General features: G+C 62.4%; 115 protein-coding genes, 2 tRNA genes and 1 pseudogene (2 of these 118 cut by a window edge). 68 read left to right on the top strand and 50 right to left on the bottom strand.

Annotation, left to right across the window (positions count from 1 at the left end; translation table 11 throughout):
* Nucleotides 1-228 carry the 3' portion of a protein adenylyltransferase SelO gene (locus ASD02_RS28665; RefSeq protein ID WP_025426294.1) on the top strand. The gene continues 1,278 nt to the left of window position 1, outside the view, so 228 of the gene's 1,506 nt are visible here — the last part of the coding sequence; its start codon lies off the left edge, out of view; the stop codon is at nucleotides 226-228.
* Nucleotides 229-272: 44 nt separating this feature from the next.
* Here ASD02_RS28665 and ASD02_RS28670 read toward each other — a convergent pair whose 3' ends face one another.
* The gene (locus tag ASD02_RS28670) at nucleotides 273-881 is read right to left on the bottom strand and encodes a TetR/AcrR family transcriptional regulator (protein ID WP_225906244.1); all 609 of its coding nucleotides are present in this window, start codon (nucleotides 879-881) and stop codon (nucleotides 273-275) included.
* Nucleotides 882-1,063: 182 nt separating this feature from the next.
* Here ASD02_RS28670 and ASD02_RS40090 point away from each other — a divergent pair, with 182 nt between their 5' ends.
* The 3 genes from ASD02_RS40090 (at nucleotide 1,064) to ASD02_RS28685 (ending at nucleotide 4,883) form a co-directional block, all read left to right on the top strand.
* Entirely contained in the window at nucleotides 1,064-1,618 is a 555-nt protein-coding gene (locus ASD02_RS40090; protein ID WP_057221500.1) for a hypothetical protein, read from the top strand.
* A 364-nt stretch (nucleotides 1,619-1,982) separates the two neighbouring features.
* Nucleotides 1,983-4,316, top strand: a complete 2,334-nt coding sequence (locus ASD02_RS28680) for a glucose/quinate/shikimate family membrane-bound PQQ-dependent dehydrogenase (protein WP_025426290.1) — start codon at nucleotides 1,983-1,985, stop codon at nucleotides 4,314-4,316.
* A gap of 105 nt (nucleotides 4,317-4,421) precedes the next feature.
* Nucleotides 4,422-4,883 (top strand): hypothetical protein, encoded by a 462-nt coding sequence (locus ASD02_RS28685; protein WP_025426289.1) that lies wholly within the window; start codon nucleotides 4,422-4,424, stop codon nucleotides 4,881-4,883.
* 159 nt (nucleotides 4,884-5,042) lie between these two features.
* Here the strand turns inward: ASD02_RS28685 and bla are convergent, their stop codons facing one another.
* A complete protein-coding gene (bla, locus tag ASD02_RS28690) occupies nucleotides 5,043-5,927 on the bottom strand; it encodes a class A beta-lactamase (RefSeq protein WP_025426288.1) in 885 nt (294 codons plus the stop codon).
* 395 nt (nucleotides 5,928-6,322) lie between these two features.
* Between bla and ASD02_RS28695 the strand changes: the two genes are divergently transcribed.
* The 4 genes from ASD02_RS28695 (at nucleotide 6,323) to ASD02_RS28710 (ending at nucleotide 9,068) form a co-directional block, all read left to right on the top strand.
* Nucleotides 6,323-7,189 carry an alpha/beta hydrolase gene (locus ASD02_RS28695; RefSeq protein ID WP_025426287.1) on the top strand — a complete coding sequence of 289 codons (867 nt, stop codon included), beginning with the start codon at nucleotides 6,323-6,325 and terminating at the stop codon, nucleotides 7,187-7,189.
* A gap of 112 nt (nucleotides 7,190-7,301) precedes the next feature.
* The gene (locus ASD02_RS28700; RefSeq protein WP_025426286.1) at nucleotides 7,302-7,715 is read left to right on the top strand and encodes a helix-turn-helix domain-containing protein; all 414 of its coding nucleotides are present in this window, start codon (nucleotides 7,302-7,304) and stop codon (nucleotides 7,713-7,715) included.
* Nucleotides 7,716-7,972: 257 nt separating this feature from the next.
* Complete coding sequence (locus ASD02_RS28705) at nucleotides 7,973-8,476, top strand: GNAT family N-acetyltransferase (protein ID WP_025426285.1); 504 nt, start codon at nucleotides 7,973-7,975, stop codon at nucleotides 8,474-8,476.
* Nucleotides 8,477-8,486: 10 nt separating this feature from the next.
* The gene (locus ASD02_RS28710; protein ID WP_025426284.1) at nucleotides 8,487-9,068 is read left to right on the top strand and encodes a DJ-1/PfpI family protein; all 582 of its coding nucleotides are present in this window, start codon (nucleotides 8,487-8,489) and stop codon (nucleotides 9,066-9,068) included.
* 185 nt (nucleotides 9,069-9,253) lie between these two features.
* On the opposite strand, the gene ASD02_RS28715 is transcribed toward ASD02_RS28710, so the two are convergent.
* From ASD02_RS28715 to ASD02_RS28730, 4 genes are all read right to left on the bottom strand, one after another.
* Complete coding sequence (locus tag ASD02_RS28715) at nucleotides 9,254-9,928, bottom strand: nitroreductase family protein (RefSeq protein WP_025426283.1); 675 nt, start codon at nucleotides 9,926-9,928, stop codon at nucleotides 9,254-9,256.
* A 176-nt stretch (nucleotides 9,929-10,104) separates the two neighbouring features.
* Nucleotides 10,105-11,019: a cytochrome c gene (locus ASD02_RS28720; protein WP_025426282.1), complete on the bottom strand. Its 915-nt coding sequence runs from the start codon at nucleotides 11,017-11,019 to the stop codon at nucleotides 10,105-10,107.
* Nucleotides 11,020-11,272: 253 nt separating this feature from the next.
* Nucleotides 11,273-11,719, bottom strand: coding sequence for a cytochrome c (locus tag ASD02_RS28725; RefSeq protein WP_025426281.1), 447 nt, complete (start codon nucleotides 11,717-11,719; stop codon nucleotides 11,273-11,275).
* A gap of 208 nt (nucleotides 11,720-11,927) precedes the next feature.
* Nucleotides 11,928-12,566, bottom strand: a complete 639-nt coding sequence (locus ASD02_RS28730) for a LysE family translocator (RefSeq protein ID WP_025426280.1) — start codon at nucleotides 12,564-12,566, stop codon at nucleotides 11,928-11,930.
* A 132-nt stretch (nucleotides 12,567-12,698) separates the two neighbouring features.
* Between ASD02_RS28730 and ASD02_RS28735 the strand changes: the two genes are divergently transcribed.
* Nucleotides 12,699-13,394, top strand: a complete 696-nt coding sequence (locus tag ASD02_RS28735; RefSeq protein ID WP_025426279.1) for a YafY family protein — start codon at nucleotides 12,699-12,701, stop codon at nucleotides 13,392-13,394.
* Here the strand turns inward: ASD02_RS28735 and ASD02_RS28740 are convergent.
* Together ASD02_RS28740 and ASD02_RS28745 are read right to left on the bottom strand one after the other, a co-directional pair.
* Nucleotides 13,360-14,244: a metallophosphoesterase gene (locus ASD02_RS28740; protein ID WP_025426278.1), complete on the bottom strand. Its 885-nt coding sequence runs from the start codon at nucleotides 14,242-14,244 to the stop codon at nucleotides 13,360-13,362. The two genes, ASD02_RS28735 and ASD02_RS28740, sit on opposite strands and share 35 nt — an antisense overlap.
* Nucleotides 14,245-14,473: 229 nt before the next feature.
* Nucleotides 14,474-15,076, bottom strand: a complete 603-nt coding sequence (locus tag ASD02_RS28745) for a superoxide dismutase (protein ID WP_025426277.1) — start codon at nucleotides 15,074-15,076, stop codon at nucleotides 14,474-14,476.
* 208 nt (nucleotides 15,077-15,284) lie between these two features.
* Here ASD02_RS28745 and ASD02_RS28750 point away from each other — a divergent pair, with 208 nt between their 5' ends.
* From ASD02_RS28750 to ASD02_RS28760, 3 genes and pseudogenes are all read left to right on the top strand, one after another.
* Entirely contained in the window at nucleotides 15,285-15,632 is a 348-nt protein-coding gene (locus ASD02_RS28750; RefSeq protein WP_200951717.1) for a hypothetical protein, read from the top strand.
* 175 nt (nucleotides 15,633-15,807) lie between these two features.
* Nucleotides 15,808-16,137: a hypothetical protein gene (locus ASD02_RS28755; protein WP_025426275.1), complete on the top strand. Its 330-nt coding sequence runs from the start codon at nucleotides 15,808-15,810 to the stop codon at nucleotides 16,135-16,137.
* A 24-nt stretch (nucleotides 16,138-16,161) separates the two neighbouring features.
* Nucleotides 16,162-16,602, top strand: a pseudogene (locus ASD02_RS28760) (phosphotransferase); the annotation flags it as partial.
* A gap of 21 nt (nucleotides 16,603-16,623) precedes the next feature.
* Here ASD02_RS28760 and ASD02_RS28765 read toward each other — a convergent pair.
* A complete protein-coding gene (locus tag ASD02_RS28765; protein ID WP_025426273.1) occupies nucleotides 16,624-17,505 on the bottom strand; it encodes a branched-chain amino acid aminotransferase in 882 nt (293 codons plus the stop codon).
* A gap of 154 nt (nucleotides 17,506-17,659) precedes the next feature.
* Between ASD02_RS28765 and ASD02_RS28770 the strand changes: the two genes are divergently transcribed.
* The 5 genes from ASD02_RS28770 to tam all read left to right on the top strand — a co-directional run bounded on the left by ASD02_RS28770 (nucleotide 17,660) and on the right by tam (nucleotide 21,535).
* The gene (locus ASD02_RS28770; RefSeq protein WP_025426272.1) at nucleotides 17,660-18,220 is read left to right on the top strand and encodes a GNAT family N-acetyltransferase; all 561 of its coding nucleotides are present in this window, start codon (nucleotides 17,660-17,662) and stop codon (nucleotides 18,218-18,220) included.
* A complete protein-coding gene (locus ASD02_RS28775) occupies nucleotides 18,192-19,232 on the top strand; it encodes a zinc-dependent alcohol dehydrogenase family protein (protein ID WP_025426271.1) in 1,041 nt (346 codons plus the stop codon). The genes ASD02_RS28770 and ASD02_RS28775 overlap by 29 nt, the downstream gene beginning before the upstream one ends.
* Before the next feature lie 112 nt (nucleotides 19,233-19,344).
* Nucleotides 19,345-19,905, top strand: a complete 561-nt coding sequence (locus tag ASD02_RS28780) for a phosphatase (protein WP_025426270.1) — start codon at nucleotides 19,345-19,347, stop codon at nucleotides 19,903-19,905.
* 181 nt (nucleotides 19,906-20,086) lie between these two features.
* The gene (locus ASD02_RS28785; RefSeq protein WP_025426269.1) at nucleotides 20,087-20,749 is read left to right on the top strand and encodes a haloacid dehalogenase type II; all 663 of its coding nucleotides are present in this window, start codon (nucleotides 20,087-20,089) and stop codon (nucleotides 20,747-20,749) included.
* A gap of 12 nt (nucleotides 20,750-20,761) precedes the next feature.
* Entirely contained in the window at nucleotides 20,762-21,535 is a 774-nt protein-coding gene (tam, locus tag ASD02_RS28790; RefSeq protein ID WP_025426268.1) for a trans-aconitate 2-methyltransferase, read from the top strand.
* Between the two features lie 25 nt (nucleotides 21,536-21,560).
* Here the strand turns inward: tam and ASD02_RS28795 are convergent, their stop codons facing one another.
* The gene (locus tag ASD02_RS28795; RefSeq protein ID WP_025426267.1) at nucleotides 21,561-22,454 is read right to left on the bottom strand and encodes a LysR family transcriptional regulator; all 894 of its coding nucleotides are present in this window, start codon (nucleotides 22,452-22,454) and stop codon (nucleotides 21,561-21,563) included.
* A 139-nt stretch (nucleotides 22,455-22,593) separates the two neighbouring features.
* Between ASD02_RS28795 and ASD02_RS28800 the strand changes: the two genes are divergently transcribed.
* The 3 genes from ASD02_RS28800 (at nucleotide 22,594) to ASD02_RS28810 (ending at nucleotide 25,979) form a co-directional block, all read left to right on the top strand.
* Nucleotides 22,594-23,775: an MFS transporter gene (locus ASD02_RS28800; RefSeq protein WP_057221501.1), complete on the top strand. Its 1,182-nt coding sequence runs from the start codon at nucleotides 22,594-22,596 to the stop codon at nucleotides 23,773-23,775.
* 87 nt (nucleotides 23,776-23,862) lie between these two features.
* A complete protein-coding gene (locus ASD02_RS28805; protein WP_025426265.1) occupies nucleotides 23,863-24,699 on the top strand; it encodes an aldo/keto reductase in 837 nt (278 codons plus the stop codon).
* A gap of 119 nt (nucleotides 24,700-24,818) precedes the next feature.
* Complete coding sequence (locus ASD02_RS28810) at nucleotides 24,819-25,979, top strand: MFS transporter (RefSeq protein WP_057221502.1); 1,161 nt, start codon at nucleotides 24,819-24,821, stop codon at nucleotides 25,977-25,979.
* 9 nt (nucleotides 25,980-25,988) lie between these two features.
* Here ASD02_RS28810 and ASD02_RS28815 read toward each other — a convergent pair whose 3' ends face one another.
* On the bottom strand, nucleotides 25,989-26,897 hold the full coding sequence (locus ASD02_RS28815) for a LysR family transcriptional regulator (protein ID WP_057211532.1): 909 nt from the start codon (nucleotides 26,895-26,897) through the stop codon (nucleotides 25,989-25,991).
* Nucleotides 26,898-27,027: 130 nt separating this feature from the next.
* On the opposite strand from ASD02_RS28815, the gene wrbA reads away from it, so the two are divergent.
* From wrbA to ASD02_RS38665, 4 genes are all read left to right on the top strand, one after another.
* Nucleotides 27,028-27,660, top strand: coding sequence for an NAD(P)H:quinone oxidoreductase (gene wrbA, locus ASD02_RS28820; RefSeq protein WP_025426263.1), 633 nt, complete (start codon nucleotides 27,028-27,030; stop codon nucleotides 27,658-27,660).
* Complete coding sequence (locus ASD02_RS28825; protein ID WP_057221503.1) at nucleotides 27,660-28,853, top strand: MFS transporter; 1,194 nt, start codon at nucleotides 27,660-27,662, stop codon at nucleotides 28,851-28,853. Before wrbA ends, ASD02_RS28825 begins: the two co-directional genes overlap by 1 nt.
* Complete coding sequence (locus ASD02_RS28830) at nucleotides 28,853-29,032, top strand: hypothetical protein (protein ID WP_025426261.1); 180 nt, start codon at nucleotides 28,853-28,855, stop codon at nucleotides 29,030-29,032. The genes ASD02_RS28825 and ASD02_RS28830 overlap by 1 nt, the downstream gene beginning before the upstream one ends.
* A gap of 110 nt (nucleotides 29,033-29,142) precedes the next feature.
* On the top strand, nucleotides 29,143-29,568 hold the full coding sequence (locus tag ASD02_RS38665) for an MBL fold metallo-hydrolase (protein WP_128090419.1): 426 nt from the start codon (nucleotides 29,143-29,145) through the stop codon (nucleotides 29,566-29,568).
* Here the strand turns inward: ASD02_RS38665 and ASD02_RS28835 are convergent.
* Nucleotides 29,552-29,944 carry a DUF2780 domain-containing protein gene (locus tag ASD02_RS28835; RefSeq protein ID WP_053250731.1) on the bottom strand — a complete coding sequence of 131 codons (393 nt, stop codon included), beginning with the start codon at nucleotides 29,942-29,944 and terminating at the stop codon, nucleotides 29,552-29,554. The two genes, ASD02_RS38665 and ASD02_RS28835, sit on opposite strands and share 17 nt — an antisense overlap.
* Nucleotides 29,945-30,299: 355 nt before the next feature.
* Here ASD02_RS28835 and ASD02_RS28840 point away from each other — a divergent pair, with 355 nt between their 5' ends.
* The gene (locus ASD02_RS28840) at nucleotides 30,300-31,862 is read left to right on the top strand and encodes a helicase HerA-like C-terminal domain-containing protein (protein ID WP_025426259.1); all 1,563 of its coding nucleotides are present in this window, start codon (nucleotides 30,300-30,302) and stop codon (nucleotides 31,860-31,862) included.
* A 201-nt stretch (nucleotides 31,863-32,063) separates the two neighbouring features.
* Nucleotides 32,064-32,276 (top strand): alkylphosphonate utilization protein, encoded by a 213-nt coding sequence (locus ASD02_RS28845; protein WP_025426258.1) that lies wholly within the window; start codon nucleotides 32,064-32,066, stop codon nucleotides 32,274-32,276.
* Nucleotides 32,277-32,499: 223 nt separating this feature from the next.
* On the opposite strand, the gene ASD02_RS28850 is transcribed toward ASD02_RS28845, so the two are convergent.
* The gene (locus ASD02_RS28850; protein ID WP_025426257.1) at nucleotides 32,500-32,922 is read right to left on the bottom strand and encodes an organic hydroperoxide resistance protein; all 423 of its coding nucleotides are present in this window, start codon (nucleotides 32,920-32,922) and stop codon (nucleotides 32,500-32,502) included.
* 117 nt (nucleotides 32,923-33,039) lie between these two features.
* Here ASD02_RS28850 and ASD02_RS28855 point away from each other — a divergent pair, with 117 nt between their 5' ends.
* The gene (locus tag ASD02_RS28855) at nucleotides 33,040-33,516 is read left to right on the top strand and encodes a MarR family winged helix-turn-helix transcriptional regulator (protein ID WP_025426256.1); all 477 of its coding nucleotides are present in this window, start codon (nucleotides 33,040-33,042) and stop codon (nucleotides 33,514-33,516) included.
* Nucleotides 33,517-33,657: 141 nt separating this feature from the next.
* On the opposite strand, the gene ASD02_RS28860 is transcribed toward ASD02_RS28855, so the two are convergent.
* The 4 genes from ASD02_RS28860 to ASD02_RS28875 all read right to left on the bottom strand — a co-directional run bounded on the left by ASD02_RS28860 (nucleotide 33,658) and on the right by ASD02_RS28875 (nucleotide 39,018).
* Complete coding sequence (locus ASD02_RS28860) at nucleotides 33,658-34,446, bottom strand: L,D-transpeptidase family protein (RefSeq protein ID WP_025426255.1); 789 nt, start codon at nucleotides 34,444-34,446, stop codon at nucleotides 33,658-33,660.
* Between the two features lie 180 nt (nucleotides 34,447-34,626).
* Complete coding sequence (locus tag ASD02_RS28865) at nucleotides 34,627-36,960, bottom strand: EAL domain-containing protein (RefSeq protein WP_057221504.1); 2,334 nt, start codon at nucleotides 36,958-36,960, stop codon at nucleotides 34,627-34,629.
* A 169-nt stretch (nucleotides 36,961-37,129) separates the two neighbouring features.
* Nucleotides 37,130-38,506 carry a PepSY domain-containing protein gene (locus tag ASD02_RS28870; RefSeq protein ID WP_025426253.1) on the bottom strand — a complete coding sequence of 459 codons (1,377 nt, stop codon included), beginning with the start codon at nucleotides 38,504-38,506 and terminating at the stop codon, nucleotides 37,130-37,132.
* A gap of 158 nt (nucleotides 38,507-38,664) precedes the next feature.
* Nucleotides 38,665-39,018 carry a hypothetical protein gene (locus ASD02_RS28875; protein ID WP_128090418.1) on the bottom strand — a complete coding sequence of 118 codons (354 nt, stop codon included), beginning with the start codon at nucleotides 39,016-39,018 and terminating at the stop codon, nucleotides 38,665-38,667.
* A 221-nt stretch (nucleotides 39,019-39,239) separates the two neighbouring features.
* On the opposite strand from ASD02_RS28875, the gene ASD02_RS28880 reads away from it, so the two are divergent.
* Nucleotides 39,240-39,899: a glutathione S-transferase family protein gene (locus ASD02_RS28880; RefSeq protein ID WP_025426251.1), complete on the top strand. Its 660-nt coding sequence runs from the start codon at nucleotides 39,240-39,242 to the stop codon at nucleotides 39,897-39,899.
* A gap of 36 nt (nucleotides 39,900-39,935) precedes the next feature.
* Here ASD02_RS28880 and ASD02_RS28885 read toward each other — a convergent pair whose 3' ends face one another.
* Complete coding sequence (locus ASD02_RS28885; protein WP_025426250.1) at nucleotides 39,936-40,877, bottom strand: LysR substrate-binding domain-containing protein; 942 nt, start codon at nucleotides 40,875-40,877, stop codon at nucleotides 39,936-39,938.
* Between the two features lie 90 nt (nucleotides 40,878-40,967).
* On the opposite strand from ASD02_RS28885, the gene ASD02_RS37570 reads away from it, so the two are divergent.
* Nucleotides 40,968-41,171: a hypothetical protein gene (locus ASD02_RS37570; RefSeq protein WP_057212448.1), complete on the top strand. Its 204-nt coding sequence runs from the start codon at nucleotides 40,968-40,970 to the stop codon at nucleotides 41,169-41,171.
* Nucleotides 41,168-41,554, top strand: a complete 387-nt coding sequence (locus tag ASD02_RS28890; protein ID WP_051509197.1) for an MmcQ/YjbR family DNA-binding protein — start codon at nucleotides 41,168-41,170, stop codon at nucleotides 41,552-41,554. Before ASD02_RS37570 ends, ASD02_RS28890 begins: the two co-directional genes overlap by 4 nt.
* 112 nt (nucleotides 41,555-41,666) lie before the next feature.
* Here ASD02_RS28890 and ASD02_RS28895 read toward each other — a convergent pair whose 3' ends face one another.
* A complete protein-coding gene (locus tag ASD02_RS28895; RefSeq protein ID WP_025426248.1) occupies nucleotides 41,667-42,245 on the bottom strand; it encodes a dihydrofolate reductase family protein in 579 nt (192 codons plus the stop codon).
* A gap of 249 nt (nucleotides 42,246-42,494) precedes the next feature.
* On the opposite strand from ASD02_RS28895, the gene ASD02_RS28900 reads away from it, so the two are divergent.
* Nucleotides 42,495-43,412: a bestrophin family protein gene (locus ASD02_RS28900; RefSeq protein ID WP_025426247.1), complete on the top strand. Its 918-nt coding sequence runs from the start codon at nucleotides 42,495-42,497 to the stop codon at nucleotides 43,410-43,412.
* 185 nt (nucleotides 43,413-43,597) lie between these two features.
* Nucleotides 43,598-43,954 (top strand): hypothetical protein, encoded by a 357-nt coding sequence (locus ASD02_RS28905; RefSeq protein WP_156411893.1) that lies wholly within the window; start codon nucleotides 43,598-43,600, stop codon nucleotides 43,952-43,954.
* Nucleotides 43,955-43,963: 9 nt separating this feature from the next.
* On the opposite strand, the gene ASD02_RS28910 is transcribed toward ASD02_RS28905, so the two are convergent.
* Nucleotides 43,964-44,584 (bottom strand): glutathione S-transferase family protein, encoded by a 621-nt coding sequence (locus tag ASD02_RS28910; protein ID WP_057221521.1) that lies wholly within the window; start codon nucleotides 44,582-44,584, stop codon nucleotides 43,964-43,966.
* Between the two features lie 138 nt (nucleotides 44,585-44,722).
* Here ASD02_RS28910 and ASD02_RS28915 point away from each other — a divergent pair, with 138 nt between their 5' ends.
* A complete protein-coding gene (locus tag ASD02_RS28915) occupies nucleotides 44,723-45,454 on the top strand; it encodes a DUF4198 domain-containing protein (RefSeq protein ID WP_025426244.1) in 732 nt (243 codons plus the stop codon).
* A gap of 109 nt (nucleotides 45,455-45,563) precedes the next feature.
* On the opposite strand, the gene ASD02_RS28920 is transcribed toward ASD02_RS28915, so the two are convergent.
* On the bottom strand, nucleotides 45,564-45,935 hold the full coding sequence (locus ASD02_RS28920; RefSeq protein ID WP_025426243.1) for a hypothetical protein: 372 nt from the start codon (nucleotides 45,933-45,935) through the stop codon (nucleotides 45,564-45,566).
* A 92-nt stretch (nucleotides 45,936-46,027) separates the two neighbouring features.
* Between ASD02_RS28920 and ASD02_RS28925 the strand changes: the two genes are divergently transcribed.
* Nucleotides 46,028-46,780 carry a DeoR/GlpR family DNA-binding transcription regulator gene (locus tag ASD02_RS28925; RefSeq protein WP_025426242.1) on the top strand — a complete coding sequence of 251 codons (753 nt, stop codon included), beginning with the start codon at nucleotides 46,028-46,030 and terminating at the stop codon, nucleotides 46,778-46,780.
* A gap of 80 nt (nucleotides 46,781-46,860) precedes the next feature.
* On the opposite strand, the gene ASD02_RS28930 is transcribed toward ASD02_RS28925, so the two are convergent.
* Nucleotides 46,861-47,868: an asparaginase gene (locus ASD02_RS28930; RefSeq protein ID WP_025426241.1), complete on the bottom strand. Its 1,008-nt coding sequence runs from the start codon at nucleotides 47,866-47,868 to the stop codon at nucleotides 46,861-46,863.
* 72 nt (nucleotides 47,869-47,940) lie between these two features.
* Between ASD02_RS28930 and ASD02_RS28935 the strand changes: the two genes are divergently transcribed.
* Nucleotides 47,941-48,678 (top strand): DUF3750 domain-containing protein, encoded by a 738-nt coding sequence (locus ASD02_RS28935; protein ID WP_025426240.1) that lies wholly within the window; start codon nucleotides 47,941-47,943, stop codon nucleotides 48,676-48,678.
* 369 nt (nucleotides 48,679-49,047) lie between these two features.
* On the opposite strand, the gene ASD02_RS28940 is transcribed toward ASD02_RS28935, so the two are convergent.
* Genes ASD02_RS28940 through ASD02_RS28950 form a run of 3 tightly spaced genes read right to left on the bottom strand, consistent with a single transcriptional unit; the run spans nucleotide 49,048 to nucleotide 51,883 of the window.
* Nucleotides 49,048-50,058: an NAD(P)H-quinone oxidoreductase gene (locus ASD02_RS28940; RefSeq protein WP_057221506.1), complete on the bottom strand. Its 1,011-nt coding sequence runs from the start codon at nucleotides 50,056-50,058 to the stop codon at nucleotides 49,048-49,050.
* A gap of 32 nt (nucleotides 50,059-50,090) precedes the next feature.
* Nucleotides 50,091-50,948, bottom strand: a complete 858-nt coding sequence (locus ASD02_RS28945; RefSeq protein ID WP_057221507.1) for an alpha/beta hydrolase — start codon at nucleotides 50,946-50,948, stop codon at nucleotides 50,091-50,093.
* The gene (locus tag ASD02_RS28950; protein ID WP_025426237.1) at nucleotides 50,948-51,883 is read right to left on the bottom strand and encodes a choline ABC transporter substrate-binding protein; all 936 of its coding nucleotides are present in this window, start codon (nucleotides 51,881-51,883) and stop codon (nucleotides 50,948-50,950) included. The genes ASD02_RS28945 and ASD02_RS28950 overlap by 1 nt, the downstream gene beginning before the upstream one ends.
* 104 nt (nucleotides 51,884-51,987) lie before the next feature.
* Here ASD02_RS28950 and betI (ASD02_RS28955) point away from each other — a divergent pair, with 104 nt between their 5' ends.
* Nucleotides 51,988-52,578, top strand: coding sequence for a transcriptional regulator BetI (gene betI, locus ASD02_RS28955; protein ID WP_025426236.1), 591 nt, complete (start codon nucleotides 51,988-51,990; stop codon nucleotides 52,576-52,578).
* Between the two features lie 52 nt (nucleotides 52,579-52,630).
* On the opposite strand, the gene ASD02_RS28960 is transcribed toward betI (ASD02_RS28955), so the two are convergent.
* Nucleotides 52,631-54,427, bottom strand: coding sequence for a GGDEF domain-containing protein (locus ASD02_RS28960; protein ID WP_025426235.1), 1,797 nt, complete (start codon nucleotides 54,425-54,427; stop codon nucleotides 52,631-52,633).
* 467 nt (nucleotides 54,428-54,894) lie between these two features.
* Nucleotides 54,895-55,443 (bottom strand): HdeD family acid-resistance protein, encoded by a 549-nt coding sequence (locus ASD02_RS28965; protein ID WP_025426234.1) that lies wholly within the window; start codon nucleotides 55,441-55,443, stop codon nucleotides 54,895-54,897.
* A gap of 145 nt (nucleotides 55,444-55,588) precedes the next feature.
* On the opposite strand from ASD02_RS28965, the gene betI (ASD02_RS28970) reads away from it, so the two are divergent.
* From betI (ASD02_RS28970) to ASD02_RS28995, 6 genes are all read left to right on the top strand, one after another.
* Nucleotides 55,589-56,191 carry a transcriptional regulator BetI gene (gene betI, locus ASD02_RS28970; protein WP_025426233.1) on the top strand — a complete coding sequence of 201 codons (603 nt, stop codon included), beginning with the start codon at nucleotides 55,589-55,591 and terminating at the stop codon, nucleotides 56,189-56,191.
* Nucleotides 56,188-57,723 carry a choline-sulfatase gene (gene betC / locus ASD02_RS28975; RefSeq protein WP_025426232.1) on the top strand — a complete coding sequence of 512 codons (1,536 nt, stop codon included), beginning with the start codon at nucleotides 56,188-56,190 and terminating at the stop codon, nucleotides 57,721-57,723. Before betI (ASD02_RS28970) ends, betC begins: the two co-directional genes overlap by 4 nt.
* Before the next feature lies 1 nt (nucleotide 57,724).
* Complete coding sequence (betB, locus tag ASD02_RS28980) at nucleotides 57,725-59,188, top strand: betaine-aldehyde dehydrogenase (protein ID WP_025426231.1); 1,464 nt, start codon at nucleotides 57,725-57,727, stop codon at nucleotides 59,186-59,188.
* A gap of 222 nt (nucleotides 59,189-59,410) precedes the next feature.
* Complete coding sequence (gene betA, locus ASD02_RS28985) at nucleotides 59,411-61,060, top strand: choline dehydrogenase (RefSeq protein ID WP_025426230.1); 1,650 nt, start codon at nucleotides 59,411-59,413, stop codon at nucleotides 61,058-61,060.
* A 236-nt stretch (nucleotides 61,061-61,296) separates the two neighbouring features.
* Entirely contained in the window at nucleotides 61,297-62,193 is an 897-nt protein-coding gene (locus ASD02_RS28990) for a sigma-70 family RNA polymerase sigma factor (RefSeq protein WP_025426229.1), read from the top strand.
* 149 nt (nucleotides 62,194-62,342) lie between these two features.
* Nucleotides 62,343-62,978: a flavodoxin family protein gene (locus ASD02_RS28995; protein WP_025426228.1), complete on the top strand. Its 636-nt coding sequence runs from the start codon at nucleotides 62,343-62,345 to the stop codon at nucleotides 62,976-62,978.
* Nucleotides 62,979-62,986: 8 nt separating this feature from the next.
* Here the strand turns inward: ASD02_RS28995 and ASD02_RS29000 are convergent, their stop codons facing one another.
* Both ASD02_RS29000 and ASD02_RS29005 read right to left on the bottom strand, forming a co-directional pair.
* Nucleotides 62,987-63,466 (bottom strand): hypothetical protein, encoded by a 480-nt coding sequence (locus ASD02_RS29000; protein WP_025426227.1) that lies wholly within the window; start codon nucleotides 63,464-63,466, stop codon nucleotides 62,987-62,989.
* A complete protein-coding gene (locus tag ASD02_RS29005; RefSeq protein ID WP_025426226.1) occupies nucleotides 63,463-63,852 on the bottom strand; it encodes a DUF6152 family protein in 390 nt (129 codons plus the stop codon). Before ASD02_RS29005 ends, ASD02_RS29000 begins: the two co-directional genes overlap by 4 nt.
* 462 nt (nucleotides 63,853-64,314) lie before the next feature.
* Here ASD02_RS29005 and ASD02_RS29010 point away from each other — a divergent pair, with 462 nt between their 5' ends.
* From ASD02_RS29010 to ASD02_RS29025, 4 genes are all read left to right on the top strand, one after another.
* Nucleotides 64,315-65,070 (top strand): phosphoadenylyl-sulfate reductase, encoded by a 756-nt coding sequence (locus ASD02_RS29010; protein ID WP_025426225.1) that lies wholly within the window; start codon nucleotides 64,315-64,317, stop codon nucleotides 65,068-65,070.
* 46 nt (nucleotides 65,071-65,116) lie between these two features.
* Nucleotides 65,117-66,070, top strand: a complete 954-nt coding sequence (cysD, locus tag ASD02_RS29015) for a sulfate adenylyltransferase subunit CysD (protein WP_057211498.1) — start codon at nucleotides 65,117-65,119, stop codon at nucleotides 66,068-66,070.
* The gene (cysN, locus tag ASD02_RS29020) at nucleotides 66,070-67,575 is read left to right on the top strand and encodes a sulfate adenylyltransferase subunit CysN (RefSeq protein WP_025426223.1); all 1,506 of its coding nucleotides are present in this window, start codon (nucleotides 66,070-66,072) and stop codon (nucleotides 67,573-67,575) included. Before cysD ends, cysN begins: the two co-directional genes overlap by 1 nt.
* 151 nt (nucleotides 67,576-67,726) lie before the next feature.
* Nucleotides 67,727-67,921, top strand: coding sequence for a hypothetical protein (locus ASD02_RS29025; RefSeq protein WP_107026871.1), 195 nt, complete (start codon nucleotides 67,727-67,729; stop codon nucleotides 67,919-67,921).
* Between the two features lie 30 nt (nucleotides 67,922-67,951).
* Here the strand turns inward: ASD02_RS29025 and ASD02_RS39300 are convergent, their stop codons facing one another.
* Together ASD02_RS39300 and ASD02_RS29030 are read right to left on the bottom strand one after the other, a co-directional pair.
* A complete protein-coding gene (locus tag ASD02_RS39300) occupies nucleotides 67,952-68,095 on the bottom strand; it encodes a hypothetical protein (protein ID WP_164474926.1) in 144 nt (47 codons plus the stop codon).
* A gap of 558 nt (nucleotides 68,096-68,653) precedes the next feature.
* Nucleotides 68,654-69,613, bottom strand: coding sequence for a bile acid:sodium symporter family protein (locus ASD02_RS29030; RefSeq protein ID WP_025426221.1), 960 nt, complete (start codon nucleotides 69,611-69,613; stop codon nucleotides 68,654-68,656).
* Between the two features lie 209 nt (nucleotides 69,614-69,822).
* Between ASD02_RS29030 and ASD02_RS29035 the strand changes: the two genes are divergently transcribed.
* Nucleotides 69,823-70,002 (top strand): hypothetical protein, encoded by a 180-nt coding sequence (locus ASD02_RS29035; RefSeq protein WP_025426220.1) that lies wholly within the window; start codon nucleotides 69,823-69,825, stop codon nucleotides 70,000-70,002.
* Nucleotides 70,003-70,160: 158 nt separating this feature from the next.
* On the opposite strand, the gene ASD02_RS29040 is transcribed toward ASD02_RS29035, so the two are convergent.
* Together ASD02_RS29040 and ASD02_RS29045 are read right to left on the bottom strand one after the other, a co-directional pair.
* Nucleotides 70,161-70,580, bottom strand: a complete 420-nt coding sequence (locus ASD02_RS29040) for a hypothetical protein (RefSeq protein WP_057211502.1) — start codon at nucleotides 70,578-70,580, stop codon at nucleotides 70,161-70,163.
* Nucleotides 70,581-70,919: 339 nt separating this feature from the next.
* Nucleotides 70,920-70,996: transfer RNA gene (locus ASD02_RS29045), tRNA-Pro, on the bottom strand.
* A gap of 272 nt (nucleotides 70,997-71,268) precedes the next feature.
* Here ASD02_RS29045 and ASD02_RS29050 point away from each other — a divergent pair.
* Both ASD02_RS29050 and ASD02_RS29055 read left to right on the top strand, forming a co-directional pair.
* Complete coding sequence (locus tag ASD02_RS29050; RefSeq protein WP_025426218.1) at nucleotides 71,269-71,745, top strand: hypothetical protein; 477 nt, start codon at nucleotides 71,269-71,271, stop codon at nucleotides 71,743-71,745.
* 390 nt (nucleotides 71,746-72,135) lie between these two features.
* Nucleotides 72,136-72,570, top strand: coding sequence for a hypothetical protein (locus ASD02_RS29055; protein ID WP_025426217.1), 435 nt, complete (start codon nucleotides 72,136-72,138; stop codon nucleotides 72,568-72,570).
* 107 nt (nucleotides 72,571-72,677) lie between these two features.
* Here ASD02_RS29055 and ASD02_RS29060 read toward each other — a convergent pair whose 3' ends face one another.
* The 3 genes from ASD02_RS29060 to ASD02_RS29070 all read right to left on the bottom strand — a co-directional run bounded on the left by ASD02_RS29060 (nucleotide 72,678) and on the right by ASD02_RS29070 (nucleotide 74,197).
* Nucleotides 72,678-73,580, bottom strand: coding sequence for a GGDEF domain-containing protein (locus ASD02_RS29060; RefSeq protein ID WP_057221508.1), 903 nt, complete (start codon nucleotides 73,578-73,580; stop codon nucleotides 72,678-72,680).
* Nucleotides 73,577-73,888 (bottom strand): hypothetical protein, encoded by a 312-nt coding sequence (locus ASD02_RS37580; RefSeq protein ID WP_057221509.1) that lies wholly within the window; start codon nucleotides 73,886-73,888, stop codon nucleotides 73,577-73,579. The genes ASD02_RS29060 and ASD02_RS37580 overlap by 4 nt, the downstream gene beginning before the upstream one ends.
* Before the next feature lie 234 nt (nucleotides 73,889-74,122).
* Nucleotides 74,123-74,197, bottom strand: a tRNA-Gln gene (locus tag ASD02_RS29070).
* A gap of 214 nt (nucleotides 74,198-74,411) precedes the next feature.
* Here ASD02_RS29070 and ASD02_RS29075 point away from each other — a divergent pair.
* The 4 genes from ASD02_RS29075 to ASD02_RS29090 are packed head-to-tail and all read left to right on the top strand — an operon-like array spanning nucleotide 74,412 to nucleotide 76,757.
* Nucleotides 74,412-74,708 (top strand): cupin domain-containing protein, encoded by a 297-nt coding sequence (locus tag ASD02_RS29075; protein WP_025426215.1) that lies wholly within the window; start codon nucleotides 74,412-74,414, stop codon nucleotides 74,706-74,708.
* Nucleotides 74,709-74,725: 17 nt separating this feature from the next.
* Entirely contained in the window at nucleotides 74,726-75,649 is a 924-nt protein-coding gene (locus tag ASD02_RS29080) for an MBL fold metallo-hydrolase (protein WP_057221510.1), read from the top strand.
* Nucleotides 75,650-75,651: 2 nt separating this feature from the next.
* Nucleotides 75,652-76,104 carry a thiol-disulfide oxidoreductase DCC family protein gene (locus ASD02_RS29085; protein WP_025426213.1) on the top strand — a complete coding sequence of 151 codons (453 nt, stop codon included), beginning with the start codon at nucleotides 75,652-75,654 and terminating at the stop codon, nucleotides 76,102-76,104.
* 20 nt (nucleotides 76,105-76,124) lie between these two features.
* Nucleotides 76,125-76,757, top strand: a complete 633-nt coding sequence (locus ASD02_RS29090; protein WP_057211504.1) for a DUF4166 domain-containing protein — start codon at nucleotides 76,125-76,127, stop codon at nucleotides 76,755-76,757.
* A 23-nt stretch (nucleotides 76,758-76,780) separates the two neighbouring features.
* Here ASD02_RS29090 and ASD02_RS29095 read toward each other — a convergent pair whose 3' ends face one another.
* A complete protein-coding gene (locus ASD02_RS29095; protein WP_025426211.1) occupies nucleotides 76,781-77,689 on the bottom strand; it encodes a DUF1499 domain-containing protein in 909 nt (302 codons plus the stop codon).
* Nucleotides 77,690-77,949: 260 nt separating this feature from the next.
* On the opposite strand from ASD02_RS29095, the gene ASD02_RS29100 reads away from it, so the two are divergent.
* Together ASD02_RS29100 and ASD02_RS29105 are read left to right on the top strand one after the other, a co-directional pair.
* Nucleotides 77,950-78,339 (top strand): hypothetical protein, encoded by a 390-nt coding sequence (locus ASD02_RS29100; RefSeq protein WP_025426210.1) that lies wholly within the window; start codon nucleotides 77,950-77,952, stop codon nucleotides 78,337-78,339.
* 350 nt (nucleotides 78,340-78,689) lie between these two features.
* Nucleotides 78,690-78,971 carry a hypothetical protein gene (locus ASD02_RS29105; protein ID WP_025426209.1) on the top strand — a complete coding sequence of 94 codons (282 nt, stop codon included), beginning with the start codon at nucleotides 78,690-78,692 and terminating at the stop codon, nucleotides 78,969-78,971.
* A gap of 176 nt (nucleotides 78,972-79,147) precedes the next feature.
* Here the strand turns inward: ASD02_RS29105 and ppdK are convergent, their stop codons facing one another.
* A complete protein-coding gene (ppdK, locus tag ASD02_RS29110; protein WP_025426208.1) occupies nucleotides 79,148-81,814 on the bottom strand; it encodes a pyruvate, phosphate dikinase in 2,667 nt (888 codons plus the stop codon).
* A 137-nt stretch (nucleotides 81,815-81,951) separates the two neighbouring features.
* A complete protein-coding gene (locus ASD02_RS29115) occupies nucleotides 81,952-82,662 on the bottom strand; it encodes a hypothetical protein (RefSeq protein ID WP_025426207.1) in 711 nt (236 codons plus the stop codon).
* Between the two features lie 163 nt (nucleotides 82,663-82,825).
* On the opposite strand from ASD02_RS29115, the gene ASD02_RS29120 reads away from it, so the two are divergent.
* Entirely contained in the window at nucleotides 82,826-83,875 is a 1,050-nt protein-coding gene (locus tag ASD02_RS29120; RefSeq protein WP_025426206.1) for an AraC family transcriptional regulator, read from the top strand.
* Between the two features lie 251 nt (nucleotides 83,876-84,126).
* Nucleotides 84,127-85,938: a caspase family protein gene (locus ASD02_RS29125; RefSeq protein WP_057221511.1), complete on the top strand. Its 1,812-nt coding sequence runs from the start codon at nucleotides 84,127-84,129 to the stop codon at nucleotides 85,936-85,938.
* Nucleotides 85,939-85,940: 2 nt separating this feature from the next.
* Here ASD02_RS29125 and smc read toward each other — a convergent pair whose 3' ends face one another.
* The 3 genes from smc to ASD02_RS29140 form a co-directional block, all read right to left on the bottom strand.
* Nucleotides 85,941-89,402, bottom strand: a complete 3,462-nt coding sequence (smc, locus tag ASD02_RS29130; protein WP_057221512.1) for a chromosome segregation protein SMC — start codon at nucleotides 89,400-89,402, stop codon at nucleotides 85,941-85,943.
* A gap of 102 nt (nucleotides 89,403-89,504) precedes the next feature.
* A complete protein-coding gene (locus tag ASD02_RS29135) occupies nucleotides 89,505-90,341 on the bottom strand; it encodes a DsbA family protein (protein WP_081788840.1) in 837 nt (278 codons plus the stop codon).
* A gap of 120 nt (nucleotides 90,342-90,461) precedes the next feature.
* The gene (locus tag ASD02_RS29140; protein ID WP_025426202.1) at nucleotides 90,462-90,968 is read right to left on the bottom strand and encodes a DUF721 domain-containing protein; all 507 of its coding nucleotides are present in this window, start codon (nucleotides 90,966-90,968) and stop codon (nucleotides 90,462-90,464) included.
* Between the two features lie 93 nt (nucleotides 90,969-91,061).
* Here ASD02_RS29140 and mutY point away from each other — a divergent pair, with 93 nt between their 5' ends.
* Both mutY and ASD02_RS29150 read left to right on the top strand, forming a co-directional pair.
* Nucleotides 91,062-92,153 carry an A/G-specific adenine glycosylase gene (gene mutY, locus ASD02_RS29145; protein ID WP_025426201.1) on the top strand — a complete coding sequence of 364 codons (1,092 nt, stop codon included), beginning with the start codon at nucleotides 91,062-91,064 and terminating at the stop codon, nucleotides 92,151-92,153.
* 45 nt (nucleotides 92,154-92,198) lie between these two features.
* The gene (locus tag ASD02_RS29150; protein WP_038575950.1) at nucleotides 92,199-92,816 is read left to right on the top strand and encodes an HAD family phosphatase; all 618 of its coding nucleotides are present in this window, start codon (nucleotides 92,199-92,201) and stop codon (nucleotides 92,814-92,816) included.
* A gap of 159 nt (nucleotides 92,817-92,975) precedes the next feature.
* Here ASD02_RS29150 and ASD02_RS29155 read toward each other — a convergent pair whose 3' ends face one another.
* The 3 genes from ASD02_RS29155 to ASD02_RS29165 all read right to left on the bottom strand — a co-directional run bounded on the left by ASD02_RS29155 (nucleotide 92,976) and on the right by ASD02_RS29165 (nucleotide 94,917).
* Nucleotides 92,976-94,106 carry a site-specific DNA-methyltransferase gene (locus tag ASD02_RS29155; RefSeq protein ID WP_025426200.1) on the bottom strand — a complete coding sequence of 377 codons (1,131 nt, stop codon included), beginning with the start codon at nucleotides 94,104-94,106 and terminating at the stop codon, nucleotides 92,976-92,978.
* Nucleotides 94,107-94,244: 138 nt separating this feature from the next.
* Entirely contained in the window at nucleotides 94,245-94,592 is a 348-nt protein-coding gene (locus tag ASD02_RS29160; protein ID WP_025426199.1) for an antibiotic biosynthesis monooxygenase, read from the bottom strand.
* A 4-nt stretch (nucleotides 94,593-94,596) separates the two neighbouring features.
* Nucleotides 94,597-94,917 carry an NIPSNAP family protein gene (locus ASD02_RS29165; RefSeq protein WP_025426198.1) on the bottom strand — a complete coding sequence of 107 codons (321 nt, stop codon included), beginning with the start codon at nucleotides 94,915-94,917 and terminating at the stop codon, nucleotides 94,597-94,599.
* An 80-nt stretch (nucleotides 94,918-94,997) separates the two neighbouring features.
* Here ASD02_RS29165 and ASD02_RS29170 point away from each other — a divergent pair, with 80 nt between their 5' ends.
* Nucleotides 94,998-95,678 carry a winged helix-turn-helix domain-containing protein gene (locus ASD02_RS29170; protein ID WP_025426197.1) on the top strand — a complete coding sequence of 227 codons (681 nt, stop codon included), beginning with the start codon at nucleotides 94,998-95,000 and terminating at the stop codon, nucleotides 95,676-95,678.
* Here the strand turns inward: ASD02_RS29170 and ASD02_RS29175 are convergent.
* From ASD02_RS29175 to ASD02_RS29185, 3 genes are all read right to left on the bottom strand, one after another.
* Entirely contained in the window at nucleotides 95,658-96,053 is a 396-nt protein-coding gene (locus tag ASD02_RS29175) for a DUF1284 domain-containing protein (protein WP_025426196.1), read from the bottom strand. The genes ASD02_RS29170 and ASD02_RS29175 overlap by 21 nt on opposite strands.
* Entirely contained in the window at nucleotides 96,050-96,643 is a 594-nt protein-coding gene (locus ASD02_RS29180; protein WP_025426195.1) for a biotin transporter BioY, read from the bottom strand. Before ASD02_RS29180 ends, ASD02_RS29175 begins: the two co-directional genes overlap by 4 nt.
* Nucleotides 96,644-96,868: 225 nt before the next feature.
* Complete coding sequence (locus ASD02_RS29185; protein ID WP_057211508.1) at nucleotides 96,869-97,537, bottom strand: GntR family transcriptional regulator; 669 nt, start codon at nucleotides 97,535-97,537, stop codon at nucleotides 96,869-96,871.
* A gap of 179 nt (nucleotides 97,538-97,716) precedes the next feature.
* Between ASD02_RS29185 and ASD02_RS29190 the strand changes: the two genes are divergently transcribed.
* Both ASD02_RS29190 and ASD02_RS29195 read left to right on the top strand, forming a co-directional pair.
* The gene (locus tag ASD02_RS29190) at nucleotides 97,717-98,412 is read left to right on the top strand and encodes an HAD family hydrolase (protein WP_025426193.1); all 696 of its coding nucleotides are present in this window, start codon (nucleotides 97,717-97,719) and stop codon (nucleotides 98,410-98,412) included.
* 226 nt (nucleotides 98,413-98,638) lie between these two features.
* Nucleotides 98,639-99,745: an ABC transporter substrate-binding protein gene (locus ASD02_RS29195; RefSeq protein WP_025426192.1), complete on the top strand. Its 1,107-nt coding sequence runs from the start codon at nucleotides 98,639-98,641 to the stop codon at nucleotides 99,743-99,745.
* Between the two features lie 177 nt (nucleotides 99,746-99,922).
* Here the strand turns inward: ASD02_RS29195 and ASD02_RS29200 are convergent, their stop codons facing one another.
* On the bottom strand, nucleotides 99,923-100,471 hold the full coding sequence (locus ASD02_RS29200; RefSeq protein WP_025426191.1) for a hypothetical protein: 549 nt from the start codon (nucleotides 100,469-100,471) through the stop codon (nucleotides 99,923-99,925).
* Nucleotides 100,472-100,750: 279 nt separating this feature from the next.
* On the opposite strand from ASD02_RS29200, the gene thrC reads away from it, so the two are divergent.
* The 4 genes from thrC (at nucleotide 100,751) to ASD02_RS29220 (ending at nucleotide 107,179) form a co-directional block, all read left to right on the top strand.
* Complete coding sequence (gene thrC / locus ASD02_RS29205) at nucleotides 100,751-102,151, top strand: threonine synthase (RefSeq protein ID WP_057211510.1); 1,401 nt, start codon at nucleotides 100,751-100,753, stop codon at nucleotides 102,149-102,151.
* Between the two features lie 16 nt (nucleotides 102,152-102,167).
* Complete coding sequence (locus tag ASD02_RS29210; RefSeq protein ID WP_025426189.1) at nucleotides 102,168-103,469, top strand: pitrilysin family protein; 1,302 nt, start codon at nucleotides 102,168-102,170, stop codon at nucleotides 103,467-103,469.
* Nucleotides 103,470-103,661: 192 nt separating this feature from the next.
* On the top strand, nucleotides 103,662-104,273 hold the full coding sequence (locus ASD02_RS29215; RefSeq protein ID WP_025426188.1) for a GNAT family protein: 612 nt from the start codon (nucleotides 103,662-103,664) through the stop codon (nucleotides 104,271-104,273).
* Entirely contained in the window at nucleotides 104,273-107,179 is a 2,907-nt protein-coding gene (locus ASD02_RS29220) for an EAL domain-containing protein (RefSeq protein ID WP_025426187.1), read from the top strand. Before ASD02_RS29215 ends, ASD02_RS29220 begins: the two co-directional genes overlap by 1 nt.
* A gap of 119 nt (nucleotides 107,180-107,298) precedes the next feature.
* On the opposite strand, the gene ASD02_RS29225 is transcribed toward ASD02_RS29220, so the two are convergent.
* A complete protein-coding gene (locus ASD02_RS29225; RefSeq protein WP_025426186.1) occupies nucleotides 107,299-107,904 on the bottom strand; it encodes a YqgE/AlgH family protein in 606 nt (201 codons plus the stop codon).
* Between the two features lie 169 nt (nucleotides 107,905-108,073).
* Here ASD02_RS29225 and ASD02_RS29230 point away from each other — a divergent pair, with 169 nt between their 5' ends.
* Together ASD02_RS29230 and ASD02_RS29235 are read left to right on the top strand one after the other, a co-directional pair.
* Nucleotides 108,074-108,922 (top strand): protein-disulfide reductase DsbD domain-containing protein, encoded by an 849-nt coding sequence (locus ASD02_RS29230; protein WP_025426185.1) that lies wholly within the window; start codon nucleotides 108,074-108,076, stop codon nucleotides 108,920-108,922.
* 139 nt (nucleotides 108,923-109,061) lie between these two features.
* Nucleotides 109,062-109,383 carry the 5' portion of a peroxiredoxin gene (locus ASD02_RS29235; protein ID WP_025426184.1) on the top strand. Its footprint extends 164 nt past the window's final position, so 322 of the gene's 486 nt are visible here — the first part of the coding sequence; its start codon is at nucleotides 109,062-109,064; the stop codon falls past the right edge of the window.

Genomic DNA, 109,383 nt, shown 5'->3' on the forward strand with positions numbered 1-109,383 from the left:
GCAGGCGAGCGCACCGTGGCAATGAGGGCGGTCAACCCGGCCTATATTCCGCGCAACCACCGTATCGAACAGGCGATTGCAGCAGCGACGGAAGATGCCGACTTCTCGCTGTTCGAAGCGCTCGTCGACGTGACGTCCAAGCCCTACGAAGACCAGCCGCGTTTTACCGCCTATGCCGATCCGCCGCAGCCGGAAGAGGAAGTGCGGCAAACCTTCTGCGGCACGTGAGGTAAATCGACGGCAGCATAGTGCGCGCGCCCGGTAGTCGTGGCCTATGGCTTTCGGCCATAGGCCGACAGGAATATCCGCACGCTTTCCCTTGCGTGGGCGCGAAGAGCACCGGCATCGGGAATCGCCCGATCGCCGAGCAGCATGGCATCGTTGACGGGCTCGCCCATCACCAGCCAGTTGAAGAAGGACGCAGCGGCGCGCAGGTCCTGCGCCTCGACATCGCCGGCCTCGCGGTAATGAGCAAGGGCCTTTCTGAGCCTGTCGATCGAACGACGCGGCCCCTTCGCATGCAGTCTTTTGCCCAATTCCGGAAAGCGTTCCGCCTCGCCAATCACCAGGCGCCGCAGTTGCATCAGCCGCGGCGTCATGACGATCGCCAGCTGCTGCTCGGCGAAATCGAGCAGAAAATCCTCGATCGGGCGCCCATCTATGGGATCGGCGACCTGCTCCTCCAGCTCATCACCGGCCACGCCCGTCATGCCGGTGACAATATCGAGGAAGAGCGCCTCCTTGGTTCCGAAGTGGGCATAAACGGTCTGTTTCGACACGACGGCCATCGCCGCCACCTCGTCCATGTTGGTCGCGAGGAACCCGCGCTGCAGAAACAGCTCAGTGGCGGCAGTCAGGATGGACTGGCGCTTTCTCGTCATTCGCGTCTCGACGGGATTCGTCATTCTCAACCACGACCTCTCAGATGAGCACGCGATAGCACAAGTTCCTGACTACAGCGCCGCGCGTCTTATTAGGCGCGCAAAGGTCGCAGTAGCACGACCGCATTGACAAATCAAACTGGACGGTACAGTTTGATTTCTTATGAAGGCGGAGACGGCGGGTGAGCAAGAGCGAAAACCGGACCTTGAATGCGCAATGCAACTGCGGGCGGGTGCAGATGCACGCCGTCGGCAGGCCGATCGTGGCGACCGCCTGCTATTGCGCGAGCTGCCGGAAGGCAGGCGCACTGCTCGAGGCAATACCCGGCGCCGCACCAGTACTCAACAGCGATGGGTCCACGGACTTCGTGCTCTTCCGCAAGGATCGGATAGACTGCGTGCGTGGGGCCGATCAGCTTCGCGAGCACCGGCTGACGCCGACGTCGAAGACCCGCCGTGTCGTCGCCACCTGCTGCAATGCGCCGATGTTTCTCGAGTTTACCAGCGGCCATTGGCTGACGCTCTACCGGCATCGTCTCGACAAGGACGCCCGCCCACCCCTGTCCGCCCTCACGATCGCGGAAGCCAAGCAGAAGCTGCTGCCATTGCTGCCGGACGATCTTTTTCCAGGCGGCGCGAAGGCCGGTTGGTGGCTGAAGGCCGTCCAGCTCGATCTCGAGGCCAAGGGCGTGCTGCGTCGGGAAAACACCAAACCGCTGCGCCTTCGGCTCGCTTAGTCAGCCGAGCAAATTCTCTCACGACCGCGCGGTGAGCGCGCGACAGTGATCGTCTGCCGCGTGACGACGGCTGCCCCCTCACATCAAAGCAGCAAAGCGTCACTCGATCCCTCGGCGCGCAACTTCATTGCGGGCACCCTAATTTTTTGCGCTGCGAAATTATGGCTATTGAAAGGCAGGACCGGCGCGTTAGGTGCTAGGGGGCGGGCAGTCGCGTGACTTGCCCAAGCCCGATCTGACGGCCGCGGCCTCCTTCGCGACCGCCGACCCCGAAACCGATTTTTTCCCGCGCGGCCGCTCATTCGCGCCGCCTCAATGAAAAAGCCGTGCCACGGCGCCGTTCTTCAATTCGGGAGTTCCCACCATGCTCATTCTGGCGGCCATCGTCTTCGCCCTCATTGGCCTTGCGCTCGGCGGCGGCGGAGCCAAGCTCCTGATGCTTGGCGGCAGTCCCTATTATCTCATCGCCGGCATCGGCTTCCTGCTGACGGCCATCCTTCTCTTCATGCGCAAGGCCGCCGCCATCTGGCTTTATACGCTCGTCATCCTTGGCTCGCTCACCTGGGCCGTCTGGGAAGTCGGTTTCGACTGGTGGCAACTGGGCCCTCGTGGCGGCATCATCGTGCTGCTCGGCCTGTGGCTGATGCTACCGGCGGTCCGGCGTCCGCTCGGATTTGAGAGCCCGACAGGAGAACGGTATGCCGCCAGTGCCTGGCCGCTGGCGCTTGCCGTGCTCGTGTCGATCGGCATTGCCGGCTACTCGATGACCCAGGATCCGCACGACATCCGCGGCGATCTGCCGAGCGACGTGGTCGCCGCCAATCCGCCTCTCGGCGGCAACGTACCATCAGGAGAATGGCATCAATACGGGCGCACGCCATTCGGTCAGCGTTATGCGCCGCTCGATCAGATCACGCCCGAAAATGTCGCCAATCTCAAGGTCGCCTGGCAATATCAGACGGGCGACATCAAACGCCCCGAAGACGTGGGCGAGACCACCTATCAGGTGACGCCGATCAAGGTGAAGGACACGCTCTTTGCCTGCACGCCGCACAACTGGGCGATCGCGCTTGACGCGGCGACCGGCGAAGAGAAGTGGAAATATGACAGCAACTCCGGCATGAACCCTGACCGGCAGCACCAGACCTGCCGCGGCGTCACCTATTGGGCCGACCCGGCGGCAACCGCCGGCAGCGTCTGCGCCGAGCGGGTCTATCTGCCGACATCCGATGCCCGCCTGATCGCGCTCGATGCGGCAACCGGCGCCGTCTGCACCGGCTTTGCCGACAACGGTGTGCTGCACCTCGAAAAGGGCATGAAATACAATCCGGCCGGTTATTACTACTCGACCTCGCCGCCGGTTGCGGTTGCCGGAAAGCTGATCATTGGCGGCGCCGTCAACGACAACTATTCCACCCAGGAGCAATCCGGCGTCATCCGCGCCTTCGACATCAACACCGGCGCGCTCATTTGGAACTGGGACAGCGGCAATCCCGATGTAGCGACGCCGCTTGCCGAGGGCCAGACCTACAGCACCAACTCGCCCAACAGCTGGTCGGTATTCAGCTACGACGAGGGCCTTGGCCTCGTCTATATTCCCATGGGCAACCAGGTGCCGGACCAGCTCGGCATGGGGCGCAGCGAGCACGTGGAGAAATATTCCTCCTCCATCGTCGCGCTCGATATCAACTCCGGTGCTGTGCGTTGGGTGCAACAGACGGTGCACCACGACCTCTGGGACATGGACGTGCCCGCACAACCGGCACTGCTCGACGTCACCAAGGAGGATGGCACGGTCGTGCCGGCACTCGTCGGTCCGACGAAGCAGGGCGACATCTATGTGCTCGATCGACGGAGCGGCGAGCCGATCATCCCGATTGCGGAAGTCGCGGCACCCAAGGGCGCAATCCCGGAAGATTTTACCGCACCGACCCAGCCGGTCTCCGGCCTGACCTTCATGCCCGCCCCGCTGCAAGAGCGGAACATGTGGGGCGTGACGATGTTCGATCAGCTCGCCTGCCGCATATCGTTCCGCTCGTTGAAATACGAGGGTCGCTATACGCCGCCGTCGCTTGAGGGAACGCTCGTCTATCCCGGCAACTTCGGCACGTTCAACTGGGGCTCGGTCGCGGTCGACCCGGAGCGACAGGTGATGTTCGGCATGCCGACCTACCTCGCCTTCACCTCTCGTCTCGTTCCGCGCGATCAGATCCCGCCGAAGGGCCAGGACGAAAAGGGATCCGAGCAAGGCCTCAACCGCAACGACGGCGCGCCCTATGGCGTCTTCATGGGCCCGTTCCTCGGCCCGCTAAAAATCCCCTGCCAGGCGCCGCCATGGGGCTATGTTGCCGGTGCCGACCTCAGGACCGGCAAGATCGCCTACAAACACAAGAACGGCACCGTCGAGGACATGACGCCTTTGCCGCTGCCCTTCAAAGTCGGCGTTCCCGGCATCGGCGGACCGATGATCACCAAGGGCGGCGTCGCCTTCCTTGGGGCGGCAGTCGACGATTATCTGCGCGCCTATGACGTGACGACCGGCGAACAGCTCTGGGAGGCGCGCCTTCCGGCCGGCGGCCAGTCGACGCCGATGAGCTACACGGTCGGCGACAAGCAATATGTGGTGATCGTCGCCGGCGGCCACGGCTCGGTCGGCACAAAGCCCGGAGACTACGTCATCGCCTATACCCTACCCTAAAACGCGAAAAGGCATCCCTAATTCTCGCTAATGGGTTGCATCGGCAAGCCCCGCGCAAGCCACCAGAAGCAGCCTCCCCCGGACAGCAGATTCCGGGGGCTTCCCATGAAGATCGATAGCAGCATCTCCAACTATTATTTCTCGCAGCGCCGTGCCCAATCGGGAACGGTCATGCCGCTCGAAGAAACTGGCGGCGGTGACACGCGCCCGCGGCTCTCGCCGACCATTGCGCCGGCATCCACGTCGGCCTCGCTATCGAACGCCTTCTGGATCAGCGCATCCCGGGAAGAAGAGGCCAAGCCTTCGATCGGAAGCGGCGAACAGACCGCCTCCGGCGATTCAGTCAGCGACGAATTCCTGAAACGCGCCAAGATGAGCCTGGCGGAACAGATCCGTGCACAGATCCTGGAAGCGCATGGCATCACCGAAGACGAGCTGAAGGCGATGGATCCGGAGCAGCGCGAAGCGATCGAGGAGGAAATCCGCAAGGCGGTCGAACGCGCGATGGGCATCGACCAGCAGCGCGACGATACCGCATCCGATATCGCCGACGGAAGCGCCGCATGAATCGCCTGCAAGCTTCAACGCGACGACATTTCTGGGGCTTCATGCCCGGAATGCTGTAGATCGCCTTGACTATAACAATGCTGGACGTCGCAGCGGCCAGGTTATCAGATTGAAGACAGCTGAAGACGCCATGACCAGTGCTCACCTGACGATCGGCGGTTAGACCATCTCCGCCGCCATCCGGCCGACATCGGCAAAGACGGTGTTCAGCTCAGCCAGCGGCGCCGTCGCCTCAGCGATGTAGACCGCGATCAGGAGCGGTCCCCTACCCTCGGGCCAAACGATGGCGATGTCAGACGCGGCGCCGTTGCCGTTGGTTCCCGTCTTGTCGCCGACCTTCCAGGCCTTCGGCAGGCCGGCGCGGATGCGCAGGTCGCCAGTGGTATTGGCGACCATCCACTCGATCAACAGCTTGCGCGACGCTTCCGCCAGCACGGGGCCGAAAGCAAGATTGCCGAGCGTCTCCAGCATTGCGGCAGGCGTGGTCGTGTCGCGTGGGTCACCCACTTTCGCCTCGTTGAGTGCGGGCTCGTTCCGGTCGAGGCGCGTGGTCTCATCGCCGATCGTGCGCAACCAGGCGGTCAGCGCCGGCGGACCGCCGAAATTTTCCAGCAAAAGGTTTGCCGCCGCGTTGTCGCTTGTCGTCAACGTCGCGGCACAGAGTTCGGCGATCGTCATGCCCTCGCCGCCGACATGCTTCTCGGTTACCGGCGAATGGGCGACGATATCCTTCTGCGCAACGACGATACGGCGATCAAGCTTTTCGGCGCCCTGATCCGCACGGGCGAGCGCGAATCCCGCCGCCAGCGTCTTGAAGCTCGAGCACATGGCGAAACGCTCGCTCTCGCGGCGGCCGAACGACACGTTGGTTTCCATATCGAGAACGGAAACGCCAAGCCGTCCGCCCGTGCGCTTTTCGAGTTCGGCAAGGCGTGTATCGACATCGCCGCCGGTGGCGGCTTTTGCGGCCGGGCCGAGGGCGATTGCCGGATAGATCAGCGCGGAGCCGACGAGCAATTGGCGGCGATTGATGAGCAGCGGCACGTGTTCCTCCGTCGTGCGCCACGCATATATGCCGACGCCTCTAACTAACTGTTGCAAAACATGCATTCGGATCGACGCTGGGCCGAATCGAGTGCCGTGCAGATCGCTAGGCGGTGATTGTGGCGTCCTTGTGCCACCTTTTTTCGAATGAGAGGATGACGGCCCGAATGTCTCGATTCGACGGTTGCGGCTCAACAGAGCGGACTGGTATGAAGTCGCAACAAAACAGGGATACTGATCCGTGCGCCTGATCCGTTAGCGACGCTCACCGGCAAGAAAGAACCACCGACGCCAAGGCCGCCTCGCGGCACCGTTTGGCGTGGGCATTTTTTTAAGGCCGATGAGAGCGCCAACCATTGAGCCATCGTTCTCCGGCCGTTTGCAGGATCATATCCATGACAACGACCAGTTCATCCCTGCCTGAAACCGGTAGCCTGCGCGCCGGTCCGTTCGAGCTCGGCTATCGCATCGAGGGCAGCGGCATGCCGCTGCTCGTCATTGGCAGCGCCGCCTACTATCCCAGTACCTTCTCGAAGCAACTGCGCCAGCGGACAAAGCTCCATTTCATCGATCACCGCGGCTTCGCGCCGGCGCATGCGTCCTACACGCGCGATGATATCGGCTTCGACGTGGTCCTCGACGATATCGAGTGGATGCGCCGGCATCTCGGTCTCGATCGCTTCGCCGTCCTCGGGCACTCCGGCCACGGCTACATGGCGCTCGAATACGCCAAACGCCATCCCCAGAATATCAGCCACGTGATCATGGTCGGCACCGGACCGAGCCATTCCGCCGCGCATACGGCGCTTGCCGATCGCCGGTGGGAGGAGCTGGTCGCGCCGGAGCGCAAGGCGATCTTCGAGCGCGAGATGGCCGAACTTGGCACCGATATCGCCGCCCGACCGGAGGAGCGGTTCAAGTCGCTGCTCATCCGTCTTGGCGCCAAGAGCTGGCATCTACCCGCCTTCGACGCGGCACCGCTATGGCGTGATGTCACCGTCAACAATCCCGTCTTCGACCATCTCTGGGGCGAAGTGTTTCGCGACATCGATATTCGGGACGGGCTCGACCGGCTTGCGATGCCGGTGCTCTTGGCACTCGGGCAATGCGATTATCTCGTTGCGCCGGCCGAGACCTGGGACGCCTATCGCCGGGACTTTCCGGATCTGACGGTCCGCATGTTCGAAAAAAGCGGCCACACACCGCAGCTTGAGGAAAGCGATCTCTTCGACGAGACGCTGCTTGCCCTTCTCGCACGCTAACCGGCATCGCCAAGGGAAAGGCCCGATCGGGCCTTTCCTCCCAGCCCCACATTGACCGTCGCCGGAAAGCGATTATCTAATGCTCCAGAAGCTATAGGTTTGGAGCATGGACATGTATTCGATCGGCGATCTCTCCCGCCGCACGGGCGTAAAAATTCCGACAATCCGCTACTACGAGCAGATGGGGTTGATTGCGGCCCCGGAACGCTCCGAAGGCAACCAGCGGCGCTACGAGAAACGCGAACTCGAACGTCTCGCCTTCGTCCGCCATGCACGCGATCTGGGGCTTTCGATCGAATCGATCCGCGATCTGCTGGCCTTGAGCCAGCATCCGGAGCGCCCCTGCGGCGAAGCAGACCGTATCGCCAGGGAACACCTGATCACCGTGCGGGAGAAAATCGCCCAGTTGCAGAAACTGGAACGCGAGCTCGAGCGCATCGTCGCCTGCAACGGCGACCACACGATCGGCGATTGCTACGTCATCCGTGCGCTTGCAGACCATTCCATGTGCGACAGCGACCATTGAGCGCCGGCGCGAGGCTGCAGACTTGGGCCGACTTCGAACGGAGTCGCGACCCGTCTCCAACTCAGTGCAAAAATCCCCGTTGACAAAAGCGCGGAAACGGACAATCTACGCACATGATCAAGAACGCACCCATCTGCCGCGCGTATTTTTGGCTGTTCCCATAGGAGCGGCCTGCTGATCAATTTCAACAAGGCCGCCATCAGGCGGCTTTTGTTTTTCACGGCACCTGATGGCTAGAGAACCATGAGGAGCCGACAATGCTACAGACCGCCATCCCCTCTCTCCATCCTCTGCCATCGACGCGGCCGCCGATGGTGACGATCCGTTGCGCCAAACAGCGCGACCTTCCCGAACTGCGCGAAATGATCGCGGAACTCGCCGCCCATCACGGCGACGCAGCCCCGATCACGCCGGAGCAGCTCGAGCGCGACCTCTTCGGTCGCACGCCCTGGATCACCGCGCTTGTCGCGGAGGCCGGCAACCGACTGATCGGCTACGCCATCCTCGTGCCGATCTACCGGGCTGCGGAAGGCGCGCGCGGCATGGAGCTGCATCATCTCTTCGTGCGCTCCGACAATCGCGGCACCGGCATCGGCCGCCACCTCGTCGCCAAGGCGCGCGAACAGGCGAAGATGGCCGGCTGCGATTACCTGTCGGTCAGCGCCGCCACGGGTAATTTCAAGGCCCATCACTTCTACGAATCCGAGCGCTTCGTACCTCGCCCGGTAACGGGCATGCGCTATATGCAGAAACTTGGCTGAGGATGAGGCGATGCGGCTTGCAATCGTGCTTCATGAAGGGTTTGCGGATTGGGAATGCGCGTTGTTGATGGCGACGGCGCGCGCTCACCTCGGCGTCGATATCGACGTCGCCACCCTGGACGGCGCGGCAGTCACGTCGATGGGCGGGCTCGACGTCTCCGCGCATCTGTCGATCGACGCGCTCGACCCCGCGGGCTTCGATGGCCTGGTGATCTGCGGCGGCGCGATCTGGGGAACCGCCGACGCCCCCGACCTCTCCACCACGATCCGCTCCTTCCATCGGCAGGAACGGCTGGTCGCCGCCATCTGCGGCGGCGTCGATGCGCTGGCGTCGAGCGGAATTCTCGACGCCACGGATCACACCGGAAACAGCGCGGACAGCCTTGCGTCACTCCGCGGCTATCACGGACACGGCTCCTATCGCGATCAGCCGCAGGCTCTCAGCCACAACCGTGTGGTCACGGCTGCCGGCACGGCGCCGGTCACCTTTGCGGTCGAGATCTTTCGCGCGCTCGGTCTCGGCTCGCCCGAACTCGACGGCTATGCAGCGCTTTATGGCCGGGAACATGCGGCAGCAACGACAGCCGCATGAGCAAGTTAAAGCGCATCACGATCTCTACAGCGCCGCGCGTCTTATTAGACGCGCAAAGGTCGCTGTAGCACTTTGAATGGCTGCATGTTTTTATCCTTAAATCGAATAGGATTTAAGGAAATTGTCTTTTGCGCCTGTCGGCATCGCAAAACCGCTGAACACTTTTGCGCGACATGCTTCGGCGATCACAACCAGGTCGATATCTGCTCAAGCGGCTTCTTCACCTTGCCGGCCACCGGCACGGTCGCGTCGGGCGCGGGGTAACCGACCACCAGGATCAGAAACGGCTTTTCGCTGTCCGGCCGTCCGCAGATTTCGTTGAGAAAATTCATCGGCGCCGGCGTATGGGTCAGTGTCGCGAGCCCGGCATGGTGCAGCGCCGCGATCAGAATGCCGGTGGCAATGCCGACGCTTTCGTTGATGTAGTAGTTCTTCTTCGTGTCGCCCGGATTGGGGCCACCACGCTTCTGCGAGAAGATGGCAATCAGGTAGGGCGCCGTCTCCAGAAACGGCTTGTCCTCATCGGTGCCAAGCGGCGCCAGCGCGTCGAGCCACTCCTGCGGGGCCTTCTGCTGATAGAAGACGCGCTCCTCCTCTTCGGCGGCTTCACGCACCTTCGCCTTGATGCCAGGGCTTTCGATGACCGCGAAATGCCAGGGCTGGTGGTTCGCGCCGCTCGGGGCGGTGCCGGCTGCCAGCAGACAGGTCTCGATCACCGCGCTCGGCACCGGCCTTTCGCTGAAGGAGCGCGTGGTGCGGCGGCGGTTGATGTCCTCGTAGAATTCAGCCGCACGCGCTGCCATCTCCTCGGGGCTGCGCTCGATCCATTGGTCGTAGGGCACGGTTTCATGAGCACGCATGGCAAGTCTTCTCCTACAGCGGCGCGCGTCTTATCAGACGCGCCAAGGTCGCTTCAGCACTTTGAATGGCTGCATGTTTTATCCTTAAATCGAATAGGATTTAAGGAAACATGCAGTAGTTCCAGGAGACGTTAGAGCGTGCCGACCACCCGGAATCAAGCGGCCCGGACTACGCTTCAGAGTGCGGGAACGGCCTTGAGATAGGCGGCAATCGCCTCGCGGTCGGCAGCGGTCAACTTCGCCATATTCTTCTGGACTTCGACCATGGAGCCACCAACGGAATCGAATTCCGGCGTGAAACCGGTTTCGAGATAGGAGGCGATGTCGGAGGCGCTCCAGCCGCCGATGCTCTTCGAGCCCGGCGTGATGTCGGGGATGCGTCCCTTACCTTCCGGGTTCGGCGCGCCAGCCAGCCACTGGGCCGGCTCGAAGCCACCAAGCGCGTTTCGTGGCGTATGGCACTCGCCACAATGACCCGGCCCTTCGACCAGATATTGGCCGCGCGTCAGCTTCGGATCGGCGGCATCGATGGTCACGCGTGGGGTGTCGGTGAGGAACAGCAGCTTCCAGCCGCCGAGCGCCAACCGCATATTATAGGGGAACGGCAGCTCGTGGTCCGGCGCAACGTCGCTCGCCTTCGGCAGCGTCTTGATGTAGCCCCAGAGGTCGTTGACATCCTTCGGCGTCATCCTGATGTAGGAGGCGTAGGGGAAGGACGGATAGAGATGTTCGCCGTTTCGACCGACGCCCCGCGTCATGGCGTTGCCGAATTCCGCAAGCGTCCATCCGCCGATACCGGCCGCTTCGTCAGGCGAGATATTCGGCGCGTGGAAGGTGCCAAATGGGCTTTTTAGCGGCGGCCCGCCGGCAAGAACCAGCCGGGCGTCACCCTCGCTGCCGCGCTTTGCATGGCAGCTGACGCAGCCGCCGGCCCAGAAAATCTGCTCGCCATTGGTCAGATCTGGCTCTCCGAGACCCTCCCAATGAGCCGCCGCCCAGGGCGCGGGCTTGGTCAGCCACCAAAAGGCCGCACCGCCGACAAGGCCCAGAATCACGAGACCCGAGACCAGCTTTCTAATCCGTCGGCCCATCAGGCTTCCTTTCAACTGCATCCCCAACCCGCTACAGCGCCGCGCGTCTTATCAGACGCGCCAAGGCCGCTGTAGCACTTTGAATTGCTGCATGTTTTTATCCTTGAATCGGATACGTTTTAAGGAAACATGCAGTAGGTTCGCTCACACTCAAAACTGCGTGACAAGCCACAACCTTACTGCGGCAACAGCGCGATGATGCGCCGAAACAGTCGGCGCATCGTCTGAGAATTTCGGGGAGAACGACCTACCGTCAGTCCTTCTTCAGGCGATAGGTCTCATGACAGCTGCCGCAATCCTTGCCGAGCATGCCGAGTGCCGCACCGACGCCAGCCTGATCGGCCGGAAGCTGGGCGAGCACGGCGTCGGTGTCAGAACCAAGCTTGGCCGCCTTGGCTTTGAAATCGTCCATGTTCTCCCAGATCTTCGGGCTTGCTTCCGTCTCCAAACCGGTTTCGGAACCGGCCGGGAAATGGTCCGGGAAGACCTTGACCGTCTCGGAGATGGTCGTCAGCGACGCCTTGACGATCTCAGCGTCATAAGGCTTTTCGCCCTTGGCGATACCACCGAGCGCACCAGCAGCCTGACCAACCTTCTTCATCAGGGCCTGACGAACCGCCTGCGGTTCGTCAGCCGCGGTCACGGCGGTAACGCCAAGCCCAGCGAGGGCGGCCGCAAGCATTAGAGCGCGTATCTTCATCGTGATCTCCCGGTCATTCGAATCCGCATCTGCGGCCTTCGTGTTGAATGCGCCGGCATGATGTCATTTTAGCCTTTCGACGGAAGTAACATTTTTTTGATGTCCTTGTCACAACAGCATAATTTGACGCGGCCGCGCGATTCTTGATCGTCTCGACCGCGTCGTTCCAATAACATGACTACGGCAGTCATGTTTGTACGTGACGGCTCTACCGTCCGCCGGCCCAGCCCTGCCAGACGGTGAAAGCTGCGACCAGCACCAGAACAACGCCGGCGATACGGCCGATCAGAACCGTCGCACCGGGGCTGCCGACGAGAAAGTCGCGGCCGCGACCGGCGGCGAGCGCCAAGCCGCCATAGACGGCAAGCTGGGTGGTGGCGATCATCAACGCCATGACCGCCGCCTGCGACCATACCGGCCCGAATTGGGGTTTGAGAAACTGCGGATAGACCGCCAGCATGAAGAGATAGGCCTTCGGGTTCATCAGGCTGGTGAGTGCGCCCTGACGAAAGCTCGCCCAGCGCGACAGCCGCGCGGCGCCGTCGATACCGCCGATGGTGATGGAACTGCGGATGAGGGAATAGCCGATCCAGGCGATATAGGCGGCACCGCCGATGAGCAGCACGTTGAACAGTTGCGGCACCAGATGAAGGATGACGCTGACCCCGAGCGCCGCGTAGAGGGTGTGAAGGACACCGCCCGCCATGATACCGGCCGTCGCCGACAGGCCGGAGGCTCGCCCCCCGGTCAGCGAATTCGCCAGCACGAAGATCATATCCATGCCCGGCACGATGATGATGCCGAAGAGAAGGGTGAAGAAAAGCCAGAGATTTTCCGTATAGCTCATGTCAGTTGTCCGAGGTCCGTTCGATCGTTGCCTGAGCGGATTGCTTATTTTTCAATCCGTTGCCCAATGTTATAAGCGTCGCCAACTGACAGGGTCTTGTCAGGAGCGTTTTGGAACAGCGGAGTTTTTTCGATGCGCAAGGCCTCGCGCCTGTTCGAGATTATCCAGATCCTGCGGCTGGCCCGAAAGCCGGTGACCGCCGCTGAAATGGCCGAGACGCTGGAGGTGACGCCGCGCTCGATCTATCGCGATATCGCCGCCCTACAGGCCATGCGCGTGCCGATCGAAGGTGGTCGCGGCATCGGTTATATCCTGCGCCCCGGCTTCGACCTGCCGCCGCTGATGTTCTCGATCGAGGAAACCGAGGCGATCGTACTGGCGCTGGCGCTGCTGGCGCGCACCGGAGACGAGGAGCTGAGGGCGGCAGCCGGCCGCGTCAATCAGAAGATCACAGGTGCTGTGCCAGAACCGCTGCGGCTTGCGCTTCGCTCACAGGCGCTGCATGCCTGGGGAACGGTGGCACCCTCACCTACCGGCGTCGATCTGGCACTGGTGCGTCGCGCGATCCGCGACGAACGCAAGCTCGGCATCGACTATCGCGACGAACTCGGCCGCGCCACCGAGCGGACGATCCGGCCGGTCGCGTTGATCTACTATTCCGAAACCGCCAATATCGTCGCCTGGTGCGAGCTGCGTCAGGCGATCCGCAACTTCCGCGCCGATCGGGTCGAACATTGCGAAGCGACCGACGACTTCTTTCCAGGCGAAGGCGAAGGCCTGCGGGACCTCTGGATCAGCGGCTGGCGGCCACAACCAGGCGGGGCATGATCGTCTCCAACTGCAGGGTTCGATCCGTTTCGCGGCCGTAGCCGCGGATTGCCATTCTGTCCGCATGGATCTCGACGATCGCATAGGCTGTCGTATCCGGCGTCTCGACCATGCCCTTGATATTGACGAAATGAGTGCCGTCGGCGAGGCCGTAATTGCCGTCGTGGTTGTGACCGCAGAAATAGGCGCCGACGTTTTTGAAACGACCGAAGAGATCGACGATGCGCTGGCTGTCCCACATGTTGTGGGCGTTCGGCGGATAGACCGGGTAGTGGCCCATGACGACCACCTGCTCGCCGGCAGCCTCCGCCTTGCGCAGCGTCTCCTCCAGCCAGGCGAACTGCACGTCGCCGAGCGCGGCATTCCAGGGATGGGCGTTATCGGCCCCTTGCGATTTCAGCGTCTCGATCCACGTCTCGGCTGCGGTTCGCCGCGGGTCGCCGGGTGGCGGGGCGAAAAGGCTGACCTCGTTGCCGTCGATCAACACGAACCGCCAGTCGGCCATCGCAAATGTCTGATAGGGCGAGGGCATGCCGACCCGGCCGAAAACCTGCCCGAGCTTCTCCGGATCGACGCCGAAATCATGATTGCCGAGCAGAAAATGCTTGGGATGACGAAGCTTGTCGTAGAGCGGCAGGATCGCATCGAAGCTCTGCCAGCCTCGATCGATGATATCACCGAGCGTCACCACGAAGGCGAGGTCTTCGGCGTTGAAGGTCTCGATCGCTTCGGCGAGCTTCGTCAGGCTGTTGGCATAATAGCGGCCGAGGACGAGGTTCGGTTCCACAGCGGCATATTGCGGGTCGGCGATGACGCCGAAGCGGAGGAGAGGTGATGTGTCTGCGTGCATGGTGCTTCTCCCTACAGCGCTGCGCGTCCTATTAGATGCGCAAAGGTTGCTGTAGCACTTTGAATTGCTGCATGTTTTTATCCTTAAATCGAAGACGATTTAAGGAAACATGCAGTAGCGCCGGGCGATGACACGTTGGTGACGGCCGAGCATCCCGCCTCCACCGGTCACCCCCAAACGAAAAGACCCGGCGCAAGCGCCGGGTCCTGAAGTCGAGGCTTGGGAAGGCTTACTTGGAAGCCGCTTCGTACATTTCGAGTACGTAATCCCAGTTGATCAGGCTGTCGACGAACGCTTCGAGGTACTTCGGGCGCGCGTTGCGATAGTCGATGTAATAGGAATGTTCCCAGACGTCGACGCCGAGGATCGGCGAAGCGCCGTGAACGAGCGGGTTCTCGCCGTTCGGGGTCTTGGAGATTTCGAGCTTGCCGTTCTTGACCGAAAGCCATGCCCAGCCCGAACCAAACTGGCCGGTGCCAGCCGCGATGAAATCGGCACGGAACTTGTCGTAGCCGCCGAGATCCGACTTGATGGCTGCGTCGAGCTTGCCCGGCAGGCTGGTGCCGCCGCCGCCCTTCTTCATCCACTTCCAGAAGTGGATGTGGTTGTAGTGCTGGCCGGCATTGTTGAACAGCGGCTGGTTGGTGCCATAGGACTTCTTGACGACTTCCTCGAGCGAGAGGTCGGAGAGACCGGCTTCCTCGGCAAGCTTGTTGCCGTTGGTCACGTAAGCGAGGTGGTGCTTGTCGTGGTGGTACTCGAGCGTCTCGCGCGACATGTAGGGCGCCAGCGCATCGTAGTCATAGGGAAGGTTCGGCAATTCGAAAGCCATGTGGGCATCTCCTCTTGGCATGGGATTTCGTCAAAGAAATCTGTGAGCGGGAACATAGGCACCGGCCTTGACGGAGGCAACCGATGCGATGCCAATTTTTCCTCAACCCACGGAATATACTTTCAACATCATTTTGAAAGCGCCCGCGGCCCGAGCACATTCGCGCCACGTTTCGCGGGCAGCGTGCACCCATTGCAACCAGTTGAGAATAAGGACTGAACATGCTGCATCGCCCGATCCTGACCCTTGCCCTTGTGGCAGCGGATTTGCCGCGACCGGCGCCCATGCGTCCTCAGGCGATGCCTGGGAAGAATTCCGGGCCGACGTTTCGGAGAAGTGCATTGCGGCCGCCCCTTCGCTCGACAAGCCGGTCGTCGTCGTCGATCCGTTCGGCTCGGAAAGCTTCGGGCTGGCGCTGGTCTCGGGCAAGCCCAAGGGCGCCGAAAATGCCGTCACCCAGATCTGCGTCTACGACAAGCAGAAGAAGACGGTGGAAATCGGCGGTGAACTGGCAGCCGACACCGTCACGGTCGTGGCACCGGCCGCAGACAAGTAGGCTGTCGCCGGCGATCTGTGATCGCAGGCCCGCGCGAGCTTGCGCGCACAAGCGCTCATGCAAGCGGTTTCCGGCTCTCATCGTCGAGCAACCGGCCGGAAACCGCACCGCCCAACGTCAGGGTTGCGAATCACAGCCGCCACAATTACCGGCAATTCTCCAACCGGAGATTGCCATGAAACCGATCCATATTGCTTCGTTCGCGTTTACCCTTTTGACCCTAGCCTCCTGCGCCCCAAGCCAGCGCGAGTATGAGACGGTGCAGACGGCGGTTCAAGGCAGCCCCGCGCTTCAGAGAGCGATTGTGAAGGATTGCATCAGCAAGAGATGGTCGAAATCCGACCTCGAAACTGGCGCGTTGATCATGAGCGTTCCGATCAACAAGGTCCAGGCGTTGACCTGCAAGCGGTTGACGAGCGCTCTGGCATCGGGCCGGCTGAAGTATGCGGACGTCCGCCCCGGCCAACCTACGGTCAACCTCATAAAGATCGTGCAGGGGCGCTAAGCAGCCTTTCACGGACCAACGGTGGAGACGATCCGGGGCAAGGCCTTGCCGGCTCTTCCGGCCGACCTTGCCACGTTGGCGGCGGAAACTGTCGAAGCCTTCGAGCGCCTGGGCCCCGACCCGCACGGCTCCACCTACGGCTTCTTCGATGGCCATGGCTGGAACATGGCCTTCGACCATGGGGAGCGCCGGCTCAACGGCATCTATGATTTTGCCGATTCAGGCATTGGCCCGCTTCACCGTGAGTTCATCTATTCGAACTTCATTTCGCCGGATCTGACGGCGCGGATTGTCGAAACCTATGAAGAACTGACGGGTCGGGCCCTCGACCGCCGGCGCATCGCGGTGCTGACCGGCGTGCACCGGCTGTCGGAACTGGCCGAACTCGTTGACGATCCCGAGCATGCGCCGACGATGCTGCGCAGCGTCGAGACCTGGGCCGCGACCGTGGCGCGGGCAACCTGACCCGCGCCATAGTCGATCTCGTTAGGCGTCCTGGCTCGAATGGGCCCAATCCATGTAGAGATCGCGTGCCTTGGCGGCGACCGGTCCGGCCTGCAGGTCACGGTCGTCAAGGCGGGTGACCGGCAGGACCTTGGAATAGTTGCCGGAGGTGAAGATCTCATCGGCAGCCTCGAAATCGGCCATCGACAACGTCGCCTCGACAACCTCGAAACCGGCTTCGCGCAACAGCGTCATGACGCGGAAGCGGGTGATGCCGGCAAGGAAGGTGCGGTTGGCGGCCGGCGTGAACACGACGCCATCCTTGACCAGGAAGACGTTGGACGAGCCGGTTTCGGCGATGTTGCCGAGCATATCGCGCACCAGCGCATTGTCGAAGCCGCGCGACCGCGCCTCGGTCAGGATGCGGGCATTGTTGGGATAGAGGCAGCCGGCCTTGGCATCGGTCGGCATGGATTCGAGCGTCGGCCGGCGGAACGGCGACAGGGTCAGAGACGAGCCGCCATGGCCGTTACCCATCGGCGCCTCGAACAGGCAAAGCGCAAAGCGGGTCGATTCCGGATCGATGGCGACCATCCCGGCCGCACCATGCTCGGCCCAATACATCGGCTTGACGTAGAGCGCGGTCTGGCCGTCGAATTTCTTGGCGCCTTCCCAGGTCAAGGCCTCGATCTCTTCCGGCTTCACGGTCGGCTTCAGTCCGAGCGCCGTTGCCGAGCGGTTGACGCGCTGGCAATGCAGGTCGAGGTCCGGCGCGATGCCGTCGAAGAAGCGGGCGCCGTCGAACACGGTCGAGCCCAGCCACATGGCATGGGAGGTCGGGCCGATCAGCGGCGGATTGCCGGACAGCCATTCGCCGTCGACATAGGTCCAGGTCACTGAGCGGGGGGATGTATCGACGGCCATCTGCGTCTCCTTCACGTTTTGTCTTCCGTATCTTCCGCCATAGCTCGAAAAAGCAGCATGGGGGTGAATGGGTACATCAAAAAATGTCATGGCGTCCATTCTGGCACCGGAACGGCCTCTCGCGTAGTCTCTCTCGCATGGCAAAGGGGCAGACGTGCACATCATCAGGCATCTTGATCAGGACGACGTGGAAATCTTCCGCCGCATACGGCTGGAGGCGCTGCAGCGCGAGCCGCAAGCCTTCGCTTCCACCGCGGCGGATTGGGCGCGGCTGTCGACGGCGGAATGGCAGGCAAGGCTCGCCGCAAACACCGTCTTCGTCGCGCTCGACGGGGGTGAGCCTGTCGGCATGATGGGACTCATGCGCCAGCGCTCCAGCCGGATGGCGCACCGTGCCACCATCATCATGGTCTATGTGCGCCGCGAGGCGCGCGGTTCCGGCGTGGCGCGCGAGCTTCTTGCACACCTGACCGACCATGCCCGCTCGACCGGCATCCGGATGTTGGAGCTCGTCGCCCGCGCCGACAACGAGACGGCCATCCGCTTCTACAGGCGCGAAGAGTTCCACGAAATCGGGCGCGTTCCAGGTGGCCTGCTCGACGGCGAGGAAGAGGTCGACGAAATTCTGATGGCGCGGCACATAGACGGTCGCGCCGCACCGGCCAGACATCGCAAGGAGTGCCCCGATGAAAGCCATGTACTACGACGCCTTTGAGAAGACGCCCGAGATTCGCACGTTTGCCGATCCGACGCCGACCGAAAACGGCGTGGTCGTCAAGGTCGAGGCGACGGGTCTGTGCCGCTCCGACTGGCATGGCTGGATGGGGCACGACGCCGACATTCGCCTGCCGCACGTGCCGGGCCACGAGCTCGCCGGCATCGTGACCGCCACCGGCCGCGGCGTGATGCGCTACAAGGTCGGCGACCGGGTGACGGTACCCTTCGTTTCCGGTTGCGGCCGCTGCGGCGAATGCCGTTCGGGCAACCAGCAGGTCTGCGAGGCGCAGTTCCAGCCGGGGTTCACCCATTGGGGCTCATTTGCCGAATATGTCGCACTCGATTTCGCCGACCAGAACCTGGTGCATCTGCCTGAGAACATGGACTTCAAGACTGCCGCCAGCCTCGGCTGCCGCTTTGCCACCTCGTTTCGCGCCGTCGCCGACCAGGCACGGGTCAAGGGCGGCGAATGGGTGGCGGTTCACGGCTGCGGCGGTGTCGGCCTTTCGGCGATCATGATTGCTGCTGCACTTGGCGCACATCCGATCGCGATCGACATTTCCGAAGAAAAACTCGCCTTCGCCAAGAAGCTCGGCGCCGTTGCCACGGTCAACGGCCGCGACACGGACGACGTCGCAGGTGCCGTGAAGGAGATCACCAGCGGCGGCGCCCATGTCTCGATCGACGCGCTCGGCCATCCCGTCACCTGCTTCAACTCGATCAAGAACCTGCGCCGGCGCGGCCGCCACGTGCAGGTGGGCCTGATGCTCGGCGACCATGCCACGCCGGAAATCCCAATGGCGCAGGTGATCGGCCACGAGCTCGAGATCTATGGCAGCCATGGCATGCAGGCTTGGCGATACGACGCCATGCTGTCGATGATCGCTGGCGGCAAGCTCAATCCGCAACAGTTGATCGGCCGCGAGATCTCGCTCGAGGAAGCGATCCCTGCCCTCGTTTCGATGGACCGCGCCACCGATCTCGGCATCAGCGTGATCACACGGTTCTGAAGGGGACATTCCAAAGCCTGTTTGCTTTTGGCTGCGGATGCGATTTTGCCCTTAAGTCAGAACCGGTTTCAGGGCAAAATCACCACAGGAAGAATCACGACGAGGTCCTGTCATGGCGCTAGCGGCAGCTGCCACCGGGGAAGAACTCTACAGCCCCGTTCTTAATGCCAATCCGGCCCATCCGAACGGATGGCCCATCCAGATGGTCATCAGTTCACAAACGGAGGCGCGGCACAATCGGGCGCTCTGGGCACCGACGCACCTGATCTCGATGCGGGCGCCGGCGAGCCGGCTGCTGTCGATGATCGAGCTGCCGCCCGAAAAGCACCTGGAACTCTATTTCGGCGACGCCACCGACCCCGATGCTCCTGACGCCGCCCGTCCGGACGCGATCGAGGCGGCCTTCAATTTTATCGACGGCTTGCCTGAGGATGCGCATCTGCTGGTGCACTGTCTGCGCGGCATCGGCCGCGCGACGGCACTGAGCCTCGGCATTCTTGCGCGGTACATGTCGCCCGAGGAAGCGGCCGCGGCGTTGCATGCCCTGCGGCCGGAAGCCAAGCCGAACCGGCATGTGGTCGGGCTTTGCGATGCGGCGCTCGGGCTCAAGGGAAAGCTTGCCAAACAGGCCCTCCGCTTCCCCGCAAAGGTCTGGAAACCAGGCAAAGGCTGACGCCTGGTGGCGCAATGCCGTTGTGCAACGCACAAATCTTTGACATGATCGCGCAAAAGAACGGTATTCGCGGCGTGCCAACACCGGCACAATGCGGTAAGCCTTTGTTTTCGGCCACGCTTTTACGGGGTATGACATTTTGTCCCGCTGAGTGGCCGGGGATGACAGACGGGAGGAAAGAATGTCCCACGCGGCCTATGTGTTCGATGCCTATGGCACGCTTTTCGACGTGCATGCGGCGGTTCGGCGCCATGCCGCCGAGATCGGTCCGGACGGACAGGCGTTCTCCGAACTCTGGCGCGCCAAGCAGCTCGAATATTCCTGGGTGCGCTCCTTGATGGGCGCCTATCAGGACTTCTGGCAACTGACCGAGCAATCGCTCGACTACGCATTTTCCCGCTTCCCTTCCGCCGACCGCAAGCTGAGGAAACCGCTGCTTGATGCCTATTGGACGCTCGATTGCTACCCGGAGGTTCCCGCCGTTCTGAAAGGGCTGAAGGAGCGCGGAGCGCGGCTCGCGATCCTTTCCAACGGTTCACCTGATATGCTGGCTGCAGCGGTGCACAATGCAGCGCTCGAGATCGTCATCGACGACGTCTTCTCCGTCGACACGGTGAAGACCTACAAGGCGGCACCAGCGGTCTATGATCTCGTCACCACGCGCTATCGGCTTTACCCGCATGCGGTTTCCTTCCAGTCGTCAAACCGCTGGGACATTGCAGGGGCGACGAAGTTCGGCTTCCGCACGGTCTGGATCAACCGGGCCGACATGCCTGACGAATATCGTGACCAGGGGCCGGCGTTGATCCTGCCTTCGCTCGAAAGTCTGCAATTCGGTATCTGAGGTTTTGTCTCAATGGCTTGGTCGGCGTCGCAATACCTGAAATTCGAAGACGAACGCACGCGGCCGGCACGCGATCTGCTGGCGCAGGTTCCGGACCTGCCCTCCGGTCCTGCCTTCGATCTTGGCTGCGGCCCGGGAAATTCGACCGAACTGATCCACCAGCGATTTGCGGACGCCTCCCTTTCCGGCCTCGACAGCGACGAAAACATGCTGCTGGCCGCCGCCAAGCGGTTGCCGGGCCTGACCTTCGAGAAGGCTGACCTGGCGACCTGGGTGCCGCCGAAGGGCGCGTCGCTATTCTTCGCCAATGCCGTCTTCCAGTGGCTGCCCGATCACCTCGACGTGCTGGAACGGCTGACCGCTTCGCTTGCGCCCGGCGGTACGCTGGCGGTGCAGATGCCCGACAATATCGACCAACCGACCCATCTGCTGATGGAAGAAACGGCCCGCAGCGCCGACTTCGCCGATGCCTTCGAGGGCCGGACGATCCGCCGCAATGCGTTGCCGGCACCGACTGTCTATGTCGAGCGTCTGTCGCGCCATGCGCCCCATATCGAGGTCTGGCACACGATCTACTATCACCGGCTGGCGAACACCAAAGCGATCGTCGAATGGGTCAAGGGCACGGGCCTGCGCCCCTATCTCGATGCGCTGCCGCCTGAGCGACGCGACGCCTTTGCTGCAGCCTATACCGACCGGATCCGTGACGCCTATCCGGCGATGAGCGACGGCCGGGTGCTGTTGCGCTTTCCCAGGTTCTTCGTCGTCGCCGTCAAGGCCGACTAAGACACACCATCCCGCGGGCCATGCATCAGATCCGTTCGGCCAGGAAGTCGATGAAGGCGCGGATGCGGGCCGCGAGATGTTCATGGCCGGCATAGACGGCGTAGACCGTTTCGATCTCGTCCGGCCGATAATCCTCCAGCAACGCAACCAGCCGTCCCGCGGCCAAGTCCGGCTCAGCGTGGAAGCGGCCGATACGGCCGATGCCGACACCGGCGAGACAAAGCTGCTGGACGATCGCGCCGCTCGAGACCTGCAGATTTCCGAAGACCGACAGAAGCTCGGCCGAAGTTTGGCCGGGGGCACGGAAGGCCCACTCGTCGACGCTGCGGCGGAAGTTGAAGCGAATGCAATTGTGATTTTCCAGGTCGGCAGGCGTCTGCGGCACGCCGTGTCTGGCCAGATAGGCCGGTGACGCGATCACCACCGGCCGGCTCTCCATCAGCTTGCGCGCCTTCAGCGACGAATCGCGCAAGGGGCCAGTGCGGATCGCCACGTCGGCCCGTTCGCCGACCACGTCGATCAGGCTGTCCGTCAGGGTCAGATCGAGGCGCACCTCCGGATAACGTTCGAGAAATTCCGGCGCGAGCGGCAGGATGTAGCGCTCGCCGAAGCCGACCGATGCGTTGATGCGCAGAAGCCCGCGGGGAGAGAGCCGGCCGCCGGCCGCAACCAGTTGCTCGGTCTCGGCGATCTCGGTCAGAATGCGTTGGGCGCGTTGCAGGTAGACTTCACCCTCCGGCGTTAATTGCAGGGACCGGGTCGAGCGCACCAGCAGGCGCGTGCCCAGCCGATCCTCGATCCGGGTGACCAGCTTGCTGACCGCAGATGGCGATAGCCTCAGCCGCCGGCCGGCGGCAGAAAAGCTGCGCGTTTCGCAGACGGCGACGAAGACCTCCATTTCACCGGCGCGGTTGTCCATCACTCACCTATGAATTCAGTTCACAGCCGTTTATCCGATTATACGGATTATCGCGCAAGCTCTCCACCCTCATATTCCCGTCGAACACATCAACACCAAAACGCCCGGTCCTCCCAGCCGGACGGGAAAAGGTCTTGTCATGCCCATTGCACTCTTCGCATTGACGATCGCGGCCTATGCGATCGGAACCACCGAGTTCGTCATCGTCGGCCTGCTGCCGACGGTTGCCGCCGATCTCAACATCACCCTGCCGCTTGCCGGCCTCATCGTCAGCGTCTACGCGCTCGGCGTCACCTTCGGCGCACCGATCCTGACGGCGCTCACCGGCCGGATCGAGCGCAAGCCGCTGCTGGTCGGACTGATGGCGCTGTTCATCATCGGCAACGCCGCGGCGGCACTGGCGCCGAGCTACGAGCCTCTGCTCATTGCCCGCGTGATTTCCGCCTTCGCCCACGGCGTCTTCTTCTCCGTCGGCTCGACCATTGCCGCCGACCTCGTGCCCGAGGATCGCCGTGCCTCGGCGATTGCCATGATGTTCATGGGCCTGACGGTCGCCATCGTCACCGGCGTGCCGCTCGGCACCTGGATCGGCCAGACCTTCGGCTGGCGCGCCACATTCTGGGCTGTCACCGGGCTTGGAGTCATAGCGCTTGCCGCCATCGCCACGCTGCTGCCAAACACGCTGACCAAGGCGCCGCCGGCAAGGTTGATCGACCAGGTGCGCGTTCTCGGCTCTGGTCGGCTGCTGATCGTCTTCGCCATGACCGCGCTCGGCTATGGCGGTACCTTCGTCGCCTTCACCTTCCTGGCGCCGATCCTGCAGGAAATCACCGGCTTTTCCGAAGGCGCCGTCAGCCTGATCCTGGTGCTCTACGGCGTCGCGATCGCGATCGGCAACATCGCCGGCGGCAAGATCGCCAACCGCGATCCGGTGAAGGCGCTGGTTGGCCTCTTCCTTGCTCAAGCCGTCGTCCTTGTGCTCTTCACCTTCACGGCCACGTCGCAAGTCCTGACGCTGGTGACACTGGCAAGCCTCGGCTTCCTGTCGTTCGCCACCGTGCCCGGCCTGCAGCTCTACGTCGTGCAGCTTGCCAAGCAGCATCGGCCCGGCGCTGTCGACGTCGCCTCGGCGCTCAACATTGCCGCCTTCAACCTCGGTATCGCCATCGGCGCCTGGCTTGGCGGCGTCATCGTTGCCTCGTCGCTTGGCCTCGGCATGACGCCGGTCGTCGGTTCCGTTCTGGTCGTTGGCGCGCTGCTGCTGACGCTTCTGAGCGGCGCACTCGATCGCAAGGCAGAAACAGTCGCCCAGCCGGCTTGACCAAGCGGCCAACTGGCCCACCTATACCCTCGCCTCTTTCCCGCCCGGCCGATGGCCGGGCGTTCTGCAAAAACAAGGAGTTCCCACATGCATTCGGTCAATTCCAACGGCGCCAACATCCCGGCGCTCGGCTTCGGCACCTTTCGCATGCCCGGTGCCGACGTGCTGCGCGTGCTGCCGGAAGCGCTGAAGCTCGGCTTCCACCACGTCGATACCGCCCAGATCTACGGCAACGAGGCTGAAGTCGGCGAAGCCATCCACAAATCGGGTATCGCCCGCGCCGATATCTTCCTCACCACCAAGGTCTGGGTCGACAAATATGCCCATCGCGATTTTCTCGCCTCTGTCGACGAGAGCCTGATGAAGCTCAAGACGGATCACGTCGACCTGCTTCTCCTGCATTGGCCGGGTGGTAGCGACGTGCCGATGGCCGAGCGCATCGGCGCACTGAATGAAGTGCACAAGGCCGGCAAGGTCCGCCACATCGGCGTCAGCAACTTCAACACCGCCCAGATGGAAGAGGCGGTGAAACTCAGCGACGCGCCTGTTGCCACCAACCAGGTGGAATACCATCCCTATCTCGACCAGACGAAGGTGCTCGCCACGGCCCGCAAGCACGGCATGTCGATCACAGCCTACTACGCCATGGCCAACGGCAAGATCCCGAACGATCCGCTGCTGAAGGACATCGGTGCGCGCCACGGCAAGACCGCGGCGCAGGTGACGCTGCGCTGGCTGGTGCAGCAGAAGGATGTCATCACCCTGTCGAAGACAGCAACGATCGAGCGCCTGAAGGAAAACTTCGACATCTTCGACTTCGCGCTTGGTGACGGCGAGATGGCGGCGATCCATGGCCTCGCCCGTCCGGACGGCCGCATCGTCAGCCCCGAGGGTCTGTCGCCGGTGTGGGACAAGGCCGCCTGACAATAGTTGCCGATCCGCCGCCGGTCGAGTTCCAAACCGGCGGCGGATGATCTATGCAGATCCCCTGGGGAGATCGATGCCGATCTCCCCAGGGGACGCACTGTCGATGGGAGGGGCCGATGACGTCGAAAACCGTTGAGGTGGGCGACATCGCTCCGGATTGGCCGGCCATCATCGCCGTCGTGCTTGGCGTTACCGCCTTTTCCGTCGCGCAAGGGCTCACCTATCCCTTGATTTCGCTGTCGCTGGAAGGCCGCGGCGTCTCGGCCGCCACGATCGGTCTCAATGCCATGGGCTTTGCCGCCGGCCTTGCCGCGGCGACCCTGCTGCTCGGGCATCTGACGCGACTTGCCTCCGCAGACAAGCTGATCATCGCCAGCCTCTGCGGCTGTTCCCTCTGCCTCGCAACACTTGCGTCCACCTCCTCGCTTCCGGTCTGGTTCATCGCCCGCCTCGCGCTCGGCTTCTTCGTCAGTATGGTCTTCATGCTGGGCGAAGCCTGGCTCAACACCGCCTGCCCGGACCGGCTGCGCGGCCGGGTATCCGGCCTCTACGGCGCCGGCATGTGCGGCGGCTTTGCCGCCGGGCCGCTGGCGATCCCGCTTCTCGGCACCAGCGGCGGGCTCGGCTTTGCGTTGCTGGCGATCTATATCGCGCTCGTCGCCTTCCTCACCGGCCTTCTGACGATGGGCGCGCGGACGCGGCCGGAGCCATCTTCGACGCGCGATCTGTTCGCGTTCTTCCGGCACGCGCCGACCCTGATCCTGATGGTGCTGATGTTCGGCTTTGCCGATATTGCGGCGATCTCGGCGATGCCGGTCTATTTCGTCAAGTCCGGCCACAGTCAGGCCTTCGCGGCGTTGAGCGTGACGGTGCTTGCGGTGCCGACGGCACTGGCGCAGCCCTTCATTGGTGTCTTGCTCGACAAGTTGCCGCGTCGGCGGGTGGCGATTACTGCAGCCGCGGTGGCGGCAACCGGCTATCTCGCCATTCCGTTGGTGACGTCGGCACCGCTCTTGCTGGCGCTGTTCGCGCTGATCGGCGCTGCCAGCTTCGCCCTCTACACGGCAGCGCTGACCATGCTCGGCGAGCAATATCGCGGCAGCATGCTGGTGGCTGGCAGTGCCGCCTTTTCGCTGGCCTATGCTGCCGGCAGCGCGGCCGGATCGGGCGCCACCGGCTTTCTCATGGCGCTGATCAATCCCACTGCCGGTCCGCTCGGGGTCGGCATGGTACTGGTCATGTTCACGCTGATATTCGCCGTCGCCGGCAGGAGATAGGCGCGGCCGTCAGCGCCGACAAAGTCGGGTAAGCGCGTCGCCAAAAACACGCGCCGCCGGCCCGAGCGGCTCGTCGATCCGGTGCACGAGATAGGCCTCGGCGGCGACCTGGCTGTTGCGGCCGAGCGAGGCCGTAGGCAAGCGAACGAGCCGGCCCTCGGCGAGATCGCGCTCCACCTGCCACAGCGGCAACCGCCCCCAGCCGAGCCCCGCCAGGATCATCGCATGTTTGGTATCCTGGTTGCTGACTCGGCAGGTCTGCGGCGAAAGCACGCCGAAGTCGCGCCCCTCCGATCGCTGCGAGGGATCCGACTGGACGATCTGCAGATGGTCGGCGAGCTCCGGGCTGCCGAGCACGCCGTTGACGGCGTTCAGACCCAGCGGATGCTGCGCGGCCACCACCGCGATCAGCTGGACGTCCGTCAGCGCCTGCCGGCCGATCGCCGGATCGCGAAAATCTTCACCCACCATGATCCCGAGCGTGAAGCGTCGCTCGATCAGGCCATCGAGCGGGCCGCCGAGCGGCGAAACCGAAAGCCTGATGGCAACCGAGGGAAAGGCCACCCGCATTTCCTTCAGTGCAGCGCCGACGGTCACAATCGGAAACAGCGTATCGACGATCAGCGACAGTTCCAGCTCGATGCCCTCGCCGAGGCCGCGGGCGCGGGCACGCATGGCATCGACGCGCAACAGGATATCGCGCGCATTGGCAAGCAGAGCCTGGCCTTCGGGTGTCAGCACCGGCCGGTGGCCGGAGCGATCGAACAAGGAAACCCCGAGCCCGGCCTCGAGATTGGCGATGGCGTGGCTGACGGCAGACTGGACGCGGGACAGCCGGGCAGCGCCGGAGCGAAAACTGCCGCTTTCGGCAACCACCACGAAAGTCCGCATCTGGTCCAGGGTCAAGGCGTCAATCATGATCGATTCCATAGATCAGTTTGATGCATTTTATATCACTTTTTCAGATCGATGAAAGCACCCATCCTGCCTGACATCAGCGGCCGCGAACGCTCCGCAGACCGAAGCAAGCGCAACAAGGGAACCGGAAATGACAAAGATCCTCGTGCTTTACTACTCCTCCTACGGTCACATCGAGACCATGGCCGCAGCCGTTGCGGAAGGCGCACGGGCCGCAGGCGCCAGCGTTGCGGTGAAACGGGTGCCGGAGATCGTACCGGAAGCCGTCGCCATCAATGCCGGCTACAAGCGCGACCAGGACGCACCCGCCGCAAGCGTTGCCGAACTGCCCGATTATGACGCGATCATCATCGGCACGCCGACGCGGTTCGGTAACATGGCCGCGCAGATGAAGAACTTCCTCGATCAGGCGGGCGGCATCTGGGCCAGGGATGCGCTGGTGGGAAAAATCGGCAGCGTCTTCACCTCGACCGGCAGCCAGCACGGCGGCCAGGAGTCGACGATCCTGGCAACACACACGGTGCTGCTGCATCTCGGCATGGTGATCGCCGGTCTGCCCTACAGCTTCAAGGGCCAGATGCGCATGGATGAGATCAGCGGCGGCTCGCCCTATGGCGCCTCGACGCTCGCCGACGACGGCAATGGCGGCGACCGGCAGCCAAGCACCAACGATCTGGAGGGTGCACGCTTCCAGGGCCGCCACGTCGCCGAACTGGCGCGGGCGCTGGTCGCCGGCCGGGCGCGTGTGGCGGAGGTGGCCTGATGTCGACGGTCGTCGCTTTCGTCCCGGAAAGGACCAGCTGGACCGCAGTAACGGCGGTCGTTGCCGCCGGCATGGTCGCCGCAATGCAGGTGGGCAAGGGGCTGATCGCCGGCCCCCTGCTGCAGGCCGATCTCGGGCTCGACCTGACCGCACTCGGCTGGCTTACCTCCGTCTTTGCGATCGTCGGCGTTGTCGGCGGCATGCCGGCCGGAGCCATGGTCGCGGCCATCGGCGACCGGCGCATGCTCGGCGTCGGCATGGGCATCCTCCTGCTCGGCATCATCACCGGTGCCGCGAGCCAGAACTTCACGCTGCTCATCCTGTCCCGCATCTTCGAGGGGTTCGGTTTCCTGCTCGTCGTCGTTGCCGGTCCGGCGATCCTCATGCGCATTGTCGGCTCCGGGCGGCGTGATCTGGTCTTTGCGGTCTGGAGCTGCTTCATGCCGGCGGGCATGGCAATCGCGATGCTCACGGGTCCTCTGTTTGCCTCCTGGCAGGCAATCTGGTGGATCAACGGCCTCGTCGCGCTCCTCAGCCTGTTGACGATCATTGCAGCGATATCGCCCTCGCAGAGCAGGCCCCGCCCATCCGCTGGCGGCTTCCACGCGGACGTGATCGCAACGGTGAAAAGCCGAGGGCCGGTGCTGCTCTTCGCCCTTTTCGCCCTCTACAGCCTTATGACGTTCCCCCTGTCCAGCTTCCTGCCGATCCTGCTCGTCGCGCTTGGAACGGCTGGGGTGCTCAGTGCCCTCATCACGCTTTCCAACGTCATCGGCAATCTTGCCGCCGGCCACATGCTGTCCCGCGGCGTCGGCCGCGGTCGTCTGGTTATCACTGCAGCCACGCTGATGGGCGCTGCCGGCCTCTGGATCTTCCTTTCGCAGTCGGGTGACTTGCTGACGTTTACATCATGCGTGCTATTTTCGGCGATTGGCGGACTGATCCCTGCGACCTTGATATCGACCGTACCGATGCTGTCGCCAAGCCCGGCGCCCGCACCGATGGCGATGGGCCTCTTGATGCAAGGCAGCAATCTCGGGCAGCTCGTCGGACCTGTTGCTGTCGGAACCGCGATCGAAGTTTACGGCTGGACTTCCGGTGCGGCCTTCATCGGCATCGGCGCACTCGCCTGCATCCTGCTGGCGACAACTCTTGATCGCGCCCTTCCTGTTAAGGAACAGAAGAAAGCGTGATGGAGCATCTGTTCGACACCCTCTACGGCGCCGGGGCGGAACGGCTCAGCTTCGCCCCCAATTTCACCGGTCGCGCCTTCGTACTTCGTCGCGATGCTGGCACCCTGCTCGTCTGCGCCTCGCGGCAATTGGCCGAAGAGGCCGAAGGCCTCGTTTCGGTGGGCGCGATCGCACGGTAGCACATCAACCACCATCACCAGGCGATGCCCTCCTGCGATTGGGCCTCAGACCACCTCGGCGCACCGCTGTTTGGACCCTGGAACGCCGGCAGATCCGGGCACATTGCCGAATGGCCGGTGGTTTTGCTGATCGCGAACTGCCTTCCGCGGATTTTGAAGTGATCCCCACACCTGGGCATACGGCGGGCTCGGCCTGCTTTCTCTGGGACGATGGCCAGCGTCGTGCCGAGCCTGGCAAAGGGACTGCCGCTTCATCAGACCGAGGTACGGGAAACGGAACGCCAGATCGATGCGATGACGCGGCGGCTGAAGCACGGTGCCGATGGTTAGAGCATTTCCAGGAAAAGTGCGAAGCGATTTTCCGTCAGGAAATCCGTAAAAAACAAAGAGATAGAGCGTTTCTGCGACTTCGTCCAAACCCGAAACGCTCTATCGTCGATCGAGGGTACGACACCAAGACAACAAAAAACCCACCGGCGCTGGCGCCGGTGGGTTTTCTTCAAGCAGAGCCGAAAGAGATCAGACGAACTGGCTGAGGCCCGGGACCGAGGCGACAACTTCGTCGACGACATCGGCGCCAGCCTTTTCCTTGGCGAAAGCAATGGTTTCCTTGGCGAGCGAGGTGATCTCGCCCATGCCGAGGCCCTGGCTCATCAGCTGCTGGCCGAGCGCCATGACACCGCCGCCGCCGATCGCCGACATCAGGCCGCCGAGCAGACCGCCGCCGCCCGTGCCTTCGCCGTTGTACTGTGCGATCAGGTCGGTTGCGCCCGGGATCGATTCGATCATCTGGGCGACCGGACCGTCAGCCGCTTCGCGCTGCAGGAAGCCGAGGATCATGCCGACAGCCTTTTCAGCCGTCGCAGGCTCTAGGCCGACATTCTCCGCTACGCGCGTGACCAGTTCATTCATGGATAACTCCTCGTTGAATTTTGACGTTGACGTCAAGGTAAATGATCGCTTCCGAAATAACAAGCGACGATGGATGGAATGCCGGGCAATCCACCAGCTTTCAAGCAGCTCTCCGCGCATCGCGTAGCGGCGCAATTCCGCGGCTCGGGGCAATCGTTTCACGGTCGTGACCGCTTGGCAATGCGACCGATCGGCCGCCACCAGCTCCGCTGGTTTCGGGTTGCGCGCCGCAATCACCTTGTTGCCGGGTGGAGCAGCACCGCCTATAACAGGAACGAGCCACATTTCGATGACGGGCCCGGCAGACATGCCGCGAACCGCCCGCTTTCATTGATGAAACGGAGATGAAGCCCACATGGTGGAAGAAGGCAAGCTCTTTATCGGCGCCAGCCGCAAGCCGGATGATACGATCAACAAAGGCGAATATCTCGAGCTGAAATTCGGCAACCGCCACGGGCTCATCACCGGCGCCACCGGCACCGGCAAGACCATTACCCTGCAGATCCTCGCCGAAGGATTTTCCAACGCCGGCGTTCCGGTGTTCTGCGCCGACGTCAAGGGCGACCTCTCGGGCATCGGTGCGATCGGCGAGGCCAAAGACTTCATCCTCAAGCGCGCCGAACAGATCGGCCTGCCGACCAACCCCTACGAGTTCCAGGAATTCCCGGTCATTTTCTGGGATCTCTACGGGGAAAAGGGCCACCGCGTCCGCACCACCATGTCGGAAATGGGTCCACTCCTCCTGTCGAGGCTGATGAATGCGACGGACGCTCAGGAAGGCGTGCTCAACATCGCCTTCAAGATCGCCGACCAGGGCGGCCTGCCGCTGCTCGATCTGAAGGATCTGCAGGCGCTGCTCAACTACATGGGCGAGAACGCCACCCAGCTTTCCAACCAGTTCGGCTTCATCTCCAAGGCCTCCGTCGGCTCGATCCAGCGCGAACTGCTAATCCTGGAACAGCAGGGCGCCGAACATTTCTTCGGCGAGCCGGCACTGAAGATCACCGACATCATGCGCACGACCAATGACGGGCGCGGCGCGATCTCGGTGCTTGCCGCCGACAAGCTGATGATGAACCCGCGCCTCTACGCGACCTTCCTGCTGTGGCTTTTGTCCGAGCTGTTCGAGGAGCTGCCTGAGGTCGGCGATCCCGAGAAGCCGAAGCTGGTGTTCTTCTTCGACGAGGCGCATCTGCTGTTCAACGATGCGCCGAAGGTGCTGACCGAGCGGGTCGAACAGGTCGTCCGCCTCATCCGCTCCAAGGGCGTCGGCGTCTATTTCGTGACGCAGAACCCGCTCGACGTGCCGGAAACGATCCTCGGCCAGCTTGGCAACCGCGTCCAGCATGCGCTGCGCGCCTATACGCCGCGCGACCAGAAGGCGGTGAAGACCGCCGCCGACACCTTCCGCCCGAACCCGGAGTTCGACTGCGCCACCGTCATCACCAATCTCGGCACCGGCGAGGCGCTGGTCTCGACGCTCGAAGGCAGGGGCGCGCCGTCGATGGTGGAGCGCACGCTGGTGCGCCCGCCGCAATCGCGTGTCGGCCCGCTGACGGCGGAAGAGCGGCAGAAGGTCATGGATGTCAGCCCCGTCCGTGGCCAGTACGACGAAGATTTCGACCGAGATTCGGCCTATGAAATGCTGACGGCGCGCGCCAAGAAGGTGGCGGAAGCGCAGCAGCAAGCCGAGCAGGCGCCGGTGGAAGCCGATACCGGCGGTGGCCGCTGGACGCTTCCGGGCTTCGGCGACGACGAGTCTGCGGCCCCGGCCGGAAAGCAGGCCCGTCCGCGCTCCTCCGGATATCAACGCGAAACCGTGGTGGAAGCGGCGATGAAATCGGTTGCCCGCACCGTTGCAACCCAGGTTGGCCGCGCATTGGTTCGCGGCATCCTTGGCAGCCTGAGCAGGCGCTAGAGTATTTCCAGGAAAGTGCGAAGCGGTTTTCCGTCAGGAGATACGGAAAGGCAGGAGCGAGGGCGTTTCCCCGGCTCCTCTAAAGCGGAAGCGCCGCAGCGCAACGGCGCGGACGCTGTCCGCCGCGGCGATAGAATAGACCATCTCTGCACGCCCTGATCCGCCGGATCAGGGCGTGCCTGCATCTTGAAAGGACATCCCATGGACGTGAAAGACTCGAACGGCGCCATCCTCAACGACGGCGACAACGTCACCCTGATCAAGGACCTGAAGGTCAAGGGCACCTCGACGACGCTGAAGCGCGGCACGGTGGTCAAGGGCATTCGCCTCACCGACAATCCTGACGAAGTCGAGTGCCGGGTCGAGAAGATCAAGGGCCTCGTGCTGCGCACCGAATTCCTGAAGAAGGCCTGATGCTGCTGCGCGCGGCAGGAAACGGGTAGCGCGCCCTCGCCGTCAATGACGCGCGAAGCTGAGCAGACAAACAATAAAGCCCGGCGGGAGCCGGGCTTTATTGTTTATTAGCGAAACGAGAGGCTTAGAGCGTTTCCGGTTTAAACGAAGCCGCAAACGCTCGGCCTCTTTGTTTCCAAGCATTTCCTGACGGAAAACCGCTTCGCACTTTCCTGCAAAGGCTCTAGGCGACCGTCAGCGTGACGTCGATATTGCCCTTGGTCGCATGGCTGTAGGGGCAAACGATATGCGCCTTCTGGACGAGATCTTCGAGAACCGCCTTGTCGACGCCCGGCGAAGTGATTTCGAGTGCAGCGTCGATGCCGAAGCCGGTGCCGTCTTCGCGCGGGCCGATGCCAACCGTGCCCGTCACGGTGGTGTCTTCCGGAAGCTTTACCTTCTCCTTGCCGGCGACGAATTTGAGCGCGCCGAGGAAGCAGGCGGAATAGCCGGCAGCGAAGAGCTGTTCGGGATTGGTGCCGCGGGCGCCGTCGCCGCCAAGTTCCTTCGGCACGGTCAACGTAACGTCGAGAACGCCATCGGCGCTCTTGGCCTGGCCGGCGCGGCCACCGGTTGCGGATGCAGTGGTACGATAGAGAATGGGCATTGGCGGGGTCTCCTTTGCGTTTCGTTGTCGAATGAGAATTACATACTGCAAAATTAAATTGTGCGCAAATTAATTTTGCAAATTGCATTTTCGGCCCAAATTTGCGACAATGCTGAGATGACGATCAAAGCGGCACAATTCGACACGCTCCCGGACGAAGCGCTGACGCTCGGTAAACAGCTCTGTTTCGCCGTCTATTCCGCTGCGCATGCCTTCAACCGCGCGTACAAGCCGCTCCTCGATCGTTTTGGCCTCACCTATCCGCAATATCTCGTGCTGCTGGCGCTCTGGCAACAGGACGGAATGACGGTCAAGCGTATCGGCGAAGAGATCGGGCTCGATTCGGGAACGTTGTCCCCGCTGCTGAAACGGCTAGAGGCGGCAGGTTATGTCGGTCGGCAACGCGATCCCGGCGACGAACGGCAGGTGATCGTCAGCCTGACGGAGAAGGGTCATGACCTCAAGACGGAGGCTTTCGGCATTCTCGCTGATATCGGCAAGGCGTCGGGCTGCAGCCTGGAGGAAGCCCGTGAAATCAGGGAAACCCTACATCAGCTGACGCGACGGCTCTCCTCCGGCGAGAGCGAAGTCTGATCGCGGGCGGCAACGTCGAAATTTCAAAACTTGAGAAACGTGCCGGGATCGTGGCTGTCGCGCCGATCTTGCGCAGCACAGAAACCGGGCGCGCAGGTCGAACGCCCGGACTGATCCAACCTGCGGCGCTGTAAGCGCAGCTCAGACGACGAGGATCGGCGCCTTGCCTCGCACGCGGTCATAGAGATCTATGACATCCTGATTGAGCATGCGCACGCAACCCGACGAAACGGCCTTGCCGATCGACTGCCATTCGGGCGAGCCATGCACGCGGTAGAGCGTGTCCTGCCCGTTCTGGAAGATGTAGAGCGCGCGGGCGCCCAGCGGGTTGTCGATACCAGGTGCCATGCCGCCATTGCTGGCGGAATACTTTGCCAGCTTCGGCTGGCGCGCGATCATCGAATCGGGCGGCGTCCAGCGTGGCCACTTCTTCTTCCACTGGATGACGCCGCGGCCCGACCAGGCAAAGCCCTCGCGACCGAGACCAACTCCGTAGCGCAATGCGCTGCCACCCGGCTGGATCAGATAGAGGAACCTGTCACCGGTATCGACGACGATCGTGCCCGGACGCTCGCCGAAGGGATCGCTGACCTCCTGGCGATAGAAGCGTGCATCGATCTGGCGATAAGGCACGGCCGGGATCTGATTGCCGCCATCGTCGACAGCGGCATAGATATCGCCGAAATAGGCGCTCTGCGGCGGCAGGCCCGTCGGCAACGGACCTCCATAGGCAGGGCCTTCCAGAATGACCTCGGCACGCGGATCGACCCAACGCCCTTCAAGAGCAGGATTGCGAAAGATCGGCGCAGTTTCCTGGCGGAAGCGATCGGTGTTCATCGAAGACGTGCAGCTCGCAAGGCCCGCGGAGGCGAGCGCAATACCGGACGTGCGGAGAAACTGGCGACGGGAGAAAATAACTGAAGAGGACATCGAACTCTGAAAGGCTTGAGTGCGCGACGAACTGGAGTGCTGCACGAAATTGATTAATGAAACGATTCGCGCAGACCCGCCCAATTTAAGAATGCTGGCATCTACGGCTGGAACGAGGCTTGTGTCGGTAAACGTCGGATCACGTTTCCGACAGCTTTTTCGGCGTTACGCCGGCGTGGCTCAAATGCCGTCGGCGTTCAAGCCGGGCTGGCGCAACAGCGCCTCAAAATCCGCTGATGCAAGCGGGCGGCTGAAAAAATAGCCCTGGATCTCGTCGCAACCGCTATGGCGCAGGAACTCCACCTGCGCCTGGGTTTCGACGCCTTCGGCGATCACCCGCAGCCCGAGATTTTGTGCGAGCGATATGATCGCCGCGGTGATGGCCCTGTCGTCGACATCACCAGGGATATCCTCGACGAAGGATCGGTCGATCTTCAGGCGACGGACGGGAAACCGCTTCAATGCGCTAAGGCTCGAATATCCCGTGCCGAAATCGTCGATCGCCAGATGCACGCCGATCGCCTTCAGTTCGTGCATGGTCGCCAATGCGCCCGGCACGTCCTGCATGATCAGGCTCTCGGTCAATTCCAGCTCGAGAAACCGCGGCTCCAGCCCGGTCTCGGCGAGAACGGCGGCGACATGCGCCGCCCAGTTTCGCTCGCGGAACTGGCGTGCGGAAACGTTGACGCTGACGATCAGCAACGGCAGCCCGGCCTCGTGCCACGCCTTGCACTGACGGCAGGCGGCGCGCAGCACCCAATCGCCGATCGGCACGATCAGTCCGGTCTCTTCGGCCAGCGGAATGAAATCGCCCGGCGAAATCATGCCACGCTCGGGATGCCGCCAGCGAAGCAGCGCTTCGGCGGCAAAGACCCGGCCGCTCTCGATATTCACTTGCGGCTGGAAATGCAGCAGGAATTCTTGCCCCCCGATCGCCTGGCGCAACTCCGCCTGCTTCAACAGCTTTTCGTGGGCCTTGTCGGCCATCTCCTCGGTGAAAACCTGCAGATTGTTGCGGCCGAGCTCCTTGGCGCGGTACATCGCCATGTCGGCATTGGCGAGCAGCTCGCCGACCGTCTTGCCCTGGTTGGGGAAACAGGCAACGCCCATGCTGCAGGATATCTGCAGGCTGCGGCCGTTGATCTGCATGGGCGCAGCAATAGCCGCCCGAATATCCTCAAGGCGTGCGAGCACGACATCGCGCTCGCAGGGCAGGCCGTTCAGAAGAAGGATGAATTCATCGCCACCGACGCGCACGACCATATCGGATTTGCGCACCGATGCGCGCATGCGCGTGGCGGTCACCTTGAGCAACTCGTCACCCGCCGCATGACCCAGCGTGTCGTTGACGAGCTTGAAGTTGTCGAGATCGAGGAAGGCGAGGACCGCCCATTGCCTCGTTCCGCGCAACGCTTCCAGGGCTTCGGCGACCTGCTCTTCGAACAGCGCTCGGTTCGGCAAACCGGTCAACGCATCGTGGTGAGCCATGAAGCTGATGCGGTCTTCGGCCTGCTTGCGCTCGATCGCGATGCCCGCCAGATGGGCTGCCATGGCGATCAGCTCCTTCTGGGGTTCGTCGGGAACGCACACGGTTTCCGAATAGAGGGCAAAGGTGCCGAGCACCTTCCGATCGCGAGAATGGATCGGTGTCGACCAGCAGGCATGGAAGCCGTAGGGCGTGACGACCTCCTTGCAATCCTCCCAGAGCGGGTCGCTATGAATATCCGCAACGATCACCTGCTCGCCGCGCCAGGCGGCCGTGCCGCAGGAGCCCGCTTTCGGGCCGATCTCGAGACCATGGATCAGGCCACAATAGGTTTCGTCCAGGCTCGGCGCGGCACCATGCAGCAGGTGACGGCCATCGGCCGATAGCAGCAGGATCGAGCCGCGGATCCGCGGCACCAGCGCCTCGATCAGCAGGATCAGTTCGCGGAAAAATTCTTCGAGCGGCCGGCCGTTGGCGATCATCTCCAGAAGATGCGCCTGGCCCTCCAGCAAACGTTCTGCCGCCTTGCGGTCGGAGATATCGCGTGACACGCCGACGATGCCGACGATCTTGCCGCGCTTGTTGCGCAACGGCACCTTGGACGTCATCAGCCAGCGATCGCGACCCTTGGTCACCATCGCACGCTCTTCGATGCCGAAGATCGGCTCTCCCGTCTCGATCACCCGGCGCTCGACAGTGGCGATGATCTCGGCCAGATGTGGCGGATGCAGGTCGAAATCGGTCTTGCCGATGATGTCGCGAAGCGATTCCAGTCCGTTGTCTTCGATAGTGACCTGGTTGGCGATGAGGAACCGGCCCTCGGTATCCTTGGCATAGATATAGTCGGGCACGTGGTTGATGATCGTTTCCAACCAGTAATGCCGGTCGGCAATGTCAGGGTCGGAAGGAAATATCCGGCTCATCTCATCGGCCAGACGATTGCTCGCATCGATCAGGCAGCGCGTATCCTCGTTGCCGCCCACATTGAGGGCCGCATAACGCGGATTGCGGGACGTGTTCTTCGCCAAGCAAGGCCTCCGGAAGCACAATGTCGAGATCGGTCTGACTTCCCCAACCAACGATAGGCGGCCAAAGGTTAGCCGTCCCTAAATAAGACAAGGAAAATCGTGCAGAGGTTGCATTTCGGTGCTCAATATAGCCGGAAAGATGGGGCGGCGCGAGCCGCCCCATGCCAAATCAGGACAGAACCCTGCGCAATGGCGGAACCAGCATCAGTGCCTGGTCCGCAACGATCATTACGATGATCGCAATGCCGGTCAGCGGAAAGGCCAGCCCGAACAGTAGCGCCAGCAACCACAATCCGGCATAGATACTACGCCGCGGCGGCATCGGCGGCACGCCGATGCGCCCGGCCGGGCGCCGTTTCCACCACATCACAACCGCCGAAACCGACACGAATATGATCGCCAGGCAGGTCGCAAGCATCAGCAGCTGGTTGAACAGCCCCCATTCCTGGCCCTTGTGAACGTTGATGCTCCATTCGATCGCCTTGCCGAGTGGCGGGTACTGGCCAAAGGCGATGTCGACCAGCGGCTCGCCGGAATATTGATCGATGTGCATCGTGCGTTCGCGGGCGAGATCGGCGGGAAAAATCGCCGCGGTGTAGACACCGGTCTCGTCGGCGGGAATGGCCAGTTCATAGCCAGGCAGCATGCCGGCCTTGTCGGCAATCGCGACGGCCCTGTCGAGCCCGATGGACGGGACTGAGCCGCCGCCGGCCGCCGACATCGGGACCGGCGCGTTCTCCACCAGCCAGCCGGCCTTGGAGAGCACGTCGGTCGACACCTTCGTCGAGGTCGGGACATCGTCCCAGAGCTCGGCCGGGTAGCCCAGACCAGCCGCCGTCAGCTTGCCGTTGACGGTCGAGCCCCAGTAACCGGACCAGAGCAGACCGGAAAAGGCGAGAAAGACGATGAGCAGCGCCGAGGCGATGCCCGTGACCGCATGCATGTCGCGCCAGAACACCCGTCGCCCCGGTGTGCCGCGGACGGTGATCACACCGCCGGTCTGCTGCCGTGGCCACCAGAGATAAATGCCGGTGACGACGAGCAGCAGCGCAAAACCCGCGACAATCTCGATGATCGTTTCGACACGTTTGCCGAAAAAGTCGAGGCTGTGCAGGTCTTCGACCACCTGGTTGAACTCGTCGCTCGGGGCGACCATGTCGAGTATGCCGGCAGTATAGGGATCGACATAGACCATCAGGCGCCCTGCGCCTACGCCCACCGTCACGCGTGCCGACCGATCGGCACCGGCCGGCGTGCGATAGGCAACTGCCGTGCTGCCCGGCACCGCCTCGACGGCGTTGGCGACGATCGCCGAGGGCGGCAGCGGCGTCTCCCCCACCGCAACGATATTGCGATAGGCAAAGAACGTGTCGTCGATCTCGTCGTTGAAGAGATAGAGCCCGCCGGTCACGGCAAGGCTGATCATGAATGGAATGACCAGAAGGCCGGCGAAGAAGTGCCAGCGCCAGATCGCGCGGTAGAGCGAAATGCCGCGCTCGGCGACATCGGGCAGTCGCGCGGCGCCGGAAAGAGATGCAGTCGTCATGGGTGTCCCCCCGGGAAAAGCCCAGCGATGACCAGCTGGCGGCTTACCCTTGCTTGAAGTCTGGATGTGGTGGTTGCGCCAGCCGCTGGAGCGAACGCGTCGACCGAGAACCCCTCGTCGACAGTGCGCGTGCTGGCACTCAACCCTTCAGAGGCAGATCAGGCGGAAAACGGTGGGGGCGCGCGAGGCCCGGAGCCAGCCAGCAGCACCGGACGAGCGAGCAAAAGCTTGGCTGCTGGCGAAGAGAGCGCCAGGAACGTAGGCGCGGTCTTGGCGTGAAACGCCTGAGGCGTGGGCAGAAGCACCGGCGCGGCGAGACAGCAGGACTGGCATGCATGCGCTTTCGTGCCGCCCTTGCCATCCGGATCGTCATGGCCGGCCAGGCAGAGGTCGGGAAGCGAGCCGTCGGGCAGAACATAGGCTGCCATATCCGGTGCAGCCCGCATGGCGGCGCCCGCTGGCAGTTGCACCAGGGCGGAAACGATGAACACCAGCGCGCAGAAAATGCGCACTGCCGCGTCCATCCTCATCCACTCTCGCCGCGGTCGCGCCAATCAAGCCCCCATATCGATGCTGGGATTGCTAGTGTGCGAAGGTCTGAAAGACAAGCGGCCTTACCGCCGCACCGGTCGTTCAGCAAAAGATTTCATGCGAGATATCAACGCCCGCCGCTTCTTGCGCGGTCCGCGATTGCCTATGACAAGGGTATGCAAATGACAGGAGGAGACCGGACATGCTGACGATCTATGGCGTCTATCGCTCGCGCGCATCGCGCAATTACTGGATGGCGGGAGAACTCGGCATTCCCTTCAAATCCGTACCTGTTAAGCAGGCCTATAGGCTGGCCGATCCGCTGGCGGACGATGCGCCTGTTAACACCAAGTCGGCGGAGTTTCTCGCCGTCAATCCGATGGGCTTGATCCCGGCGATCGACGACGATGGCCTTGTGCTGACGGAATCGCTTGCCAACAATCTCTACCTCGCCCGCAAATATGGCGGGCCGCTTGCGCCCATCGACGTCCGGGAAGAAGGACTGATCGGCAATTGGACGATGTGGGCGGCCACCGAAGTCGAGCCGCACGCCGTTCGCATCATTCTCACCTACGATGCCGGCACCGAGAACACCGATGAGGGCAAAGCCAAGGTCAGCGCGGCTGTCACCGCATTGGGCAAGGCCTTTGCCTATCTCGAAAGCCATCTCGATGGCCGGGACCATATCGTCGGCGACCGCTTCACCGTCGCCGACCTCAACCTCGCGGAAGTGTTCCGCTACGCCATGAGCCAGACGGAACTGTTCGACGGGCATCCCAAGGTCAAGGCGTGGCTGGCGCGCTGCCAGTCTCGTCCGGCTTTCAAGGCGATGATGGAGGTTCGGTCAAAGGAAGCCGAATAGGCTTCTGCCATCGAACGCCACGCCGGCGAAGCGACATTAGTCACTCGCAGACGGTGGCTTGAAACGGGTGCGTGGCGCCTTGAGGTCGAGCAGTCGCATGCCCTCTTCGACCTCGTCGCGCACCCAACGTTTGAACGCCGTGGTGGCCTTGCTCTCCCGCCTTGAGGGCGAGCTGACGAAGTAGTGGCCGTAGCCGGTACGCGCGCGGATACCGTAGGGAACGACGAGACTGCCCTCGGTCACGGCGAAACCGGCAAGCGTCTGCCAGGCGAGCATCACGCCTTGGCCGGCAATCGCGGCATCGAGCACGAGCGATGCCTCGTTGAAGGTATGGCGCACGCCCAATTCGGCACCGGAAAGCCCGACCTCGCGCAGCCAGACCTCCCAGGTAAACATCGAATGGCCGTCGATAACCGCCGGCATCTTTAGAATATCTGCAGGCTCGCGCAGGTTTTCAGCCATCGCCGGCGAGCAGACCGGGAAAACCTCCTGCTCCAGCAACAGCTCCGATTTGACCCCCGGCCAGCGACCCTCACCAACACGAATTCCGACATCGACATCCGATGTATCGAGATTAACGAGCCTGGTCGTCGCGTCGATGCGCAGCCTGATATCAGGATGGCGCTCGGCGAAACGATTGAGCCGGTAGACCAGCCAGCGCGCGGCAAAGACCGGCGCGACCGAGATTGTCAGCACCGATTCGTCCCGCCGCCGCGCCGAGGCAACCGCCTCAGCCAACTCGCCGAAAGCATTGCTCAGCCGCGCCAGGAACAGCCGGCCGAAATCCGTGGCCACCAGCCCACGCGATGTGCGCTCGAACAGGATGCGGCCGAGCTGCGCCTCGGATTTGGCGATCTGCTGGCTGACCGCGCCGGGGGTCACCCCCAATTCCTCGGCTGCTGCTGCCAGCGAGCCAAGGCGACCGGCCGCCTCGACCGCACGCAAGCCGTTCAGGTGAATAGCATTCAATTCTTTCATATAGTTTTTCTAAACCTACCCTTTGGCAATCTCAATTGAAATCGTGGTCAAACAGGCAGATGCTCTGAAGCATCGAAAGGATGGCCCGCCATGCTGAAGATTTTCTCCCTGTTGAAACCGACCCGATCTCTTACCGACACCCGACAGGACGCCTCGCTCTCCTGGGCACGCGACCCATTGCAACATCCCGATCTCGAACGAATGGACGGGCGCGAACTCGGCGACCTGCCCTTCCCGGGCTGGCCCTGGCCGCGGACCGGCAATTGCGATTGCGCCTCGGCGGCCAGGCGATGAGCCACCCTCCGGCCGCGCATAATGGCCGCCCGAGCGAAGACCTCGACGGTCCTTTTGCCCGCGTCGTGACGCTGGCCGAAGCCTCTGGCCTGCCGGAGGTGTCGCTCGGCACCTCCTATGGCACGCCCGCTCTCTTGGTAAAAGGCAAGAGCTTTGCGCGCATGAAGGACGCCGACACCCTGGTGGTCATGTGCGCGCTCGAAGAAAAAGAAATGCTGCTGGAACTCGATCCGTCACTCTTCTTCGAAACCGATCACTACAAGGGATGGCCGGCGATGCTGGTGCGTCTTGGAGCGATCGACGACGCGAGCCTGACACAGAGGCTGATCGCCGCCTGGCGCGAGAAGGCGCCGCGGAAACTGTCAGCCGACTTTCCGGCCTAACTCGACATTCCTCGTCGCGTGGGCCTGGCGGATCACCGGGCCGTTACCCGACAAATACCTGCTATGCCACGCCGTTAGCTCCCTGCCTTTGAACCCAAGCCAGCCGGATCGCTCAATCGCCGACGGCATAAACGAGGCTGACAGTGCCGTCCGGGCGCGACTTCGCCTCGTTGAGCTGCAGGCGATGCCGTTGCGCGATCGTTGCAAACAGCGCCTTGCCCTCCCCCACCACCAGCGGATGGATCGTCAGGCGCAACTCATCGATCACGCCCCTGTCGAGCAGGCCGGAAACCGTCTGCGCGCCACCGACCACATAGATGGTCTTGCCCGACCGTTGCCGCAAAGCGTCAACATCCGCTGCGTCGCGCAGCACCGTCGTGTTCGCCCAGCGCACGCCGTCGAGCGTGTTGGACAGCACATAATGCGGCGTGTTCAGGGCGAAGTCGGCGTATTCGATTTCCTCTGGTGTCGGCAGGTTTCCGCTCAATTCGAGCGGGCTGTGCGGGTCGGCCTTGATCGCGCTCCAATATTGTTCGTAGCCCGAATACATGCCGCTTCCGAGCACGCAGGCATCGATTTCGGGCAAGAGATCAAAGGTATCCGACCAGGACTCGACCCAATCGGCATAGCCATCGGGACCATCGATCTTGCCATCGATGGACATTTGCATGCCGGCAACAACCTTGCGCATTTTCGTCTCCTCTTCGATGCTCTCATCAAGGACGAGCGGGACGCCCGCGTGCCGACAGGGTGCCTGAAATATCGTTGGAGACTGGTGCCGCGGTGCAGGCGGCGAAAAGGACGGCAGCGGGAAGATCGCCAATTTACATTGCTGGTCATGGCAAGGCACGGATGCGGGCGCTGACAACATCGCGCGCTCTTCCAATTTTCGTGTCCCGCCTGTACCGATGCTAAATCCTTGCCGCACAGGTACCCGTCGATGATCGTTCGCGACCGCCCCAGCCTCCCCAAGCTCTTCTTCATTCTGCGCGGCTCGGTCATCCAGCGGATCTTCCCGCAGGTGCTGTTCGTCTTTGCCCTGTCAGCCGGCGTCGTCTGGTCGCACCAGGCCTTCCCGACGATGGTGCCGAGCGTCAACAGCGGACCGTTCGCGCTTTTGGGCATCGCCCTTTCGGTGTTTCTCGGCTTTCGCAACAATGCCTGCTACGACCGCTGGTGGGAGGCCCGCAAGGATTGGGGGCAGCTGATTTTCGTCTCGCGTGACTTTGCCCGCCAGACACTGATCCTCGAAGCAGGTGACGCGGACGGCGCGCGGGCACGTTTGCTCAATCTGGTGATCATCTTTGCGCAGACGCTGGTCTGCCACCTGCGGCCGGGCAGCAAGCCCGACAAGGCGTTGCGGAGGCTGCCAGCGGATCTCCTGCCTACCTACAAGGCAAGCCGCAATGCCCCGGACCTGCTGCTGCGCGAGATCGGCGGCCTGCTTGCCAGCCTGCGTGCCACTGAGAGGATCAGCGACATTCAGTACATGATGCTGGACGGCACGGTCGGACGCATGTCGGCCGTGCTTGCCGCCTGCGAGCGCATCCGCAACACGCCGGTTCCCTTCGGCTACACGTTGCTTCTGCACCGCACCGCCTATCTCTTCTGCTTCCTCCTGCCCTTCGGATTTGCCGATGCGCTCGGGTGGGCGACGCCGTTCGTAACGGCACTCGTCGCCTACACCTTCTTCGGTCTCGACGCGCTTGGCGATGAACTGGAGGAGCCGTTCGGCACGCTGCCGAACGACCTGCCGATCGTGGCGCTTGCCGATACGATCGAGATCAATCTGCGCGAGGCGCTTGGAGAAACCGACCTGCCCGAATTGCCGCAACCGAAGGATTACATGTTGATGTAGCCGACAGATTTCCAAGGACCGCAGGCTTGTGGCAACACACGCCAGGATAGCCATGATAACTCATTGCAGCTTCCAGCTTTGTTTTCTATTTGCTATGCAGGGTGTCCTGAAAGCGAAGGTTTCGAATGCGGCTCAGCAAGGCATTGAACGGACTCATCGTAAGCCTCGGCCTTGTCGTTGTTCTCATGCTTGTGATGAACTTCAGGGTGGCCGAATTCGGCCGTGCCTCCAGCGCTGACAACCTTACGGTCGAGGAATGGCAGCAGAGGAAACGTGCTCTTCGCGAAGAACGCCACGCCTTTTCCCGTGCAGTGACCGGGCGCAGGCTTGGGATGGAAAAGCGAATTGCCGAAGGCCGGATCGCCAATGTCGACCTGGCGAAGCTGGGGTCCCATTTTGACGTGCGGCTGGCAGAGATTCCGGCAGCCTATTGCCGCCTGTTCGTCCGCGCCATTATCGACGATCAGATCAGCTACGGGGAATTCGTCGCCTGGGCAGACGAACCCCCGCTCGACCTGCCCGAGAGACTCGCTGGCCGTTAGCCCCGATCCTTAACCCTTCAGAACCGCGAGAACCCGGGCGACTGCCGGCCGCTGCGTCATGCGGTTGCGGTGGTCCAAAATCTTCGGGAAGCGTGTCGGGTCGACGCCATCCGGCTCGAGCCAGCCAGCGATCGTGAACAGGTAGGGGTCGGCGATCGAGTAGGTGTCGCCGGTGACGAAGGGACCGGCGAGCATCCTGGTTTCGATCAGCTCGAAACAATCCGTCATATTCGAAGCAACCTTGGCCCTCATCGCCTCATGCGCCGCCGGGTCGTCGGCCCAGCGCGAGCCACGCCGGCCGTGGGCATGGGCGACATGCACGGTCGAGCAGAGATAGCTCAGGAAGGATTGGATCCGTGCAAACTCGAAGGCATCGTCGAGCGGTGCCAGCTTCGCTTGCGGAGCGCTTTGGGCAATGTAGGTGAGGATCGCCGGGGTCTCGGTAATTGTGCCGCGATCGGTGACGAGCGCGGGGACACGCCCCTTCGGGTTGATCGCGAGATAGTCGGGCTTGGTCTGTTCCGCCTTGGAAAAATCGACCGGCGCGGCCGTGTAATCGATGCCAGTCTCTTCCAGCCCGATGTGCGAGGCCAGCGAGCAGGTTCCCGGGGTGTAGAACAATTTCAGCACGTTACTCTCCTTGCTAATCAAGGCGACCCTGGCGCCGCCTTCGGGCCGCAGAAGAAATGAAGTCTCCTCGGTTGACAAGCCGAACATGACTTCAATACAACGTGAACGTAACGTTATAACATATTTTCGGAGTCACTCATGAAGACCTTGATTTCCTCCCTGCTTGCCGCCGGTCTGCTGGCCACCGCAGCCACGCCGGCATTTGCGCATGGCGCCTGGATCGGCGAGCGCTGGGGCGACCTTGCGGTGATCTACGGCCACGGCCCCGCCGACGAAGCCTATGATCCGGCCAAGGTGAAATCCGTTTCTGCCCTCGGCGAGGATGGCACGGCATTGCCGGTCACCATCGAGCCGGCCGGCACCCATGCCCTGCTGAAGCTCGACGGCGAACCGGCCCTGCTCGCGCTCGAATTCGACAACGGCTACTGGAGCCAGGGTGCTGACGGCAAATGGGTGAACAAGCCGAAGAGCGAGGTACCAGGCGCCAAACAGGCGAGCCACTCGGTGAAATACAGTATCGCGCTTGTGCATGTGCATGGCGACATGCCGGCCTTCCCGGCCCAGCCACTGCAGATCGTGCCGCTCGACAATCCGATCGGGCTGAAGCCCGGCGAAAAATTTCGCGTCCGCCTGCTGCTTGATGGAAAGCCGCTCGAAGGCAAGGAAATCACCGTCGACTACGCCGGACTTCCGGAGCTCGTCTCCGAAAAAACGGACGCGAAGGGCGAAACCGAAGTGACGTTGCGCAATGCCGGCGTCAACATTCTCGCCGTCAGCCACGCAATTCCGCTCGAAGCGGATACCGCCGCCGACAAGAAGGGGCTGACGGCAACGCTGACCTTCGTCGCCGAGCCGCACGTGCACGAATAAGTCCACGCCTTTCCGGGTAGCCGGCGCAAGTGCGACAAGGCACGCGTCGCGGCATGCCCGGCACCAATCCGCAGCCCCGGCGAGCTATACCCGCCGGGGCTGCTGTCGCTCAGGCGACCTGCGCTTCGCTGCAGCCGGGCACATCTTCGAGGTTGTAATAGACCGGAATGCCGCGCTCCCGGGCAATGCGGACATCATTGTCCGCCCCCTTGCTGTCGCCCGGCAGACGCAGCACGGCATCGCAAAGCGCCAGCAGGCGCCCGGCGACGGGATGAAAGATCTCCTCGTAGAGGTCGTCACCGATGCTGGCGCCGCCGGCGGCATGCCAGACCGGCAGCGCCACCCACTCCCCGATAACAGGCACATGGCCCGCCCTGAAGAGGGCATAGGACGGTTCCTCCAGACGCTTCAAATTTTCCGCCATCTTGGCCGGATCGTCGCCCGTACCCGAGCGATAGGGACCCGCAATCAAGATCAACATGATTTTTTCCTTACTTTGCACGATACACCCAGATAACTCTGGAATATTCATGATATTTCGTGTAATATCGTGAAGAGTCAAGGAGCGAAATGATGCTGACCACACAGAGACGAGCGTTGATCTCGGCGCGGCTAAGCCGCGATGGCGAGATCGTCGCCAAGCGCCTGGCGGATGAATTGCAACTTTCCGAAGATACGATCCGCCGTGACCTCCGGGAAATGGCGGCCGAAGGGCTGCTGAAGCGGGTGCATGGCGGTGCGCTGCCGCTGACACCTGCCCTACCGGACTTTGCCACACGCCAGGAAATTGCTGGCAACGTCAAACGCCGGCTCGGACGCAAGGCAGCCGGGCTCGTCGCACCGAGGCAAACGATCTTTCTCGATGGCGGCACAAGCAACGCCGAAATCGCCAGAGCGCTTCCGCGCGAGATGCGGCTGACGATCATCACGCACAGCCCGACCATTGCGGCGGAGCTGGAGAGACATGAGGCGGATGTGATCCTTATCGGCGGCAGGCTTTACAAGCACTCCATGGTGGCAACGGGTGCGGCCGCCCTGGCGGCCATTACCGCTATCCGTGTCGACATCTTTTTCCTGGGCGTCACCGCGATCCATCCGGTTCATGGGTTTTCGACCGGCGATTACGAGGAGGCCGCCGTCAAGCGCGCCATTCTTGGCCAAGCCGCCGACACCTTCGTCATCGCGACAGCCGAAAAGTTCGATGCCGCTTCGCCGCACCACGTCGCCAACGCCGAAGACATTGCCGGCCTGATCGTGCCGGAAGATATGAACGATGATGCTCTCGGCCCCTATCGCGACAAGGGCATGGCGCTTCTGTCGGCGTGAGACGCGGAGTACTGGTCGCTACGGGGCGTGTGCAACAACGCGCGGCCGGGATTCCTGCGCGCGCGTCATTCCGATCGACATCAGGCGGCGAAGGCGTCCGTCACCCTGACGTCACCGACCGGGATGCCGTTCCAGTTCTTCATGGTGTGGTTGGCCTGCGCCATCAGTGCCGCGTGCACGTCAGGCTCGCCCCGAAAGAAGCGAGCAAGCGTAGCGGTGACCATCGCCTCGGCAGCACGGGTGGCACCATCCCCGCATTTGACGGCGATGGCGATGCCCTTTTCCGGGATCGCCGCGCAGAACACACCTTCGGCGCCGGTTTTCGCGAAGATCCGGCCCGGTGCCGTTTCCATCAGCCGCGTGCAGCCGCGCTTCGTGCCGGCGACGTAGAAAGGCTCGGCCATGCAGGCTTCGATCAGCCGCTTCGATGCGCGCGCGCGTTCGGGCGCGAGACCGACGCCAGTCGCCATTTTGGCAAAACCGTGCGCCAGCCCCTTCAGCGGCACCGCATAGGTCGGGATCGAGCAGCCGTCAACGCCGCAATTGTCGCGGCCGAGGATCGCGCCGGTGAGGTTTTCCATGGCGCCACGGATTTCCTGCTGCAGCGGGTGATCATAGCCGACATAGCCCTTCACTTCAGTGCCTGAATGGCAGCAGGCGCAGATGAAGCCGGAATGCTTGCCGGAGCAATTGTTGTGAAGCGCGCTCGGCGCCTCCATCGAGCGCGCCTGGCCGATCAGCGTCTTCTGGTCAGACGACCAGTGGGCGCCGCATTCGAGCGCCGACACGTCGCGGCCGGCAGCAGCCAGCATCTTCGTGGCAAGCGCGACATGCTCCGGCTCGCCCGAATGCGAGGAGCAGGCGAGCGCCAGTTCCTTGTTGCCGAAGCCGTAAGCGTCAGCAGCGCCGCTTTCCATCAACGGCAGCGCCTGCATTGCCTTGCAGGCCGATCGCGGGAACACGCCGCTCTCGGTATCGCCCAGCGAAAAGACCGTACGGCCTTCGCTATCGACAGCGATGACCAGGCCGCGGTGACGGCTTTCGACCAGATTGCCGCGCGTGACTTCGACGAGAACGGGATTCGACATGTCTTGCCCTCAAATTTCCTAGATTAGTGCATGCATTTAGCAGGAATCGGACAACAGGAAACCGGCGCTTTCATGAAATTCATCCGCAGGCTCGTCGCCGTCTTTCTGGTCATCTACCTTCTGCCGGCTCTAGCGTCGGCCGGATGGTGGTATATGAAGGAGCGACCGCAGAGTTGGCGCCATGCCGATTGGTCTTCGGCGGGCATCCTGCCGAAGCCGGCGCAAAGCCCGGATGCGGCGGTCTATATCTTCTCCGCCACGACGGGCGGCATGAAGGGAGCGGTCGCCAGCCACGCCTGGATCGTCACCAAGCAACAGGGCGCCCAGGCCTATAATCGCTACGACAAGGTCGGCTGGGGCAAGCCGATCCGCAGGAACGCCTATCAGGCGGACGCCCGTTGGTATTCGAACGAGCCGCGATTGGTTGCGACCGCCAGCGGCGTCGAGGCGAGCAGGCTGATCCCGAAGATCGAAGCGGCAATCGCTGCCTACCCCTATTCATCGGCCGGCGGCTACCGGATCTGGCCGGGGCCGAACTCAAACACCTTCGTTGCCCATGTGCTGCGCTCGGTCCCCGAACTCAATGCGGTGTTGCCGCCAGATGCTGTCGGGCGCGACTACCTGCCGGAGGGGAAACTGTTCCAGATCGACGCCGATAGCCGCGACCTGCATGCGACGCTCTATGGCCTCGCAGGCATTTCGGCGGGGGTGCGCAGCGGCCTGGAGCTGCATTTCTTCGGCCTCGTCGCCGGTTTCGACATTGCCAAACCGGGCATCAAGATCCCGGCGGTCGGGCGTTTCGGTATTTGACGACATCGCAGGCGCACGCGCACGCCGGCGCAGAATGCATCTGAAGATCGGGATGGGAAATTGCATGGCGGGCTAGAAATGGAAAAGGGCCGCGCGAGGCGACCCTTCCATGAGTTTTGGCCAAGTGGCTGGCCCGGGCTTAGGACCCGAAGGAAGGCGGGAATCAGGCCGAAGTTCGCCTCGACGTGTTCACCTCTCCCATGCCTGTCACGACGACCGAAATCTCATTAGACATTGGATCACCTTCCTTTCTGTTCGTTAGCGATAATTTCAAGGTAGGTGAATTTCCCGGGATTGCAAGGCCGACGAAGGTCGTAACTCAAGCTAGGTTATGATGCGTTTCGCATGGTCACGACGAACTTCGCGCGGTCATGACGAGGTTCGCATGGTCATGACGATCTTGCCGATGTGGTCGCCCTCTTCCATCATCCGGTGTCCGTCCGCCACCTGTTCGAATGGCAGCACCGCGTGGATGACCGGTGCGACGCTGCCCGCTTCGAGCAATGGCCAGGCGGTTGCCAGCAGGCCGTCGCGGATCGCCTGTTTCTCTGCCGCCGTTCGCGGGCGGAGCGCCGAACCCATGACATGCAGCCGCTTTGACAGGATCGGGGCGATGTTGGCGGCCTCGACCTTGGCGCCGCCGAGAAAGGCGATGATCGAGAGCCGGCCATCCTTGGCAAGCGTACCAATATTGCGGTCGAAATAGCGGCCGCCGACCATGTCGAGGATGACGTCTACGCCGCGACCGCCGGTTTCCTCCAGCACGACCGACTTGAAATCTTCGTCGCGATAGTTGATCGCCCGTTTCGCGCCGAGCGCCTCGCAGGCCCGGCACTTCTCAGTATTGCCGGCGGTGGCGAAGACCTCGGCGCCCAATGCTTTTGCCAGCTGGATTGCCGTCGTGCCGATACCGCTCGATCCGCCGTGGACGAGGATGGTTTCCCCCGCTTTCAGCTCGGCCATGCCGAAGACATTGGCCCAGACAGTGAAGAAAGTTTCCGGCAAGGCTGCCGCTTTCACCGCGTCATACCCTTTCGGCCAGGAAAGCGCCTGCGTCGCCGGCACGGCCGCATACTCGGCGTAACCACCGCCGTTCGCCAGGGCGCAGACCTTGTCGCCGATCGAAAAACCCTGCGCGCCCTCGCCGAGAGCCACCACTTCACCGGCAACCTCCAGCCCGAGAATGGGGCTCGCCCCGGGCGGCGGCGGATAGTCGCCCTTGCGCTGGAGCACATCAGGCCGGTTGATGCCTGCCGCTTCGACGCGCACCAGAATGTCGCCCGGCTTGAGCGTCGGCAATGGTCCCTTCGACAGCACCATATTTTCCGCCCCGCCCGGGGACGGAAGATCAACGAAGGTCATTTCAACTGAAAGGGACATGGCTCTACCTCAAGGACTCTCAAGCGTCATACCTAGCGCCGCCCATGCGTCGCGGAAAGGCCCGATGTCGATCCGGGTTGGCCGACCTCATCGCCGAGAAACGAGAGGATCAGCGCTGCGACATCGGCAGGACTCTCCCAATGCGGGTTGTGGCCATGGCCGTCGAGCGTGATGGAGCGCACGGAGGCGAAGGTCTCGGCAAGAACCTGCCGATGCCCGATGTCAAAAAGAGGATCCTGTGCTCCGGCGATGCACAGCACCGGCGCTCTGACATGAGCCGCGCGCGATTTGAGATCCGTCACCGCGAGCGCATCAAGGAGCGTTCGCCAAGTCGTCATCGGCATCGCTGCGGCTTCGCGGCGCAGATGCCTTAGGAACGCCGTGTCGACCGACCGACTGCAGGCATGCCAGCGGTCGAAGAAGGCATCGTCGGGACCAAGCGGGTCTTTGAGCCCGCGTATCGCCCGGGCGACCTCCGTCCCCGGACCAAAGTCCGGCTTGAGGCTTCCCGAGAGCAGGATCAATGCACGCACCGCCTCCCGGCGGCGCGCGGCAATATCGACAGCAATCATCGCTCCCATGGAATGACCAACAAGCACAAACTGGTGAATGGCCAGGCGATCGGCCAGACAATCGACATCGTGGGCGAGTTCGGCAATCGACATCCCTTCCCTGGGCATCGAACCGCCGTGTCCGCCGAGATCTGGAATGATCAGGCGATATCCGCCTAAGGATGGCGCGATCAGGGAAAAACTGCGGCTGGTATCGGAGTAGCCGTGCAAGAGAAGGAGAACCGGCCCCTGCCCGTGATCGACATAGGTGAACTGCTGGCCGCCGGGCAGTTCTATTCGCCGCTTGGCGGCCGCCCACGACTGCTGATCGATCACCATCAAAGACCGAGCGCGGCTTTGACCGCGGCCAGCCCCGGCTGCCCGTCATAGGTCGTTACGCCAGCGAGCCATGGTTCCAGACGCTGCGGTTCTTCCTTGATCGACTTAGCCCCTGCCTCATCGGGCGACAGGCCGTCATTCATCAGGTAGCCCATGCCGCGGTTCTCGAAATCGACGTCGAAAACCAGATTGTTCAACAGGCGGGCGACATTCGGGCACTCCTGAAGGTATCCCTTGCGTACCTGCGTCGACACCGTCGCCGCGCCAAAATTCGGACCGTAGAACTTGTCGCCACCCGTCAGGTACTTCATCGAAAATACAGTGTTCATCGGATGTGGCGCCCAGCCCTGGAATACGATGAAGGCCTTGTCACGAACCCGACGCGTCACCTCGGACAACATGCCCTGCTCGCTCGACTCGACCACTTCCCAGTCTGCCAGACCAAGATCTGGATCCTTGATGGCATCGAGCATCAGTTGATTGGAGCCAGGTTCGATGCCGTACATCTTCTTTTCGAACTTGTCGGAGAAGGGTTTCAAATCCGAGAAATCCTTGACGCCCGCTTCCCAGACGTAGTCGGGAACGGCAAAGGTGTATTTTGCCCCCTCAAGATTGGTTCGCACGGTCTCGACCGAACCGTCCTCCCGGTAAGGCTTGTAGTAGGCGACCATAGCCGGATCCCAGTAGCCGAGAAAGACGTCGAGATCCTTGCTGCGCAGGCTCGTATAGATGACGTCGATGCCGAGAAGCTTGCTTTCCGGCTCATATCCAAGCGCCTTCAGCAGGCTCAGCCCGACGCCGGTCGTAAAGGCCAAGTCATTCCAGCCGGGCTCCGCCAACCGCACGCTTTTGCATGCCTGCGGATCACCGGCAAAGCCGGAACTTGTGGCCGTCAACAGAGCAGCGGCAAATATCAGGCTCTTCAAATGCAGCATCGCGATCCTCACAATTGTCCGTCGGGACTTCAAATTGACCCACGGGTCAGCAATTGATCTTCCTGGAAAGATTGTCAATGTGAGAATCGCTTGGGAGAAACCGCATGCGATTGACGAAAATCAGTGAGATCAGGCGCCGCGAGCTGCGGCGGGCGGCCTTTGAGGTCCTGCAGAAAGAGGGAATGGCCGGGGCGACCCTGGAAAAGGTGGCGACGCATGCCGGCGCCTCGAAGGGCATCGTGCTGCATTATTTTGCCAGCAAGCAGGAACTGTTCGAGCATGCCATGCGCGAGGCGAACGCTTCCTTGAAAGAAGCGGTGGTCGAGAGGCTGCATCGCGCACGTACCCCGCTCGAGCGGATGGATGCGATCATTGAGGCCAATTTCGAGGAACGCTTCTTCCAGCCTTCCGTCTGCCACGCCTGGCTATCGCTTTGCGCCGAAGTGCCGCGCGAACCGCAATTGGCGCGGATTCAGAAGATCATTCACGCAAGGATGCGGTCGAACTTGCTGTCGGCGCTGACGCACATCCTGCCTGCGAACGAGTGCGAAGATGTGGCGCTTGCCATTACATCGTTGATCGACGGGCTGTGGCTGCGGCTCGGGCTGCAGTCTGAAGGGGGGCTGACACGCGACATGGCACTTGCGCAGATGCGCGACTACCTGGTCCATCGCCTGCCAAAAACCCAGGCGTAAATGGACGCAGCGGCACTCATTGCCGACTGCAACGTGTTTGCCCATCCACGCGTTAGACGCCGAGCGCCTCCAGAACGAGGCCGCTGGCGCTGGCCTTGGCACGAGACTTGATCTCGGCGATGCGGGCGCTGACGGCTTGGCCGTCCGAAAACACAAAACCTTCCGGCAATCCGAGAACGGCGATCGAACAGCGCATCAGCGGAAAATCCTTGGCCGTGCCATCGCGGCCATGACCGCTGATACGCCCCTCTGCCTGATGCTCCGGTAGATAGAGCTGGCGGACATCGGAGGCGAAATCGTCGAGTAGACGGTGAAGAACGACCTGCAGCTCATCGACGGTGCAACCGCTGATGCCGACGAAGAAATCGTCGCCGCCGACATGGCCGAGGAACTTTTCTTCGCCAATGAAATGCCGCCGCAGCAGGGCGGCGAAAAGCGAAATCGCCAGATCGCCCTTCTGAAAACCGTAGGTATCGTTGAACGGCTTGAAATCGTCAAAGTCGCAATAGCAGAAATAGCGCGGCTGATCGCCGTCGAGGATCGCGTCCTGAACGTAATCGCGGATGGCGCGATTGCCGGGCAATCCGGTCAGGGGGTTCTGCTCCTGCGCCGTCTTCAACTGCTTCTCGTTGATGATCTTCAACAGCGACGATGCCGACAGGATGCCTGCATAGCGCATATTCTCGGTCAGGATCACACAATCGCTGCCGTCCATGCCGGCGAAAATCTTCAGCATCTCGTCGGCCGGCGTATCGAGATCGGCGATCGGCGCCGGGCTTGCGAAATGCGAGATGCGGCGCTGGTAGAGCCGGTTCTTCAGCAGGTCGCGGCCGAAGGGATGATAGATCATCTCCTTGACGTGATATTCGTGCAGGATGCCGCGCGGTTCGCCGTTGGCGTTGAGCACCGGAAAGAACGCCTGACGGGGATTAAGCCGGAACAGATCGAACACGGATTCGAGTTCGTCGCTTTCGCGCACCGCCGGCAGCTGTTCGATCTGCTTGCGGATCAGAATGCTGTCGAGCGTCGCCGACGAGCGGTGACCGCCGCCATTCAAGGCCAAATGCGGATAGGCAGGCTGCAATTCGCTCAGGTGCGTCGTCGGCCGGGCGATGAAATAGCCCTGTACGAGGTCGCAGCCGAGATCGCGACAGGTCTGGAACTCCGCCTCGGTCTCGACGCCTTCGGCGATGACCCGGGTGCCGAGCACATGGGCGGTGTTGACGGTGTGGCGCACCAGGTGGCGCTTGCGCGCATCGGCGTCGATACCGGAAATGAAATGCCGGTCGATCTTCACGTAATCGACGGGCTGATCGCAGAGCAGCTTGAGGCCATTGAAGCCGGCGCCGAAATCATCGATGGCCAGCTTGAATCCGGCCAGCCGCAGTTCGCGCACGAGCGCCGAGAAATCCGGCATCTTGCCGCTGTCGAAACGTTCGGACAGCTCGAAGCATAAGGACGACGGCGCGATGTTGGCGCGCTTCAGGTGATTGACGAGGCGCTCGACGATCGCGTTTTCGCCGCCGACCAGGCGGGAATCGAAATTCAGGAACAGCGTGCGGGTGGAAAATTCCGGCAATGTCGCGAAGCCTGCGACGGCACGACTGTTGACCATATGCTCGAGCGCCAGCAACTGGCCGGCCTCTTCCGCCTTGTCGAGCAATTCCAAGGGCGAGGCAAAGCCCAGCTTTTGAAAGCCGCGCATCAGTGACTCGTAGCCGAACACGGCACCGGTTGCCGCTTCGACGATCGGCTGGAATGCGCTTTCGATCACAAGCTTTGCAAGCGTTACGATCTGGTCGTCGCCGAACCGGCGAAGCGAGAGAATTTCGGCGGGGGCGGCGGACATGCCGGGCTCCAGAAGATTGAGAACGGACGATCGGACGGCCGCAGGATGGCGACCAACAGTCAACGAAGTCTTTCCCCAATATGAAGCTTTGATGAAAGCTATATGACAGCTCCGCCCACGCTGATCATTATCGAACTTTCTAATAAAATCAGTAGTTTCATCGAATTTTCCCGAACTGCGGAAAATTGGTCGCAACAGGTTCAGGTGATGCGATAACGAGTGCATGCCACGACCGAGAAAGATCGCGGCAAGCGCAAACATCGTGGTCCAGAGCAGTCACACTGCAAGCAGGATCAGTGCCATGCCGGACAGGGGCACCTGTAGCGCTACACCCGAGATGGCGATCAGCGCTGGGATGAGCGTCGTTACACGGGCGGCCCGCACGGTCGCCTTCCCAATACGCCAGCCAACAGGCACGCTCTGCTTACAATCCCACCCGAACACGGCAAAGGCGAGCGTGCCGTGCGCTAGCCTTTTGCCAACACCCCGAAGGCGATCAGCGACAGACCCTGCATCACCAGATCGACCGCCAGGAACAGGCCGAGGATCCAGAGGCTGTTGACCGGCCAGCCGGCGGCAATGATCAGACCGGCGGCGAGCGTGACCAGACCGCCGAGCGCGACCCATCCCCAGCCCTGGATCGGCCGCAGCTTGAAGCTGACCCAGATCCGGAAGCAACCGGCGACGACGAGTGCGATGGCCATCAGGAAAGTGAGGACGGAGGAGGCCAGCACCGGGTTGATGAAGGCAAAGAGCCCGGCAATGGCGTAGCAGGCGCCGCTCAGCACCCAATAGAGCACGCTGTTCCAACCCTTGACCTGAAAGGCATGGGCGAGATTGAACAGGCCGCCGACGAGCATGATCAGCCCGACATAATAGACCGAGGCCACCGTCGCCATCAGCAGATTGCCGAAGGCAAGGCCGCCACACATGATCAACAGCACGCCGAGCGCGACGAACCATCCCCATTTGCCGGCAACCGCCGCCTTGCCAGCCGGATCGAATGCATGGGTCATTTCAACCTCCAGTCCTTCTGATATCCAGAACTCTACCATCGGATTGAGCCGGATTTCTCCGAAAAAAGAAAGAGAAAACATCGCAAATTTTTATTGATTGATGAGTCAATCAAAAATAAACTGACCATCATCGAGGGAGAGACGGATGCCCAAGGTCGGGATGGAGCCTGTGCGCCGCAAGGCGCTGGTGGATGCGGCGCTGCGCGTGATCGGCGATCAGGGCACGCTCGCCGTCACCATGTCCGACATCGCCCGCCGTGCCGGTGTCTCCCCTTCCCTTGCCCATCACTATTTCGGCAGCAAGGAGCAATTGCTGATCGAGACCGTGCGCAGTCTTCTAAGGCAACTGCGCGACGATACGGTGACGGCGCTGAGTGCAGCGATTACACCGCGTGAGAAACTGAGCGCGTTGATCCGCGTTTCGTTCCAGGCAAGCCAGTTTGCGCCCGACACCATCGCCGCTTGGCTCGCCTTCTATTCCGAGGCGCAGCGCTCGGAAGACGTCCGCCGGTTCCTCGTCGTCTACGCCCGGCGGTTGCGCTCCAACCTGATGGCGAGCCTCAAGGCGCTTTGTCCCGTCGATGACGCGGAACGCATCGCGGAAGGCGCAGCTGCGATGATCGACGGGCTCTACATCCGCCAGAGTCTGCGCTCTGCGCCGATCGGCATCGAAGCCTCGATCGCGCTGACGGAAGACTACGTCACCTCGCTTCTCGACCAGCTCCACCGCCAAGGACGGGCCATATGACCGCCAGACCTAATATCCTGATCATTATGGTCGACCAGCTGAACGGAAAATTCTTTCCCGACGGTCCGGCGGAATTCCTGCATGCGCCGAACCTGAAGAGCCTCGCCGCCCGCTCCGCCCGCTTTCGCAACAACTACACCTCGTCGCCGCTTTGCGCGCCTGCCCGCGCCTCGTTCATGGCAGGCCAGCTGCCGAGCCGCACCCGGGTCTATGACAACGCCGCCGAATACCAGTCCTCGATCCCGACCTACGCACATCACCTGCGCCGCGCCGGCTACTACACGGCACTGTCCGGCAAGATGCATTTCGTCGGGCCTGATCAATTGCATGGTTTCGAGGAGCGGCTGACGACCGATATCTATCCCGCCGATTTCGGCTGGACGCCGGATTATCGCAAGCCGGGCGAGCGCATCGACTGGTGGTATCACAATCTCGGCTCCGTCACCGGCGCCGGCGCCGCCGAGATCACCAACCAGATGGAGTATGACGACGAGGTCGCCTTTCTCGCCAACCAGAAGCTCTACCAGCTGTCGCGCGAAAACGACGACGCGGGCCGCCGCCCCTGGTGCCTGACCGTCTCCTTCACCCACCCGCACGACCCCTATGTCGCACGAAAGAAATTCTGGGATCTCTACGAGGATTGCGAGCATCTTCTGCCAGAGGTCGGCATGCTGCCGGAGGAGGACCAGGATCCGCACTCGAAGCGGATCATGCATTCCTGCGACTACGTCAATTTCGACTTGACCGAGGACAATATCCGCCGCTCGCGCCGCGCCTATTTCGCCAATATTTCCTATCTCGACGAAAAGGTCGGCGAACTTGTCGACACGCTGACGCGCACCCGGATGCTCGACAACACTCTGATCCTGTTCTGCTCCGACCATGGCGACATGCTGGGCGAGCGCGGCCTGTGGTTCAAGATGAACTTCTTCGAAGGCTCGGCGCGCGTGCCCCTGATGGCGGCCGGACCCGCCGTTGCGCCCGGCCTGCACCTGACGCCGACGTCGAACCTCGACGTAACCCCGACGCTTTGCGACCTCGCCGGCATCTCGATGGACGAGGTGAAGCCCTGGACTGATGGCATCAGCCTCGTGCCTGTCATCAATGGCGAGGAGCGCACCGAGCCGGTGCTCATGGAGTATGCTGCGGAAGCGTCCCACGCGCCGCTGGTCGCCATTCGCAAGGGCAAATGGAAATATATCCACTGCGCGCTCGACCCGGATCAGCTCTATGATCTCGAAGCCGATCCGCTGGAGCTGAAGAACCTCGCGGCAAACCCGGAGACACCGGTGCAGGCGGCAACGCTGAATGCGTTTCGCGACATGTGCGCCGCCCACTGGGACATGGAGGCCTTCGATGGCGCCGTGCGCGAGAGCCAGGCCCGGCGCTGGGTGGTCTACGAGGCACTGAGGAACGGCGCCTATTATCCGTGGGACCATCAGCCGCTGCAAAAAGCATCCGAGCGCTACATGCGCAACCACATGAACCTCGACAATCTCGAGGAATCCAAACGCTATCCGCGGGGAGAATGACATGAGAGCCCAACCGCAAGCCTCGCACTTCATCGATGGCGAGTATGTCGAGGACATTGCCGGCACCGTCTTCGAGAGCATCTATCCCGCAACCGGCGAGGTGATCGCCCGGCTGCATGCGGCAACGCCCGCGATCGTCGAAAAGGCGATTGCCGCTGCCAAGCGCGCGCAACCGGAATGGGCGGCCATGAGCCCGACTGCCCGCGGCCGCATCTTGAAGCGCGCCGCCGAGATCATGCGCGAGCGCAACCGCGAGCTTTCCGAGCTCGAAACGCTCGACACCGGCAAGCCGATCCAAGAGACGATCGTCGCCGACCCGACATCGGGCGCCGACTCGTTCGAATTCTTCGGCGGCGTCATCGCCACAGCGCTCAACGGCGACTACATTCCGCTCGGCGGCGATTTCGCCTATACCAAGCGTGTGCCGCTCGGCGTCTGCGTCGGCATCGGCGCCTGGAATTATCCGCAGCAGATCGCCTGCTGGAAGGGTGCGCCGGCGCTTGCCGCCGGCAACGCCATGGTCTTCAAGCCATCGGAGAATACCCCACTCGGCGCCCTCAAGATCGCCGAGATCCTGATCGAGGCGGGCCTTCCCAAGGGCCTCTACAACGTCATCCAGGGCGATCGGACGACCGGTCCGCTGCTCGTCAACCACCCCGATGTCGCCAAGGTATCGCTCACCGGCTCGGTGCCGACGGGCCGCAAGGTGTATGAGGCGGCAGCTGCCGGTCTTCGCCACGTAACGATGGAGCTCGGCGGCAAGTCGCCGCTGATCGTCTTCGACGATGCCGATCTCGAAAGCGCCATCGGCGGCGCCATGCTCGGCAACTTCTATTCCACCGGCCAGGTCTGCTCGAACGGCACCCGCGTCTTCGTCCAGAAGGGCATCAAGGATGCGTTCCTCGATCGCCTCAAGGCGCGCACTGAAGCGATCGTCATCGGCGACCCGATGGACGAAGCCACCCAGCTCGGGCCGATGGTGTCGGGCGCGCAACGCGACAAGGTCTTCTCCTATATCGAAAAGGGCAAAGCCGAGGGCGCGCGTCTGGTCACCGGCGGCGGCATTCCGAATGCGGTCAGTGCCGACGGCACCTATATCCAGCCGACCGTCTTTGCCGACGTCACCGACGACATGACCATCGCGCGCGAAGAGATCTTCGGCCCTGTGATGTGCGTTCTCGACTTCGAAAGCGAGGCTGATGTCGTCGCGCGCGCCAATGCCACCGAATTCGGCCTGTCGGCCGGCGTCTTCACCGCCGACATCACCCGCGCCCACCGCGTCGTCGACCAACTCGAAGCCGGCACGCTCTGGATCAACACCTACAATCTCTGCCCGGTCGAGATCCCCTTCGGCGGCTCCAAGCAATCCGGTTTCGGGCGCGAGAATTCCGTGGCGGCGCTCAACCATTACAGCGAGTTGAAGACCGTCTACGTCGGCATGAGCCCGGTGCAGGCGCCGTATTGAGGTTCAAGCGGCCTTCCTCGGGACGCATCTGATTCGCTCCCTCATCCTCGGGTGAGCGAAGCGAGTTCCGGGGATCCAGCAGCGCCACGTCGGTGGCGCGAAAGACTCCCTCAAGCGACAGACGTCGCTTGGCTGGATTCCTGTGACAAGCACAGGAATGAGGGGACAGAGGTAGAGGCACGGTACCGGCCGGTTTAGAGACGCAGAAGAAAGAGCACGATCATGCAGGCAGACTACATCATCATCGGCTCCGGCTCGGCCGGTTCGGCGCTCGCCTACCGCCTCTCGCAGGACGGCAAGCATTCCGTAATCGTGCTCGAATATGGCGGTTCGGACATCGGGCCGTTCATCCAGATGCCGGCAGCACTTGCCTGGCCGATGAGCATGGACCGCTACAACTGGGGCTATCATTCCGAACCCGAGCCGAACCTCAACAACCGGCGCATCACCGCGCCGCGCGGCAAGGTCATCGGCGGCTCCTCCTCGATCAACGGCCTTGTCTACGTGCGCGGCCATGCCGAGGATTTCAATCGCTGGGAGGACCTGGGCGCACGTGGCTGGGCCTATGCCGACGTGCTTCCCTACTTCAAGCGCATGGAGCATTCGCACGGAGGCGAGGTCGGCTGGCGCGGGACCGACGGGCCGTTGCACGTCAAGCGCGGGCCGGTGACCAACCCACTGTTCCATGCCTTCATTGAAGCGGGCGAGCAGGCGGGCTTCGAGCTTACCAACGACTACAACGGCTCCAAGCAGGAAGGCTTCGGCCTGATGGAGCAGACCGTCTGGCAGGGGCGCCGCTGGTCCGCCGCCAACGCCTATCTCCGCCCGGCTCTGAAGCGGCCCAACGTTTCGCTCATGCGCTGTTTTGCCCGCAAGGTGGTGATCGAGAACCGCCGGGCGACCGGCGTCGAGATCGAGCGCGGCGGCAAGATCGAGATCGTCAAGGCGAACCGCGAGGTGATCGTCTCCGCCTCCTCCTTCAACTCGCCGAAGCTGCTGATGCTGTCCGGCATCGGCCCGGCACAGCACCTGAAGGACATGGGCATAGAGGTCAAGGTCGATCGACCCGGTGTCGGCGCCAACCTTCAGGACCATATGGAGTTCTATTTCCAGCAGGTCTCGACCAAACCGGTCTCGCTCTATTCCTGGCTGCCGTGGTTCTGGCAGGGGGTCGCCGGAGCACAATGGTTGCTCTCCAAAGGTGGGCTCGGCGCCTCCAACCAATTCGAGGCCTGCGCCTTCCTGCGTTCGGCGCCGGGCGTCAAGCAGCCCGATATCCAGTATCACTTCCTGCCGGTCGCGATCAGCTATGACGGCAAGGCGGCGGCCAAGAGCCACGGCTTCCAGGTGCATGTGGGCTACAACCTGTCGAAGTCGCGCGGCAACGTCACCCTGCGATCCTCCGATCCGATGGCCGACCCGGTGATCCGCTTCAACTATATGAGCCACCCGGAGGATTGGGAGAAGTTCCGCCACTGCGTGCGCCTCACCCGCGAGATCTTCGGCCAGCGGGCCTTCGACCAGTATCGCGGGCCGGAGATCCAGCCGGGCGAGAAGGTGCAGACGGACGATGAGATCGACGCCTTCCTGCGCGAACACCTGGAAAGCGCCTACCACCCCTGCGGCACCTGCCGGATGGGTGCCAAGGACGACCCAATGGCCGTGGTCGACCCGGAGACGCGGGTGATCGGCGTCGATGGTTTGCGCGTCGCGGACTCCTCGATCTTCCCGCACGTGACCTATGGCAATCTCAACAGCCCCTCGATCATGACCGGCGAAAAGGCAGCCGACCATATCCTCGGCAAGCAACCGCTTGCCCGGTCCAATCAGGAGCCCTGGATCAATCCGCGCTGGGCCGTCAGCGACAGATAGGATCGCCTGCGCCACGAGGCACGTTTTCCCCGGCATTCGACTGCCGCAACGTCTGCGGCATGTCACATTCATTGACGCTATCTCGTCCTGTCTTCTCAAGTGCCCGAGATGAAGGAGACGAACATGACAGCGAAGCTCGATCCGCTTGTCGCAACCGCTGCGGCAATGCCATCATGGCTCCGCCTGCGCGCTGGCCATTGCTTGACCGCCTGCACCGCACGGCAGTGGGGGATGTGATGACCGAGATGACCGACGAAGACGTCAAAACGAGCTTCGACCCGCTGCGTCCGCGACTGATCCGCATTGCCTATCGGATGCTGGGTTCGGTCAGCGAGGCCGAGGACATCGTCCAGGAGGCATTCCTGCGCTGGCTGGACACCGACCGTGTGACCGTCAAGGAACCATCGGCGTTTCTGCGCCGGATCGTGACGCGCCTTTGCCTCGATCAGTTGAAGTCGGCACGACGGCGGCGCGAAACCTATCTCGGGCCGTGGCTGCCGGAACCGATCGTCGAGGAGAGCGACGACCTCGACGACATCACCCTGCCGCTGATGATGGCGCTGGAGCGTCTGTCGCCGCTCGAACGGGCTGCCTTCCTGCTGCACGATGTCTTCGGCGTCAGCTTCGATGAAATTGGCGAGACGATCGGCCGCAAGCCGGCGGCCTGCCGCCAGCTCGCCAGCCGCGCCCGCGTCAATATCCGCAATGCCCGACGCCGCTTTGCGATGCCACGGGAACAGGGCCTGGAAATCGCCTCCGCCTTCTTCGCGGCGTCGCGTGGCGGCGACATGCAGCAGCTTCGTTCGCTGCTTGCGACCGAGGCGATCGTCTATGCCGATGGTGGCGGTAAGACGGTGGCACCAAGACGGCCGATCGTCGGCCTAGACAAGGTGATGAAGCTGCACGCCTCGCTGGCGCTGATCTTTGCCCAGACGATGTCGCGGCTGGTGCGTTACGATTTCATCAATGGGCTGCCCGGTTTCATCACCATCGAAGACGGAGAGATCCTGCAGACCACTGCCCTTGAGATCGAGCAGGATCGGATCACCGCCATCTACGTCACCCGCAATCCGGAGAAGCTCAAACATCTCCCGGAAACACTGCGACATTTCGGTGGCCATGCCGTTCACTGAACGGCGGGTGGCCGCGCCCTAAAAATCGTTGGAGCCGACAGCTCCGTCAACCGACCCTGACCAACGCTTCAGCAAACCTGGCACGCGCCGACGGCGCGCGCCTTCGCTCGCGCGACAAATCCACCACCAAAACCAAAGGAGACCGAACCATGAGCAACATATGCATCGCCGTCATCTACCACAGCGGCTACGGACACACGGCACGGCAGGCTGACGCTGTCAAAACCGGTATCGAGCGGGTCGACGGCGCGCAGTGCCTGCTCTTGACCGTTGAAGACACACCGGCGCGCTGGAGCGATCTGCTCTCGGCCGAGGCGATCATCTTCGGCACGCCAACCTATGTCGGAGGCCCGTCGGCCGCGTTCAAGTCTTTTCAGGAAGCGAGTTCCAACGCTGTAATGGCCAAAGGCTATCTCTGGAAAGACAAGATCGCCGCCGGCTTCACCAATTCGGGAACCGCTTCCGGCGACAAGCTCGCGACGCTGATGCAGCTCGCACTCTTTGCTGCCCAGCACGGCATGCACTGGATCAACCTCGATCTGCCGCCTTCCAACCACTCGACCACCGGATCACCTGATGATCTCAACCGGTTGGGCTTTTGGCTGGGCGCCGGCGCCCAGTCGAATGTCGACCAGGGGGCCGATCTCGCGCCGCCGGCATCCGATCTCGCCACAGCACGGCATCTCGGCCAACGCGTCGCCGAGGCCACGTTGCAGTTCGTGCGTGGCAGAACGGTCGAGCGGGAGCCGGTCGTCCCCGCGTGGAGAACGGCAAACGAGCGATAGGATCGGCGTCAGAGAAAGCCGATCCAGCGCCCAGCCAGAAGTGCTGCCGGCCACACCGTCAGCGAGACGGCTGCGGATACGCGAAGACGCCATGAGACCGGGCCGCCATTTACGGCGGCCCGCCAGGCGCCGCCAAGATGCACAGTCATAGCATTGGCGGCGCCAACCCCGAGCAGACCGATCTTTGCGAGGAAGGCAGCATTCGCGGCATAAGCCGCCGGCCGAACGCTAAAGAGGCAGAAACCGGTCACGATCGCCAGACCCAGACCGACCGCGGCAGCGCGCGACAGAAACGGCCCGAGCCCTTCCAGCGAAGTGTTCCCGAAGAAACCGAGCAGTCGCAGGTCCAGAGGCACGATCGCGCCGATCAAAAGCGCGATCGCCAAGATATGGGCCGCGTTGACGACGAGATAGAGGATCGCGGATCGACGCATCGCTGACGCCAGCGGCCAGGCGGCAATCCAATCGAGCAGTTCCGCCGCGCTCATCCACCGGTCCGGATGCGGTCCGGATAGATGTCGAAGCTCTTGCCGGCAACGGTGACGCGGACTGCCTTCAGGCGCTTCTCGTTCGGATCGAGCGAGCGATTGCCCAGAACCACGATCTGATCGCCGACTTTGGCGACACCTTCGACGAAGCCGGACCGTTCCGTCTGTCTGGGATTGCCCAGTTCGACGCGCCAGAGCCCGTCCTTTTCAGTCTCGACCTGAAGCGTCGGATGTGGCGGCGCCATCGAGATTTCACGGATCGTGCCGGCAAGTTCGATCTGGTCCGCCTCTGCCCAGGACCAGCCGTGATGAGCGTAGGCGCCAGTGACCAGAAGCAACGTCACGATGCTTCCGGCGAGAACGCGGCCAGGAAAGGACCTCATCATCTCCCACTCCTCAATTTGCCTCGGAACCCGCAAGATTGAACCTGAAGCGACGGATGGGAAAGCATCTGCCGTTCAACATATCTTGAGCGGTCCGGCCTCGAGGCAAGCGCTACGTCGTCGTTGCTAGGCCCGCGCATCCGTGCTCGGCCGCCGACTTGCGGCTGCTTTTCGCAATCCGGAAGCCGAGCAGGAGAAGGCCTGAGTAGAGTTCTGACCGGCACCGTTGACCGATCGCCCGTTGAAGCGCGGACCGAAGGGGCCGCGCTTCTTCATGTAACGGCCGGGCCAAGGACGCGAAAGGAAGTATAAAGTCTAGTAAATTACTAGCTTATCTTGCGTTTTTCGCTGCTTTTCGATCTGAGAGGCAGATTTGCTCCAAACGCCCAGCATTAGAAACCGCTATTTCTGTCCCTCGCCACACCCGGCTGCGATATTCCTGACAAGTTGGAACAGGACGCAGCCATGACCACGTCACCCCTCGACGCCACCGCGAAAGCTCTGAACCAAGCGCTTGAAGTCCTGGATCTCGCAGGACGTCTCGCGCTCGTTGCCGGCCTTGAAGGCCGTGCCGTCTTTACCACGTCGCTCGGTATCGAAGATCAGGTGATCACGGCCGTCATCGGCGAGAACCAGCTGGCGGTCGATGTCGCCACGCTGCAGACCGGCCGCCTCTTCAACGAGACGGTGGCGCTGATCGACAAGACCGAAGAGACCTATGGCATCCTGATCAAGCGTTTTCATCCGGAAAAGGCAGACGTCGACGCCTATGCCGCGCAATATGGTGCCAACGGCTTTTATGACAGCGTCGAAGCCAGGCATGCCTGTTGTGACGCGCGCAAGCTGAAGCCGCTTGCACGCGCACTCGAAGGCGCCAGCTACTGGGTGACGGGGCTTCGCCGCGGCCAGTCCGGCAACCGGGCAGCGACACCCTTTGCCGAAGCGGATGCTGAGCGCGGCCTCATCAAGATCAATCCGCTCGCCGACTGGGACATCGAAACCATCCGCAGTTACGTCACTGCCAACGCCGTTCCTGTGAACCCGCTGCATGCCCGCGGTTATCCCTCGATCGGCTGCGAACCCTGCACCCGCGCCATCAAGCCGGGCGAGCCCGAACGGGCCGGCCGCTGGTGGTGGGAAAACGACGAGAAGCGCGAATGCGGGCTTCACGTCCCAGAGACCGCCAGTTCCATCATCCCGACTTCGAGCAGCGCCGCCTGAGGGCTGGCGCGCTCCTCCCAAGACAAAGATCCTCCCGGAGACTGAAATGCCTCTTACCCATCCGGAAACGGAACTGCACAATCCGCAGAGCACCAAGCCGCCGCTTGACCCGCATTTGAAGGCGCTCGAAAACGAAGCGATCCACATCTTCCGCGAAGTGGCCGCCGAGTTTGAACGCCCTGTCATGCTCTACTCGATCGGCAAGGATTCCTCGGTGCTGCTGCACCTGGCGCGCAAGGCCTTCTATCCCGGCCGCGTTCCCTTTCCGCTGCTGCACGTCAACACCGGCTGGAAGTTTGCCGAGATGATCACGTTTCGCGACGAGATCGTGAAGCGCTACGACCTCGACCTGATCGAGCACGTTAATCCGCGCGGCGCTCAGGAGAACGTCACGCCGTTCAGCCACGGTTCGGCGCTCTACACCGACATCATGAAGACCGAGGCGCTGCGCCAGGCGCTCGACGCCGGCCAGTATGACGCCGCTTTCGGCGGCGCGCGCCGCGACGAAGAGGCCTCGCGCGCCAAGGAGCGCATCTACTCCTTCCGCACCCCAGACCACCGCTGGGATCCACGCAACCAGCGTCCCGAGCTTTGGAACGTCTATAACGGCATGGTGCGCAAGGGCGAGAGCGTGCGCGCCTTCCCGCTGTCGAACTGGACCGAGGTCGACATCTGGCGCTACATCCAGGCCGAAGACATTCCGATCGTGCCGCTTTATTTCGCCAAGAAACGGCCGGTCGTCGAACGCGACGGCATGATGATCCTTGCCGAAGACCCGCGTCTCGAACTGCTGCCGGGTGAGGCCAAGCGCGAGGAAGTGATCCGCTTCCGTACGCTCGGATGCTTCCCGCTGACCGGCGCCATCCGCTCCGACGCCACGTCGCTCGACGACATCATCTCCGAACTTGAAACCGCGACCGTATCCGAACGCCAGGGCCGCGCCATCGACCGTGACCAATCCGGTTCGATGGAAAAGAAAAAACGCGAAGGATATTTCTGATGACCGCACCAGCAACCGCGAATGCCGTTCAGGAAGACGCAGCCGCTCACGTTCTGGCGTTTCCGGCGTCCGAATCGGTCCGCGCAACGCGCGACAGCCGCCCCCTTCGCCTCATCACCTGCGGCTCGGTCGACGACGGGAAATCGACGCTGATCGGTCGACTGCTTTGGGATACCAAGGCGGTCAAGGAAGATCAGGCGGCGACGCTGCGGCGTGATTCCAACGGCAAGCAGAACGATCTCGGCCTGCCGGACTTCGCGCTCCTGCTCGACGGCCTGCAGGCCGAGCGCGAACAGGGCATCACCATCGACGTCGCCTATCGGTATTTCTCCACCGACAAGCGCTCCTTCATCGTCGCCGACACACCCGGCCATGAGCAATATACCCGCAACATGGCAACCGGCGCGTCGACGGCCGACCTCGCGGTGTTGCTGGTCGACGCCCGCGTCGGCCTGCTCGAGCAGACTCGGCGGCACGCGACGATCGCGACCCTGATGGGCATCAAGCAGTTCGTTCTGGCGGTCAACAAGATCGACCTGACGGACTATGACCGCGCCCGGTTCGACCAGATCAGCCACGAGTTTCGTGAGCTGGCGCTATCGCTCGGCGTGCGCCAGGTCACGGCAATTCCGCTTTCGGCACTGAAGGGCGAGAACGTCGTTTACGACGGCCGCGCTTCGATGCCCTGGTACGATGGCCCGACACTGGTCGAAGTGCTTGAACTGGCGACGACACGCTCCTCCCAGACCGTCGGCTTCCGCCTGCCGGTGCAGCGCGTCTCGCGCCCGGGCGAAAGCTTCCGCGGCTACCAGGGAACGGTTGCCGGCGGCGCGGTCAAGCCCGGCGACAGCGTCGTGATCCTGCCCTCGGGCATGGTTGCCAACGTCACCAAGATCGTCACCTTCGACCTCGTGCGCAACGCTGCGGTCGCCGGCGATGCCATCACCCTGGTGCTCGACCGCCAGGTCGACGTTTCGCGCGGCGACATGATCGTCGCCATCGACAGCCAGCCGCTGACGGGCCTTGCCTTCGACGCCCAGATCGTTGCGCTGCAGCCTGATGGCATCCAGCCGGGCAAGCGCTACTGGCTGAAAAGCGGCAGCCGCCGCCAGCGTGTGCAGGTGCAGCCGGCAAGCCAGCTGGACCTGAAGACGGGCAAGTGGGAGCACGCAGACCAGTTGCCGATGAACGCCATCGGCAAGGTTCACCTTGCCTTCGACGAACAGGCGATCTTCGACCCTTATGAGCAGAATCGGACGACCGGCGCCTTCATCCTGATCGATCCCGACACCAACAACACGGTGGCCGGCGGCATGATCACGGCCAAGCGCTCGGCGCTCGGCGGCATCCATACGGAAGACGCCCGCGTGATCCTGTCGCTGCCCGCCGATCTCGCCGACCAGCTGATGGCAACCGAGCTGTTTGCGGGTCGTCGCGAGGATGCAGAAGTGCGTCGCGTCAGCGCTGGCCGCGCGAGCGAGATCATCGACACGATCGACGGCTGATCGCCACTCCCCCAAGATCAGAAAGGGCCCACGAGGGCCCTTTTTCCGTTTCTGCTGATCTATTTTTGATGCCTCGCCAGATTGCTCCTACCGCCTCTTCCCGAAACGACCTGCCGCACTACTTCCAAAGAACCGGGAAGGAGGAGCAGCCATGATGCTGGACCATGAACGGGAGGACGTGCCGCGCCGAAGCTTTCTTGGGCGGGCCGTGACGATCGAGGCCTTTGCGCGAAAGTACCGGTTGGACGCTGAGGAAACAAAACGGCTTCAGAGCCAGTTTGGTCCGACGGCCGGTGAGATCGAGTTATTGCAGGCCGCGCGGCGCAACGGAATGCCTGAGGAGTAGCGTTTCGCGCCGCGCCGGATTGCCTTTAAATTACGACCGCTGCTCGATGCTCGGAAGCACCATCGTCAGCGGCGCGGGATCTGTGTGCTGCCAAAGCTGGTATCCGACGACGCTGCCGAGGATGGCAGACCATATGGCGATCTCGCGGAATGTGAATATCGGTTCCTTCAACATCTGAGCCTCACTGGGAGAACGATTGTTGAAGATAATATCGCGCTTATTGTTCACCCTGATAAGACGCCATTCGATGAACAGGCCGTTTCCAATTGAACAATAACGTGACCCGACGTAGGCGGGTGCGGCGTTGGAGACTGCCCCTCACCCGCAGCTTCTGCCACCGCTAGAACGATCGGAAAATGGCCGCACGCGTGACGCCCAAGATGCGATCGTCCCAAAATGGGACACTTGTCGACATTGCTTCACCTTGATTGGCGGTCGCGAATTACTTGGGTTCAAATTCACCGGGGCATTTGTAATTTGGCGCGTCGATCATGATGATCGATAGGGCTGTTTCACCGTTTCCAAACGCCGTGGGACAGTCCGCCTGGCTATGCACCTTGCAGGCTTTGGCCGTGCAACAAGAAAGGGCCCTTGCGAGCCCTCTCCTGTCATTCGAAGCTGCTGCATGTTTCCTTAAATCCTATTCGATTTAACGATAAAAACATGCAGCCATTCAAAGTGCTACAGCGACCTTTGCGCGTCTAACAAGACGCGCGGCGCTGTAGTTCCCGATCAGCGTGTGATGACCACGGGCTCGACGTTTTCGTCTTCCGTGCGGCTTGCGAAGTAGTTGGCAAGCAGCGCGCCGGAAATGTTGTGCCAGACGCTGAAGATCGCGCTCGGCACGGCAGCCACGGGCGAGAAATAGGCATTGGCCAGAGCCGCGCCGAGACCGCTGTTCTGCATGCCGACCTCGATGGCGATCGCCTTGCGCTTGGCAAGTGACAGGCCGGCGGCCTTGGCGGCGAAGAAGCCGAGCAGATAGCCGAGGCCATTGTGCAGAACGACGACCGCGAAGATCAGCAGGCCGGAGCTGGCGATAGCGCCCTTGCTGGCGCCGACGACGGCGGCAACGATCAACACGATGCCCGCAACGCTGACCAGCGGCAATGCCGGCACCGCGGCCTTGACCAGGCCCGGCAGCAGCTTCTGCAAAAGAAAGCCCAACGCCAGCGGCACCAGCACGACCTTGACGATGCTCATGAACATCGCCATCGCATCAACCGGCAGATACTGGCTGGCAAAGGTCCAGACGAGAAACGGCGTGACGACCGGGGCCAGAAGCGTGGTGACGCTAGTGCAGGCCACCGACAGCGCGACATCGCCCTTCGAGAGGTATGTCATGACGTTGCTCGAGGTGCCGCCCGGGCAGCAGCCGACGAGAATGACACCGGCGGCCACTTCCGGCGACATCGGGATGATGGCCGTCAGCAACACGGCCAGCAAGGGCATGATCAGAAACTGTGAGATGACGCCGATGCCGACCTCGAACGGGCGCTTGGCGACTTCCTTGAAATCGTCGAGCGAAATGGTGAGGCCCATGCCGAACATGATAATGCCAAGCAGCGTAACGATATAGGGCGTGATCTGCTTGAAAATATCCGGGAAGACAAAGCCGAGAACGGCGAAGAGAATGACCCAGAGCGCGAATGTGCGCCCGACGAACGCGGAAAACGATGCGACAGCCTTCAAAATTTTACTCCTTGGCGTGATGAGGGCTGTCTAGGCGCCACAACCGGCGGCTTCAACACGCTTCGAACAAAAAACCGTCAGATATCGCAACTTTGTTTCTATCACGTCACGATAGCCGACATAAACCAGACGTCTATGGACATGGACCGCGTCATGCGGATATCAGGCATTGCCCACGCGGCGGCGCGCAGGATCTCAAGGAGACGAAGATGACCACGGATAAAAAACCGGAGACGACCGTGACCGTCGAGAAGCGCATGAACGGCAAATGGTGCTTCGTCGTCAAGTATCGCGGCGTCACCCATCCGGCTCAGGGCAACTTCTCCTCGATGCTGCAAGCGCAGGCAATCGGCCAATCCGTGCTGAAGGCTTTGGAAAAACAACGCTGAAGACGCGGGGGCCGTCGTGCCCCCCACCCAGCGGCACAGTTCGCTTCCAGCTTGTACTTGATCGCGCCACGGCAGCGAGCCCCGCATGGCTGTGCGGCCGTCATCCCGACTGGTGTTTGGCCGCACCGCGCAAACGAACGGCCAGCAGCCGCCTGCGACTACTCCGTCGCCGAGCGAACGATGTTGCAGAGACCGTCGCGCACGATGTCCTTGGAGGTCACCTGTCCGGCCTGGATGTCGAAGATGGCATCGACGCGCGTGCCGGCACCGCGCTTGCGAGCAACGACCCGCAGCGTCTGGATGCGTCCTGAACCGGTCGTTTCCTGGAATGCGTCGACAGTGCCGAGCGACTTGTTGACCTTGATGCCCGAGAACCCTTCGGCGGCAACGCCCTGGGCAAGCCGCTGCAAGGCCGTGTCGGGTTTCAGCTTGGAAAATTCCTGCCAGGTCTTGTAGCTGATGGCCGTCACCAGCGGCACACCGGATACCTTGAAGTTTTTCTCGCAGCTCTGCGCCTGCGCCAGTCCGTGGCTCGCCAGAACCAGCGCCGATGCGACTATTATCCGCCTAAACAACATTCCCTATCCTCTCGACAACGACAATGTAGTTGCCGAGACTACAACCCTTAGTTATCGACCAACAAGTCGAACATCCACCAATGCACCGTTATTCGACGAACGGCGCGTTCACGCCTGCGAAACGCGCACCAGAGGGAATCACGCGCCGCAATAGAACTTCGAGGAGATGTCGAACACGGAGGAGAATGGATAAGCGGCCAGCGCCAAATTAAGGCGGGCCAATCCGTATGCGGAGACGAACTTCACAAGCCCACGACTTGCGTTACCCTGAAGGCGCCCGCAATCGGTCCGCACTCAAAAACGGGCCGAACAGAAAACGAATTAAGGGATTGATTTAGCTGGTCGGAGTGAGAGGATTCGAACCTCCGACCCCCACGTCCCGAACGTGGTGCGCTACCAGACTGCGCTACACTCCGTGACCAGCGGCGCCTCTATAGAACAGGCATTTGGATTGCACAAGCGCCTATTTCGAAAAACCTTCTCGGTCTCGCCAAAAAAGCCGGTACAGTGGAAAACCCCGGCCGAAACCGCGTTCCGCCTCTTGTCCGACACACCCGTCAGGCACACCAGCAATCGACCAGGACAGAAGGCGATTGCTCGTGCTTGAGGCCGCCCCTTGACGGGGATGGCCCGTGTCGATTGTCTGCTGTGTCCGCTTTTTTGCCCGCCATTGCCAAGGAGTGCTGCCGTGTCGCCCATCATCCGTCCCGTGTCGCTTGCCGCAATGATCCTTGCCGGTCTCTTGGCTGGCCCGGCTGGTGCCGATATTGCCGGACCCTGGGGCTTTGAAGTGGATCTTTCCTTCTCGCAGGCCGCCGCGAGCAAACTTCAGGCGCTGAAGGAAGGGGTCGTGATCGCGGCCTATTATTCCGGCGAGCCGGCGGCGGGCGCAGAAGAGCATGCTGATCAGATCGGCATGATCGATCTCGGCGAGGACAGGACCGAGCGCGATGGCGAACCGGCCGTGGTGGCGATCCCCGGCAAGGGCGACATCGAGACGCGGCTGCATTGGGTCAAGGACGGCGAACCTCTCGTCAACATCAACGTCCATTCCGCCCGTCGCAGCGGCCCGGACAACCTGCTCGATTGCGATGTCTATGACGGTCCGCTGAAGGCGATCGCCGGGAGCGCCACCAAGATCGGCTGCAAGCTGATCGGGGAGTAGACCCACAGGAGCCGCCCCTGACCGACACAGCGGAGCGGACAATGCCTGCGCACCGACGAAACTCTAGCGCTTTCGCGTCTCGGCGAAGACCGCGCCCACCAGAAGCCCTCCCGCGGAGCGATTCGCATCGAAATGGAGCAACGGTTTCCCATGCCCGCAGCGGCGGGCGAAGGGACCAGAAACGACTGCAACCGATCACGTTGCGGTGAGGTTTCCGGGGCCAGATAGGGACTTTCTGCAACGCTTCGCATTTTCCTTAGATAGAATGCAGACAGCGGATTTTCTTTGCCGGCTTTTGGCGCTAGAGGCTCAGCGGAAAGCGCGCAAACTCAGGGGATTGGGGCGCGCGCGCCACGCCTACTTCCGAACGAGAGCCAAAGGGACGAAAACATGAACTTCCGCATGATGACGGTGGCAGGCCTCGCGCTTGTGCTCGCAGGCTGCACCACGACGACGGCGATTTCCAGAAACGCAGTTGAATCGCGTTGGCTCGGTCAGCCGGCCGGCGGCTTCTTCGCCCAGTATGGTCCTCCGCTCTCCGACGTCGAAAGCGGCAGTTCCACCGTCTACAACTGGAAGGGCGGCTATAAGACCCGCAAGACCCCGGCCCAGTACGAAACCGGCAAGGACGGCAAGCGCGGCAAGCGTATCTCCTCGGCCCGCACGGAATATCTGAGCTGCTCGGTGCAGCTGACCGTCTCTTCGGACTATGTCATCCGCTCGATCCGCCTGGTCGGTGACCACAAGCGCGCCGACGGCCCGAGCTGGTGCGAAGAATTCCTCGGCGGCGCCAAGGCGGAAAAGCCGGCTGCACCGGCAAGCTGATAACCGGCGCATCAAGGGGCAGACATTTGAAACCCGCCAGCGTCAGTTGGCGGGTTTTCTGCTTCCTTGGAATAGTCCGCCGAAGCCAGCCGCCCTCGGTTATTGCTTCAGGCAGCCGGACTGGCTGCATTTGCCGGCTGAGCAACCTCTGCCGGCCCAGCGGTCAGCGGCATATCCGCAGCCACGACCCGGTCGCGCCCCTCGCGCTTGGCGCGATAAAGCCTTGCATCGGCGCGCGCGCTGAACGCCTGGAAACGTTCACTGCCATCGCGTTGCGCCAGACCGAAACTCGCGGTCACGCTTTCTGTCGCGCCAAGAACAGGAAAACGGTGAATTGCCAGCCGCTCGCGAATACACTCGGCAACCGCCATCGCCGCATCCACGTCCATCCCAGGTAGGAGGATTGCGAACTCCTCGCCGCCAATCCGCGCGACAAGATATGCTTCACGCACGCTGTCGCGCAATACGCCCGCAAACGTCGCCAGCACTCTGTCACCGGCCGCATGTCCATGGGCGTCGTTGATCGCCTTGAAATGATCGATATCGCAGAGGATCAGGCTGAGCGGTGCACCCGCATTGCGAAACAGCCTTGCCACTCGCTCCTCCAGCCCCCGACGATTGAGGACACCCGTCAGCGGGTCGACATCGCGCTCGCGCCTGAGATCGTCCATGACATCCGTCAGCGCCGCCGCAAGCAGCGCGAAGGCAAGCGCTGTACCCGCCGCCGCGATCAGCAACTGCATCATGTTCCAGAAGAGCGACGCGCCGAAAGCCTCGATGCTGGCGGTCGCGTCAGTGCCAAATGTCAGCCAGGTGCGCGGGAAGAAGTGGATCGCAACGACAGCCACAACCCAGAACAGGACGCGGTCTACAAGGCGACCATGTCGCAGAGCCCGAATGCGCCAGGCGGCGGCCGCAAGGATCAACCCATACCCAAAAGCCTGCACGTAGATCCGCACCAGAAGGTTCGGCCTGATATAGTAGAAGTACCAAAGCAGAGCGGTTATCACACCGATTGCCCCGAGTGCCGCCTCCAGCCCATGCCGCGACCTGAACGACGCAGGATGGCCTCCGCGGCAGCAAGCACCGCAAGCGTATAGAGCAGGCCAGTCGGGATGGTATTGGCGCCGATATCGAGGGGCAGCAGCATGATCTGCATAAACGCCGCTGTCGCAAACAATAGGCAGGCGGCAGTCAGAAGCAGCAGATAGTGCCGCTTCTTCTCAATCGACCACGCCCATCCAAAGGCAAGGCCGAATAGCACGAACAGTCCCGGCCATGCCGAAGCGATCGCCGATGCCGCCAGAGGTCCATTCATTTTCCGGCTGTTTCCTCCCTGGCAACCAACGCCTCTCACGCGACGTGAAGACGTGCATCCAGACGTTGCGTGCATGAATGCGGCAGACAGATGGAGGAAAGATGAAAGACGCCCCTAGAATTTTAAGGAGACTCGAGGACCGGGCATACACGGCAACGCGACAGCCATCGTCAAGCGCGACGCCGAACTTGGCATCCGGGACGTTGAGAGGACAGAACGCTTGAAAGAAAAATGTGGCTGGGGCGCCTGGATTCGAACCAGGGGATGGCGGTACCAAAAACCGCTGCCTTACCGCTTGGCTACGCCCCAACGAAATTGGCGAGAAATAGTTTCGCCAAATCGAGCGCCTGATTAGCAAAGCTCGTGCCGCGTCACAATGATTAAGTTTGTGGTTCGAGCGGTTTTGTTGGGCTTTGTTCGCCAGCATACACTTCGCCCTCGGCGAAACGCCAGTGCCCGATGCCGCACCGCCCTTCCCTTCCCGACCGTCACCTCCTATTCTCCGGCGCGAATGGAGACCCCAATGAGCCAGTTTCGCGCCCGTCCGCCCGCCGTGCCCAGCATTCTTGTCGATGACGCGGTCGTGCGCATTACTAGGTGGGACTTCGAACCCGGTGCCGATACCGGCCATCATGTCCACGGTCTCGGTTATGTCGTCGTGCCGATGACCGATTGCCGGTTCCTGCTGGAGGAGGAAGGCGGCAGCCGCCGGGTGGATATCGCCAAGGGAGCGGCCTACCGGCGCGAGGCCGGCATGGCGCACAACGTCGTCAATGCCGGCAGCGAACCGATGTCCTTCATCGAGATCGAATACAAGTGAAGGCCAGGAAACGACGCATGCAGGGCCCCGACTTCGATCTCGACTTCAAGCCGGCACATGGCGAGGCCGTGACCGTTGCCGACGGCGTGCAGCGCATCACCGTCAACAATCCCGGCCCTTTCACCTTTCACGGCACCAACAGCTATATCGTCGGTAATCGCTCGGTGGCGGTGATCGATCCGGGCCCGGAGGACGAAGCGCATTTTCAGGCGTTGATGTCGGCGCTTAGGGGCCGCGAGGTGACCCACATCGCCGTCAGCCACACCCACCGCGACCACTCGCCGCTGGCGCGGCGACTGAAGGCCGCGACGGGCGCGGCAATCGTCGGCGAAGGGCCTCACCGTGCCGCCAGACCTTTGCATGAAGGCGAGATCAACCCCTTCGCCGAGAGTTCCGATATGGACTTCTCGCCCGACATCATCCTTGCCGATGGCGGACGGATCGAAGGCGACGGCTGGGCGCTGACGGGGCTCGCCACCCCCGGCCACACCGCCAACCACATGGCATTTGCGCTCGACGGCACCGGCACGGTCTTTTCCGCAGACCACGTCATGGCCTGGGCGACGACGATCGTCGCACCGCCGGATGGCGCCATGGCAGACTACATGGCCTCGCTGGAAAAGCTGCTGATGCGTGACGACCGGCTCTATCTGCCCGGCCACGGCGGGCCTGTCATCGAGCCGGCTTCATTCCTCAGGGGCCTGCGCGCCCACCGGCGCATCCGTGAGCGCGCCGTGCTTGAGCGCGTCCGCGCCGGCGACGGCAAGATCCCCGACATGGTCAAGGTGATCTATGCCTCCACCGACACACGACTGCATGGCGCAGCAGCCCTCTCCGTGCTGGCGCATCTTGAAGACCTGGTCGAACAGGGACGTGTTGAGACCGATGGACCGCCGTCCCTTTTCGGCGACTATCGCCTGGCGCCGGGAGGGGCTGGCTGAGGATGCGGCGGCAAGCGCACAGCTACCGCGAGGACCCGTCGGTGCCGCGCTTTCCCGACGATCGGCCGGTGATCGTCTTTGACGGCGAATGCATCTTCTGCTCGGGCTGGGTGCGCTTCATGCTGCGCCATGACCGGCAAGCGCGCTATCGTTACCTGACGGCGCAATCGCCGCTCGGCCAGGCGCTCTACCGGCACTATGGCCTCGATACAGAGAACTATGAAAGCAACATCCTGATCGAGAACGGTATTGCGCGCTTCAAATCGGACGGATCGATTCGCACGCTTGCAGGATTGGGCCTGCCATGGTCGCTGGTGAATATCTGCCGCATTTTGCCTGCTGCCCTTCGCGATCCGCTCTACGATCTCGTTGCAAGGAACCGCTACCGCATCGCCGGGCGCCGCCAGACCTGCATGGTTCCGACCGCCGACGAGCGCGGGCGTTTCATCGCGTGAAGGACGCAGCGGAAAGTGGCATGGTCCGTCAGCAAAGCCTCTACCGACGAGTTCTCGGCGCTGAATGGGATCGCTTGCCCACGGCGATCCGCACTCTGCATGAGACGTCGGATGGGCAAGCCATTTTCAGGGGGCGTGCGACCATCGAGCGTGGCAAGGGGTCATGGGGCCGCCTCACCGCCTCTGTCTTCGGCTTTCCCGTGGCCGGCGAGAATGTGCCGGTCGAGATCCGTTTCGAGTGCGCCAATGGTCGCGAGATCTGGACGCGGCGGTTTGGAGAGAAGGTTTTGCGCAGCTCCCAGCAAAAAGCCGAGAACCGGAAGGAACGATTGCTTGCCGAGGGTTTCGGGCCGTTCCGGATCCTGTGCGCCTTGGAGCCTGTGGGAAACCGCCTGCATCTCAGGGTTCGCGGCTGGTCCTTCCTCGGCCTCCCGCTTCCAGCGTTGCTGGCGCCAGGTGGCCGGACGTTCGAGGAAGATCGCGATGGCCTGTTCCACTTCCACGTCGAGGTCGAAAGCCCATTGACCGGCTTGATTGTGCGCTATCGCGGCTGGCTCAAGGCGGACGACGAGGCACCATCGCCGATCGCAAACGTGCGAGACCAAAAGCTGCCTCATGGATCTGGTGGCCACGACGCCCTCATGCAGGACTGAAGCGTCTGCCGGTATTCTGCGGATCAATCGCCGGCGATGCCGAGCAGCTCCGCATCGAGCGCCCGCAGGAACTGGTCGGCGAAGGCGGCGCCGATGCCGAGGTCGTGCTGGCCGTAGCGAGACGCGACGCGCAGGTCGACGAACGTCGTTTCCGCTTCTTCGCGCAGGCGGATCAGCACATCGAAACGAAAGCCGGCAATCAGCGTCCGCCATTCTCCCTGAAGCACGACGTCACTGGAACGCCGCCCTGGAAGGGCGCCCTCCAAAGCCAGCTCCGGTCGGGATTCCGGCACGGGTATGTTCTCCGGCTCGGCGGCGGCGTCCGCCCCGGCATTCGGCCGCACCGCCAGATCCTCGAGATCGGCGCGGGCGTTTTCGACGCCGAGTTCCTGCGTGACGCCGACGCGCGTTTTCTCGACGACATTGCGCACACCTTGGAAAACGCGGTCGAGCGCACCGTCGTATCGTCGTCCGGTCAGGCCGGGATAGGCGATAATCTGCGCTTCGCGGTCCTCGGGCGTCACAGCCGGATTGCGCTTCAGCCAGCTTTCCTCCGTCTGCGGCACCTTCAGCCAAGGCGGCGGCGTCACTGTGTCGGTGCTGACATCATAGATCGCCGGCCGGGTCAGGTACTGCGCGATGCCGAAACCGATGAAACCGAGCGTGGGCGCCGCATAGACAAGGGCCGAGGCGGAGGCGATGCCACCGATCGCGGCCACCTGCCAAAGCCGCGCGAGCCCGACTACGGCAAGCAGGACGCCGAGCAGTGCAAAAGCACCGGAGAGCCCGACCAATCCAAGGAAATGCGGCGTCGTCAACGGGCCGAACCGGTGCGCCAGCAGGGACAGCGCGAAGATCGCAAAGGCTATGCGGGCAAAGCGGCGCGCCCAGTGGGCGGCATAGGAATAGGGGCGCTCGTACCGGACCATCATATAACGGAATCAATCCCCTGCATCGAAACAGACCAGCATTCTTAGACCATGGCCGGGGCCGTGAAAACAGGCAATAGGATGCGGCTGGAGACCTGGGCCGCGCGCCTGCAGCCACTTGCCGCAAAATCGCCATTCTCGTTAACCACCTATCAGAAACTGGAAATATGCCCGTACGCCGGCAAAAGTCGTCGCGAATCGTCAATCGGGGGGCAAGGGCCGACGCTGGGAACGCATCCGGCACGGCAAGATGGAGAGACATCATGGTCGCATCGCAAGCAGCCGTGGCAACAGCCACCCACGCAGCACCGCCTCCGCCGGCTGACGCCCGCATTCCCATGGCGCTGCTGGAGCTGGAGCTTTCGCTCGACGGTTTCTCCGGAAGCAAGGACGATTTCACCGCCTTCATCCGCACGGTTGCCGACAACGTCGGCGGCGAGTTTCTCTTTGCCTTGCCCGCTTCCGGCCTGGTCGACGATTGCCTGAGCATCGCGGTCCTTCGGCTCGGCGGGACCGAGGGCGACGCGTCGCCAATCCTGTTTGTCTGCCTCGAAGAAGAGGGCTCGACGATCCGGCTCGAGCACCCCGGCGAGAACACCCAGGATCTGAAAAGCTTTGCCGAATCCTTTGTCGGCGTGCTTGAGCGCATGTGACCATCCGGACTTGCCGAAAACGGATTGACGGTCGCCCAACGGCTGCCCCATCATGTCTTCATGCGATCGAATCGTGAATGCAAAATCCGTGTTGTGCGTTTCTGCCCTTGGCTTGTAGCTGCGCCGAAGCCTCGGCCCTCGATTGCACGATCCACCCTACCGATCTTTACAGCCATACCCGAAAAAATCAGGGTGGACACGACGGCCCGCCATGCGGCAGAGCTCTGTCCTGCAGGCGGCGGTAAAGACCTGAGCGACCGGTGTACCCAACAGCCTTCTGACAAAAGCTGAGGTTCGGGCACAAGCAAAGCCGGTCTTTCGCCGAGCCGATCTGCATCCGCTCAGGAGGCATGAATACGATGAAGACCAAACTGCTGACCCTTGCCGCCATCGGGCTCTTGCTTGCGGCCTGCCAGACGATGACGCCGGAAGAGCGGCGCGCCGCCGACGGCAACACCTGCGCCTCCTACGGCTTTCGGCGCGGCACCGATGCATTCGCCACCTGCCTGCAACGCATCGAGCTCGACCGCCGCGCCGAGCGGCGCAGCTACCGCTATGACAATGATGTGATGATGTGGGGTTGGAACCGGCCGGTCGTCATTGCACGCCCGGTTATCGTGCAGTCTAAGTAGCTCTGAAACGAGATGCCTACAGCGCCGCGCGTCTTGATAGACGCGCAAAGGTCGCTGTAGCACTTTGAATTACTGCATGTTTTTGTCCTTAAATCGAATAGGATTTAAGGAAACATGCAGTCGCCCCGGGCACCCTTGACCGGGGCGTTGAGGTTATGGCCGGTATCGATGCCGCCTCACGCCTTGCCGTTGATCGCCGCCTGTGCGGCGGCGAGCCGGGCTATCGGCACGCGGAAGGGCGAACAGGAGACATAGTCGAGGCCCGCTTCTTCGCAAAAGCGGATCGAGGCCGGATCGCCGCCATGTTCGCCGCAGATGCCGAGCTTGAGGCCGTTCTTGGTCCGGCGTCCGCGCTCCGTGGCGATCTGGATCAGTTCGCCGACACCGTCGAAATCGAGCGAGACGAAGGGATCCTGCTCGATGATGCCCTTCTGCTGATAGGTCGCCAGGAACTGCGAGGCGTCGTCGCGTGAAATGCCGAATGTCGTCTGGGTCAAGTCGTTGGTGCCAAACGAGAAGAAGTCGGCGGCTTCCGCAATCACATGGGCGCGAAGTGCCGCGCGCGGCAGCTCGATCATGGTGCCGACGAGATAGTCGATGTCGATGCCGGCTTCGCCGATCACCGCCTTTGCCACCGCATCGATGCGCTCCTTGACGTAGTCGAGTTCGGCGCGCAGGCCGACGAGCGGCACCATGATCTCAGGCACGACGGCAGCGCCGGTTTCGCGCGCGGCTTCGACCGCCGCCTCGAAGATGGCGCGAGCCTGCATCTCGGCGATCTCCGGATAGGAGATGGCCAGACGGCAGCCACGATGGCCGAGCATCGGGTTGAACTCGTGCAGCTGGTCGACGCGCTGACGCAGGGCTGACGGATCCAGTGACAAAACACCGGCAACATCAGCGATTTCCTCATCCGTCTTCGGCAGAAATTCGTGCAGCGGCGGGTCGAGCAGACGGATTGTCACCGGCAGCCCGTGCATGATGGAAAAGAGTTCGACGAAGTCCGAACGCTGCATCGGCAGCAGCTTGGCGAGCGCCAGCCGCCGCCCGGCTTCGTCTTCCGCCAGGATCATCTCGCGCATGACATTGATGCGGCCATCCTCGAAGAACATGTGCTCGGTACGGCAAAGGCCGATGCCCTCGGCACCAAAAGAGCGGGCGGCGCGCGCGTCGGCCGGCGTTTCGGCGTTTGTGCGCACGGTCATGCGGCGGCTGGCGTCCGCCCAGGCCATGATCTTTCCAAAATCGCCCGAAAGCTCCGGCTGGAGCATGGCGATCGCGCCCTTCAGCACTTGGCCGGACGAGCCGTCGATGGTGATGATGTCGCCCTTCTTCAGCGTCACGCTCGGCGTGATCAGCAATTCGTTGCGCAGATCGACGCGGATGCCGCCCGCACCGGAAACGCAAGGGGTGCCCATGCCGCGCGCAACCACCGCGGCGTGACTGGTCATGCCGCCGCGCGTGGTCAGAATGCCTTCGGCGGCGTGCATGCCGTGAATGTCTTCCGGACTGGTTTCGATGCGCACGAGGATGACCTTGCGGCCTTCCTTGTCGGCCTGGACGGCCTCTTCCGAGGTGAAGACCATTTCGCCGGTTGCAGCCCCCGGCGAAGCCGGAAGGCCGGAGCCGATGATATCGCGGCGCGCGTGCGGATCGATCGTCGGATGCAGCAACTGATCGAGCGAAGCCGGATCGATGCGGGCGACCGCTTCGTTCTTCGAGATCAGCCCCTCGTCCGCCATGTCGACGGCGATCTTCAGGGCGGCCTTGGCCGTCCGCTTGCCGGAGCGCGTCTGCAGCATCCAGAGCGTGCCGCGCTCGATGGTGAATTCGAGGTCCTGCATGTCGCGATAATGCCGCTCGAGCTTGTCGCAGATCGTGCGGAACTCGGCAAAGGCCTCCGGCATCAGCTTTTCAAGCGATGGCTTGTCGGAGCCGGACGCAATGCGGGCCGCCTCGGTGATGTTTTGCGGCGTGCGGATGCCGGCAACCACGTCTTCGCCCTGGGCATTGACGAGGAACTCGCCGTAAAGCTCGTTCTCTCCGGTCGAGGGGTTGCGGGTAAACGCAACGCCGGTCGCCGACGAATTGCCGAGATTGCCGAAAACCATCGCCTGGACGTTGACCGCGGTGCCCCAGGCCGCCGGGATGCTGTGCAGATGGCGGTAGGTGATGGCGCGCGGGTTCATCCAGCTGGAGAACACGGCGCCGATGGCGCCCCAGAGCTGGATTTCCGGATCCTGCGGAAACGGCTCGCCGAGCGTTTCCTCGATCGCGTCCTTGTAGCGTGTGATGACATGTTGCCATTCGACCGCGGAAAGTTCGGTATCCTGCTCGTGGCCGAGGCGGGCCTTCTCGTCTTCAAGGATCTCCTCGAAGATATCGTGGTCGACGCCCATGACGACGTCGCCATACATCTGTATGAAGCGGCGGTAGCTGTCCCAGGCAAACCGCGCATCGCCGGCGTCGTGACCGAGCGCATGCACGGACTGATCGTTGAGGCCGAGATTGAGGACAGTGTCCATCATCCCCGGCATCGAGGCGCGGGCGCCGGAACGCACGGAAAGCAGCAGCGGACGGTTGGTGTCGCCAAAAACCCGGCCGGTGACTTCCTCCATCCGGCGAATGCCTTCGCGGACCTGGTCGTGCAGGCCCTCGGGTATTTCGCGGCTATTGTCGAAATAGCTGTTGCAGGCATCGGTGATGATGGTCAGCCCCGGCGGCACCGGCAGGCCCAGACTGCACATTTCCGCAAGGTTTGCACCCTTGCCGCCCAGCCTGTCACGATCACCCGCACGCCCTTCGGCCTTGCCCCCACCGAAGGTGTAAACCCATTTCATCATGCCTGCTCTCCACCCAAAAACAGTCTTTTATGACGATTTACAGTATATGCTTCAGCCTGGAAATGCACCCGCCGAAGATTTATGCTGCATTGCATCATTTTTCCGACTGTCGAACGCACTGCGGCGGACTTCGAGGCTCAGCGGATCGTCGCGCGCACCATCTCCCCCTTGATGCAAATCAGAGGCCTGGCGCCGGGGATCGCCGTTCGCGAACTGTCGACCCAGGAGGCCGTCGCCATCACCCGATAATCAATGAAACTTGCCGCATCGAATCCGAGGTGAATGTCGAGTGCCTTGCCGGAGATCTCCACGGTCTCGGACTGCGAGGTCTTCTCATAGATCAGCCGCGCCCGCAGGGCGTCGACATCGAGCCTCACCTGTCCGACGTGCCCCTCGATCGAAACATCAGCTGCCTTGCCCTTGAGCGCCACACTCGAAAACTCCCCCTCAAGCGCGGCTTGGAACGCCGGTTGCTCCACAGAGATTGACGCTCCCTTTTTCAGGTTGGCGCGAAATGCGGTCCTGCACTCCTCCAATTCCGGCCAGGAGGGCGCTGCCACAACGATGTAAAGGGTCGAACCTTCGACGCGCATACGGGTCTCCGATACGCAATCGCTGTAGAACCAGCTGGAATAGAAGGGGGCAAACCAGCCGGACCGCCTGCTCTCGACCGAGGCGCTGAAGGGCAAAGTCTCATCGCTGGTGAGTTCGATTGCGCTTGCGTCGCCGGTGGCGACGATCGCCGTGACGCCGGTGATATCGATGTCCCTCGCCGATGTCTCGGCATTGCTCGCCAGGGCGAGGAGAAGGATGGGGGCGAGAACCATTGCTGGCGGTCCGATCAACATTTGACGCTCCATTCGTGCGGTCTGGCACCATCGCCGGACCGGAATAGCTCGCCTGAAATCGAACGCAGTCGCGACCTTGATCGCGTTTCGGGTCGACCCTGAACGCAATCAAGGGCATCATCCTGCCATCCGCCCACCTCCCTCCCGAAGAATTCTTCCGCTCATGCTGTTTGTACCGCTCCCCTTCGTCGTTTCCCTGCTGCTGATGATCGTGATTGTCCGGATGTTTTGGCAGCGCGGCGAGGCCATGACCTTCGAGCAACGCCTGTTCCTGCTGCTCGTGTGCGCTTATGCACTGCAATCCGTGCTGATCGGCATCCGATGGGGCTACGAAATCCGTACCATCCTCTTGGCACAGGCGATGCTTGCGACGTTCAACGCGGCGCTGGCATGGGTTTGCTTCAGCAGCCTTGCGAGCGATGGTCCGCCACGCCTGGGGCAAATCGCCTGGCACCTCCTGCCCCCGCTCATCGTCGGGGTCATGATGTTTGCCTGGCGCGATGCGGTCGGCACGGCGATCACCCTGTTCTTTCTCGGCTACGGGTTTGCCTTGCTCTGGCTTGCGCGGCGGGGCCCGAACGCACTGGTCGCCTCGCGGCTCGACGGCGTGCTTCGCTCATACCGATCGCTCAAGTTCACCGGGTGGGCGCTGATCGCCTCAGCGCTTAGCGACGTCGCCATCGGCTTCGACCAGCTGCGCAATGGAGGTGCCTATTCCGGCGCGATCGTTGCGGCAGGCAACGTACTCGCCCTGCTCATTCTCGGCACCGCCGCCTCGATCGCCAGCTTCGACACATCGACAGACAGCGGACGGGGGGACGCAGCGCCTTTGCCGCAAGAGCGCACTGCGACTGAAGAAGATGCCGAGATCGTGCGAAGCATCGACGACCTGATGCGCAGGAAAGCGCTCTACAAGGATCTCGAGCTCAACCTCTCGCGGATCGCCCGCAAGCTCGGCGTGCCGGCCCGGCGGATTTCCAATGCCATCAACCGGATCCACGGCATCAGCGTCTCGCAATATGTCAACAACTACCGGGTGGAGGAAGCCTGCCGGCTGCTTTCGGCGACCGACGAGGCAATCACGCAGATCGCCTTCGAGGCCGGCTTCCTGACGAAATCGAACTTCAACCGCGAGTTCCTGCGCGTCACCGGCCAGAGCCCTTCTTCGTGGCGCGAAGAGCAGCGCGTGCCCGAATTTCGCGAAGCGGCATAGAGCCTACTGCACGTTTCCTTAAATCGTATTCGATTCAAAACATGCAGCAATCCAAGGTGCTGCAGCGACCTTTGCGCGTCTAACAAGACGCGCGGCGCTGTAGTTTACCGCGTGGCGCTGACGCAATCGGCCCAGGACTGCACATTGCAGCATCCATCATAAATATCTAATATTACGAAGCGATGAGGGGCACATCGGCGAATATCCCGTCATGGCGATCCGTTTCAGTCCTGTGGGCTTGGAGGCAGGTCATGAAATGTCGTGCGAAACTGCGCTTTTCGATGCTGTCATTTCTGCTTTTGTTGTTTGCTGCGAGCCCAGTGTTCGGCGACAATGGCGGCAAGCGGCTGGCTCTGATCGTTGGCATGAGTAACTACGCGATCGCCGGAAGCTTGCCGAACGCGACCCGCGACGCCGAAGCCTTCAGCGGCTTCCTGCAGAGCAAAGGCTTTGAAGCGGACCTCGTGCTGAATGCAGACCGCAAGAGCTTTGCCGAGGCGCTCTCGCGCTTCGCCCGCAAGATCGGGCCGCAGGATATTGCACTGTTCTATTTTGCCGGCCACGGCATGCAGCTCCATGGCGAGAATTTTCTGATCGGCACGGATGCCAGGCTCGAAAGCGAGTTCGACGTGCCGGCGGAAACCGTGGCGCTGTCCGAGATCATCAATGCACTCGAAAAACGCGCCCGGATATCCCTGGTGTTCCTCGACGCCTGTCGCAACAATCCGCTCGCCAACAAACTGAATGTCGACGTCGATGGCGCCACGCGTGGCGGCGCCACCCGCGGACTTGCACCGATCGAAACGCAAGGTGCCGGTACACTGGTCGCCTTTGCGGCCGCCCCGGGACAGGTCGCTGCCGACGGCACCGACGGGCATTCACCCTTTACCCGCGCCCTGATCGCCAACCTCTCCGGCCCCGGGCTTGAGGTTGGCACCGCCTTCAAGCGCGTGGTTCGCGATGTGCGCAAGGACACGGGCGGCAAACAATCACCGCAGATCCTTTCGTCCCTGTCGCTGGAATTCTACTTCGGGCCGGAAACACCGACGGCGGCATCGACGCAGACGGCCCCCTCGACTGCCGTCGATCCGGCAGAGCTTGAAGCCGAAGCCGATTTCAAAAAGGCGCTTCGTGTCGGTACGCCGCGCATCTGGCGCTTCTTCGTCGCCAAGCATCGCACAGGCGAATATGCCGAACTTGGTAGGCAGGCATTGGCGCAGATCGACCCGGCGACAGCGCGGGGTCAAAATTCAACGCCGCAGACGATCGAGAGCCGGTTGCTTCCGAGCAAGGAAGCGCGGAGGAGCGTGCAGCTGGCGCTCGCGGCGACGGGGCTTGAGATCGGCACGGCCGACGGCGTCTTCGGCGAGCAGACCCGCACTGCCATCCGGCAGTACCAAAGCCGGAACCAGCAGCCGAGCAACGGCTTTATCAGCGAACGCACCGCCAAGGCACTTGGCATCGCCGTTTCGCAGGATATCGACGGCGTCTACAGCGCCACCAAGGCCCGCGAATACAAGATCGATGATTTGAGAGGGCTGGAGACCGACGGGCGGGTTCTGAGGGCAGTTGAATGCCTACCTCGCTACGACACTGTCTATGGTGCCTTCCAGGGGCATCTCTACGTCGTCGTGCGATACCTCTATGTCCCTGCCTCAGTCGCACAATATTGGGCCAAGAGTTGCGGCGCACATCTCGCTACAATCACTTCGGACGCAGAGAACGAGTTCGTCGCCTCACTCTTCAACAGCGACGAGAACTTCTTCAACACCGGATACGATCCGAATGGCGGCGTCAGCTACAAGATGGGTCCGTGGATCGGTCTCGTTCAAGCGTCCCAGGGCAGAGAGCCGCGCGGCGGATGGGGCTGGGACGACGGCGAGCCGCTGACGTACTCGAAATGGTTTGCCAACATGCCGAACGAGCACAAGAAGGGCGACGATGTTGGCATGTATTGTGCTCACCGCGAAGGCAGAGCCGATCTTAAATCGCTGCGGGTAACGACTTGGGACGACATGGGTCCGCAAGACGCGACCGGGAGCTTCCTGCTTGAGTTCGAGTAGAGTTACACCACTTCCCTCAGCCGCTCTGCCGTCTGCAGGTCGACGGAAACAAGCTGCGACACGCCCTGCTCCGCCATGGTGACGCCGAACAGGCGGTTCATGCGGGCCATGGTGATCGGGTTGTGGGTGATGATGACGAAGCGGGTTTCGGTCGATGCCGCCATCTCGTCCATCAGGTTGCAGTAGCGCTCGACATTGTGGTCGTCGAGCGGCGCGTCGACTTCGTCAAGAACGCAGATCGGCGCCGGATTGGTGAGGAAGACGGCGAAGATCAACGCCATTGCCGTCAGCGCCTGTTCACCGCCCGACAGCAGCGTCATGGTCTGCGGCTTCTTGCCCGGCGGACGGGCAAGGATTTCAAGGCCGGCTTCAAGCGGGTCGTCGCTCTCGATCAATTGCAGCTCGGCCGTGCCGCCACCGAAGAGATGGGTGAAAAGCCGTTGGAACTGGGCGTTGACCACGTCGAAGGCGACGATCAGCCGCTCGCGACCCTCACGGTTGAGGTTCTGGATGGCGCTGCGCAGCTTGCGGATCGCTTCGATGACGTCGTCGCGTTCCTTCAGAAGCAGAGCGAGCCGCTCGGAGAGCTCCTTCTGTTCTTCTTCGGCCCGAAGGTTGACGGCGCCAAGACGCTCCCGCTCGATCTTCAGCCGTTCCAGCTCGCGCTCGACATTGCGCATCTCCGGCAGCGCCTCGTCGACGGCAAGCCCGGTCAGCCGCATAACCTCATGCGGAGCACAGGAGAGCGCCTCCTGGATGCGTGCCTCGATCTCGACCCGGCGCTCGCGGCCGGATACCAGCCGCTCCTCGGCGCGGCCGCGCTTTTCGCGCGATTCTGCCAACTCCGAAAGCGCGGTTGCGGCCATGCGGTCTGCCTCGCGCTGGCGACCCTCGGCCTCGGCCAGGATATCGGCGGCCTCGCGACGTGAAGCCTCGGCCTTCTGCAATTCGTTCATCAGCGCGCGCCGCTTGTCCTCGAACTCGTCGGGCGCATCCATCAGCTCCTCGACCTCGTCGCGCGCTTCCGCCTCGCGATCCCTGAGGGTGGCTATATGTTCTTCGGCGCTTGCCGCCCGTGCTTTCCAGGTCTGGCGTTCGCCTGATATCGCAGTGATCCGGCGCTGGCGCGCCTCGTTTTCGCGCGCAAGTCCGTCATGGGCCGCACGCCTTTCGGCAACCGCTGCCCGGTCGGCGGCGACATCTGCCGTTTGCGTGCGCAATTTCAGCTCAAGTTCTGAAAGGTCGGGCGCATCGGCAAGCGCGTCGTTGGCGGTCTCGATCTGCTCGGCGACCTCTTCAAGCTGGCTTTCAAGCTGGCTCTTGGTTTCGGCAACAACCGCGCGGCGACGCGAGAGATCGCCGGATGCGCGCTCGGCAGCGGCCAGCGCATCGCGCGCTTCGCCGAGCTGGCGCGTGATCATGCGCTGGGCGTCGCGCGCAAGCCTCAGCCGTTCATCCTCGGCGCGGATGCGCGAGCCGGCAGCGGCAAGATCAGCCTCGGCACGGCGGAGCGACTCGCCGGCGTCGTCCGCCTCAGTATCGAGTTCAGCAAGGCGGTTCTTCTGGGCCAGCCTTAGTGCTGCAGCACTTGGCGCTTCGGAACCGGTCACGTGGCCATCCCACCGCCAAACCGAGCCCTGCTTCGTCACCAGGCTCTGGCCGGGTTTCAACAGCGGCATCAGCCGCTCGGCCTCTGCCTCGCTGTCGACAATGCCGACCTGGCTCAAGGCACGCGTCAATGCCTGTGGCGCGCGAACGTGCTCGATGAGTGAGCGCGCCCCTTGCGGCAAGGCGGCATCGCCGGAATGATCGCCCGGTGTACGCCAATGGGCCGGTGCTGCGCTATCGAGCGGCGAATCGAGATCATCGCCAAGCGCTGCGCCAAGCGCCGTCTCGAAGCCGCGGTCGACCTTCATCTCCTCGACAACAGCCGGATAGTCGCCACCACCGGCCGCTTCGAGCATGCGACGGATCGTGCGCGCCTCGGTCTCGATGCCGTTCAGGATGGCCCGCGCCCGATCGACTGGCGGGCGGGCGTCGGCCTCGGCGCGGCGGGTTTCGGCGAGGGTCTCTTCGATGGCTGCGACAGTCGCCTCGGCCTCTTCTAGGGCGGCCTCGGCCACTTCGACCTGGCCCTGTTTTTCGTGCGGGTCGGGCAGCGTCGACATCTGCCGGTCGAGTTCGTCAAGATCGCGGGCCTGGTCGGAGAGCTGGCGCGCCAACCGAGCCTGCCGCTCCGAGAGATCGCGCAGCGCCCGCTCAAGCTGGTTGCGACCGGCCTGTGCCTCGGCACGCTCGGCCGTCAGCCGGCTGAGATCTGCTTCGCTCATGGAGAGCTTTTCGTTCGCTTCCTCGAGCCGTTCCCGGGCTTCGCTTGCCCGGTCGTCCGCCTCGGCGAGCAGTTCGCGCAGTTCTTCATCTTCTTCGTCGAGGCGAGCGAGAATACCGGCATTGTCGGCAACCAGGCGCTCCTCGCGGGCGATATCCTCGGCAAGCTGGGCCAGGCGACGCTGCAGCTCGTCGCGACGGCGCAGGATACGGCCAGCATCCTCCTCAAGCTGCGAACGGGCGATCTGCAGCCGCTGCAGTGCGGCCGCCAATTTCGCCTCGCTCTCGCGCAGCTCCGGCAGTTTCAGGCTGGAAATCGCCTGATCCTTGGCGGCCTGCATCTGGGCCTGCGCCTTTTCGGCGACGAGTGCCGTCACCTGGTTGAGTTGGCTGGTCGCCTCGGCTTCGGCTTCCTTGGCCTGAACCCAGCGGATGTGGAACAGGATCGCCTCGTGCTTGCGGATATCGGCAGAGAGCATCTTGAAGCGACTGGCCTGGCGCGCCTGCCGTTTCAGGCTCTCGATCTGGCTTTCGAGCTGAGAGGTGACGTCATCAAGGCGCTCGAGGTTGGTTTCGGCGGCTTTCAGCCGCAGCTCGGCCTCATGCCGGCGCGAGTGCAGGCCGGAAATACCGGCCGCCTCTTCCAGAAGCTGGCGCCTGGCCTGCGGCTTTGCCGCAATCAGCTCGCCGATGCGGCCCTGGCCGACCATCGACGGCGAGCGAGCGCCGGTGGACGCGTCGGCAAACAGCAGCTGCACATCCTTGGCGCGCGCTTCCTTGCCGTTGATCCTGTAGACCGAGCCCTGTTCGCGCTCGATGCGGCGCGTCACCTGGATTTCGTCGCTGTCGTTGAAGGCGGCAGGCGCGGTGCGATCGCTGTTGTCGAGGTAGAGGCCGACTTCGGCGGTGTTGCGCGCCGGGCGATTGCCGGAGCCCGAGAAGATCACATCGTCCATACCGGACGCGCGCATGTTCTTGTAGGAGTTCTCCCCCATAACCCAGCGCAATGCCTCGACAAGGTTCGACTTGCCGCAGCCGTTCGGGCCGACGATGCCGGTCAGACCGCGCTCGATGATGAATTCGCTGGGTTCGACGAAGGATTTGAAGCCAAGCAGGCGAAGCTTGTTGAACTTCATGCGGCAAACGCTGGCGCGGAACGCCCCTCTTCACCCGGCCCCAGGGCATGAAAAACGGGCGCACGGCTGCTGCCGTCGCCCGTTTTCAGGAAAAGCGAAGGATCAGAGCTTGCTGTCGATGAGGGCCGACATGACGTCAACCGACATATCCCCAGAATAGTGCTCTCCATTGACGAAGAAGGTCGGCGTCGATTGTACGCCAAAGTCCTTTGCGCCCCGCTGCATAACTGCGTTCACATCATCCAGAAGTTTTTGGTTCGTCAAGCAGGACTCGAAGCTCTCCTGTGTAAAACCGGCAAGTTTGGACATCTGCAGCAATGCGTCGCGACCATTCTGAGCGGCAGCCCACTGCTGCTGCTGCTTGAACAGCATCGAGATCATCGGGAAATACTGGCCCTCTGGGGCGCAGCGCGCCAGCATGAAGGCGGCAGCAGCGCGCGGATCGAACGGGAATTCGCGCAGGACGAAACGAACCTTGCCGCTGTCGATGTACTTCGTCTTGATCGCTTCGAAGGTGTTGTTGTGGAAGGCGGCGCAATGCGGGCAGGTCATCGACATGTATTCGACGATCGTTACCGGGGCGTTGGCATCGCCGACCGCCATTTCCGGCAGCGCTCCGGGCTCGAGCAGCTTGGCCATGTCGACGGAGCCTTCCGAGCTCGGCAGCTCGACCTTTGCCGGAGCGGCGGTCGACTGGGCAACTTCGGTGCCGGCGGGCTTGGCTTGCGCGGTCGTTGTCGGAGCAGCCGTCGTCGAAGCGGTCGTCATCGCGTCGGCCGGCTTGGCGTCGGCCTTGGCGGCCGTTTCCGTGGTTTCGGTCGGGGTCGCCGAAGCCTGCTCCTTCTTCTCGTCGCTGCAGGCGGCAAGCACAAGAGCGACGGTCGCGATGGCAACACCGCTGAGCAGGCGTTTCGAAAGGTTCATTGCGGAAGCGGACATGAATTTTACCCGTGTTCGGAGGGAATTGCAGTGCGGATTCGATATCTTGCCGCGCGCGGGGCGGCAAGGGGCAGCGTTTCAACAGAATTCAAAGAATTGTGACCGCCTGATGGTGCTGGCCTAACGCCGGCGTGGAGACATGACTGCGGTCCCGAGCCGTCGCAGCGCCGCCTTCAGCTCTTCGCTCTCGATACCCTCGACCATGGTTTCGAGTTTGCGGGCCGGTTCGCCGGAAAGCGGGCTTGGCTTGCGATTGCGTTTTGGCGGCGGCGATACCGGCTTTTGCACGATCCGCAGCTGGCCGATGGCATAAAAGCCGAAGAAGCCGTTGATACGCTGGATCAGCTCGCCCTGTGCATGGGTGAGGAAAAGCGCACGCGCGCCCTCGCAGGCAACGGTGAGCACGCCGGGCTGATGGCCGCCCTCGCCGGCAATCTCCGAGGCGCGTCGCGGCCAGGCGATCTTTTCCGGCCGGGTGCAGTCGGCAAAGTCCGCGCCGGCGATCTCGTCCCAGGAGCCGAGCAGCATGGTGTTGATGCCGGCGCGCTTGGCGAGCACCGGATCGATCAGGCCGTTGGCGACCTCGCTGATCTGGACCACACCCCTGCGGGACTTCTGTTCACTCACGAACGCGACTTTCTGTATGCAATGTCGATTGAGCCTTGATGCGCCGGCTCGCCTTCTCCAAGTATAGGCCGGAAAAGGAACTTCCGGCAAATCATGGCAAATACGATCACGGCGGCGAAGGCCGCTCCGCTTCTTCTTGAATGGTACGACCGGCACCACCGCGAGCTTCCGTGGCGGGTCTCGCCGTCGATGGCGCGGCAAGGCGTGGTCGCGAACCCATACCATATCTGGATGTCGGAGGTCATGCTGCAGCAGACGACCGTGCAGGCGGTGAAGGCCTATTTCGAGAAGTTCCTGACCTTGTGGCCGGCGGTCGAAAATCTCGCCGCCGCCGACAATGAAGACGTGATGAAGGCCTGGGCCGGCCTCGGCTACTACGCACGGGCGCGCAACCTGAAGAAATGCGCCGAGGCCGTCGCCCGCGATCATGGCGGCCGTTTCCCGGACACGGAAGAAGGGCTGAAGGCCCTGCCCGGCATCGGCGACTATACGGCCGCCGCCGTCGCCGCCATCGCCTTCAACCGCCAGAGCGCCGTACTTGACGGCAATGTCGAGCGGGTGATCTCGCGGCTCTATGCCATCGAAACGCCGCTGCCGGCGGCCAAGCCGGAAATGCGTAGCCAAGTCGCGGCCTTGACGCCCACCGACCGGCCCGGCGATTTCGCCCAGGCGATGATGGATCTCGGCGCGACGATCTGCACGCCGAAGCGCCCCGCCTGTTCGCTCTGTCCCTTCCGGCCACACTGTCTGGCGCTTTCCGTCTCCGACCCCGAGACTTTTCCGCGCAAGGCAAAGAAGAAGGACAAGCCGCTGAGGCTCGGCGCCGCCTTCGTGGCGATCGATGCCCGCGACACGGTCTATCTGCGCAAGCGCAGCGAAACCGGCCTACTCGGTGGCATGACCGAAGTGCCCGGCACGGCGTGGACGGCGCGGCAAGACGGCGAGACTTCAGTCGAGGCCCAGCCCTTTGCGGCGGCCTGGGAAGACTGCGGCACGATCACCCATGTGTTTACGCATTTCGAGTTGCGCCTGTCGGTCTACCGGGCCAATGTCGCGCGCGCCGAGACCGGAAACGACGGCTGGTGGGAGCCGGTCGCTTCGCTGAAAACCCAGGCGTTGCCGACGGTTATGAAGAAGGCGATCGCCCAGGCGATACCAGATGCCTTCAAGGCCGAGCGCGTCTAGCGTAGACGCGCGGCGCTGTAAAAGTTCGTAAAGAGGAACAGGTTCATGAGCAGCATCGAAATCCGCCACATCGTCTTCGACATCGGCAGGGTGCTGATCCACTACGACCCGAATCTGCCTTTCAGCCGCATCATTCCCGACGAGGCCGAGCGGCAGTGGTTCTTCGCCAATGTCTGCTCCCACGACTGGAACATCGAGCAGGACCGCGGCCGCTCCTGGGAAGAAGCCGAGGCTCTGCTGATCAAGGATCACCCTGAACGGGAAGAGCATATCCGCGCCTTCCGCAAGCACTGGCAGGAGATGGTCCCGCACGCCTATGTCGAAACGGTTTCCCTGATGGAGAACCTGATCGCCGAGGGGCGCGACGTGACGATGCTGACCAACTTCGCCTCCGATACGTTCCGCGAGGCGCTGCAGCTCTATCCGTTCCTCACCCTGCCGCGCGGCGTCACCGTGTCGGGCGATGTCGGCCTGATCAAGCCGGATGTGGCGATCTACGAGACTCATGCCCGCAACTTCGACCTCGATCCGCCAGCGACACTGTTCATCGACGACAGCATGCCCAATGTCGAGGGCGCGCGCCTCGCCGGCTGGTACGCGGTGCATTTCACCGACCCGGAGAAGCTGAAGGCCGATCTCGCGGCCTATGGCATCCAGCGCTGACATGGCAGCGCGCCAATAGCTGGAAGTCCCCGAGGTTGAGGGAAACATACAAACGCCCGGAAACCTTGCGGATTCCGGGCGTTTAAAGCTCTCCTTCCGGGACTGAAGGTACAAAAACCGGGCAGAGGGCTTTTCGAAGGACCTGGCGGAACTGGTTGATCAGTTCAGTTTTGCCAGGTCATTTCGAATGACGGTTCTGAGTTCGTCGATGGGCTTCAGGATGTTCCCATCTTCGAAGTGCCAGAATGTCCATCCATTGCAGGCATCCAGACCCTGGACCTTGGCGCCCAGGCGATGAATGGAGCCGGCCTCGCCACCGGAGGCAAGCGTGCCGTCGGCGCGCACGATGGCACTATGACGCCGCCTGGCGTCGGTCAGGACGGTGCCGGGCTTGATCAATCCGCTTTCGATCAGCGTATTGAATGCCACGCGCGGCTCGGCCTTCTTGCCGGTCATCACAGAAAGCATGGCCTTGCCGAGCGGCTCGACGGCGTCGATGCGCGCCGATGCCGCGTCGATGTAATCCTGTTCGCGCTCGATACCGACGAAGTGACGGCCGAGGCGCTTGGCAACGGCGCCGGTGGTGCCGGAGCCGAAGAACGGATCGAGGATGACGTCGCCGGGCTTGGTCGATGCCATCATGATGCGGGCAAGCAGCGCTTCCGGCTTCTGGGTCGGGTGCACCTTCTTGCCATCGTCGCCCTTGAGGCGCTCGTGACCCGAGCAGATCGGAAACAGCCAATCGGAGCGCATCTGCACGTCGTCATTGGCCGCCTTCATTGCATCGTAGTTGAAGGTGTAGCCCTTGGCGCTGGCGTTCGGCGTCGCCCAGATCAGCGTTTCATGGGCGTTCTGGAACCGGCGGCCCTTGAAGTTCGGCATCGGGTTGGTCTTGCGCCAGATGATGTCGTTGAGGATCCAGAAATGCAGGTCCTGGAGGATGGCGCCGACGCGGAAGATGTTGTGGTAGGAGCCGATGACCCAAAGCGTTCCGGTCGGCTTCAGCACGCGACGGCAGGCAAGCAGCCAGGCGCGGGTGAAGGCGTCATAGGCTTCGAAGGAAGCAAACTGGTCCCACTCGTCATCGACGGCGTCGACGACCGACTGGTCGGGGCGGGTCAGCATGCCGCCAAGCTGCAGGTTGTAGGGCGGATCGGCGAAAACGACATCCACCGAATTGTCGGGAAGCGCATTGAGCGCTGCCACGCAGTCACCCTTGATGATGGAATCGAGCCAGCCCAGCGGACGGGTGGAACGGGAGACTTCGGCAAGCGAAACAACTGATGACATGGACAACTCGCAAATACGCTTACTCGGGACGGACTATGGAGCGTATGGTTACCGAAGATGGTTACCAAAGCCTGAAGGTCATCAGGAAAAATTTTGTAATTGCGATGCATAGCCAACCGCTTGGCATGCCGATGGCCCTCAAGCCTCGTGGAAGGCGCGGCTGTCGACCGGCGCCTGATGCCGCTCGTTCATGCCATAGTCGCGAACGACTGACGCGATGCGCAGACGGTAGTCGGCAAAGACGCCGTGACGGCCGGCCTCCTGGGCGGCGCGGTGCTCGGCGCCGTTGCGCCATTCCTTAACGGCGGCCTCATCGCGCCAGAACGAAAGCGACAGGACCTTGTTCGGATCGGCAAGGCTTTGAAAGCGCTCGATCGAGATGAACCCGTCGATGCCGTCCAGCAGCGGGCGCAGGTCGGCGGCGATGCCGAGATAGGTATCGCGACGACCCTCGGCCGGCAGTACTTCAAAGATAACGGTGATCATGAGCTCAGTCCCTTCCAGCCGGTGACGAAACGTTTTTCAGGAAGATGCGATCCTCCTTCAGAATAAAACGCTCTTTGCGCGCGAATGCGTAGTTCTCGCTGCCCAGAGGGTCGGCGGCAAGCCGGGCGCGATAGGCCTCATAGGCAGCAAGGCTGTCGATATTGTAGACGCCATAGGCGGTTGTCGCCGAACCTTCGTGCGGCCCGAAATAGCCGATCAGGTCGGCGCCGCAGCGCGGGATCGCCTCACCCCAGTTGCGGGAATAGGCGGCGAATTCCTCCTTCTTGAAGGGGTCGATTTCGTAGCGGATGAAGCAGGTGATCATCTTGAGTTCCTCGTGTTTGTCTTTCGATGAACCCACTATGCCCGCTTGCCGGCCTTTGATGCTTCGATTACCATCGAAGTATGAAGGAAGGTCCAGACATCGCACTCATCGGCTCGCTGATCGGCGACCCTGCCCGCGCCAACATGCTGACCGCGCTGATGGCCGGGCGCGCACTGACGCCGACGGAGCTTGCGGCCCATGCCGGCATCACGCTGCAGACGGCGAGTTCCCATCTTTCCAAGCTCGAGGCCGGGGGCCTGCTGACCCAGCGTAAACAGGGCCGTCACCGCTACTACCAGCTGGCCGAAGACGAGGTCGGGCTGATGCTAGAGAACCTCATGGGATTTGCCGCCAGCCGCGGCATGAACCGGCATCGCCCCGGGCCCAGGGATCCGGCCCTGCGCAAGGCCCGTGTCTGCTACAACCACCTAGCCGGTGACTACGGCGTGCGCATGCTCGACAGCCTGATCGCGGCGAAACAGATCGAGGTCGCCGGCGACGATCTCGCCTTGACCGATACGGGCCAGATCCGCATCGAGGCGCTCGGCATAAGCTACGCATCGCTGAAGAAATCCCGCCGGCCAATCTGCCGAACTTGCCTCGACTGGAGCGAGAGACGCTCGCATCTGGCAGGCTCGCTGGGCGAGGCGCTGCTGACGCTGTTCATCGACAAGGGCTGGGCAAAACGCGAGAACAACAGCCGCGCCATCCGCTTCACCGATAGCGGCGAAAGGGCCTTTTCAGACCTCTTCCCGCAGTGAACACGGGTCCGTGCCTGCTCGCACCAGAACATCCCTAAAACCGCTATCGGCAACGCGGCTACAGAGGCCGGCCCATTCGCATTCGACACAGACCGCCGCGGCCTTTCCGTCGGCGACTGATCTGTCGAGGATGTTCGCGATGGCCGCGAGTGCAAGACTGTCTCGCCGTGCAATGCTGTCTTCCCGGCAATGGGCACCGGCGTCACACAACATCGGCACGCAAATATCGTCCGGGCCGTCGACAACCGTGACGCTTTCACCTGACGACAGGCGTTCGGCGATCCTGACATAGTTGCGCGTGAACGTGGGCGTGTAGCCCTCGCCCACGAAGGTCAGCAGGCACAGCAGATGGTGCCCGCGCAGCCGGACCGTCAAAGCAGGTCCGTCGGCTTCTGCACATAGCGCTGGACGGCTTTCAGCACGGCCGCCGCAAGTGCCGACTTCAGCACCGCGCCGAGCACGAAGGGCGCAGCACCGAGTGCGATTGCCTGTTCGAAACCGATCAACGTCGCAAGCCAGGCGGCGCCAACTGCAAGGCACAGCATGTTGGCGGCGAAATGGGCGGAGAAGCTCAGGACAACGCGATCGCCGGTCCAGCCGCGCTGTGCCAGCCAGCCGGCGATACCAGCGACCAAAGGAAAGGCGGCGAGATAACCGGCCGTCGGCCCTGCGAAATGGGCAAGACCGCCGGCGCCATTGGCAAGAACCGGAAGCCCGAGCATGGCCTCAGTCAGCCAGGTAAGGACGGTGGCAACGCCAAGCCGCCAACCATAGATGACGCCGATCATCGTGATGGCAAAGGTCTGCATGGTCACCGGCACCGGGACCATCGGCACGCTGATCTGCGAGGAGAGCGCGAGAAAGCCGGTGCCGAGAAGCACGAACAGCGCCTTGACCGGCCAGGCTTTACCGTCGAGGCGGAGCGGATCGAAGAGGGGCGCGTGGGCGGAAGCGAGATTGGACATCTGGGTCTCCGTAGGTTGCATTCACGATTATAGATAATTTTTTATTCTATCTATAAGATGGCCGCACTAGCCCCGACTGACGTACCAGTCAATCCGAGACGAACCGACAACGGCGCGCAAAATCGCACGTCGATTCCATCAACAGACTGAAAAACAAGGCAAATAAATTATCTATAATTTTGCGCCCATGGCGGCGACCCAAGCGTAACGGTTGCGCTCAAAGACCTATCCGACGATGGAAAACGCCTCTCGCGTCTCGCCGGCAGCTGTCTTGACCGGCGTCTTGCCAATCCAGCCGACATGGCGCGCGAGGATTTTGGCTGCCTCGTCGCCCCGCCCTTCCCGCAAGGCGGCAAGGATCGCGCGGTGGTCATGGTCGGTGCGCGCTTCCCAGCTGCTCCTCCAGGCCGAAAACAGAAAGCGGGCGCTGGCGGCATGCAGGTCGTCGATCGAGGCGAGCAGTCGCGGCATGCCGCAGGGCTCCAGGATCAGCCGATGGAAAGCGCGGTTGGCAGCCTCCCAGGAACGGACGTCGCGCGACGTGTCCGCGGCGACCGTTGCCGCCTCGGCACGATCGAGGATGGCAGCGGTCAGATGTGGGATCGCATGGCGCAGCGCCAGCACCTCGAGAACCGCCCGCATTTCGGCGACCTCGCGGACTTCCTTGAGGTCGAACGCCGCAACACGAACGCCGCGACGTGGCTCGCTGACGGCAAGCCCCTGCGCCTCCAAAAGCCGGAACGCTTCGCGCACCGGCACGTGGCTGGCGCCGAATTCCTCGGCGATGTGATCCTGGCGCAGGCGCTCGCCCGGCGTCAGCACACCCGAGATGATCCTCTCGGCCAGTACCCGGCTGATGCGGCTTGCGATCGTATCGTCCCGTTGCTTGTTCATCGGCTACAGATAGAGGTGCCGGCAGGACCTGTCGAGCAAGCGACTGCAGCCTTTCGACGATTTCCAAAGGTTGAGATTTCGGCCGCCATCGTATAAACCTTCGGCGTACAAAAGCACGCGCCGCGAAAGCGATCTCCCCCTGCCTGTGGCGCCTCCTTCTCCCAGGGAAACTGACCTAAATGAACGGTATCGACCTCATCATCTTCGATTGCGACGGCGTTCTCGTCGATTCGGAAATCATCGCCTCGGAAGTCGAGGCGGCCCTTTTGACCGAAGCAGGCTATCCGATCAGCACCGAGGAGATGGCAGAGCGCTTTGCCGGCATGACCTGGCAGAACACGCTGCTGCAGATCGAAAAGGAAGCGAGCATCCCGCTTTCGGCCTCGCTCATCAGCAAGGTCGACACGATCCTCGACGAACGCCTCGCGCGCGATCTCAAGATCATCGAAGGCGTCAAGCCGATGCTGGCGCAGCTGACGCTGCCGCACTGCATCTGCTCCAACTCGACCTCGGCGCGGCTCGCGATGATGCTCGGCAAGGTCGGGATCAAGGATCATTTCGGCCGCCATATCTATTCCGCCCGCGACCTTGGAGCGGACCGCGTCAAGCCGAAGCCGGACATCTTCCTGCACGGCGCCAAGCAGATGGGCGTCGCCCCTTCCCGCATCCTGGTCATCGAGGACTCCGTTCACGGCATCCATGGAGCGCGCGCAGCGGGCATGCGCGTCGTCGGCTTTACCGGCGGCTCGCACACCCATCCCTCGCATGCCGACCAGCTGACCGATGCCGGCGCCGAAACGGTGATTTCCCGCATGTCGGCGCTGCCGGGCGTGATCGCCGCTCTATCCGAGTGGTCGGAGTCGATGACGGCCTGATCCGGCAAAGCCGGGCGCTAGCCGCTACAGACCCTTTCGCTCCGGATGTTCACCGGGGCGGGAAAAAGCTCTCGGCCATCACGGCGGGCGTCCGATTAGGCGCCGAGGGACAGGATGTCACATTGATGTGCCATGGCTGTCCCTCCGAAGATCTCCCCGGTTTTCGCACCGCGCACGAGGGCCATATCAGCCAAGCCCCTCAGGGGTATTTCTAGGAGGAAACATCATGCGTCTTTCAATGTTGACGGGCCTGACCCTGGCGGCCAGCGTTGCCTTCGGGCCGTTCGCCTTTGCCGATATCACCGTTGGCGTCATCACGCCGCTCACCGGCCCGGTCGCGGCCTATGGCGAGCAGGTCAAGAACGGCGCGGAAGCTGCCGCGGAGGAGATCAACAAAGCCGGCGGCATCAACGGCGAAAAGATCGTGCTGAAGATGATGGACGATGCCGGCGACCCGAAGCAGGCCGTATCGGTAGCAAACCAGGCTGCTGGTGAAGGCATCCACTTCGTCGTCGGTCCGGTGCTTTCAGGCACCTCGATGGCGGCGTCCGACGTTCTCGCCGAAAACGGCATCCTGATGATAACGCCGACGGCGACCACGCCCGATCTGACCACCCGCGGTCTGTGGAACGTGCTGCGCACCTGCGGTCGCGACGACCAGCAGGCTGAGGTTGCCGCTGCCTATGTGGTCAAGAACCTTAAGGACAAGCGCGTCGCCGTCCTGCACGACAAGGCTCCCTACGGCAAGGGCCTCGCCGACGGCTTCAAGAAGGGGATCAACGCAGGCGGTATCACCGAAGTCGTCTACGAAGGCCTCAACCCGGGCGACAAGGACTTCAGCGCCATCGTCACCCGTCTGAAGGCGGAAAAGGTCGATGTCGTCTACTTCGGCGGCTATCATCCGGAAGGCGGCCTGCTCGCACGCCAGATGCGCGACCAGGGTGTGACAGCGCAGATCTTCGGCGGCGACGGCCTGTCGAACACCGAGTTCTGGGCGATCGGCGGCGACGCTGCGACCGGCACGATCTACACCAACGCAAGCGACGCGACCCGCAACCCGGCGTCGGCTCCGGCCGTCGAGGCACTGAAGGCGAAGAACATTCCGGCCGAAGCCTTCACCCTTAACGCCTATGCGGCAGTGCAGGTCCTGAAGGCCGGCATCGAAAAGGCCGGCTCCGCCGAGGATGCGACCGCCGTTGCGACCGCGATCAAGTCCGGCGAAGCGATCGACACCGTGCTCGGCAAGCTCACCTACGGCGAAGCTGGCGACCTCACCTCGCAGGCTTTCTCGCTCTACAAGTGGGAAGGCGGCAAGAGCGTCGCTGCCGAGTAATCCGGTACAGTCACCAAATGAAAACGCCGGGGCTTGCCCCGGCGTTTTTCGTTTCAGGCAGCTGCTACAGCGCCGCGCATCTTAATTAGACGCGCAAAAGTTGCGTAGCACTTTGAATTGCTGCATGTTTTTATCCTTAAATCGAATAGGATTTAAGGAAACATGCGGCAGAGCCGCTTACTTCTTGCGCTTTGCCGGCGGACCTTCGTCGAAGCCGACGAAGACCTTGGCGTTGGAGCCTGCGCCGGCCGGGAGCGCGACGTCCGTCTTGGTGAAGACGAACTGCGTCGAGCCGTTTGCCGGGATCTCAACGACATGCTGCGTCAGCTCGGAATAGAGCGTCTTGTCTTCGTCGACCGCTGCGACGCGGATCGGCATTGTGATCTTGCCGGGACCGCCTGCGGGACCGCTGACGACCCGACCCTGAACCACGACGGTCACCGTGAGCGCGGTTTCGCTCTGCACGCATTGCCGCGTCGTATCGGCGAGCGACGCCTGATAGATGACCTTGGTCGGATCGTCCTTGCCGCCCTTGGCGTAGGTGCGGAACGACGAGGTGCCTTCTCTCAAAACCACCTGCGGGCATGCAGCCTGGACAACGGCCGGCGTAGCTGCTGCGGCACTGCCGCCCGCATCGATCGCTCCGCCGGATTGCGTCTTGTTACAGCCGGCGAGGATCGCGAGAAAGGATATTGCGAGGACAGGCCGGGATACTTTGCCAAACACGTTGAACAACCTCTACTGAACCGGTTGAAACTCCTTGACCGAAATCTCGGCCGGAAGGCCTTTCATGGCCTTCGGGCATCGTCTATAGCAGCGGCGAATTGAAAAATCGATCGGGTCAGCCATCTCGATCGGAATTTTCCGAAACGACGCTCGGGCCGGAAATTGCATTGGTGACAAGAATGCGTGGGGACTTTGTCAAGGACTGACGCAATAAGACAGACGCGCTGCGGCCGGTTCGCATAGGGTCGCCGCGATCCGAAGGCAAGACGAAGGACTAGGATGGTGAAGTATATCTCGACGCGCGGCGAGGCCGCCCCTCTCGGCTTCTGCGATGCGCTGCTTGCGGGCCTTGCGCGCGACGGCGGTCTCTACCTTCCCAGGGAATGGCCGACGCTGTCGAAGAAAGAAATCCGGGCGCTGCGCGGCAAGTCCTATCAGGATATCGCCTTTGCCGTGCTCGAGCCCTTCATCCACGGTGAGATCCCCTCAGCGAAGTTTCGCGAGATGATCGACGAGGCTTACGCGACCTTCCGTCATCCCGCCATCGCGCCTCTCGTCCAGACCGGCCCCAATGCCTTCGTCATTGAGCTGTTCCACGGCTCGACGCTTGCGTTCAAGGACGTGGCGATGCAGCTGCTGGCCCGCCTGATGGACTATGTGCTCGCCGAGCGCGGTGAACGGGCGACCATCGTCGGCGCGACTTCGGGCGATACCGGAGGTGCTGCCATCGACGCCTTTGCCGGTCGCGAACGTACTGACATCTTTATCCTCTTCCCGCATGGCAAGGTCTCTGCCGTTCAGCAGCGCCAGATGACGACATCGAAGGCCGGCAACGTCCACGCCATCGCCGTGAAAGGCAATTTCGACGATTGCCAGAACCTGGTCAAAGGCATGTTCAACGACGCGGCCTTCCGCGATCGCGTCAAGCTTTCGGGCGTCAACTCGATCAACTGGGCGCGGATCATGGCCCAGATCGTCTATTACTTCACGACGGCGATCGCGCTCGGCGGCCCGGACCGCAAGATTTCCTTCACTGTGCCAACAGGCAATTTCGGCGATATCTTCGCCGGCTACGTCGCCAAGCGCATGGGCCTGCCGATCGACAAGCTTGTTGTCGCCACCAATGAAAACGACATTCTCGCCCGCACGCTGAAGACCGGCCGCTACGAAATGCGCGGGGTCAAGGCGACCACGTCTCCGTCGATGGACATCCAGATCTCGTCCAATTTCGAACGGCTTCTGTTCGAAGCCAACGATCGCGATCCGGCCGAAGTCCGATCCGCGATGGACAGCCTCAAGCAATCAGGCTCCTTTGCCATCCGCGAAAAGGCGCTGAAGGCGATCCGCAAGGAGTTCCAGGCCGGGCGCGCCTCCGAAAAGGACGTCGCCAGGACCATTGCCAAGACCTTGGAGAAAACCGGCTACCTGCTCGACCCGCACAGCGCCATCGGCGTCTTCGTGGCGGCCAAGCACGAGAAGGCGTCGGCCCCAATGGTGACGCTTGCAACCGCCCATCCCGCGAAATTCCCCGACGCCGTAAAATCGGCAAGTGGTATTGACCCGGCGCTTCCGACGTGGCTTGCTGACCTGATGAACAGGGAGGAGCGTTTCGATATCCTGGATGCGGATTTGAAGAGCGTCGAGACCTTTATCGGCGAGCGCACCCGTCTCCAGGGGTAAGAACGAGAAGAAACGTATGATGAAAGTTGAGTGCACCCGGCTCCCTTCCGGGTTGACGGTGGTAACCGAGCAGATGCCGCACCTTGAAAGCGTGGCGCTCGGCGTGTGGATCAAATCGGGCTCACGCAACGAAACCGTGGGCGAACACGGCATCGCTCATCTGCTTGAGCACATGGCTTTCAAAGGCACCGGCCGGCGCACCGCCCGCCAGATCGCCGAGGAAATCGAGAATGTCGGCGGCGAAGTCAACGCCGCGACCTCGACCGAAACGACATCCTATTACGCACGCGTCCTCAAGGATCACGTGCCGCTGGCCGTCGACATCCTTGCCGACATCCTCACCGAATCGAGCTTCGACGAGGAAGAGCTGCGCCGTGAAAAACAGGTGATCCTGCAGGAGATCGGCGCTGCCGACGACACGCCCGACGATGTCGTCTTCGATCGTTTCGCCGAAACTGCCTATCGCAACCAGACGGTCGGACGCCCGATCCTCGGCACGCCGGAGACGGTGATGTCGTTCTCCGCCAACCAGATCCGCCAATATCTCGGCCGCAACTACACCACCGACCGGATGTTCGTCGTCGCGGCCGGCGCCGTCGAGCACGAGGCTTTCGTGCGCCAGGTCGAGGAGCGCTTCTCGACGCTGCCGCGCACGCCGCTGGCAACGCCGGTTCTCGAAACCGCGATCTATACTGGCGGCGAAAGCCGCGAGACCCGCGACCTGATGGACGCGCAGATCCTGCTCGGGTTCGAAGGCAAGGCCTATCACGCCCGCGACTTCTACTGTTCGCAGATCCTCGCCAACATCCTCGGTGGCGGCATGTCTTCGCGCCTATTCCAAGAAGTGCGCGAGCATCGTGGCCTCTGTTACTCGGTCTATGCCTTCCATTGGGGCTTCTCCGATACCGGCATCTTCGGCGTGCATGCGGCAACCGGCGGCGAGAACCTGCCGGAGCTGATGCCCGTGATTGTCGACGAACTGCGCAAGTCGTCGATGAACATCGAACAGCAGGAAATCGAGCGCGCCCGCGCCCAGATCCGCGCCCAGCTGCTGATGGGCCAGGAAAGCCCGGCCGCACGCGCTGGCCAGATCGCCCGCCAGATGATGCTTTATGGCCGCCCGATCCCGAACGACGAACTGATGGAGCGCCTGTCTGGCATTACCATCGAGCGTCTGACCGATCTGGCAGGTCGCCTGTTCTTCGACACCGCCCCGACGCTGTCGGCGATCGGACCACTCGAACAGCTGGCGCCGATGAACGACATCCTGTCGTCACTGACAGGAAAAACCACCGTCGCGCACGCCGTCGCAAGCTGATCCGGACCACCGGATCTCGGCCGGGACTGCCATGGCGCCCGGCCGGCGAAGTGTTTGCGACTTTTCGTAAAATCGGATTCGATTTGTGCGCAAAGTTGTGCAACGCTCGGATTTGCGACAGCGCAAAGGGCGCCGTGCGCCGGGCGGTTAAGGATCTTCCGCGCGTTCAACTGGAAGGCCTCGGAGGCACATATGACACGATCGGTTTTTCGGTTCCTGTCGCGACAGCCCGAGACGATCGAGATCGCCAACCAGGATTACCTGCTCCGCCTCCCCCGTTACGCCGATTATCGCCAATGGTACCACCTTCGAAGCGAGAGCCGCGGCTTTCTGGAACCGTGGGAACCGACCTGGCGCGCCGACGAAATGACGGAAAGCGCCTTTCGCGGCCGCGTCATCCGCAATGAGCAGGAATTCGCATCCGGCCAGGCCGTACCGCTTTTTCTTTTCCACAAGCCCGCGGAGACCCTGCTCGGCGGGATCACCATCGGCCACATCCGTCGCGGTGCCGGGCAAAACTGCATGATCGGCTACTGGATGGGCGAGCGTCATGCCGGCCACGGCCACATGTTTGCCGCCCTCAAGCTTGCGATTCCCTACATCTTTTCGAGCCTTGAGTTGCACCGTATTGAAGCAGCCTGTATTCCGGAGAACTCAAGAAGCATCCGGCTCCTTGAAAAGGCCGGTTTTGAGCGTGAAGGCTACTTAAGACAGTACTTGAGGATTAACGGGCAATGGCGTGACCATGTGCTTTTCTCTCTCCTGTCCGATGATGCCGTACCGAACAGGAAATTGCCCCTTTGATGCCTCTAACCCGCTCGCCCTTCGCATGGTCAGCCTCGAAGCTGGCAGCGTTTCTGATCGCTCTCACGACGCTGTTCTGCGCCTTTAGCGGCATTGCCCATGCTCTTGAGCCGGTCAAGATTTCACGCGAAGACACCGCACTCGACCTGACCGCGACGACCGAGATCTATAGCGGCCGCAGCGAAGCCTTCCAGGTTTCGACGGCGCCAGGCGCTGACGGTATCGTCCGGCGCATCGAAGTGCGTTCCAGCACCGAGAACCACCAGGGCGACTGGGCGGTTTTCGCGCTCGCCAACGTTTCGGGCGAACAGCTCGACCGCGTGATCGTCGCGCCGCATTTTCGCCTGGTGAATTCCAAGCTCTTCTGGCCCGACCTCGGGTCGCAACGCATGCTGTCGATCACGCCGAGCGAGGGCTTTGCGCTCGAACGGCTGCCGAGCGACGATTCGGACGTCTTCCAGATCACGCTCAACCCAGGCGCGGTCATCACCTTCGTCGCAGAGCTGGCGACGCCTGAGCTGCCGCAGATCTACCTCTGGCAACCGGACGCCTACAAGGACACGGTCAACGCCTTCACGCTCTATCGCGGCATCGTTCTCGGCATCGCCGGCCTGCTCGCGGTGTTCCTGACGATCCTGTTCGTGGTCAAGGGAACCTCGATGCTGCCGGCAACGGCAGCACTCGCCTGGGCGGTGCTTGCCTATATCTGCGTCGATTTCGGCTTCTTGTCCAAGCTCATCAGCGTCACGGCCGGCGACGAGCGAATATGGCGAGCGGGAACCGAGGTGTTCCTCGCGGCAGGCCTGGTGATCTTTCTCTTCACCTATCTCAACCTCAATCGCTGGCACCAGCATCTGGGTTATGCGACACTCGCCTGGATCCTCGGCCTTGGCCTGCTCTTCGGCGTTGCGGTCTATGATCCGGCAATCGCATCGGGTATCGCCCGCCTCTCATTCGCACTGACGGCAACGGTCGGGATCGTGCTGATCGCCTATCTCGGCTTCAACCGTTACGACCGCGCCATCCTGCTGGTCCCCGCCTGGCTGCTCATTCTGGTCTGGCTGTTCGGCGCGTGGCTGACCGTCACCGGCCAGCTGGCAAACGACATCGTCCAGCCAGCACTTGGCGGCGGCCTCGTCCTGATCGTGCTCTTGATCGGCTTCACCGTCATGCAGCACGCCTTTGCCGGCGGCGCCTACCAGCAGGGCCTGTTCTCCGATCTTGAGCGCCAGTCGCTGGCGCTGACGGGTTCCGGCGATACGGTCTGGGACTGGGATGTGGCGCGTGACCGCGTCGTCACCATTCCCGATATCTCCCTGCAGCTCGGTCTCTCCATGGGCTCGATGCACGGCCCCTTGCGCAACTGGTTGCCGCGCCTGCACCCCGATGACCGCGATCGCTTCCGTGCCACGCTCGACGTCCTGCTCGAACACCGCCGCGGCAAGCTCAACCACGAATTCCGTGTACGTGCAGAGGATGGCCATTATCACTGGCTGTCGATCCGCGCCCGCCCGGTGCTTGGCGCCAATGGCGAGATCATCCGCTGCGTCGGCACGATCATCGACATCACCGAGCAGCGCAACTCGGTCGAACGTCTGCTGCACAACGCGCTGCATGACAATCTGACCGGCCTTCCCAATCGTCAGGTCTTCCTCGACCGCCTGCAGGCCATCCTGCTGATGGCCGACACCACGACCGCACGCCCGACCGTTCTGGCGATTGATATCGATCGCTACAAGCAGGTCAACGACCTGCTCGGCATTGCCGCCGGTGACAACATCCTGATCGCACTGACGCGCCGGCTGCGCCGGCTGCTGCGCCCGCAAGACACGCTCGCGCGCCTCGGCGGCGACCAGTTCGGGCTGATCCTGATGTCGGAGCGCGACCCGGCCAAGGTCGCCGATTTCGCCGACGCGGTCAGCAAGGCGATCATGGTGCCGCTCAACTATGGCAACCGCGAAATCAACCTCACCGCGTCCATCGGCCTCGTCTCCTGGCTCGACCAGGAGCAGAGCGCTGCCGGCCTGATCGACGACGCGGAGCTTGCGATGTTCCGCGCCAAGAAGGAAGGCGGCAACCGCGTCGAGCCTTTCCGTCCAGCCTTTAGAACCTCCGGCTCGGATCGCATGCAGCTCGAAGCCGATCTCAAGCGAGCGATCGAGCGCAAGGAACTGTCGCTGGTCTACCAACCGATCGTGCGGCTCAGCGACGCCGAGATTGCCGGTTTCGAGGCGCTGATGCGCTGGGATCACCCCAAGCGCGGCAATGTCTCGCCGACCGAGTTCATCCCGATCGCCGAGAATTCCGACCTGATCAACCAGCTCGGCATGTTCGCATTCGACAAGGCGACCAGCGACCTCACGGAATGGCAGATCCAGACCGGCGATCTGCCGATCTTCGTGTCGATCAATCTCTCCAGCGCGCAGCTGCTCAACAACGAGCTCTATGACGACGTTCGTGCCGTGCTGAACAAGAACCGTTGCGACCCGGCCAAGGTGAAGATGGAGCTGACCGAATCTCTTGTCATGGAGAATCCGGAGCAGGCGCGGTTGGTGCTTGAGAAGCTGAAGGAAGCCGGCTTGAAGCTGGCGCTCGACGACTTCGGCACGGGCCACTCGTCGCTCTCCTATCTCACCCGCTTCCCCTTCGATACGATCAAGATCGACAAGGCGCTGGTGCGAGACCCGAGCGATAAGCGCGGCATTCTGCTGCGCTCGGTGATCACCATGGCACGCGAACTCGACATGCAGGTTGTGGCCGAAGGCATCGAGTCCGAGGAAGACGCTATCCAGCTTTCACAGATGGGCTGCGACTACGGCCAGAGCTTCCTGTTCGGCCCGCCGATCGGTTCGGAGTCGATCCTGCGGCTGTTGAAAGAGCGATTTCCGCTGATGAAACGGGCTTAAGCTCCACAAGGGTGCGCCACTGCAAGGCTGCGGATACACGCAGCCTCGGATGTCTCATGGACGAATCTGATTGAGGCAATCTGGATTACAGTTCATGGCCGGATCTTCGGCGCCGGGTATCAGGCGTGGCCGGCCTCGATCGACAGCATCGCCGGGCTGACGCCCATCAATGCCAGAGCGCGATCGTATTTGTCGCCGAGCGCCTTGTCGAAGATCAGCTCTTCGCGCGCCGGGCAGGTCAGCCAGCCGTTCTGGGTGATCTCCGCCTCAAGCTGGCCGGGACCCCAGCCGGCATAACCCAGCATCATCGTCGCCCGGTGCGGCCCCTCCCCGCGCGAGATCGCACGGACGATGTCGAGCGTGGCGGTCAGGCAGATATCGTCGCTGACCGGAATGCTGGAATCGCTTAAATAATCGTCAGAGTGCAGCACGAAACCACGCCCGGTCTCGACCGGGCCGCCCGCCTGAATCTGGAAATCGCGGGTCATCGCCGGCAGACGGATTGCCTCGTCCTCGTCGAGGATTTCGAGGTGCATCAGCACATCGGGGAAGGTCAGCTGCTGCGGCCGGTTGAGGATGAAGCCCATGGCGCCGTCGTCCGAATGGGCGCAGATGAAGATGACGGTGCGGGCAAAATTCGTGTCAAACATCCCAGGCATGGCGATCAGGAACTGACCGTCAAGGAAACCGCGTTCCCGTTTCTTCTGTGCCATGGGTATCGCCATAATGCGGACAGCCTACCAATTCGTCGCGAAATGAAAAGCGCTTCAACGTCGCGACCGCCAAATAATGCACGTACCGCGTTTACCCTGTTCTGCTTGATCAAACATTTATGATCTCCGCGCCCAAAGGGGCGTCTGGAGCGTTGCCGGCAAAAGCGATATTGCTTTGGCCATGATCAAACGTCCCACATATCAGAACATGGTCCAGCGCATCGGCACGGCAAGCCTTCTCCTCGCATTTTTTCTGCCTGCCAGCGCCCAGGCGGCGACCAGCGAATGGATGACATCAACCGGCGGCATGATCCGCATTGTTGCCGCGCCATTGCAAAAGGATGGCACGATCCCGGCGACGCTCGAGGTCAAGCTGAACCCCGGCTGGAAGACCTATTGGCGCGAGCCCGGCGCTAGCGGCATTCCCCCGCAGATCACGCTTGATCCGGCCGAAGGAGTCGTTCTTGAAAAGATCGGCTTTCCCGTGCCCAAGACCTTCGACGACGGGGTGGTGCGCTATGTCGGCTACGACAAGTCAGTCGCCTTCCCCTTGACGCTGAAGCGCCTGCACGGCAAGGGAGACGTGAAGATCCGCGCCTCGGTGTTCCTCGGGATCTGCGAGGACATCTGCATCCCGGTGCAGGGCGAACTGAATCTGACGCTCAAGCATGACGACTTCGACAACCCGCTCGATGCCGCCCGCATCGACGGTGCAGTCGCCGCCCTGCCGGAACCGCCCTCCGAGGATTTCAAGGTGACAACCGCCGTTTATGACGAGCACAAGGCAGCGGTGCGCCTCTCGTTGAAGCTACCGCCGGACACCGGCAAGGAGCACCGCGAACTGTTTCTTGCCGGCGCCTCAGGCGTCTCCTTCGGCAAGCCGGCAATCACTCAGGCGGAAGGTGCGGAGCTAAAGGCCGAGATCCCCGTTCGGCTCTCCGGCAAGGATAAGACGCTGAAGGGAAAGCCGGTCATCCTCACCGTGCGCGCCGGCGGGCGCAGCATGGAAACGACCCTTGCCTTTGATTGATGCGCCTCTATAGTCTTGCCGGTTTCAGGCGGTTGGGTCCAAAAACAATCGCCGGAGACACCCGGACGCACAACTCAAGCCGCGACAACGCCCTGCCGGAACGCCGGTCTGGCCATGCGCGCAACGCAAGGAGAATGCCGTGACCATTGCCGTCGGAGACAAGCTGCCCGCTGCTACCTTCAAGGAAAAGACCGCCGATGGTCCGGTGGAAGTGACGACCGAACAGCTTTTCAAGGGCAAGCGCGTCGTGCTCTTTGCCGTGCCGGGCGCCTTTACCCCCACCTGCTCGCTCAACCATCTGCCCGGCTATCTCGAAAACCGTGACGCGATCCTGTCGCGCGGTATCGATGATATCGCCGTGGTTGCCGTCAACGACCTGCATGTCATGGGTGCCTGGGCGACATCGTCGGGCGGCATGGGCAAGATCCACTTTCTCTCGGACTGGAATGCCGCGTTCACCA

The sequence above is a fragment of the Ensifer sp. Root1252 genome (genome assembly GCF_001425885.1).
Lineage (GTDB): Bacteria > Pseudomonadota > Alphaproteobacteria > Rhizobiales > Rhizobiaceae > Ensifer > Ensifer canadensis.

Bases quoted from the DNA above. Each gene is read 5' to 3' on its own strand.
- ASD02_RS28670 (WP_225906244.1), bottom strand. From the start codon at position 881: ATGACGAGAAAGCGCCAGTCCATCCTGACTGCCGCCACTGAGCTGTTT.
- ASD02_RS28680 (WP_025426290.1), top strand. From the start codon at position 1,983: ATGCTCATTCTGGCGGCCATCGTCTTCGCCCTCATTGGCCTTGCGCTC.
- ASD02_RS28685 (WP_025426289.1), top strand. From the start codon at position 4,422: ATGAAGATCGATAGCAGCATCTCCAACTATTATTTCTCGCAGCGCCGT.
- ASD02_RS28695 (WP_025426287.1), top strand. From the start codon at position 6,323: ATGACAACGACCAGTTCATCCCTGCCTGAAACCGGTAGCCTGCGCGCC.
- ASD02_RS28700 (WP_025426286.1), top strand. From the start codon at position 7,302: ATGTATTCGATCGGCGATCTCTCCCGCCGCACGGGCGTAAAAATTCCG.
- ASD02_RS28705 (WP_025426285.1), top strand. From the start codon at position 7,973: ATGCTACAGACCGCCATCCCCTCTCTCCATCCTCTGCCATCGACGCGG.
- ASD02_RS28710 (WP_025426284.1), top strand. From the start codon at position 8,487: ATGCGGCTTGCAATCGTGCTTCATGAAGGGTTTGCGGATTGGGAATGC.
- ASD02_RS28715 (WP_025426283.1), bottom strand. From the start codon at position 9,928: ATGCGTGCTCATGAAACCGTGCCCTACGACCAATGGATCGAGCGCAGC.
- ASD02_RS28720 (WP_025426282.1), bottom strand. From the start codon at position 11,019: ATGGGCCGACGGATTAGAAAGCTGGTCTCGGGTCTCGTGATTCTGGGC.
- ASD02_RS28725 (WP_025426281.1), bottom strand. From the start codon at position 11,719: ATGAAGATACGCGCTCTAATGCTTGCGGCCGCCCTCGCTGGGCTTGGC.
- ASD02_RS28730 (WP_025426280.1), bottom strand. From the start codon at position 12,566: ATGAGCTATACGGAAAATCTCTGGCTTTTCTTCACCCTTCTCTTCGGC.
- ASD02_RS28735 (WP_025426279.1), top strand. From the start codon at position 12,699: ATGCGCAAGGCCTCGCGCCTGTTCGAGATTATCCAGATCCTGCGGCTG.
- ASD02_RS28740 (WP_025426278.1), bottom strand. From the start codon at position 14,244: ATGCACGCAGACACATCACCTCTCCTCCGCTTCGGCGTCATCGCCGAC.
- ASD02_RS28745 (WP_025426277.1), bottom strand. From the start codon at position 15,076: ATGGCTTTCGAATTGCCGAACCTTCCCTATGACTACGATGCGCTGGCG.
- ASD02_RS28755 (WP_025426275.1), top strand. From the start codon at position 15,808: ATGAAACCGATCCATATTGCTTCGTTCGCGTTTACCCTTTTGACCCTA.
- ASD02_RS28765 (WP_025426273.1), bottom strand. From the start codon at position 17,505: ATGGCCGTCGATACATCCCCCCGCTCAGTGACCTGGACCTATGTCGAC.
- ASD02_RS28775 (WP_025426271.1), top strand. From the start codon at position 18,192: ATGAAAGCCATGTACTACGACGCCTTTGAGAAGACGCCCGAGATTCGC.
- ASD02_RS28780 (WP_025426270.1), top strand. From the start codon at position 19,345: ATGGCGCTAGCGGCAGCTGCCACCGGGGAAGAACTCTACAGCCCCGTT.
- ASD02_RS28785 (WP_025426269.1), top strand. From the start codon at position 20,087: ATGTCCCACGCGGCCTATGTGTTCGATGCCTATGGCACGCTTTTCGAC.
- tam (WP_025426268.1), top strand. From the start codon at position 20,762: ATGGCTTGGTCGGCGTCGCAATACCTGAAATTCGAAGACGAACGCACG.
- ASD02_RS28795 (WP_025426267.1), bottom strand. From the start codon at position 22,454: ATGGACAACCGCGCCGGTGAAATGGAGGTCTTCGTCGCCGTCTGCGAA.
- ASD02_RS28800 (WP_057221501.1), top strand. From the start codon at position 22,594: ATGCCCATTGCACTCTTCGCATTGACGATCGCGGCCTATGCGATCGGA.
- ASD02_RS28805 (WP_025426265.1), top strand. From the start codon at position 23,863: ATGCATTCGGTCAATTCCAACGGCGCCAACATCCCGGCGCTCGGCTTC.
- ASD02_RS28810 (WP_057221502.1), top strand. From the start codon at position 24,819: ATGACGTCGAAAACCGTTGAGGTGGGCGACATCGCTCCGGATTGGCCG.
- ASD02_RS28815 (WP_057211532.1), bottom strand. From the start codon at position 26,897: ATGATTGACGCCTTGACCCTGGACCAGATGCGGACTTTCGTGGTGGTT.
- wrbA (WP_025426263.1), top strand. From the start codon at position 27,028: ATGACAAAGATCCTCGTGCTTTACTACTCCTCCTACGGTCACATCGAG.
- ASD02_RS28825 (WP_057221503.1), top strand. From the start codon at position 27,660: ATGTCGACGGTCGTCGCTTTCGTCCCGGAAAGGACCAGCTGGACCGCA.
- ASD02_RS28830 (WP_025426261.1), top strand. From the start codon at position 28,853: ATGGAGCATCTGTTCGACACCCTCTACGGCGCCGGGGCGGAACGGCTC.
- ASD02_RS38665 (WP_128090419.1), top strand. From the start codon at position 29,143: ATGGCCGGTGGTTTTGCTGATCGCGAACTGCCTTCCGCGGATTTTGAA.
- ASD02_RS28835 (WP_053250731.1), bottom strand. From the start codon at position 29,944: ATGAATGAACTGGTCACGCGCGTAGCGGAGAATGTCGGCCTAGAGCCT.
- ASD02_RS28840 (WP_025426259.1), top strand. From the start codon at position 30,300: ATGGTGGAAGAAGGCAAGCTCTTTATCGGCGCCAGCCGCAAGCCGGAT.
- ASD02_RS28845 (WP_025426258.1), top strand. From the start codon at position 32,064: ATGGACGTGAAAGACTCGAACGGCGCCATCCTCAACGACGGCGACAAC.
- ASD02_RS28850 (WP_025426257.1), bottom strand. From the start codon at position 32,922: ATGCCCATTCTCTATCGTACCACTGCATCCGCAACCGGTGGCCGCGCC.
- ASD02_RS28855 (WP_025426256.1), top strand. From the start codon at position 33,040: ATGACGATCAAAGCGGCACAATTCGACACGCTCCCGGACGAAGCGCTG.
- ASD02_RS28860 (WP_025426255.1), bottom strand. From the start codon at position 34,446: ATGTCCTCTTCAGTTATTTTCTCCCGTCGCCAGTTTCTCCGCACGTCC.
- ASD02_RS28870 (WP_025426253.1), bottom strand. From the start codon at position 38,506: ATGACGACTGCATCTCTTTCCGGCGCCGCGCGACTGCCCGATGTCGCC.
- ASD02_RS28880 (WP_025426251.1), top strand. From the start codon at position 39,240: ATGCTGACGATCTATGGCGTCTATCGCTCGCGCGCATCGCGCAATTAC.
- ASD02_RS28885 (WP_025426250.1), bottom strand. From the start codon at position 40,877: ATGAAAGAATTGAATGCTATTCACCTGAACGGCTTGCGTGCGGTCGAG.
- ASD02_RS37570 (WP_057212448.1), top strand. From the start codon at position 40,968: ATGCTGAAGATTTTCTCCCTGTTGAAACCGACCCGATCTCTTACCGAC.
- ASD02_RS28890 (WP_051509197.1), top strand. From the start codon at position 41,168: ATGAGCCACCCTCCGGCCGCGCATAATGGCCGCCCGAGCGAAGACCTC.
- ASD02_RS28895 (WP_025426248.1), bottom strand. From the start codon at position 42,245: ATGCGCAAGGTTGTTGCCGGCATGCAAATGTCCATCGATGGCAAGATC.
- ASD02_RS28900 (WP_025426247.1), top strand. From the start codon at position 42,495: ATGATCGTTCGCGACCGCCCCAGCCTCCCCAAGCTCTTCTTCATTCTG.
- ASD02_RS28905 (WP_156411893.1), top strand. From the start codon at position 43,598: ATGCTTGTGATGAACTTCAGGGTGGCCGAATTCGGCCGTGCCTCCAGC.
- ASD02_RS28915 (WP_025426244.1), top strand. From the start codon at position 44,723: ATGAAGACCTTGATTTCCTCCCTGCTTGCCGCCGGTCTGCTGGCCACC.
- ASD02_RS28920 (WP_025426243.1), bottom strand. From the start codon at position 45,935: ATGTTGATCTTGATTGCGGGTCCCTATCGCTCGGGTACGGGCGACGAT.
- ASD02_RS28925 (WP_025426242.1), top strand. From the start codon at position 46,028: ATGCTGACCACACAGAGACGAGCGTTGATCTCGGCGCGGCTAAGCCGC.
- ASD02_RS28930 (WP_025426241.1), bottom strand. From the start codon at position 47,868: ATGTCGAATCCCGTTCTCGTCGAAGTCACGCGCGGCAATCTGGTCGAA.
- ASD02_RS28935 (WP_025426240.1), top strand. From the start codon at position 47,941: ATGAAATTCATCCGCAGGCTCGTCGCCGTCTTTCTGGTCATCTACCTT.
- ASD02_RS28940 (WP_057221506.1), bottom strand. From the start codon at position 50,058: ATGTCCCTTTCAGTTGAAATGACCTTCGTTGATCTTCCGTCCCCGGGC.
- ASD02_RS28945 (WP_057221507.1), bottom strand. From the start codon at position 50,948: ATGGTGATCGATCAGCAGTCGTGGGCGGCCGCCAAGCGGCGAATAGAA.
- ASD02_RS28950 (WP_025426237.1), bottom strand. From the start codon at position 51,883: ATGCTGCATTTGAAGAGCCTGATATTTGCCGCTGCTCTGTTGACGGCC.
- betI (WP_025426236.1), top strand. From the start codon at position 51,988: ATGCGATTGACGAAAATCAGTGAGATCAGGCGCCGCGAGCTGCGGCGG.
- ASD02_RS28960 (WP_025426235.1), bottom strand. From the start codon at position 54,427: ATGTCCGCCGCCCCCGCCGAAATTCTCTCGCTTCGCCGGTTCGGCGAC.
- ASD02_RS28965 (WP_025426234.1), bottom strand. From the start codon at position 55,443: ATGACCCATGCATTCGATCCGGCTGGCAAGGCGGCGGTTGCCGGCAAA.
- betI (WP_025426233.1), top strand. From the start codon at position 55,589: ATGCCCAAGGTCGGGATGGAGCCTGTGCGCCGCAAGGCGCTGGTGGAT.
- betC (WP_025426232.1), top strand. From the start codon at position 56,188: ATGACCGCCAGACCTAATATCCTGATCATTATGGTCGACCAGCTGAAC.
- betB (WP_025426231.1), top strand. From the start codon at position 57,725: ATGAGAGCCCAACCGCAAGCCTCGCACTTCATCGATGGCGAGTATGTC.
- betA (WP_025426230.1), top strand. From the start codon at position 59,411: ATGCAGGCAGACTACATCATCATCGGCTCCGGCTCGGCCGGTTCGGCG.
- ASD02_RS28990 (WP_025426229.1), top strand. From the start codon at position 61,297: ATGACCGAGATGACCGACGAAGACGTCAAAACGAGCTTCGACCCGCTG.
- ASD02_RS28995 (WP_025426228.1), top strand. From the start codon at position 62,343: ATGAGCAACATATGCATCGCCGTCATCTACCACAGCGGCTACGGACAC.
- ASD02_RS29000 (WP_025426227.1), bottom strand. From the start codon at position 63,466: ATGAGCGCGGCGGAACTGCTCGATTGGATTGCCGCCTGGCCGCTGGCG.
- ASD02_RS29005 (WP_025426226.1), bottom strand. From the start codon at position 63,852: ATGATGAGGTCCTTTCCTGGCCGCGTTCTCGCCGGAAGCATCGTGACG.
- ASD02_RS29010 (WP_025426225.1), top strand. From the start codon at position 64,315: ATGACCACGTCACCCCTCGACGCCACCGCGAAAGCTCTGAACCAAGCG.
- cysD (WP_057211498.1), top strand. From the start codon at position 65,117: ATGCCTCTTACCCATCCGGAAACGGAACTGCACAATCCGCAGAGCACC.
- cysN (WP_025426223.1), top strand. From the start codon at position 66,070: ATGACCGCACCAGCAACCGCGAATGCCGTTCAGGAAGACGCAGCCGCT.
- ASD02_RS29025 (WP_107026871.1), top strand. From the start codon at position 67,727: ATGATGCTGGACCATGAACGGGAGGACGTGCCGCGCCGAAGCTTTCTT.
- ASD02_RS39300 (WP_164474926.1), bottom strand. From the start codon at position 68,095: ATGTTGAAGGAACCGATATTCACATTCCGCGAGATCGCCATATGGTCT.
- ASD02_RS29035 (WP_025426220.1), top strand. From the start codon at position 69,823: ATGACCACGGATAAAAAACCGGAGACGACCGTGACCGTCGAGAAGCGC.
- ASD02_RS29040 (WP_057211502.1), bottom strand. From the start codon at position 70,580: ATGTTGTTTAGGCGGATAATAGTCGCATCGGCGCTGGTTCTGGCGAGC.
- ASD02_RS29055 (WP_025426217.1), top strand. From the start codon at position 72,136: ATGAACTTCCGCATGATGACGGTGGCAGGCCTCGCGCTTGTGCTCGCA.
- ASD02_RS37580 (WP_057221509.1), bottom strand. From the start codon at position 73,888: ATGAATGGACCTCTGGCGGCATCGGCGATCGCTTCGGCATGGCCGGGA.
- ASD02_RS29075 (WP_025426215.1), top strand. From the start codon at position 74,412: ATGAGCCAGTTTCGCGCCCGTCCGCCCGCCGTGCCCAGCATTCTTGTC.
- ASD02_RS29080 (WP_057221510.1), top strand. From the start codon at position 74,726: ATGCAGGGCCCCGACTTCGATCTCGACTTCAAGCCGGCACATGGCGAG.
- ASD02_RS29085 (WP_025426213.1), top strand. From the start codon at position 75,652: ATGCGGCGGCAAGCGCACAGCTACCGCGAGGACCCGTCGGTGCCGCGC.
- ASD02_RS29090 (WP_057211504.1), top strand. From the start codon at position 76,125: ATGGTCCGTCAGCAAAGCCTCTACCGACGAGTTCTCGGCGCTGAATGG.
- ASD02_RS29095 (WP_025426211.1), bottom strand. From the start codon at position 77,689: ATGATGGTCCGGTACGAGCGCCCCTATTCCTATGCCGCCCACTGGGCG.
- ASD02_RS29100 (WP_025426210.1), top strand. From the start codon at position 77,950: ATGGTCGCATCGCAAGCAGCCGTGGCAACAGCCACCCACGCAGCACCG.
- ASD02_RS29105 (WP_025426209.1), top strand. From the start codon at position 78,690: ATGAATACGATGAAGACCAAACTGCTGACCCTTGCCGCCATCGGGCTC.
- ppdK (WP_025426208.1), bottom strand. From the start codon at position 81,814: ATGATGAAATGGGTTTACACCTTCGGTGGGGGCAAGGCCGAAGGGCGT.
- ASD02_RS29115 (WP_025426207.1), bottom strand. From the start codon at position 82,662: ATGTTGATCGGACCGCCAGCAATGGTTCTCGCCCCCATCCTTCTCCTC.
- ASD02_RS29120 (WP_025426206.1), top strand. From the start codon at position 82,826: ATGCTGTTTGTACCGCTCCCCTTCGTCGTTTCCCTGCTGCTGATGATC.
- ASD02_RS29125 (WP_057221511.1), top strand. From the start codon at position 84,127: ATGAAATGTCGTGCGAAACTGCGCTTTTCGATGCTGTCATTTCTGCTT.
- smc (WP_057221512.1), bottom strand. From the start codon at position 89,402: ATGAAGTTCAACAAGCTTCGCCTGCTTGGCTTCAAATCCTTCGTCGAA.
- ASD02_RS29135 (WP_081788840.1), bottom strand. From the start codon at position 90,341: ATGTCCGCTTCCGCAATGAACCTTTCGAAACGCCTGCTCAGCGGTGTT.
- mutY (WP_025426201.1), top strand. From the start codon at position 91,062: ATGGCAAATACGATCACGGCGGCGAAGGCCGCTCCGCTTCTTCTTGAA.
- ASD02_RS29150 (WP_038575950.1), top strand. From the start codon at position 92,199: ATGAGCAGCATCGAAATCCGCCACATCGTCTTCGACATCGGCAGGGTG.
- ASD02_RS29155 (WP_025426200.1), bottom strand. From the start codon at position 94,106: ATGTCATCAGTTGTTTCGCTTGCCGAAGTCTCCCGTTCCACCCGTCCG.
- ASD02_RS29160 (WP_025426199.1), bottom strand. From the start codon at position 94,592: ATGATCACCGTTATCTTTGAAGTACTGCCGGCCGAGGGTCGTCGCGAT.
- ASD02_RS29165 (WP_025426198.1), bottom strand. From the start codon at position 94,917: ATGATCACCTGCTTCATCCGCTACGAAATCGACCCCTTCAAGAAGGAG.
- ASD02_RS29170 (WP_025426197.1), top strand. From the start codon at position 94,998: ATGAAGGAAGGTCCAGACATCGCACTCATCGGCTCGCTGATCGGCGAC.
- ASD02_RS29180 (WP_025426195.1), bottom strand. From the start codon at position 96,643: ATGTCCAATCTCGCTTCCGCCCACGCGCCCCTCTTCGATCCGCTCCGC.
- ASD02_RS29185 (WP_057211508.1), bottom strand. From the start codon at position 97,537: ATGAACAAGCAACGGGACGATACGATCGCAAGCCGCATCAGCCGGGTA.
- ASD02_RS29190 (WP_025426193.1), top strand. From the start codon at position 97,717: ATGAACGGTATCGACCTCATCATCTTCGATTGCGACGGCGTTCTCGTC.
- ASD02_RS29195 (WP_025426192.1), top strand. From the start codon at position 98,639: ATGCGTCTTTCAATGTTGACGGGCCTGACCCTGGCGGCCAGCGTTGCC.
- thrC (WP_057211510.1), top strand. From the start codon at position 100,751: ATGGTGAAGTATATCTCGACGCGCGGCGAGGCCGCCCCTCTCGGCTTC.
- ASD02_RS29210 (WP_025426189.1), top strand. From the start codon at position 102,168: ATGATGAAAGTTGAGTGCACCCGGCTCCCTTCCGGGTTGACGGTGGTA.
- ASD02_RS29215 (WP_025426188.1), top strand. From the start codon at position 103,662: ATGACACGATCGGTTTTTCGGTTCCTGTCGCGACAGCCCGAGACGATC.
- ASD02_RS29220 (WP_025426187.1), top strand. From the start codon at position 104,273: ATGCCTCTAACCCGCTCGCCCTTCGCATGGTCAGCCTCGAAGCTGGCA.
- ASD02_RS29225 (WP_025426186.1), bottom strand. From the start codon at position 107,904: ATGGCGATACCCATGGCACAGAAGAAACGGGAACGCGGTTTCCTTGAC.
- ASD02_RS29230 (WP_025426185.1), top strand. From the start codon at position 108,074: ATGATCAAACGTCCCACATATCAGAACATGGTCCAGCGCATCGGCACG.